This window comes from Parafrankia elaeagni (genome assembly GCF_000374165.1).
Classification (GTDB): Bacteria; Actinomycetota; Actinomycetes; order Frankiales; family Frankiaceae; genus Parafrankia; species Parafrankia elaeagni.
In genome coordinates, this window is record NZ_KB893772.1 from 1 (window position 1) to 112,971 (window position 112,971).

Genomic DNA, 112,971 nt, shown 5'->3' on the forward strand with positions numbered 1-112,971 from the left:
ATGGCCGGTTCGCCGCGGTCGGCGCAGCGGCGGGCGGAGTTCGCCGCGTTGCCGGTTCCGGAGTCGTACCGGGGTGTGGTGGTGCGGCGTGACGAGGTGGGGATGTTCGAGGGGCGGGTGTCGCGGGACAAGGATCCGCGGGAGTCGTTGCATGTGGACGAGGTGGCGACGCCGGAGCTGGGGCCGGGTGAGGCGTTGGTGGCGGTGATGGCGTCGTCGGTGAACTACAACACGGTGTGGACGTCGATTTTCGAGCCGTTGTCGACGTTCGGGTTCCTGGAGCGGTATGGGCGGACGTCGCCGTTGGCTGCGCGGCATGATCTGCCGTATCACGTGGTGGGGTCGGATCTGGCGGGTGTGGTGTTGCGGACGGGGCCGGGGGTGCATGCGTGGTTCCCGGGGGATGAGGTGGTGGCGCACTGTCTGTCGGTGGAGTTGGAGCGGCCCGAGGGTCACAACGACACGATGCTGGATCCGGAGCAGCGGATCTGGGGGTTCGAGACGAATTTCGGTGGTCTCGCGGAGCTGGCGTTGGTGAAGGCGAACCAGTTGATGCCGAAGCCTGATCATCTGAGTTGGGAGGAGGCGGCGGCGCCGGGGCTGGTGAACTCGACGGCGTATCGGCAGCTGGTGTCGCGTAACGGTGCGGGGATGAAGCAGGGGGATGTGGTGTTGGTGTGGGGGGCGTCGGGGGGGTTGGGGTCGTATGCGACGCAGATGGCGTTGCGGGGTGGGGCGTTGCCGGTGTGTGTGGTGTCGTCGCCGGCGAAGGCGGAGATCTGTCGGTCGTTGGGTGCGGAGCTGGTGATCGATCGGGCGGCGGAGGGGTATCGGTTCTGGTCGGACGAGCGGACGCAGGATCCGCGGGAGTGGAAGCGGTTCGGGGCGCGGATCCGGGAGCTGACGGGGGGTGAGGATCCGGACATCGTGTTCGAGCATCCGGGGCGGGAGACGTTCGGGGCGTCGGTGTTCGTGGCGCGGCGTGGGGGGACGGTGGTGACGTGCGCGTCGACGAGTGGGTTTCTGCATGAGTACGACAACCGGTATCTGTGGATGAATCTGAAGAGGATTATCGGGACGCATTTCGCGAACTACCGGGAGGCGTGGGAGGCGAACCGGCTGGTGGCGCGGGGGTTGATCCATCCGACGTTGTCGCGGGTGTATCCGTTGGAGCAGACGGGGCAGGCGGCGTTCGATGTGCACCGCAACGCGCATCAGGGGAAGGTCGGTGTGCTGTGTCTGGCGCCGGAGGAGGGGCTGGGGGTGCGGGATGAGCAGATGCGGGCTCGTCACCTCACCGCCATCAACCGCTTCCGCGGCGTGTAGCGCCTGACGGGAGGGACCCGCACCGCACCGGCCAGGTGTGCGCGGCGGGGCGGCCGGCCTTGGCCGGCGCCCCGCCGCGGAGCTGGTAACCTGCCGGTTGAGGAGGACTGTTGCGGTGTCGGCAGAAATCACCCGACCCGCGTCGGGCGGCAGTGCTCAGGGCGGTGGAGCGGCTCCCGCCGAGCCGGGCAGGCCTCGAGCCCAGGGGCAGGGGCGGGCCCGGGTGGGTGCGCGTTCCTCCCGCCGCGAGGAGCTGCTGCACGCGGCGGCCGTCCTGTTCGCCGAGCGGGGCTTCCGCGGGGTGGGCATCGAGCAGATCGGGGCGGCTGTCGGCATCAGCGGCCCGGGTATCTACCGCCACTTCCCGAGCAAGGACGCGATGCTCGTCGAGCTGCTCGTCGGCATCAGCAGATACCTGCTGGAGAACGCCCGCGATGCCCGCCAGGCCGGGGAGAACTCCGCACAGGCCCTCGACCGCCTCGTCCGCGGCCACGTCGAGTTCGCCCTCGACCATCCCGAGCTGATCGTCATCCACGACCGTGACCTGTGGAGCCTGCCGGAGGAGGCGGCCCGTGAGGTCCGCCGGCTGCAGCGTGCGTACACCGAGCAGTGGGTCGAGACTCTGCGCGAGGCGCGGCCGGAACTTGGCGTGGCGGCGGCACGGGCCCGCGCGCACGCGTTGTTCGGGCTGATCAACTCCACCCCGCACAGCGCGAGTGACCTGGGTCGTCCGGAGATGGCCGCGATGCTGCACACCATGGCCCTCGGCGCTGCCCACAGCTGACCGCTGCCAGTTGATCGCGTCGCCCACGAGATCCGGCCCACAGCCGCGCCCGTCCGGCCTCGCGAGATGCCCTCACTTTCCCTCCCAAAGCGGAATCTCAGTCCGGAAAACGAGGTTCTGGTATCGGGGGGTGGTGCTCTTCCACACTGTGCACGCCATTCCGCCATCACAGTTCTTGCGCCACGAACGAGGCTTCTCTACGTTGCCTGATGGGTGGCCGGTAGTGCGCGGAAGCAGGTCGGACGGGCGATGCGGCCCGCTGGGCGGTGCCGCCGGACGCAGAACGGCCCCCCGCGGCGTCGCCGGTGGGATCACCGTGCGGCACCGGCCGCGCGGAGATGATCCGGGCGCGGGCCCCGAGGGCGCCCTCGCGGCCCGACATCGGTGATGAGGAGTGGACTGCAGATGCCCCAGGGAAATGAGACCGGCCCGCTGACCGTCGCGGTGGTCGGGTCCGGACCGTCCGGCTTCTACGCGGCGGCCTCGTTGCTGGAGCAGAGCGACGTGCCGGTCCGGGTGGACATGTACGAGCGGCTGGCGACGCCGTGGGGCCTGGTGCGCTCCGGTGTCGCCCCGGACCACCCGAAGATCAAGGCCGTGTCCAGTGTGTACGCCGCGATCGCCGCCCACGAGAACTTCCGCTTCTTCGGCAACGTCGACATCGGCTCGACCGTCACCCGCGAGGAGCTGACCGAGCGCTACGACGCCGTGCTGTACGCGGTCGGCGCGCAGACCGACCGGCGCCTCGGCATCCCCGGTGAGGACCTGCCGGGCAGCGAGTCGGCGGTCGACTTCGTCGGCTGGTACAACGGCCACCCCGACTACGCCCACCTGAAGTTCGACCTGACCGGCGAGCGCGGAGTGGTGATCGGCGCCGGCAACGTCGCGCTGGACGTCGCCCGCATCCTGTGCTCCCCGCATGAGCGGCTGGCCCGTACCGACATCGCCGACCACGCGCTGGAGGCGCTGCGGGACTGCGCGCTCAAGGAGGTCATGGTGGTCGGGCGCCGGGGTGCCGCCCAGGCCGCGTTCACGACCGCCGAACTCAAGGAGCTGCCCGAGTTCACCGAGTCCGGGGTGGACGTCGACCCGGCCGAGGTCGCCGAGCAGCCCGGCGAGGACGCGCTGTCCCGCCTGGTCAAGCGCAACCTGGCCATCATGCGCGGCTACGCGCAGAACCCGCTGCCGCCCGGTGCGCGCCGGGTCGCGCTGCGCTTCCAGCGCACCCCGCTGGAGATCCGCGGCGACGGCCGGGTCGAGGAGATCGTCTTCGCCCGCAACGCGCTGAAGGTCGGCGAGGACGGCTGGGTCAGTGCCGTCGACACCGGCGAGCGCGAGACCGTCGCGACGAGCCTGGTCCTGCGGGCGGTCGGCTACAAGGGCCGGTCGATCGAGGGCCTGCCGTTCGACGACCGCCGCGGTGTGATCCCGAACGTCAACGGCCGGGTCGACGGTGTGGAGCGCGAGTACGTGGCCGGCTGGATCAAGCGCGGGCCGACCGGCATCATCGGCACGAACAAGAAGTGCGCGTCGGAGAGCGTCGGCCGGCTGCTCGCCGACGTCGCCGACGGCTCGCTGCGCCGCCACGAGCGGGACGGCTCCGTCGACACCCTCGCCGACATCGAGGGCTGGCTGCGCAGCCGGCAGCCGCACCTGGTGACCGAGGCCGGGTGGCGGCTCATCGACGCCGCCGAACGGTCCACCGGCGAGCCGTCCGGGCGGCCGCGGGTCAAGCTGGTCCTCACCGAGGAGCTGCTCGACATCGCGCTGGAACGCCGGATCGCCTGACCGCGGTGCCCACGCGGCCGGGAGCTGCCGCGACCGCGGACGCCGTCGTCGTGGGCGCCGGTGTCAACGGCCTCGTCGCGGCGAACCTGCTGGCCGACGCGGGCTGGGACGTCGTGGTCTGCGAGGCGCAGGACGCACCGGGCGGTGCCTGCCGGTCGGCCGAGGTGGCCGCACCCGGTTTCGGCACCGACCTGTTCAGCGCCTTCTACCCGTTCGCGGCCGGTTCCCCTGCGCTGCGCGGCCTGGCGCTGGAGGACCACGGCCTGCGGTGGTGCCATGCCCCGCTGGTGCTCGCCCACCCCACCGCGGACGGTCGGTGCGCGCTGCTGTCCACCGATCTCGCCGAGACGACGGCCTCGCTCGCCGACTTCGCCGCACCGGACGCCGCGGCCTGGCAGGCACAGGCCGACCTGTGGGGACGGATCCGTGAGCCGCTGCTCGAGGCGCTGCTCGCGGTGCCGTTCCCGCCGGTGCGGGCCGGCCTGCGGCTCGCCCGCACGCTCGGCACCGCCGACGCGCTGCGGTTCGCCCGGTTCGCCGTGCTTCCCGTCCGCAGCTTCGCCGCGGAGGAGTTCGCCGGCGCGGGCGCCGGGCTGCTGCTGGCGGGCTGCGCCCTGCACACCGACCTCGCCCCCGAGTCGGCCGGTTCGGCGCTGGTCGGCTGGCTGCTGGCGATGCTGGGCCAGGACGTCGGCTTCCCGGTCCCGCGGGGCGGCGCCGGCCGGCTCACCGGGGCGCTGGTCGACCGGCTGCAGGCCCGCGGCGGCGTCCTGCGGACGGGAACCCGGGTGGACGCGGTGACCGTCAGCGCCGGCCGGGCCCGCGGGGTGCGGCTCGCCGACGGGACGCTGCTGGCCGCCCGTCGCGCGGTGCTCGCGGACGTCGACGCGGTCGCGCTCTACCGGAGCCTGGTCGCCGCCGAGCACCTGCCGCCGCGGCTGCTCACCGACCTGGACCGCTTCCACTGGGACTCCGCCACCTTCAAGATCAACTGGGCGTTGGCGGGCCCGATCCCCTGGGCGGACCCGCGGGTGCGCCGGGCCGGCACCGTCCACCTCGGCGGCACCCTCGACGATCTGACGGAGATGTCCGCCCAGCTCGCCCGCGGCCTGATCCCGGCCGACCCGCTGCTCGTGCTCGGCCAGATGACCACCGCCGACCCCACCCGGTCGCCGGCGGGCACCGAGAGTGCCTGGGCCTACTTCCACCTGCCGCAGCATCCGCGCGGCGACGCCGGCGCGGCGGGCGGCGCACCCGTCACCGGCCGCTGGGACGCCGCCGACGTCGCCCGCCTGGTCGACCGGGTGGAACGCCGGCTGGAGGCGGCCGCCCCCGGCTTCACCGCCCTGATCGCCGGCCGGGACGTCCAGTCACCCGCCCGGCTCGAGGCGATGGACCCGGGCCTGCGCGGCGGGGCGATCGGGGGCGGCACCGCCGGCCTGCACCAGCAGCTCGTCTTCCGCCCGGTGCCCGGCCTGGGCCGGCCCGAGACCCCGATTCCCGGCCTCTATCTGGCGTCGATGTCGGCCCACCCCGGCGGTGGTGCGCACGGCGGGCCGGGGGCGATGGCGGCCCGGGCCGCCCTGCGCGACACCGGGCCCGCCGGCCCGCTGCGGCGCCGGGCACTGGCTGCCGCGCACCGGCGGATCTACGCCGGCCCGAACGAGTCCCGCAACGCCTCGGAGACCGTGCGGGCGACCCGGCCGAACGCCCCGTCGTAGCGCAGCGACTCCGCCCGCGGGTAGTCGAACGGCACCGCGACCTCGGTGAGCAGCTGCCCGGACCGGGCGGAGAGCACCCCGACCCGGCTCGCCAGCGCCACCGCCTCGACCACGGAATGGGTCACGAACAATCCGGCGAAGCCCTCCCGCAGGTGCAGCTGCTGCAGCTCGTCCCCGAGCCGCTGGCGGGTGATCTCGTCGAGTGCGCCGAACGGCTCGTCGAACAGGTACAGCGCCGGGCGGGCGGTCAGGGCCCGGGCGAGCGAGACCCGCATCCGCATGCCGCCGGACAGCGCCCGCGGCCGGTGCCGCTCGTAGCCGCGCAGGCCGGTGAGGGCGAGCGCGTCCGCCACCAGGGCGTCACGCTGCGGGCGCGGGACGCCGTCGAGCTCGGCGAACAGCCCGACGTTCGCCGCGACCGTCCGCCAGGGCAGCAGGGTCGGGTCCTGAAAGATCAGGGCGGGGGAGCCGGGCCCGGCCAGCACCGTCCCGGACGTCGGCACGGCGAGACCCGCCGCGATCCGGAGCAGGGTGGACTTGCCCGACCCGGAGGCACCGATCAGCGCCACGATCTCCCGGTCCCCCACCTGCAGTGAGACGTCCCGCAGCACCGTGGAACCGTCGGGGAACGTCATCCCGGCCCGCTCGAACGCCAGTGCCGTGCCTGGCGGCGCCAGACCGACCGGGCGGGACGGGGGCCGCGTCGTACGCCGGGTCCAGGGCCGCATGGGGTCATCATCCCGTCATCCCGGGCGGCCCCACCACCCGGGCAGCCGGCGGCAACCAGCCTCGTGACCTGGGTATTTGACGGATAGCGGAATGCACAGTAAAAGCTTTCCGTCGTATGCGGACGGGGGCGCCGGCGACCACACGGCGTGGAGCGGCCGGCGCTGTGGAAAAATTGCTGCGAGATGGAGCGTGGATGGTCTGCCGGTTCTCCGACGATCCACTTCGGCCAATCCACTTCGACAAATCCGCTCCGGCGGATCCCGTGGCATCGCGAGGACCGCGACTAGGAGGACAGCGTGCCGAACGGCGAGCCCATCGTGTACCGCATCATGTTGGGAGCCCGCCTGCGCCGCCTCCGTGAGAGCACGGGCATCACCCGGGAGAGCGCCGGATACCAGATCCGCGCCTCCGACTCGAAGATCAGCCGGATGGAGCTCGGCCGGGTCGGTTTCAAGGAACGCGACGTCGCCGACCTGCTCACGCTCTACGGCGTCGTGACCGACACCGACCGCGCGCCGATTCTCGCACTCGCCCGGGAGGCGAACCGTCCGGGCTGGTGGCGTGCGTTCGCCGACGTCGTGCCGAGCTGGTCCGAACCGTATCTCGGGCTGGAGACCGCCGCGGCGCTGATCCGCACCTATCACCTGCACCTCATCCCCGACCTGCTCCAGACCGAGGAGTACGCCCGCGCGGTCATCCGCCAGACCAGCAGCCGAGGCGTGCTGGGCGACGAGGTCGTCGACCGGATGGTCGCGATGCGGATGACCCGGCAGCGGCTGCTGTGCAGCCCGGACGCGCCGAAGCTGTGGGCGGTCGTCGACGAGGCCGCGCTGGGCCCGCGGATCGGCTCCACGGCCGTGCTGCGAGCCCAGCTGGCGCACCTGGCCGAGCTGGCCACGGCGTCGAACATCATCATCCAGGTGCTGCCGGCCGCCTACGGCGGGCACGTCTCGGCGGGCGGCACGTTCACGATCCTGCGCTTCACCGAACCCGAGGTGCCGGACGTCGTGCACATCGAGCACCAGAGCGGCACCGTCCACCTCGACCGGGCGGAGGACGTCGACCGGTACGAGGAGCTGATGAACCGGATCGGTGTCGACAGCGTCACCCCGGACCGCACCCCCGCCTACCTGGCCCGGCTCGGCAGCCGGCTCGGCGTCTGAGCCGGTGGGCGACCGCCCTGTCGGCCTGGTGACACCGGGTGGCCACCGTGTGGCAGCAGGGCATTTCGCTCCGTAGGCTGGGGCCGCCCCGTCCGCAGCCTGGAGGTCGCCTTGCGACGCACCCCGTCCCGCACCGCCCTCGCCGCCGCCGTCGCGGCGACAGCCGCGAGCCTCGTCCTGGTCAGCGGCTGCGGCTCCGACGACGACGAGGCGTCCGCCGCGGCGCCGGCGCCGGCCGGCACTCCCGCCGCCTCCAGCGCCCCGACCGCCACCGGCGGCACCGGCGGCGGCGTGGATGTCGTCCTGCACGACGCGGGCGGCGCCGAGGTCGGCACCGTCACACTCACCCCCGTCGACGGGGCGGTGCGGGTCGAGGGCCGCTTCCACGGCCTGCCGGGCGGCAGCTACCACGGCTTCCACATCCACCAGAAGCCGGTCTGCGACCCGAAGGCCGCCGACGGGGCGTTCAGCACCGCCGGCCCCCACTTCAACCCGGCCGGGGCGCCGCACGGCGAGCACGCAGGCGACCTGCCCCCGCTGCTCGTCGACCGCGACGGCACCGCCCAGCTCACCGCCGAGACCGACCGGTTCACCCTCGACGACCTGCGTGGCGGGGGAGTCGCGCTGGTCGTGCACGCGCAGCCCGACAACCTCGCGCACATCCCCGATCGCTACCGGGCCGGCGACGCGCCGTCGCCCGGCCCCGACGAGAGGACCGACGCGACCGGTGACGCCGGCGACCGCATCGCCTGCGGGGTGCTCGCGAAGGCCTGACGGCGCACCCGTGGTGCGCCACCCGTGGTCCTTGGTCCCCCGCCCGGGCGGACCAAGGCAGGGTGACCCCGACCCGTTTCCGGTGACACCGTGAGGTACGACACCGAGGGTGGGGAGGATCTCAATGTGGAGCCGTCCGACCGTATCCACCGCTTTGGCGATGGACGTGAACGCCACCTACCTGGCCTGCGACGGGACCCGGGTTCCCGTGCTCGTCTCGCTGGGTTTCGACCCGCTGGACCCGGTCGCGGTCACCATCCGCGCCCGGGCCGGCGACCCGGGCCCGGCCACGCTCACGCTCGCCCGTGACCTGTTCACCCGCGCCACGGCTCCGGCACCTGTGCCTGTGCCGGCGCCTGTTCCGGACCCGCCCCCGGCCGGCCCGGAGGGGGGCGGGGCGCCGCAGGCCCTCGCCGCACCGTCCGGTGGGATCGGGCCGTGCGTCGAGCCGGTGCTGCGCGGCGGCCTGCGCCTGATCGCGATCTCGCTGCCCGGCCCGCAGGGCCGGACAGCGCTCGAGATGTCGGCGACCAGGGTCGTCGGCTTCGTGCGGCGGACCTACGAGGTGGTCCCCGCGGAGGCCGAGGCGGCCCTCATCGACCTCGACCTCGAACTGGGCCTCGCCGCCCTCGGCTGCACGTGACGACCCACGCCCCCGCGGGTTCCGGCGCCGGGCCGCCGGCCGTGGCCGACAACCACGGTTGGCGCGCGGCGGCGGTCGTCCCCCGCGCGGGCCTTCCCCGCGCGGGCGGTGCCTACTCGACGGTGAGGATCTCGCCGACGGGCCGGCGCGGGGTCAGCGCCGAGGCTGCGGCATCCCGGCGGGGATAGCCCACCCGCAGGATCATCTGCACGTGTCCGGCGATGCTCAGCATCCGCTCGATCACCGACCGGTACCCGTCGCTGTCCACCGGCTGCCCCATCGGGGACGCCGCCGCCCCGGCGGCGGTGACGGTGAGCAGGACCCGGGCGAGCGCCTGCCCCGCCCGCAGCCGGTCCTCGGCCTGGTCGGCATCGGTGCCGATCACGAACACGGCGGGACGCTCGACGGCCTCCGGGTCGGCACCCCGCCCGCCGGGCGGCGAGGGCGGGGCGCCCGGCACGCCGGCCGGGTCGAAGTCACGCAGCGGGAAGTCGCTGGCCCGGGACGGATGATGCGTCGAGGCGACACCGGTCGGGACCCCGTCCGCCGTCGGCCCCTGCCCGCGCCGCCACGCGGCCAGCTCGGCCCGGTAGGCGGGGTCCGTCTGCTCCGCCCAGTCCGCGCGTGCCGCGACCACCGCGGCATCGAGTCGCTGGTCGGAGTGGGCCAGCGGCATCAGCCAGGCACCCTCCGCCTCCGCGGCCCGCCGCATCTGGTCGACCAGCGCCGGGTCCAGCGGGTGCCCGTCGAACGGGCGGCGGTCCGTGTGGCGCGCGCCGGCGGCGGAGAACAGCAGCCGGTCGGCGGCGGTCGGCGGGACCCGCCCGGCGACCCCCATCGACGCGAGCACCAGCTCGTCGGACAGCACCGGCTGCAGCGCGCCGCAGCCGGTCGTCTCCGGCAGCAGCTCCACGACCGGCTCCAGGCCGAGCACCCGGAACGCCAGGCGGGCGTGCAGCAGCGCCGCGCCGCAGCTCACCAGCAGCTGCCGACCCTCCGGGTCGAGGACGGCGAGCCGCCGTTCGACGTCCGGCCGCAGGGTCAGCAGGCCGTCGGCGAGGCGCCACCGCCAGGGCTGGGTGTTGTGGATGGAGGGCGCGAGCGAGGCTGTTGTCACGACCTCCACGGCCACCTCGCGACGGACCTCCGTCGTCACCGACTCCATGATCGAGACCTCCCCTCGCCGCTCGGTGGCACGCACCGAGCGTGCCGTGCCGTGCGCGCGGACAACATCCACGGTAGTCGGCGGCGGACCACCCGACGGTCGGCCGACGGGACCATCGTGCCGGCGGCGCGGGCCGGCCGCCGACGGATCCGTCACGTCCGACGGGTACCGCCCGGCGCCCGCCCGCACCCGTCGCGGGCCCGCTCCGACCGTGGTCACGTGCGGAACCGCCGGTCCGTCCCCTGCCGCCGGACGGCCGCCTCGCGGCGGTCGGCAGGACCCCGCGGACCGGGTCGGACGTCCCGGCCGGCGCGGCCGATGTGACATGGGCGAAGGGCCCACCCCGCCCGTATGGTCGCAGCCATGGAAAAGATCCGGGTGTTCGTTCTCGATGACCACGAGATCGTGCGGAATGGTCTGCGTCAGACGCTCGCCCGGCATGACGATATCGAGGTCGTCGGAGAGGCCGGGCTGGCCGCGGAGGCGCTGCGGCGCATTCCCGCACTGCATCCCCATGTGGCGGTGCTGGACGGGCGGCTGCCCGACGGCAGCGGCATCGACGTGTGCCGGGAGATCCGGTCGGCACTTCCGGGTGTGGCCTGCCTGATCCTGACGTCCTATGACGACGACGAGGCGCTCTTCTCGGCAATCATGGCCGGTGCGGCGGGGTATGTGCTGAAGGAGATCCGCGGGAACGACCTGGTCGGGGCCATTCGCACCGTGGCGTCCGGTCAGTCGCTGCTCGCCCCGTCGGTGACGCGCCGCGTGCTGGAGCGGCTGCGGGACGGGCCGAACGAGGACCCGGCCATGGCCACGCTGAACCAGCGGGAGCGCGAGATTATCCAGCTGATTGCGGACGGGCTCACCAACCGGCAGATCGGTACCCGGTTGGGGCTGTCGGAGAAGACGGTGAAGAACTACGTGTCGAGCATTCTGGAGAAGCTCGGGCTGGCCAGCCGCACCCAGGCCGCCGTCTATCTGATGAAGCAGGCCGCGGAATAGCCGCGCTCGGAGTGTGCCTGCTCGTCGGCGCGCTCCTCGTCGGCGCGCGGGCAGCCGTCCGCCTCAGCTGGTGGGCGGTCACGGAGCTTGGCCACCAGCAGGCCCAGGCAGCGCCGCCGCACACCGGCGACACGGCGGACCGCCGCCCGAGAGGCCCGGCGGACCGCCGTCGGAGAGGCCTGGCGGACCGCCGGGGGAGAAGGACGCGTCCGCGGGGGGCCGGGTGGAGAAAGGCCTAGACACCGGCCCGCCAGGTGTGGGCCGGTGTCCCGGCGCCGGCGGCCTTACGTCCCGCGGTGGGCGGGCGGGAGGTCGATAGGGAACGGGGCGGCAGGTCACCTGACCGGACGGGACGAATGGGGGATGCTGGCGGGTGCGGGAATCGGGCCGGGGAGGAAGATCTCCACGGCTGGACCTGCCGATCGATACCGGCACCGCACGGCTGTTCCGCCCCCGATCACCATCGCGAGAAAGGCGCTTTCAGCTCCGGGCGGGGCGGTGGTGCGCGGCCGGGCACGAACCGCCCCGAAGAACGGTCTGGAGACGAAGATGTTTCTGCATGACGACGCTCCTCGAAGGCAGGCCACCGACGTACAGGCAGCACCGCCCGGAACACCGCCCGACGGTCCGGTACCCGGTCCGGCATCAGGCCCGGCGCCGCGGGAACTCCGCCTCGACACCCGGGAAACCGTCGAGACCACGACCTCTGTCGTCTTCCTCACCGAGGACCGCGCCTACAAACTGCGTAAACCGGTGGATCTGGGATTCCTGGACCTGCGTTCCCGCGGTGTGCGGCTGCGGGCCTGCGAGGACGAGGTGCGGCTGAACCGGCCGCTGGCCCCCGACGCCTATCTCGGCGTCGCCGATATCCGGGATGAATCCGGAGTGCTGTGCGACCACATGGTGGTCATGCGGCGGATGCCGGCCGCCCGCCGCCTCTCCACCCTGGTCGCAGCCCTCCCGGCCGGCGCTGACGCCGTCCTCGGTGAGCTGCGGATCCTGGCCCGGCGGCTCGCCGCGTTCCACGAGGAGTGCGAGACGTCGACCGAGATCGCCCGGGACGGTGGCCTCAGCGCACAGCAGGCGCTGTGGCTGGCGGCGATGGACGGCATCGCGCCGTTCCGCGGCCGGCTCATCGACGCCGCCGTGGCCGACGAGATCGGCCGGCTCGCGCTGCGGTACCTGGCCGGGCGCGGGCCGCTGCTGGCCCGCCGCCAGCGCGCCGGGCGGATCCGCGGTGGCCACGGGGACCTGCGGGCCGGCGACATCTACTGCCTGCCTGACGGCCCGCGGGTGCTGGGCAGCGTCAGCTCCGACCCGGCCCTGCGCCGCGGCGACGTCTTGGGGGACGTCGCCTCGCTGGCAGCGGACCTGGAGCACCTCGGCGCGCCCGCGGCGGCACACGCCGTCCTGGCCGCCTACCGCGAAGCGGCGGGGGAGACGGGCCCCGCGTCCCTGGAGCACCTCCACCTCGCCTACCGGGCGGTGGTGCGGGCCGGGGAAGCCTGCGTCCGCTCCCACCAGGGTGATCCGGCGGCGGCCGCGGACGCCCGCGGGCTGGCCGCGCTGGCCCTGCGCCACCTGCGCCGCGGCCGGGTCCGGCTGGTCCTCGTCGGCGGCCTGCCGGGCACAGGGAAGTCGACCCTGGCCCGGGAGCTCGCCGGCCCCGGCCCCGGCGAAGGCTGGCTGCTGCTGCGCTCGGACGTCGTCCGCAAGGAACTCGCCGGCCTGCCTCCCGAGGCCAGTGCCGTCGCGGAACCCGGCGAGGGGATCTACGCCGCCGACGCGACCGAGCACAGCTACGCCGAGCTGCTCACCCGCGCCCGTCACGCGCTTGAGCACGGGCAGAGCGTGGTGATCGACGCATCGTGGTCGTCGGCCCGCGCCCGCGCCCTGGCCGCCGCGGCGGCGCGGGAGTGCGACGCCGAGCTCGTGCAGCTGCGCTGCGTGAGCCCGCCTCGAGTCGCGGTGGCGCGCATCGTGGCCCGCACAGCCGCCTCGGCGGCAGGCCGCGCCGGTGCGACCGACACCGGGCCGGTCGACCCGTCGGACGCCACCGAGCGGGTCTACTTCGACATGGCGACCCGCACCGATCCGTGGCCGGAAGCCCGCGACGTCGACACCGCGACCTCCGCCGACACCGCGCTCGCCCTGGCCCGCCCCCTCGTCGACTGACCCCGGCCGGGCCGACCCGCGGCGGGACCGTTCCCACCCGCCGTGCCCGTGTCACCGCCACGCCCCTGTCGCCTGGGCGTGGCGGTGACACGGGCACGGCGGCGGCGTCCTCGACAGGCAGGGTTCAAGGCAGGCAGGGTTCAAGATAGTCAACGGTGTTGACGGTGCGAGGCCACCGTAAGTGATCTTGATGAGGTCCTCGGGGGTGGGTACGCGGCCGCCGCCGCGAACTACCGACGCATCAGCAGCGGGCCGCCGAAGAGGTGCGCGCCGACCATCTCGAAGTTCGTCGTGGCCAGGGTGATGTGCCGGGCCGCGGTGTGGATGTCGCGGAAGCAGCGGTCGAGGCCGTCGCCGGAACGCAGCGCGGCGGCGCCGGCGGCGGTGTGCAGCATGGTCACCGCGGAGACGCAGTTCTCCGCGACGCTCGCCGCGGCCAGCCGGATGACACCGCTGAGCTCCTCGCCGCCGGTCTCCCCGTGCGCCATCGCCTGGTCGGCCGCGTCGGCGAGGACCAGTTCGGCCGCCCGGACGAGCGCGGTGGCGCGGGCGAACGTGGCGTGCACGGTCGCGCTGTCGGCGAGGGAGTGCGTCGAGCGGGCCGGGACGGTGCGCCCGGCCAGCTCCCGAAACACGTCCAGTGCCTGCTGGGCGATGCCGAGCGCGGTGGAGGCCGTGGTGAACGGCGCGAAGTCGTAGTAGGCGATCGAGTAGCCGCGGGTGCGCCGCACGGCCGGTGGGCGGCGCAGCAGAGACCCGTCGACGGAGTGGCTCTCGGGGACCACGACGTTGTCCACGGTGAAGCTCCCGCTTCCGGTACCGCGCAGGCCCAGGGAGTGCCAGTCGTCGCTGAAGGACGCCGTGCTGCCGGGGATGAACAGCATGCGGATCGGGGCCGCGCCGTTCGGGGCCGGACCGTCCTGACCGCGCTGTCCGCCCGGTGAGCCGGACGCGCCGGACGCGCAGGGAGCGCAGGGAGCGAGCACGGCGGCGCAGAGCAACCAGTCCGCGTGCGTCGCGCCGCTGGCGAACGACCACGTCCCGCGCACCCGGTAGCCGCCGGGCACCGGTACCGCCTCGCCGGTCGGGTTGACCCCTCCGACGACGAGGCCGCGGCTGGTGCAGAACAGCCGGGCGGCGACCTTGTCGGGCAGGTAGTCGGAGAGACGGCCGACAGCGCCCTGTACCCCCATCTGCCAGGCTGCCGACGGGTCGATCCGGGCGAGCGCCTGGAGCACCGCGGAGCCGGTGCGCAGGCTGACGTTCGCACCGCTGAAGGAGTGGGAGACCCACATCCGGTGGAACTCCTGGGCCCGCAGGGCGTCCATGACGGCGGTGGGGGTGGCACGGTCCCGCTCGGCCTGGGCCCGCTTCTCGGCGAGCAGGCCGCTGACGTTCTCGACCCGGGACAACCATGTCCTGGTTTCGTCGGCCTGAGCCGGGGAGAGGGGTGTCATTCGCCAACCGCCGTGTCGTCGTGAGCGCGGGCGACCGGCCGGTGCCGGAGGGATCCGCATCTACGACTCGATGGTAGGCATTTTTCCGCAGTCCCACGGCTGGGTATGAGAATGTTCCGTTTCTGCGGATGACGTTCAGCCCGTCTTGGTGTCCCGGTGGCGGGGCCGGTGACCGACCTACGCCCCTTGCGCGGCGCCCCTCCGCCCGCCGCCCTCCGTCATCGCCCACAGCCCAGGCGGGTGACGGCGGTGATGGCCGAGTTCGGGGTCGAACCACAGGCAGGGAACGGTTCGCGGCATTGCTGGCTCCTCGTGGTCGTCGCGGCGGCATCGCGTAAGTTCCGCAGGGGGCTCACGCATGCCCGTCCGAGGTAGGACCAGACGGTGTGCGTGAACTCATCGGTCGGTGCCGAACCTGCCGGTGTGGCTGTGCGTTGGTCGGGTGGCTGTCCGGCCGGCCGGCCACGCGGGGTGTGCTGGTGTGGCCGGGGTGGCGTCCCCGGATCGGCGTGCGGGCGTGTCGTGCCGGTTCTGGACCAATGGGGCGGGTAGTACGGGAGAATTCGGACGTGCCGGAGAAGGCGGAGCCAGTGACGCGCAACGACCGCCCCACGGACCGTGCCGGCCTGCTGGCCGGCCGCTATCGGCTGGGGCGGATCCTCGGCAGCGGAGGAGCGGGAATCGTCCGGGAGGGCGAGGACACACTGCTGCGCCGCCCGGTGGCGATCAAGCATGTGCGGCTGCCTCCGGTGGCGTCCGACGAGGAGCTGGCGATCGCCCGGGAACGGGTGCTGCGCGAGGCGCGGGTCGCCGCCCGGCTGCGCCATCCGGGCCTCGTCGCCGTCTACGACGTGATCGAGTCCGAGAACTCGCCGTGGATCGTCATGGAGCTGGTGGAGGGGCGTTCGCTCGCCGAGGTCATCCGTGCGGAGGGCCGCCTCGCCCCGGCGGTGGTCGCCCGGATGGGGGTGAGCCTCGCCTACGCGCTGGAGGCGGCGCACCGGTCCGGTGTCGTGCACCGGGACGTCAAGCCCGGCAACGTGCTGGTGACGCCGGAGGGGCAGCCGCGGCTCACCGACTTCGGCATCGCGGTCAGCGAGGGTGACCCCGCGCTGACCAGCACCGGCATCGTCGTCGGCTCGCCGGCCTACATCCCGCCCGAGCGGGCCCGCGGCTCGCGGGTCGCGGCGCCGGGCGATGTGTGGGGCCTGGGGGCCACGCTGTTCACGGCGGTCGAGGGCGAATCCCCGTACGCCGGGGAGGGCGCACTGGCGACGCTCGCGGCCATCGTCGAGGACCGGCGGCGTCCGTTCCGGTACGCGGGCCCGCTCGGTCCCGTTCTGGCCGAGCTGCTCAACCCGGACCCGCGGCGGCGTCCGTCACTGCCGCAGGCCCGGGCGTTGCTGCGCCGGATCGCCGACGCGGAGCCCGACCCGGCCCAGGGCCTCGACGGCCACGAGCCGGAGCGGGTGGACCAGGAGGAACGGGAGCGCGAGCGGGACGACAGCCGGAGCCGAAGCCGGGGCCGCAGGCGGGGCGTGGTCGGCGCCGACCGCGGGGAGACCGACCACCGTGACGCCGACCGTGGGGAGACCGGCCCTGCGGAGGCCGATCATCGTGCCCGCCCCGCCGCCTTCGCCGGCGCCGCTCCGGCCCAGGCCCAGGACGCGCCGGCGGCTCAGGGGCGGGCCGAGCCACTGCTCGCGCCCACGGTCGTCGAGCCGGGCGCCGGTGCGGTGCCCGCCCAGACCGGCCACCGGTCCTCGGCGGGCGGGCGGCAGCGCGGCTCGTCCGATCCGGCGGACCCGTTCGGCCGGTCTGGTTCGTCCGACGGGCCGGGGCGCCGGTGGAGCCGGCGGGCGACCGTGCTGGCGCTGGTCCTCGTGGCGCTGCTGGCGATCGGTGGCGCGAGTCTCGGCCTGGTGCTGACCGACGGCTCCGGCGGCACGGACGGCGCAACGACCGCCGGGCCGTCCGCCACCGCGGCACCGGCGCCGGGCGCCACGGCGGGCTCCGGAGGCGGCGAGGCGGCACCGACCCCCGCGGCTAGCGGGTCGGCCCCGCCGGCGACGACACCCGCCCCGGCGGGGGGTGCCGTCCCCGCGCTGGACGAGATCGGCGCGGTGATCCCGAGCAGCACCGGGCCGGCGCCGGCCCCCGCCGGCCTGGAGACGCACAGCGGCGCGGCCGGCTGGTCGGTGGCCGTGCCCGGCGGGTGGCAGTACACCCGCCGCAGCCCGACCCGCGAACTGTTCACCGCTCCCGGCGGGTTCCCCGAACTGCTGGTGGAGACCCGGGCGGTCGCGGGCCCGTCCGCCATCGGGGCCTGGCGGGAGCAGGAGCCCACCGTCCGGAACGATGACGATTCCCCCGGCTACCAGCTGGTGTCGATCCGGCCGGCAGACGGCGGTGACGGTACGTCCGCGGCGATCTGGGAGTTCACGTCCACCTCGAACGGGCGCACGGTGCACACTCTGGACTACGCGGTGGTCCGCAACGGGCACGGGTACGCGCTGCGCTGGCGGATTCCGGAGGAGCAGTGGGACCCGAACTCCGAGGTCATGCGCCAGATCATCGCCAGCTTCCGCCCGGGCCCGTGACGGTCTCCCTGACCGTCGAGGTGGCCGACCCGGCGGGGGTGACCCGCTGGGTCGCGACCCGGCGGGCCAGTGCCCGCAGCTCCTCGCTGCTCAGCGGCTGCTTGTGGGCGGTGGCATGGTCGCGGACGAGGCCGACGATCGGCTCCAGGTCCTCGTCGGGGGCATCGATGCCGTCACGGTCCATCGCGTGCCGCACCGCCGCCCGTCCGCTGTGCTTGCCCAGCACGAGACGGCGGGACGCCCCGACCTCGGCGGGGTCGAACGGCTCGTAGGTCGCCGGGGCGCGCAGCACGCCGTGGACGTGGATGCCGGACTCGTGGTCGAACACGGCCTCGCCGACGACGGCCTTCCCGGCGGGCACCGGGCGGCGGGCGGCGTCCGCGACGAGACGGGCCAGCGGGCGGAAGGCGGCCGGGTCCAGATCCAGCGGCAGCCGGAGGAGGTGGCGCAGGGCCATCGCGACCTCCTCCATCGGCGCGTTGCCCGCCCGCTCACCCAGCCCGGCGACGGTGGTGCTCACCCAGGTGAAGCCGGCCTGGACCGCCGCGATCGTGTTCGCGGTCGCCAGCCCGAAGTCGTCGTGGGCGTGGATCTCCCAGTCGCCGGGAACGGCCGCCAGCAGCGCCCGGAGCCGGGTGTGCAGGTCGATCGGGTTCGCCACGCCGACCGTGTCGGCCCAGCGGAACCGGATCACGCCGAGCTCCCGCAGCTCCCCGGCCAGGTCGGTGACGAAGGCGTCGTCGGCGCGGGAGGCGTCCTCGAACCCGACGCTGACCCGCAGGCCGTGGTCGACGGCGGCGGCGACGCAGTCCCGGGCGCGGGCGCGGGCCCACGCCCGGTCCTTGCCGAGCTTGGTGCGCAGGTGCAGGTCCGAGGCCGGGATGGTCAGATGCGCGGCGGGGACGCCGCTGGCGACGGCGGCGTCGATGTCGCGGCGGTCCGCACGGCACCAGGCGACGATCCCGGCGCGCGGGACCAGGTCGACGATGCGGCGGATGACCTCCACCTCGCCCGGCCCCATGGCCGGAATGCCGGCCTCGATCTGGTGCACGCCGGCGGCGTCGAGCGCCAGCGCGATCGCAATCTTCTCCTGCGCGGTGAAGGCGACCCCTGGAGTCTGTTCCCCGTCGCGCAGCGTGGTGTCGCAGAAGCGCACCGGTGGCGCGGATTGCGGTTCACGGGGGTGGGACGACCTGCCACTGCTCATGATGGTCACCGGCACTTTCGGCGGCTGTGAAATACCCGACGCTCCGGCTGGTTTCTCCCGGCCCGCCGGACCTTCCCCATCAGGGCAGGTCGGAGGCCTGGTGCCGCCGGAATCGCTGCCGACACTATGATCCGCCGATTTCATGCAAGGATCGCACGGTAGCGGCAGGGTTAACAGGATCCTCGCCGTGAGAACGGCAACGTTATCTTTCAGGATAAGGCGGTGGTAGCCGCCAGGAAAACAACTCGCGCCGGCGGAAAGCGACGGGAAGTCGGGTGGGAATTCGCTGTGGAATCCGCGTTCTCCCGCTGGTGGAGCCGACGCGGGACGGCCCCCGCACCCTCGGATGGTCCCCGAGGGAGGGCGGGCTAACGTCGGGGCCGTGAGCGTCGATCTGCGCAGTGACACCGTGACCCGTCCGACACCCGGCATGCGCCAGGCGATGGCGCGGGCCGAGGTGGGCGACGACGTCTACCGGGAGGATCCCTCCGTGCGGGCGCTGGAGGAGCATGTCGCCGGGCTGCTGGGGCACCAGGCGGCGTTGTTCGTCCCGAGCGGGACGATGGGGAACTTCTGTGCGCTGCGGGCCAGCGCCCCGGCCGGCACCGAGATCGTCGCGGACGTCGACGCGCACATCGTGACCTACGAGCTGGGTGGGCTCGCCGCGCTCGGCGGCGTGCAGACCCGCACCCTGACCGGCCTCGCCGACACCCTCGACCTGGCGGAGGTGGCGGCGCAGCTGCGCGCGTTCCCGGGCGGGCAGACGTACAACATGATCCGCACGAGTGTGCTGGCGGTGGAGAACACCCAGGTCCGGGCCGGTGGCCGGGGGTGGGAGCTGGGGCGGCTGGAGCGGCTGCGCGCGATCACCGACCAGGCCGGGGTGGTGCTGCACTGCGACGGGGCGCGGCTGTGGAACGCGGCGGTGGCGCTCGGGGTGCCACCGGGCCGGCTGGGGGAGATCTTCGGGACGCTGTCGGTGTGCCTGTCGAAGGGGCTGGGCGCGCCCGTCGGCTCGCTGGTCGTGGGGGACGCCGATCTGGTCGAGCGGGCCCGGGAGTGGCGCAAGCGGCTCGGTGGCGGGATGCGGCAGGCCGGGGTGCTCGCCGCGGCGGGCCTGTACGCGGTGCGCCATCACCTCGAGCGGCTGGCGGACGACCACCGGCGGGCCGGCGAGCTGGCGGTGCTGCTCGCGGACGCGGCCCCGGGCCGGGTCCACCCGGAGCTGACCGAGACCAACATGGTGCTGGTGGAGGTCCCCGACGCCCACGCGTTCGCGGGGCGGGCGGCGGCCGGCGGGGTGCTCGTCGGCACCGTCGGCCCGACGACCGCGCGGATCGTGACCCATCTCGACGTCGACGACGCCGCGGTCAGCCGGGCCGGGGACGTCCTCGCGCCGCTGCTGAGCGAGCTGCCGCCCCTGTCGAGGTAAGGCAACCGGTCGGCCGGGTCAGGGGCCGTAGATCCGGGACGGGGTGACGAAGACGGCGGTGCGTCGTTGCTCGGCCATGACCCGGTCGTAGGCGTCCCAGTCGTCGTGGGTGCCACCAGCCGCGGTGAAGATCTCGCGGAGCAGCAGCCGGAGCCGGTCGGCGTCCACCGCGGGGTGCGGATCGTCCGGTCCGACGAGACTGGCGGTTCCCTCGACGGTGGCCCACCGGGACGGTCACGCTGATCTGGGGCCGCCGACGCAGGTGGGCGAGTTTCACCCGGCCGTAGGTCACGAACGCGACCAGCGGGCCCGGCGGGCCGGGTGGGACGGGCAGCAGCGGAGCGGGCAGGAAAGCGGTGTTGACCACCGACGCCTGGATGGTCCCGTCCGCCCGCAGAGTGGAGATGACGGCCAGGCCGCTGTCGGCCCGGGCCAGTTCGGCGGCCGCCTGGAACGCGGCATCGACGGTCGTCACACGACCACGTTACCGAGCGTCACGGGTCGGGCGGGTGTCGCTGGTGCCGGCAGCAGCCGGACCATCGGTCCCTGCGGCCTGGGACGTCGTGGCCTGGGACGTCGCGGCGTGGGAACCGGCGCTCTGGGAGGCGGCGGCTTCGGGGCGCAGATCCGCCAGGGTGAGCGGGTACGCGGGCGGGTCGGGCAGGGTGATCCGGGTGGTGGTGATCTGACCGGGCAGGACACGCACCAGCTCACCCGGGCGCAGCGCCCGCCAGTCGGGATGTTCGTCCATCGGTTCGCTGGCGACCACGACGGAGGCTGCGGCGGCGAGGTCCGTCGAGCGCAGCCGGGTGGTGCCCGCGGCGTCGACGTGGTCCAGCGGACGCCCGCCGTGGTGGCCGCCGGGCTGGCGGCGCAGCAGGTAGAGCGTGTTGGTGTCCGGGTAGCGCAGGGCCCACAGTTCGGTCGGGGTGGTCACCACCAGGTTGATGCTGTAGACGGGCAGGTTCGCGGCGACCCAGCGTGCCGCCGCGGTGATGCCGCGGCCCAGGTCACCGCCGGCGCGGGCGGTCTCGGCGGTGATCAGGGCGAAGAAGCGCTCGGAGTCGGTGTCGCCGGCGACGAGGTCGCGGGCTGGGCCGAGGTGGGCGTCGAGGCGGTCCAGGTCCTCGATGACGCCGTTGTGGGCGAAGAGGCGTCCGTCCTGGCTGAACGGGTGGGTGTTGCGGACCGCCAGGGAGCCGGTGGAGGCGTGGCGGACGTGGGCGACGAACGTGGTCGAGTGGCGGTGCCGGGCCTCGGCGGCGAACTGCCGGTCCTCCCAGGCCGCGATCGGGGCGCGGAAGACGTCGGGGTGGCCGGCGGTGTCGAAGACGCCCAGGCCGGTGCCGTCGGGGTTGCGGTGGCTCTGCTGATCAAGGCTGTCGGGTGCGTCGAGCAGCCAGAAGGTCGCCCGCGCGCGGGTGGGGGCGCTGGTGAGCCCCAGGAGTCGACACATTCGCCTAGCCCCCCGTTCGGTGCCTGTGCCTGTATCGCCCACCCGCCCCGGCCCGGGGACGGACGTCGGGCGGGCCGCAGTCGGCGTGCCCCTGGGTGTTCCCGCCGCCGGGCGCGGCCTACCCCCGGCCGGGCGGGGGGCCGTCAGGGACGGGGCGCGCGGCGGGTGGCGAGCTGGTCGGTGAGCGGTCGCAGCGCCGGCGGCAGCACCGATTCGGGGATGACGGCCGTGCGGCCGTGGCCCGCGCCGTCGAGGAGCCGGACGGTGAACTGGAACGTGTCCCGGGTGGTGGCCGGGGCGGGTGGTTGGTCCCACGGCAGCGCGTCGAGTGCTGTCTCGGCGGCCTGTGCCAGGGCCGGGTCGAGATCCGCTGTGTTCAGGACGGCCCGCCGGGTCATCCCGGCGAGCCCGCCGCTGCGTTCCAGTTCCACCCGCATGCCGTTCATCCTGCCCGCCGTCGGCGTCCGGTACCCGGCCCACGGCATGGTCTGGTCGGAGGAGGGGGTGATACCGCCACGCGCCGGTGGTCGGTCTGGGAGCTTTTGCTAGCATCCTGCACTTCGGGGGGCGGACAGGCTCGGTGGTGGAAGCGGCGCGGCGGGCCGCGCCGCCGGATGGTGGGACGGCGACGGGGAGGCCGGGCAGTGCCGATCATCGATCGTGCGCGGGTGGCCGCGGCACTGCCGGGCTACCGCCTCGGCCGGGAGCTGGGCAGCGGCAGCGTCGGCCTGGTGCTCGCCGCGCAGCAGCTGCCCGCGACCTCCGTGGAGGCGGTCGGGCTGCCCGTGGGAACAGCACCGGGCGACGGCGGCGACCAGGCCGGCCGGAGCCTCGACGTGGCTGTCAAGATCCTCGATCTGGGCGCCGGCCCGGTGCCGGCGGTCGATCCGGCGGCGGAGGCGGGGGTGCTGACCGGCCTGGCGCATCCCCACCTGTGCCGGGTGCTCGACGTCGTCCCGGTGGACGGGCTGTGCGTCCTGGTGACGGATCTGTTGCCCGGCGGCACGCTGGCCCGCCAGAACCTGACCCCACCGGCCGCGGTGGCCGTGGCGGTGGCTGTCGCCGACGCGCTGATGCACGCCCACGCCGCCGGGGTGCTGCACCTGGATGTGAAACCCGCCAACGTCCTGTTCACGGCGGACGGGCGCCCGGTGCTCACCGACGTGGGGGTCGCCGGGCTGCTGGCGGGCACCGCGCCGGTGGCCGGGCAGGTCGTCGGCACCGCCCAGTACCTGGCACCCGAGCAGGTCACGGGCGGTCGGCTGCTGCCCGCCACCGACGTGTACGGCCTGGCCGCGGCCCTGTACGAGCTGCTGGCCGGAGCGCCGCTGTTCGGTGCCGGGCTGACCGCGCCGGAGCTGTTCCTCCATCACTGCGAGGTGGTGCCGCCGCCTCCGCCGGGGGTGCCGCCGACGGTCGCGGCGGTGCTGGCCCGGGCGTTGGCGAAGGAGCCGGGGGAACGGCACCGCGGCCCGGGTCCGTTCGCGATGGAGCTGGCCGACGCTGCCCAGGTGGACTACGGCCGCGACTGGCTCGCCCAGGCCGGTGTCCCGCTGCAGATCAGCGCGGGCCTGCGGGAGCAGGCGACCGCCGCGGCGCCGGCGGGTGCCGCCCCCCGGGTGGGGGCAGCCCCGGCCATCGCGGAGGCGGGCCAGAGCCAGGATGATGATCCGGCGGAGCGCACCACCCGGCTGGGGGATCCACCACTGCCGCCGGTCACCTCCCTGTTACCCGACCCCGTCCCGCCCGCCATCCCCGCACCGGGCCACACCGGGCCGGGCCACACCGGGCCGGGCGCGCCACTCCCACCGCCATCCCCATCCGCCGATCCGGGCCACCCGCCGTTGCTCTCCGACCCGGGCGGGCTACCTGAACCCCCCGGACGGGAGCAGTCGTCCGCGCGGACGCGGCGGGCGGCGATCCTGGCCGCGGCGGGAGTGGCGTTCGCCGGGGCCGTGGCCGCGCTGACGATTCCGCTGGCGGGCGGCGGCGACGCGGCTGCCCCGCCGCGGCCGCCCGCGGGGAACAGCGGTCCCGGGCCGGCCGCACCCGCCGGCCCGCCGCCTCCGCTGCCCGCGCCGCCGCCCTTCCCGGTGGTCGCGGTGGCCGGCACCGGCACCGCCGGGTTCGCCGGCGACGGCGGGCCGGCCGGCTCGGCGGCCCTCGACGGGCCCTTCGGCATGGTCGCCGACTGGGCCGGCAACATCTACGTCGCCGACTTCGGCAACAACCGGATCCGGCGGATCTCGGCGGACGGCACCATCATCACGGTCGCCGGGACCGGCGTGGAGGGTTTCGCCGGCGACGGCGGGCCGGCGACCCAGGCCCAGCTGAGCCATCCCTCGGCGTTGGCGCTCGACTCGGCCGGCAACATCCTCATCGCCGACACCTTCAACCAGCGGATCCGCCGGGTGGATCCGGCCGGGATCATCACCACCGTCGCCGGCAACGGCGAGCACGCGTTCGGCGGCGACGGTGGCCGGGCCACCGACGCCGCGCTGTGGTACCCGGGCGGGGTCGCCGCCGGCCGCGACGGCACCGTGTTCATCGCCGACTCCGGGAACAACCGGATCCGCCGTGTCACCCCCGACGGGATCATCACCACCCTGGCCGGAACGGATGGTGAGGGTTCGGCGGGCGACGGCGGCCCGGCGTCCGAGGCGCTGCTGGCATTCCCGATCAGCGTGGCGCTGGACCATTTCGGCCGGCTCTACATCGCCGACTCGGACAACAACCGGATCCGTCGGATCGGGCTGGACGGGGTGATCGAGACGGTGGCCGGCACCGGCCGGCCGGGCTACTCCGGCGACGGCGGGCCCGCCACCGAGGCCACCCTGCGCGCCCCGCGGGGGGTCGCGCTCGACGCCCAGGATGTCCTGTACATCACCGACCGCACCAACCGGCGGATCCGCCGGGTCGACGCCGACGGTGTGATCACCACGGTCGCGGGCACCGCCCGCCCGGGCAAGCGCGACGACGTCGACCCGACGGCGATCAGCCCGGACGGTCCCGTCGCGCTCGACCCGACCGGAGACCTCTTCGTCACCGACCGCCGCCGCAACCTGGTGCTGCACGTGCACCTGACCGGCCCCGGCTGACCCGGCGCCGGGCCCACCGCACCGCCCGCACCGCCCGCCGTGCGGGCGGTGCGGTGGGCGGCGGCACCGGACGGCGGGGAACAGGCGGGCGCGGTGGGATCGCTCCGAGGACCAGGACCAGGACCAGACCAGGACGAGACGAGACGAGACGAGACGATCGAGGAGATCGAGGACGGGAGGTGAGCGGTGCCGGTTGTCGACCGCGGGCGCGTGGCCGCCGCCCTGCCGGGCTACGGGATCGGCGGCGAGCTGGGGTCGGGGGCCTTCGGGCTGGTTCTCGCGGGCTACCACCAGGAGCTCGACCGCCCCGTCGCCGTCAAGGTCCTCACCAGCCCGGACCCGGGCGCGGCGGTGGACTTCCGTACCGAGGCCCGGCTGCTCAGCCGGCTCGACCACCCGCACATCGTGCGGACCTACGACTGTGTCGTGCGCGGCGACCTGTGTCTGCTGGTGATGGAGCTGCTCTCCGGCGGCACCCTGGCGCACCGGGCGCTGCGCCCGGAGGCGGCCTGCGCGGTCGGCCTCGCGGTGGCCGACGCCCTCACGCACGCCCACGCGCACGGGGTGCTGCACCGTGACATCAAACCGGCCAACATCCTGTTCACCCGGGACGGGCAGCCCAAGCTCACCGACTTCGGGATCTCCAAGGTCTTCGAGGGGTCGGCGTCCACCGCCAGCCGGGTGGTGGGCACCCCGCGCTACATGGCACCCGAGCAGATCACCGGCCAGCGGCTCGGCCCCGCGACCGACCTGTACGCGCTCGGGGTCGTGCTCTACGAGCTGTTCACCGGCACCCGGCTGGCTCCGCCCGAGCTGCCCCTGCCGGTGCTGCTGCGCCACCACACCGAGGTCGTCCCGCCACCTCCGCCGGGCGTGCCCGCTCCGCTGGGGGCGCTGCTGCTGCGCTGCCTGGCCAAGCGGCCCGAGGACCGGCCGGCCGGGGCCCGGATGTTCGCCCTCGAGCTGGCCAGGGCCGCCACCAGTGTGTTCGGCCGGCACTGGCTCGACCGGGCCGGCCTCCCCGTCCACCTCGGGGCGGACGTCCGCCAGCTCACCACCCGGCGGCTGCCCCGGCTGCCCCGCCCCCAGGACCGGTCCGGGCCCACCGCGGCCGCCGGCACTCCGGCCGGCACCCCCGCCGGAGTGCCCGGCACAGCCGACACGGGCGGCCCGGGCAGGGGAGGTCTGGCAGGCGGGCGGGTGCCCGTGGCGGTGACGGCGGCGGCCGTCGCGCTGGCGCTGCTCGCCGGCGGCGGCACCGGCTGGGCGGTATGGGGCCGGCCCGATCCGGCCCCGCCGGCGCGGCCCGCACCGCCCCCCGCCTGGCAGCCGGCGCTGGCGCCGAACACGATCACGACCGTGTTCGGCGCCGGGTCGGACGGCTTCTCCGGCGACGGCGGGCCGGCCGCGCAGGCCGAGTTCGACTCGGCCAGCGACCTGACCGTCGATGCCGCCCGCGGCGCGGTCTACGTCGCCGACAGCGACAACCACCGGGTCCGCCGCATCGACCGCGCGGGCCTGATCACCACCGTGGCCGGCAACGGGACGGCCGGCTGGTCCGGGGACGGCGGGCCGGCCACCGGCGCCTCGCTGGACAGCCCGTCCAGCGTCGCGGTGGCCCCCGACGGCACGCTGTTCATCGCGGACAGGGCCAACCACCGCATCCGCCGGGTCGGCGTCGACGGGATCATCACCACCATCGCCGGCCGGGACGACTTCGGTTTCGCCGGGGAGGTCAGCGAGGACGGCCTCACCTACTCCGGGGACGGCGTCGCGGCGGTGGACGCGATGCTCAACTACCCGAACACGGTCCTGCTGGAGCCGGGCGGAAGCCTGCTCGTCGCCGACGGGGAGAACAACCGGATCCGCCGGATCGGCCTGGACGGGATCATCACCACCGTCGCCGGCACGGGCGCGTCCGGGGACGCCGGTGACGGCACCGGTGACGGCGGCCCGGCCGCCGCCGCCCGGTTCAGCTACCCGTGTGCGCTGGCCCACGGCCCCGACGGCAGCCTGTACGTCGTGGACCAGGACAACTACCGGCTGCGTCGCATCGACCCGGCGGGTGTGATCAGTACCGTCGCCGGCACCGGGCAGGAGGGCTTCAGCGGCGACGGGGGACCGGCGGCCCGCGCCGCCATCAACACGGTCGGCGCCGATGTCGAGGTCGATGCCGCCGGTATCGTCTATCTCTCCGACCCGGGTAACCACCGGGTGCGGCGCATCACCCCCGACGGGACCATCACCACCCTCGCCGGAACGGGCGTGTCGAAGTACTCGGGCAACGGCGGGCCGGCCGCCGACGCCGAACTGGTCTACCCCGGCGGCCTGACCCTGGACCAGGCCGGCAACCTCTACATCACCGACGCGGTGGACGGCCGGGTCCGCGCCGTGCGGGTCCGGTAGGGCGGCACGCCGTGCCCGCCGTCGACCGCGCCCGCATCGCCCGGGCGCTGCCCCGCTACAGCCTCGGCGAGCAGCTCGGCGCCGGCTCGTTCGGTCTCGTCCTCGCCGGGCGGCACCTCGACCTCGACCGCACGGTCGCGGTCAAGGTACTCGTCGCCCCGTCGGCGGCCGAGCGCGGGTTCCGCGCCGAGGCACGGATCCTCAGCCGTCTCGACCATCCACACATCGTGCGGATCTACGACTGTGTCGTGCAGGACGACCTGTGCCTGCTGGTGATGGAGATGCTCGGCGGCGGCACCCTGGCGCGGCACCGGCTGTCCGCCGCGGCCGCCCTCGCGGTCGGCGCCGCCGTCGCCGACGCGCTCGCGCACGCCCACGCGCACGGGGTGCTGCACCGCGACATCAAACCCGACAACATCCTGTTCACCGAGACCGGGCAGCCCAAGCTCGCCGACTTCGGCATCGGGAAGATCCTCGACGGCGCGGCGGGCACGGCCAGCCGGGTCGTCGGCTCCCCCCGCTACATGGCGCCCGAGCAGATCGCCGGCGGGACCGTCGGCCCCGCGACGGACCTGTACGCGCTCGGCGCCGTCCTCTACGAGCTGGTCGCCGGACGTCCGATGTTCGACGCCGCGCTGTCCGTGCCGGAGCTGCTGCGCCACCAGCGTGAGGTGAACCCGCCGGTACCCGCCGCCGTCCCGCCGGCGGTGCGCGACCTCGTGCTGCGGGCACTGGCGAAGAACCCCGCCGACCGTCCGGCGGACGCCCGCACGTTCGCCCAGGCGCTGGGCGCCGCCGCGGCCAGCCTGTTCGGGCCAGGCTGGCCGGCGGACAGCAGCCTGGTCATCCACCTCCCCGAATCCGCCGCCACCCCCGCGACCGCCGAGACCGGTGCCGCGCCACGCTTCACCCCGGCACCCGCTCCCACCACCCGCCCGGACCATGCCGCCGCCGCGCCGACGTCCGGCCCGGGCCCGGGCACGTCCACCGAGCTGCCCCCCGACAGTGCTGTGCCGCCGCTGCCCTCCCACCCGGGCCGGCACCCGGGGGCTGCCGCGTCGCGCAACCTGTTCGAGGGCACCCCGTACGCCGCCGGCCGCGGTCGGGTCCGGCGTCGCGCGGCCGTCGCCGTGGCGGCCGCGCTCGTGGCGGTGGTCGCCGCCGCGGCTGTCCTGCTCTCCCGCGGCGGTGACCAGTCCGCCGCGGGGCGGGGATCCACGGGCGGTGAACCGTCCCCGGGCGCCGCACCGCCGGCCGCCGCGCCCGTGCCGCCGGTCCTGGACGCCATCGAGGCCTGGGCGCTCGCCCCGCCCGGTGGCTTCTACGCGGTCGACCGGGCGGGGAACCGGCTGCTGCGCCTGAGCCTGGACGGGACGGTGTCCGCCGTGGCCGGTACCGGCGTCGAGGGCTCGACGGGGGATGGCGGGCCGGCGCCCGCGGCGCGGCTGCGGGGCGTGACCGACGTCGCGGTCGGCCCGGACGGCACCGTCTACCTCGCGGACGGTGGCAACCAGCGGATCCGCCGCATCGGCACCGACGGGGTGATCACCACGGTGGTCGGCGGCGGGACCGGCTCGCTACGGGACGGCTCCCGCGCCACCGAGGTCTCGCTGGGGCTGGTGTCCGGGCCGATCGCCGTCGACACCGGCGGCGACCTGTACTTCACCGGCGCGGGCAAAGTGTTCCGGGTCGACCGCAGCGGCGTGGCCCGGGCCGTCGGCCGCACCCTGGCGCCCGGCACGGTCGACGACCCGGAGCCCGCGGAGGCCGCCGTCCCGGTGGTGGCGGCCAGCATCGGGGACATCGAGGTGCATGACGGGCGGGTCTTCCTCGCCGACTACAGCGTCGACCGGGTGCAGGTCCTCGACCCGGACGACACGGTCCCGGTCCGCACCCTCGCCGCCGCCCCCGACGGCGGCGAGGGCACGTGGCAGCTGCCCAGCGGTCCGTCCGCGCTCGCGGTGGACATAGCCGGGAACCTCTACGTCGCCGAGTCCGGCGCGAACCGGGTGCGCCGCGTCGATCCGCGCGGGGCCGTGACGACCGTGGCCGGCACCGGTGAGCTCGGGTCGGGCGGCGACGGCGGCCCCGCCACCGCCGCCCGGCTGTGGGCACCCGCCCGGGTCCTCGTCGATGCCGCGGGGGTCCTCTACATCGGCGAGACGGGCGTGACGGTCCGCCGCGTGGGCCCCGACGGCATGATCAGCCGCCTCCACGACTGACCGACCACGACCGACCACGTGCCAGTCCGGGCGGCGCCGGCTCACACGGTGACAGCGCCCTGGCCGGCGGGGTTGGCGGCGACGCCGCGCGGCGTGGGAGCCGGCGGGTACGGGGGTCGGTAGTCGGGGTCGATCTGGGTGGTGAGATCGGTTCCGGTGCTGTCGTTGGCCCAGGCGTGGGCGTTGCGGCGGTGGATCTCGTGCATCTGGGTGAGGAAACGCCGCGGATCACGGATGGTGGCGTCGACCGCGGCCTGCAGCTCGCGGAGGGCTGCCCGGTTGGCCGGTTCGAGGTCGTCGAGGTGGAACGGGCGGCCCTGTTCGAGGGCCCGGACGGGGGCGGACTGGTGGAAGCAGACGCGTAGATCGTCGCCGACCTGGTCGCGGAGGAACGTGACGTCCGCCGCGTCGGTGATCTTGTTGCCGAGGACGGACATCGTGACGTCGAAGCCGGTGGCGTACTCGCGGTACTGGCGGTGCACGGCGACGCCCTTCCTGGTCGGTTCGCTGACCAGGAAGGTGTGGTCGAAGCGGGTGAACAGTCCGGAGGCGAACGCGTCGGCGCCGGCGGTCATGTCGACGACGACGTACTCGTCGGCACCGTCGGTGAGGTGGTTGAGCAGCAGTTCGACGGCGCCGAGCTTGGAGTGGAAGCAGGCGACCCCGAGGTCGGACTCGGTGAACGCGCCGGTTGCCAGCAGCCGGACTCCGTTGACGTCGGTGCCGAAGCGTTCCCAGAGCGGGTTCGTCTCCGTGACTGACAGCAGGCGTGATCCGGGTCCGGGTGGCGTGGTCTTGACCATCAGGGTGGCGGACGGGACGCGGGGGTTGCTGCCGCGCAGGTAGTCCTTGATCTCGCCGAGGTGCTCGCCCATCGGCGGCGCGACGGTGCCGGCGGTGTCCGCGGCGCCGAGGGCGGCGCCGAGGTGCTGGTTGATGTCGGCGTCGATGGCCAGGACGGGGCGGCCGAGCGAGGCGAGGTGGCGGCAGAGCAGCGCGGAGAGCGTGGTCTTCCCGCTGCCGCCCTTGCCGACGAAGGCGATCTTCATGGTGGGCTCCGAGGTCGTGGCGGCGTTGCCGCGATCAGACCAGCATCGTAACCGTTATCGTTTCCATTAATCGCGCAGGGTGGCCCGTCGTCGGAGGTGCCGCCGGGCTCGGCGGCGGATCCGCCCCGGGAACGGTCCTACGATCGGCCGCATGACACAGCCACCGTTACTCGTGCCCGCCGCCAGCGCCGTGTTGCTGCGTGACCGGCCGTCCGGGCCGGAGGTACTGCTGCTGCGGCGCAGCCTCACCGCATCCTTCGCGCCAGGTGCCTGGGTCTTCCCAGGGGGGCGGGTCGATGCCGCTGACGCCGATGCCGCTGACGGCGGTGGGGAGATCGTCGGGGCGGCGTCCGCCGAGCTGGCGGCGGCCCGACGGGCGGCCGTGCGGGAGACGGCGGAGGAGGCCGGCCTGGTGATCGACGGCGCCGCGCTGGTCCCCCTGACGCGCTGGTGCCCGCCCGCCACCGCGGCGCGTCGCTTCCTCACCTGGATTCTGCTCGGCCGCGCTCCCGAGCAGCCTGTCACCGTGGACGGCGGTGAGATCACCGAGCACCGCTGGGCGCGGCCGGCGGACGCCCTGGTCGCGCGCGACCGCGGCGACCTCGAGCTGCTGCCCCCGACCTGGGTGACGCTGTGGACGCTCGCCCCTTGCATCAGCGCCGAGGACGCCCTCATCACCGCTGCGGCCGCACCGCCGGAACTGTTCGAAACCCGGTTCGTCCGGGTGGCGGAGGGACTGGTGGCGATGTGGCATGGCGACGAGGAGTACGGCGACCCCGCGGCCGCAGCCCTCCCCGGAGCGCGCCACCGGCTCTGGATGCTGGACACCGGCTGGCGATATGAGCGCCACGTGTAGCCGAGCAATGCGAATATTCCGCCCGGGGAGTACCTGGCCGTCGGCTCCAACCGCGGCGCCCGGCGCCGTCCGGCGCCGTCCGGCCTCGGCGGTCCGGCGCACCGTCGGATGCGCATACGCTGGCCGTGTCGCCTCCAGGAGGAGTGGTCGGATGGCAGACCAGTCCGCGCGCCGTGTGGGCCGCCCGCCGTCCACGGTCGACGGGCGGACGGTGCCCGAGCGGCTGCTGGGCGTCGCGCTCAGGCTGTTCGCCGAGAAGGGCTTCGAGGGGACCTCGGTCCAGGACGTGGTGGCGGCGGCCGGGGTGACCAAGGGCGCGATGTACCACTACTTCGGCTCCAAGGACGACCTGCTCTACGAGATCTACGGCCGGGTCCTGCGCATGCAGACGGCCCGGCTCGAGAAGGCCGCCGCCCAGGAGGGGCCGATCGGGGAACGTGTGCACGCGGCGGCCGCCGACGTGGTGGTCACGACGATCGAGAACCTCGAGAGCGCCACGATCTTCTTCCGGTCGCTGCACCAGCTGAACGAGGAGAAGCGGAAGGAAGTGCGCCGCGAACGCCGGCGCTACCACCAGATCTTCCGCGCCATGATCGAGGAGGGGCAGGCCTGCGGCGCCTTCCGGGACGACCTGGACGCGGACCTGATCGTCGACTACTTCTTCGGTTCCGTGCACCACCTGCCGATGTGGTGGAAGCCCCGCGGCAGGCTCTCCGAGCGTGAGATCGGCCGGTCGTTCGCCGACCTCCTGCTGGCCGGCCTGACCCCGCGCTGACTCCACGCCGTATCCGTTGACACGCCGGGGCGCCCCCGGCATCCTCAATACCGACCAGACGGTATGTGGCCGCGGATGGTGGCGACCCGTCGAGGTTCCGTGGCGGAGTGGATCAGGCGGAGCCAGGCAGCGCCTGGTTCGTGGTAACGCCTCGTCCGTAGGGAAGGAATCGCGATGCCGGAAGCCGTGATCGTCGCCACCGCCCGTTCGCCGATCGGCCGCGCGGTGAAGGGCTCCCTGAAGGACATGCGTCCGGACGACCTCGCCGTCCAGATGGTGCGGGCGGCGCTGGACAGGGTGCCGGCACTCGACCCGGCCGAGATCGACGACCTGGTGCTCGGCTGCGGCCAGCCGGCCGGGGAGGCGGGCAACAACCTGGGCCGTGCCGTCGCCGTCCTGGCCGGTCTGGACCAGGTGCCCGGTACCACCGTGAACCGCTACTGCTCCTCGAGCCTGCAGAGCACCCGGATGGCATTGCACGCGATCAGGGCGGGGGAGGGCGACGTGTTCGTCTCCGTCGGGGTCGAGACCGTGAGCCGGTACTTCAAGGGCAACGCCGACAACCTGCCCGACACCCGCAACCCCGTGTTCGCGCAGGCGCAGGCCCGCACCGCGACGTTCGCCGCCGGTGGCCAGAGCTGGGCCGACCCCCGTGACGAGGGCCGGCTGCCCGACCTCTACATCGCGATGGGCCAGACCGCCGAGAACGTCGCCGAGCTCAAGGGGGTCACCCGGGCCGATCAGGACGCCTTCGGCGTGCGCAGCCAGAATCTCGCGGAGAAGGCGATCGCGGACGGTTTCTGGGCCCGTGACATCACCCCGGTGACCCTCCCCGACGGCACCCAGGTCACTCGTGACGACGGGCCGCGTGCCGGCGTCACGCTGGAGGCGGTCGCGGCGCTGAAGCCGGTGTTCCGTCCCGACGGCACGGTCACGGCCGGCAACTGCTGCCCGCTCAACGACGGCGCCGCCGCGGTGGTGATCATGTCGGACGTCAGGGCGAGGGCGCTGGGCATCACACCGCTGGCCCGGATCGTCTCCACCGGCGTCACGGGCCTCTCGCCCGAGATCATGGGCCTCGGCCCGGTCCGGGCCTCCCAGCAGGCGCTGGCCCGGGCCGGCCTCACCATCGACGACATCGACCTGGTCGAGATCAACGAGGCCTTCGCCGCCCAGGTGATCGCCTCGGCCCGTGAGCTCGGTATCGACGAGGACAGGCTGAACGTCAACGGCGGCGCGATCGCGGTCGGCCACCCGTTCGGCATGACCGGTGCCCGGATCACCAGCACACTGATCAACTCGCTGCGGGACCGCGACAGGCAGTTCGGGCTGGAGACGATGTGCGTCGGCGGGGGCCAGGGCATGGCGATGGTCCTCGAGCGGCTGAGCTGAGCGGAGCGGAGCGGAGCTCAGTGGAGCGGAACGGAGCCGAGTTGAGCGGAGGAACCGTGACCTGCCCGATGAGTAGCGATCAGTGTGAGGACATGGGACCGGCCCGATGAACGACGACCTGCCTGAGGAACTCCGCCGCCGGGTGGAACGCTTCCTCGCCGCGCACGACCCGGCGACGACGGAGCGCCTGACCTGGCTCCGCGCGCGGTTCGACGCCGGGCTGGCCTGGGTGTCGTTCCCCGCGGGCCTCGGCGGGCTCGGCCTGCCGCAGGCCCTGCAGGCCGAGGTGGACGGCCTCTTCGACGAGGCCGGGGCGCCGGACAACAGAAAGAAGGCCAACGGCATCGGCCTGGGGATGGCCGCGCCGACCATCCTCAGGTTCGGGACCGACGCGCAGAAACAGCGTTTCCTGCGCCCGCTGTGGACCGGCGAGGAGATCTGGTGCCAGCTCTTCAGCGAGCCCGGTGCCGGCTCCGACCTGGCCGGTGTCGCCACCCGCGCGGTCCGCGACGGTGACACCTGGGTGGTCAACGGGCAGAAGGTGTGGACCTCGGGTGCCCACCACGCCCGGTTCGCGATCCTGCTCGCCCGCACGAACCCCGACGTGCCGAAACACGGCGGGCTGACCTACTTCCTGTGCGACATGACCGACCCCGGCGTGGACGTCCGACCGCTGCGCCAGATCACCGGCGAGGCGGAGTTCAACGAGGTCTTCCTCACCGACGTGGCGATTCCCGACAGCCACCGGCTCGGCGCCGAAGGGGCGGGGTGGAAGGTCGCCAACGCCACGTTGAACAACGAACGGGTGGCGATCGGCGGCCGGGCCGCGCTCCGGGAGAGCGGCATGATCGGGGCGGTGGCCGACACCTGGCGGACGAACCCGCAGCGCCGGACGCCCGAGCTGCACGCCCGGCTGCTCGGGCTGTGGGTCGAGGCCGAGGTCGCCCGGCTCACCGGCCAGCGGCTGCGGCAGAAGCTCGCGCTCGGGCAGCCCGGCCCGGAGGGCGCGACGATGAAACTCACCTTCGCCCGGCTCAACCAGCAGCTCAGCGGGCTGGAACTGGAGCTGCTCGGTGAGGACGGTCTGCGCTACTCCGACTGGAGCATGACCCGGCCCGACAAGGTCGACATGACCGGCCGGGACGCCGGCTACCGCTACCTGCGCGCCAGAGGCAACTCCATCGAGGGCGGTACCTCGGAGATCCTGCGCAACATCATCGCCGAGCGGCTCCTCGGCCTGCCCGCCGAGCCGCGGGTCGACAAGGACATCCCCTGGAAGGAGCTGCCCCGGTGAGCGACCTCGACCTCCTCTACAGCGACGTCGAGGACGACCTGCGCTCCTCCGTGCGCAACGTGCTCGCCGACCACTGCGACCCGGCCGCGGTGACCGCGGTCTACGACGGCGACCGGTCCGGGCTGGACGGGCTGTGGAAGGCGCTGGCCGTCGACCTCGGCCTCGCCGGCCTGCTCGTGCCCGAGGACCGCGGCGGTGCGGGGGCGTCGGCCCGTGAGGCCGCCGTCGTGCTGGAGGAGCTCGGCCGGGCCGCGGCGCCGGTGCCGTTCCTCACCAGCTCCGTCGTCGCGACCGTCCTGCTCCTGGCGGCGCAGACCGACCTGCTGCCCCGGCTGGCCGCGGGGACGTCGACCGCGTCGCTCGTGGTGCCGCTCTCGACCGTTCCCGACGGGCCACTGCCGTCGGTCCGGGTCGGGGCGGGGGGCCGGCTCACCGGCACCATCACCAGCGTGGCGGGGGCCCTGGAGGCCGACGTGCTGCTGGTGCCGGTCCGCACGACCGACGGCATCGCCGTGTACGCCGTCGACACCGCCGTCGCCGAGGTGACCCCGGTCGTCTCGCTGGACATGACCCGCCAGCTCGCGGACGTCACCCTCGCCGACGCCCCCGGCGAGCTCGTGCTCGGTGACGCCGAGCCCGCGCTACGCCGCGCACTGGAGGCCGGGGCCGCGCTCCTCGCCTCCGAACAGCTGGGGGTGGCCCGCTGGTGTCTCGACACGACGGTGGCCTTCCTCCGGGAACGCCGGCAGTTCGGCCGGGCACTGGGTGGGTTCCAGGCCCTCAAGCACCGTCTCGCCGACCTGTACACCGGCGTCGAGTCCATGAACGCCGCCGCCCGCCACGCCGCCGCCGCCCTGGCGGCCGGCGACCTGGATCTCCCGGTGGCCACTGCGGTGGCGCAGGCCTACTGCAGCGACCTCGCGGTCACCGCCGCCGAGGAGGCGGTGCAGCTCCACGGTGGTATCGGGATGACCTGGGAGTATCCGGTACACCTGTACCTCAAGCGGGCCAAGGCCGACCAGATCGCGTTCGGCACGCCGGACACCCACCGGGCCCGGCTCGGGGCACTGGTCGGACTGGACAGCTGACAGGCAGCTGGTGGTCGAGACCGGGACCTTCCGCCGCCGGGCGTCAGCGGAGACCGGCAGCTAACGGGCGGGTCGCTGGGCCCGCGCCGAGAAGACCGGGACGAACATGGTGGGGCGTTCGACGGCGGCGTCCAGCTCGGTGAACGCCTTCTCCCACCGGGCGACGTCGTCGGCGTCGACGAGGCCGGCGGCCGTCATCGCGGGGACGGCAGCCCAGGCCGGCGGACGCAGACCGGGCGGCGGATCGATGATGCTGTACCAGCCCCGCTGGTGCACGCTCGTCAGGCCGGCGGCGCGCAGAAGACCGGCGAGACGCAGGCCGACGGACAGGTCGTTGCCCTTCGCCGCATGAAAGCTCCGGTAGCGGTCGTCGAGCTCGACCAGCGCCGCCACCGCCGGAGGGTCGCCGACCAGGCGTATCGCGGACGCCTCGATGTCGAGCAGGTACACCCAGCCGCCGGGCTTGGCCAGGGTGGCGAGGTGGTCGACGATCGCCTGCTCCCGGCCGCCGTTGTGGGCGAGCACGTGGCGCATCATGACGGTGTCATAGCTGCCGGCGGGTAGGCCGCTGGCCTCGGCGGAGCCCTCCGAGAGCACCACGTTGCCGGTCTCGGCGCCGGCGACGACCTGGCGGCCCAGGGCGAGCGCGGCCGGGTCACGGTCCACCGCGTGCACCGTGCCGGCCGGGGTGACCGCGGCCGCGAGGGTCACCGCGATCGCGGCCGGGCCGCAGCCGACGTCGGCGACCCGCGCGCCGGGGACGACCCCGGCCGCGGCCCATTCGGCCGCCTCGTCCTCGCGCGCCTGCGCGGCCATGATCTGGTAGCGCGCCAGCTCCTGAGGGCTCAGGGCCAGGGCGTAGCCGTTGCCGGGTTCCGGGGTGCGATCAGTCACGCGGCGAAACTACGCCGAGGCATCGCCGTACGCGTCGCGTAGTCGGCCTGCTGTCACCGTCACGGGGGCGTGCGGCGTTACCCGACGGCCTGTCGACTCGCCTCCCTGACAACTGAGTGCCGATCGCTGTCGGCAACGCGTCTGGGCTGTGGTGCTTCGTGATGTTCTGGCTAGGCTGGCGCGGTCTTGGTGATGGTCGGGGGACGGGGCGGTGGATCCGCTCTGGGACAGGGTGTGACGTGATCATCCGGCGTGAGCGGGTGCAGCGGGCGCTGCCCGGCTATGTGGTGGGTAGGCAGTTGGGGGCGGGGGCGTTCGGGCTGGTGCTTGCAGGGCGGCATCGCAAGCTGCGCCGTCCGGTGGCGATCAAGGTGCTGGAGGCGGAGGGCCCCGAGGGGGCGACGCTGGACTTCGTCGCCGAGGCGCAGGTGCTGGCCGGGTTCGATCATCCGCATGTGGTGCGGGCTTTCGACTATGTCGAGGCCGAGGGGCTGTGCCTGGTGGTGATGGAGCTGCTTCCCGGGGGGACGCTGTCGCGGCGCTGGCAGGGGATGAGCGGGGAGCAGGCGTGCGCGGTCGGGCTGGCGGTGGCGGTGGCGTTGGAACACACGCATGCCCGCGGGGTTCTGCATCGGGATATCAAGGCCGACAATATTCTGTTCGCCGCTGACGGCACGGTGAAGGTCAGTGACTTCGGGATCGCGAAGCTGTTCGATGGCACCGCGGCGACGGCGAGCGGTCGGGCGGGGACCCCGATGTACATGGCGCCGGAGCAGATCGAGGGTGGGCGGCTGGGACCGGCGACCGATCTGTATGCGTTGGGTGTGGTGCTGTACCGGCTTCTGACGGGTACCGCTCCGTTCGATCCGAACCAGTCGGTGCAGACGCTGTGGCGTCAGCATCTGACCGAGCCTCCTCCGCCGATGGTCGGGGTGCCTCCCTTGGTCGCGTCGGTGGTACGGCGTGCGCTTGCGAAGGACCCGGCGCACCGGCATCCCGATGCTGCCGGGTTTGCGGTGGATCTGGCCGAGGCTGCCACGGACAGCTACGGCCCGGGCTGGACCAGTCGGGCAGGGCTGCCGCTGCACCTCGACGAGACGGTGCGCCGCGCGGCTGATCATCCGCTCGACGCGAACGCCAGCAGGCGACCGCAGGGTTCGCCGGCCGCGGGCAGGGCAGGTGTGCGCAGAGCCCGCCGCGGGCTCAGCCTGAGAAGTCCGTGGGTCGTGGCATTGCTGGCCTCGGTGATGGTGCTGGCTGTGGTGGGGGCGGTCGTCTGGCCCTTCGGGAATGCGCCGTCGCTCGGGCGGGTGGAGATATCTCGGCGGCTGGCCGCCGAGTCGTCAAGAATCGCGGCCGAGCAACCGGACCTCGCCCGGCGACTGGCGATCGCCGCCTACCGCACCGCTCCTACCTCTCAAGCCCGCAGTAGTGTCCTGATGTTACTCACCTCCACCCACCAGTCACTGCCCATAGACCTGATCGGCTCTAATGATCTGAAGTTTAGCCCGGACGGGAATCTGCTGGCCACGAGCGGCGTCGACATCAATAATAACAGTGTAGTCCAGCTATGGGATACGACTGCTCGCGGAGACGACGCCAGTCCTCTTGTAACTTTTTTTGCTCCCGGTGCGGTCCGTTCCCATTTGGCTTTCAGTCCGGATGGGAAACTGCTGGCCGCTGGTGGCTCTGATAACACCTTCGAGGTGTGGGATACCGGCGCCCGTGGCGAGGTCGTCCAGCCGTTGACCAGTTTTGTGGGTTCCACCGATGGTCTATTGAAAATAGTCTTCAGCCCGGACGGGAATCTGTTGGCTACCGGTAACACGATCACTGCTGCCACGAGTGTTGCTGGAATCAGGATATGGGACGCCACTGTGCGTGGTCGCGTCACTCAACCTCTGGCTACACTCGCTACACCGGACGCATATATGAACTTTGCCTTCAGTCCGGACGGGAAGGTGCTGGCCACCGGCGGCTACGAAAACGTCCAGCTGTGGGATGTAGCCGGTCGCAGTGATGTTACCCGGCCATCTGCAACATTTGGAGAATCTCACAATTCTGTCGAAATTCAGTTCAGTCCGGATGGAAAGCTACTCGCATCCGGTGGCGCGGACGGCACCACGCAGGTGTGGGATGCTGGAGCGCGTGGACAAAGTATTGCTGCCATAGCCACCTTCGTAAGTCCCGCCCTCCCCGCTGAAGGTTTCGGGCAAGCCGGATTTGTGCAATTCAGTCCGAACGGTGGTCTACTGGCTGTAACTAATTCTGGTAACACGATCCAGCTATGGGATACCACGGTTCGTGGCAAGTTTTTTCGGCCGATCTCCACTCTCGTCGGTCACACCAGCTTTGTAACCGACATAGCGTTCAGTCCGGATGGTATGTTGCTGGTTTCCGGCAGTGAAGACGGCAGTAGTCGGATATGGGATACCGCCGTCCGCGGTACGAGCGCGCAATCAGTCGCCACGCTCGTCAGTCTCGCCGGTGAGGTCTCCGGCGTGGCATTTAGTCCAGACGATCTCCTGCTGGCTGTTGGCGGCTTTGGGCGTGGCGCCTGGTATTGGGATATAAATGCTGATCGTCTCGTGAGGAACGCCTGCGTGGAGCCCTCGAATCGGCTTGGTGAGGAGGAGTGGAAGAATGTGCTAGCCGATGCTCCGTATCATGCACCCTGTCCATGAACCCCAGTTATCGGCGCCGGTAGATCCGCGCGATATCGGGACTTCTGACCTCGCGATTTCCATAGGCTGCGGGGGATTGCGTCGCCTGAGTGCGATGATCATTGGTCGTCGTCGGCCTGCTTGGCAGAGATGGTTTCCGGTCGGGTGGCGATGATGGCCAGGGCTTCGCGGATCCTGGCCTCGGTGGCGGTCTTGGTGATGCCCAGGGTGGTCAGCGGGCCTGCGCCGTCCTCCACTTCCAGCAGGGCCAGCAGGACGTGCTCGGTGCCGACGAAGGTGTGGTCCAGCCGCAGCGCCTCGCGGAAGGTGAGCTCGAGAGCCTTCTTGGCGGCGGCGTCGAACGGCACCAGGGCGGGGAGGTCGTCGACGCGCGGTGGCAGGGCGGCGGTGACGGCTGCGCGCACGGTGTCGTGGGCCACGCCCTGGGAGGCGATCATGGCCGCGCCGAGGCCGGTGGGGTCGGCGAGCAGGCCGAGGGTGAGGTGACCGGGAGTGATCTCGGCGTTGCCGGCGGCGCGGGCCGCGTTCTGGGCGGCGATCACGGCGTTGCGGGCCCGCGGGGTGTAGCGGTTGAAGCCCTGTGAGGAGTCGAGGCTGGAGGGCTCGCCGGGCTCTCGGGGCACGAACCGCTTCTGCGCGGCCTGCTTCGTCACGCCCATGCTGCGGCCGATCTCCGTCCAGGACGCACCGGAGCGGCGGGCCTGGTCGACGAAGTGGCCGATGAGGTGGTCGGCGACGTCGCCGAGGTGGTCGGCGACCAGGACGGCGCCGGAGAGCTGGTTGAGAGCGTCGCTGTGGGTCTTCTTGATCGCGGCGATCAGGTCGTCGAGGCGGACGTCGTTGGTCAGGGTGGTGGGGTCCACGGAACTCATGCCGTCAACCCTAGGTTGACGATGCAGATCTCGTCAACCTAGGGTTGACGCTGTGTCAGTCGGTGGTGCGGCGGCGGTAGAGGGTGACCGCCAGCGGAGCGGTCACCGCGAGGATCGCCGCCGACCACAGCAGGGCGGCGACGACGGGGTGCTGCATCGGCCAGGCGTCCGAGGCGGCGGACGGGTTCGGGTTGCCGAACAGCTCCCGCATGGCCGCTGTCAGCGCGCTGACCGGGTTCCACTCGGCGATCGTGCGCACCACCGCCGGCATGCCCGCGGTGGGCACCATCGCGTTGGAGACGATCGCCAGCGGGAACAGCACGACCAGCGCGACCGACTGGGCGCTCTCCGCCCCCTGGCTGACCAGGCCGAGGCAGGCGGTCGCCCAGGCCAGCGCGTAGCTGAACAGCAGTGGCAGTGCGAGCGCGGCGACGAACCGGGCCGGTGAGGTGTCCGGCCGCCAGCCGATCGCGAGCCCGGTGAGCAGCACGATCGACATGCAGACCAGCGCCGCGAGCAGGTCGGACAGCGAGCGGCCGACCAGCACGGCGGCCCGCCAGATCGGCAGGGTGCGGAACCGGTCGACGGCTCCGGTGCGCAGGTCGTTGCTGAGCCCGACCGCGGTGCCCATCGCCGAGGTGGTGAGGTTCAGCGCGATCAGGCCGGGGATGGCGAAGTCCTGGTAGGAGCCGCCGGTGACGGACACCCCGCTGCCGAGGACGTAGACGAACAACAGCGTGAACAGCACCGGCTGCACGGTGATGTCGGACAGCGCCAGCGGCTCGCGGGCGACGTGCACGAGGTTGCGCCGGGTCAGCACGGCGACGTCCCGCGCCGCCCCGCGGACGGGGCCCGCGCCGGTTCCACCGGTGGCCGGGCGGGCGACGGTGAGTGTGGACATCAGGCCACCCCCACCGGGTCGCCGGCGCGGTCGGACCTGTCGCGGTCGGACCTGTCGCGGTCGGACCTGTCGCGGTCGGTGTCACCGGCCCGCCCGTCGCCGCCCGCACCGGTGCGGGCGGTGGGCGTCCCGGTGAGGGCGAAGAAGACGTCGTCGAGCGACGGTGGGCGCACGGCGACGTCGTCGACGAGGGCGCCGACGGCGTCGAGGGCCCGAATGACCTCGGTGGCCACCCCGGCCCCGGCCCGGACCGCCCCGCGCAGGTGCCGGCCGTCGCCGCCGACGTCGACCCGGCCCTCGACGAGCAGACCGAGCGCGGCGGCCGCCTCGGTGTGCGGGCGGCTGAGGGTGACCTCCAGGCGGTGCCCGCCGGTCGCGGCCTTCAGCTCCCGGGCGGTACCGCGGGCGACGACCCGGCCGTGGTCGATCACGGCGATGCGGTCGGCGAGGGTGTCGACCTCCTCCAGGTACTGGGTGGTCAGCAGGATCGTCGTGCCGGCCGCGACGAGCTCGCGGACCACCTCCCACATCCGTGCCCGGCTGGTCGGGTCGAGCCCGGTGGTCGGCTCGTCGAGGAAGAGCACGGCCGGCTGGCCCACCAGACTGGCCGCGAGGTCCAGGCGGCGGCGCATGCCGCCGGAGTAGCCCTTCACCACCCGGTCGGCGGCGTCGGTGAGGTCGAAGCGCTCCAGCAGCTCGTCGGCGCGGTCGGCGGCGGGCCGCCGCCGCAGCCCGCTGAGCTCGGCCACCATCCGCAGGTTGTGCCGGCCGGTCAGCGCCAGGTCGAGCGTCGCGTCCTGCGCCGTCACGCCGATGCGGCGCCGGACCTCGCCCGCCTGGGTGACGACGTCGAACCCGGCGACGGTGGCGTGGCCGGCGTCGGGGCGGGCGAGGGTGGTCAGGATGCGCACCGCGGTGCTCTTGCCCGCGCCGTTCGGGCCGAGGACGCCGAGGACCGTGCCCGCGGGAACGCTCAGGTCGACCCCCGCCAGTGCCTGGGTGTCGCCATAGCGTTTCGTGAGGCCGACAGCCTCGATCATGGTGTCGCCCACAGGAAGCTCCGCTTCTTCAATAACTTGCCGGCAGGTAAGATATTGCTTACCTGCCGCAAGGTAAGCAACATCGCCGAGTCCCGTCAAGTAGGTTCAGGATCATGCCCAGACCGCCCGCCCCCGTCGAAGGCGAGAAGAGCACCCGCGAACGGATCCTCGACGTGGCTCTGGAGCTGTTCACCCACGCCGGCTACGAGGCCGTGTCGCTGCGCGAGATCGCGCAGCGGATGAACTTCACGAAGGCGGCCCTGTACTACCACTTCTCCAGCAAGGACGACATCCTGCTGGCGCTGCACCTGCGCCTGCACGAGCTCGGCCGGGCCGGTTTCGAGGACCTCGAGGCGGACCTCGCCGATCCCGACCGCTGGCCGGCCGCGTTCGACCTGATCGTCGCCACGATGCTGGCGAACCGGACGCTGTTCCTGTTCCACCTGCGCAACCACAGCGCGGTGGAGCGGCTGGGGCCGCATCATGACAATGCCGAGCACGCCGACCTGCGGGAACGGCTGCGGTCGATCCTCGCCGACGAGACCGTCCCGATCGAGCTGCGGGTGCGGCTGACCTGCGCCCTGGGGGCGATCGTGGGCGGGTTCGTGCTCGGCGGTGAGGTGTTCGCCGGGCTGAGCGATGACGACCTCGGCCGGATGGTGCGCGCGGCCATCGGTGATCTGACCGGTGCTCCGGCCCGCGTCTCGGCCGAGCCGCCCGCTGGCGGTGGGTGAGCACGCAATCGGCGGCGGGTGACCGCCCGGCAGTGCGATGATCGTGACCATGAACACACCGCACCGGCCGCCCGCCAGCCGCCGCGGCTTCCTGGACACGACGCTGCGCCTGACCGCCACCGGGGCCCTGGCCGCGGCCGGCGGCCTGGGCGCCGGCTGCGACGGCTCCACCACCGCCGGCGGTGGCCCGGCCGCGGCGGCGGCACACAGCGGCGACGGCCCCGGTACGCGCCCGCCGCTGACCGGCTCCCCGGGCCCCGTCACCGCGCAGGACCTGGTGGACGTCGACACGCTGTGGAGCTGGGTCGAGCGGATGAACGCGGCCGGTCCGCGCCTGCCCGGCTCCCCGGCACACCGCGCGTTCATCGACGACCTCGACCGGCAGCTACGCGGCTACGGGCTGACCGTCACCCGCCACCCCGCCCGGTTGGAGGAATGGCTGGCCCGCTCGTGGTCCCTGCGGGTCACCGACGCCGAGGGCGTCACCCGGCCGATCCCGGTGGCCTCCTACCGGCCGCACTCCGGAGAGACCGGCCCGGCCGGCGTCACCGGCCGGCTGATCGACGCCCACGCCGGCGACGAGGCCGCCTACCAGGCCGCCGGTGCCGCCGCTGCCGCCGGTGCCACCGGGGCAGGCACCGCAGGCGGGCTCGGCGGGGCGATCGTCGTCGTCGACGCGCCGATCACCCGGCTGACGGCGTCCGTGCTCGCCGACCTGGCCTACACCGTCCTGCCACCACAGGCACGCGCCGACTTCGCCCAGGAGGACTACTCCCGGGTCTGGCTGGGTGTGCCCCCACCACCGAGCCTGCCGCTGGCCCGCGCCCACGGCGCCGCCGCGATGATCGAGATCGTCGATCAGACCCCCGAGCTGGCCGCCGGCCAGTACACCCCGCACCAGCAGGAGCACGCCGGCCTGCCGGCGCTGCGCCTCGACCGCGAGCAGGGCGCCCGGCTGCGGGAGATCCTCGCCCGCGGCCCGGCGACGGCCACGCTCGTCCTGACAGCCAGCCGACGCGAGACCACCGTCGACTACCTGCTGGCCCGCCTGCCCGGTGCCCGCGCCGCCACCGCCACCGCCACCGGGGCCGGGGCCGGCGCCGGGGCCGGTCCGGCCGGGGAGCGGCCCCGGGCCGTCCTCGTCACCACCCACACCGACGGGCAGAACGCCCTGGAGGAGAACGGCGGCCCGGCACTGCTGGCCCTGGCCGAGTACCTGAGCCGCTACCCGGCCGCCTCCCGGGCCCGGGACCTGCTCTTCCTGTTCTCACCCACGCATATGGCGGCGGACGCCGCGACGGTCAAACCCGACGCCTGGCTGCGCGAGCACCCCGAGGTCCTCGCCGAGGTGGACATGGCGCTGGCCGCCGAGCACCTCGGCGCCCTCGGCTGGGACGACCAGGGCGGCACCGCGCCCTACCGGCCCACCGGGCGCAGCGAACCGGTGGCCGTCGCCGTCGGCCACAGCGAGACCCTGCGCCGCCTCGCCGAGGAGGAGGTCGAACACGGCGGGCTGACCCGGGTCGGCATCCAGAAGCCGTTCCAGAACGGCCTGTACGGGGAGGGCACGTTTCCCTACCGGCTGGGCCTGCCCACGATCGGCATGATCACCGGCCCGGCCTATCTGCTGCAGGTGGCGCCGGGTGGCAACCTCGACAAGCTCGACCGGGCGCTGCTGCACCGCCACACGGTGTTCGTGGCCGGGCTGCTCACCCGGATGATGGCCCTGCCCGCAGGCAGGCCGTCCTGAGGGACACGGCGGCGGGGGAGCAGGCGGCGCGCACGCTGCCCGCCGGGCGGCCGAGCAGGAAGCCCTGGCCGTAGTCGATCCCGATCCCGCGGACGGCCCGCAGCTCGGCGGCGGTCTCGATGCCCTCGGCGATCACCTGGCAGCCGATCTTCCGGGCCACGCTCACGATCGCCGCCGCCACCGCCTGACGGGCGGGATCGACGTCCACCCCATGGGTGATCACGTAGTCGAGCTTGACGATCTCGGGGCGGATGCGGATGAGCTGCTCCAGCCCGGCGTAGCCGGTGCCCATGTCGTCGACGGCGATGCGGGCGCCCAGGGCCCGCAGGGCCGCGATGCCGCGCGCGACAGCCGGGTCGGTGCTGAAGTGCTCGTGTTCGGTGATCTCCACAATGATCCGGTGACACGTACGGGACGTCCCGAGCAGCCCCAGCAGGCCCGAGGCGATCGTGGCCGGGGCGGCGTTCAGCGACAGTGCGACCGGCGGCGGCAGGTCGCGGACGGCCGCCAGGGCGCGGCGGATCGCGGCCAGCTCCAGCTCCGTGCCCAGCCCGACCTGCCCGGCCACCGTGTACCAGCCCTCGGGGTCGCCGGTCGAGCCCGGGAAGCGCGACAGCGCCTCCACCCCGGCGACGGTGCCGTCACGCAGGTCGACCACCGGCTGGAAGACGATGTCCGGGCCGCCGGCGTCGATGAGGTCGCTGACGACCCGCGAGGCCCGGCTGCGGGACTCCCACGCCCGGCGCAGGTCGATGACCGCGTCGCTGAGGAACGCGGCGAGCAGGCCGACGAACCGCCCGTCGCGGGGGCGCAGCCGGGGGTGCGGCTCATGCCCGAGGCAGCCGACGAGACCGTAGACGTCCGCGTCGTTGTCGAAGACCAGCGCGGCGGCGTAGGAACCGACGCCCAGGGTGTCGACCATGCCGGTGCGCCCGAGCCGCTCGTCGCGGTGCGCGTCCGGGATGATGACCGGTTCGTCCTGGCCGAGCACCTGCGGGTGCACGGCGGCCTCCCGGCGGATCGTGCTGCCCGCCCGGACCCCGAACGACGCCGCGTCACCGTCCAGGACCTGCAGGACCAGCCACTGCTCGTCGAGGCTGCCCAGGAACGCGAGCTCCATCCCGAGGTGGCGGCGCAGCACCCCGAGCAGTTCGGTCACCGACGGATCGGCCTCGATCGCCTCGGACTCCGGGCCCAGGGAACGCGGCGGGCCCAACGGTAACGCGGCACACGCCATCCCGGCACCCCCTCGGGCTCCCCTCGCATCCCGCCCGTCCGGGGCGGCGCCCCCGCGGAGGCACTGCCCCGGACGGACGGGATGGTGTCTTCCGGGGCATGCCCGCCGTGGGTGCGCGCACACCAGGTCAGGTCCGCGCACCAGGCCCGCACACCAGATCAGGTCACAGCCACCCGTTGCGGCGGAACGCCCGGTGCAGCGACAGGCAGATGGCGGCCATCAGGAGCAGCACCGCCGGGTAGCCCCAGACCTGGCGCAGCTCGGGCATGTGGTCGAAGTTCATGCCGTAGATGCCGGCCAGCGCGGTCGGCACCGCGCCGATCGCCACCCAGGCGCTGATCTTGCGCATGTCCTCGTTCTGGGAGATCGTCACCTGCGTCAGCGTCGCCTGCAGGATCGACGAGAGCAGCTCGTCGAGGTGGGCGATCCGCTGGGTGACCTGCACCAGGTGGTCGAAGACGTCCCGGAAGTGGTCACGCACATGCGGGTCGATCATGGGCAGGGCCGTGTCGGAGAGCATCCGCAGCGGGTTGTTCAGCGGGGCGACGGCGTGCTTGAACTCCAGCACCTCCCGCTTGAGCTGGTAGAGCTTCTCCACCGACGGCCGCGCCGACCGTTCGAACACCGAGGCCTCGGCGGCGTCCACGTCGGCGTCCAGGCGCTCGACGAGATTCAGGTAGTTGTCGACGATGCCGTCGCACACCGCGTGCAGCACCGCGGACGGCCCGTGCTGGAGCATCTCGGGCCGTCCCTCGAGATCCGCCCGCAGCTTCTCCAGCGCCCCGTGGTTGCCGTGCCGCACCGTCACCACGAAGTCGCTGCCGACGAACACCATCACCTCGCCGGTGACGACGACCTCGGTGTCGGCGGTCAGCTCGTCGTGCTCCACGTAGCAGGCGGTCTTGAGAACCATGAACAGCGTGCTGCCGTACAGCTCGATCTTGGGACGCTGGTGGGCCACGACCGCGTCCTCGACGGCCAGCGCGGGCAGGCCGTAGATCTCGGCGATCGACGCCAGCTCGGTGTCGCTGGGCTCGAACAGGCCCAGCCACGCGAACGCGTCGTGCTGGCGGCGGGCGATGTTCGCCGCGGTCAGCAGGTTCGACCCGTCGGGCACCCGCCTGCCCTCGGCGTACACGTGGCAGGCGACCACCCGCCCCGAGTGCAGCTGCTCCTCGGTCAGCCGGGGGGGCCGCTTGGGCCGGGTCCGCACCAGCGACACCGGGCGGGCGAGCGCGCTGGCGAGCAGGTCCCGCAGCGACCCGCCGTCGTGGTCCTCTCCGTGCCCGTGGTGGTGGTCGGGCTCCTGGCCAGGACGGCCACCGCCCGACCCGCCGCCCGCGATACCGGTCACGACGTCCGCTTCCGCACGATGCACCCGCTCCGTTCCCGCCCGCGCCTTACGGGCCCCCGTCCATCCTTGCGGACGGCGGCGGCCGGCCCGCACCCCGCCGGGTGCCGGGTCACGGCACCCGGCGGGGTGCGGGCCCGGCGACAGGTGCGTGGCAGCGCCTCGGCGGGGCGTTCTGCGGGGTACGGGCCGGCCGCCGCCGGCAGCGGTGGCCGGCGTCGCGACGTCCGCGGCCCTCGCGGCGGTCAGGCCTTCGGGCCGCCGGCGACGTAGAGGATCTGCCCGGAGACGAAGCCGGCGGTCTCGGCGGCGAAGAACGACACCGCGTTCGCGATGTCCTCGACCTCGCCCGGACGGGCCACCGGGATCTTCTCCGCCGCCGCGGCCAGGTAGTCCTCCCAGGCGACACCGATGCGCTGCGCGGTCGCGCGGGTCATCTCACTGACGATGAAGCCCGGCGCGACACAGTTCACGGTGACACCGAACTTGCCCAGCTCGATCGCGAGGGTCTTCGTGAAGCCCTGCAGGCCGGCCTTGGCCGCCGAGTAGTTCGCCTGGCCGCGGTTGCCCAGCGCGGAGATGCTGGACAGGTTGACGATCCGGCCCCACTTCGCCTCGACCATGTACTTCTGGGTGGCCTTCGCCATCAGGAACGAGCCACGCAGGTGGACGCCCATGACCGCGTCCCAGTCGCTCTCGGTGAGCTTGAACAGCAGGTTGTCGCGGGTGATGCCGGCGTTGTTGACCAGCACGGTCGGCGCGCCCAGCTCGGCGGCCACCCGGCTGACCGCGGCGTCGACCGCCGCGGAGTCGGAGACGTCGGCACCCACGGCGAGGGCCTTCCCCCCGGCGGCGGCGATCGCGTCGGCGGTGCCCTTCGCCGCCGACTCCTCCAGGTCGAGCACGGCCACCGCGAGGCCGTCCGTGGCCAGACGCTGCGCGATGGCGGCGCCGATGCCGCGGGCGCCTCCGGTGACAATCGCGACGCGGGATGAGGACTCGGGCACGGGACCGGCTCCTTACAGACCAGGGCCACGCCGGGCGGCGCGACGGTGACGGTCGGCGAGCGCGGCACCCGGGCGGCCGATGGCCACCCGTCGCGCTGCTGCCGACACCGGGCGTAGGGGCACCCGGCGCCTAAAGTCAACCGGGTGGCCGCGCCCGACGCCACCGGTCCGGATCCCTTCGTCCTCGCGATCCGCCTCGCGATCCGCCGGCGGCTGTGCGGCGCCCCCGCTCAGCGTGCGCCGGTTCCGGCCCGCCCGGGTGCGGCCATCACGTCCGCGACCCTGCTCGTGATGGACTCGATCAGCCGCATCGCCTGCAGGACGGACAGATTCAGAACGACCTCGGCACCGCCATCCGCGGGCAATCGTACTGACACGTCCGCCATGGTTATGCCCTTCGTCGTGCGTCAGAGGTGCCTCCTCGGAGCCGAGGGGCACTGGTGACGCTACGAGGAAAACCGGCGGTGACGTCGGGAAAGTGGGTAGCAGCACGTCCGCGGACCGGGCGGCAGGCCGGCGCGGCGAGATCGTCGGCAGTCTCCGGCGGTGCCTCGTCACGTAGGGTGCTGGCGTGGCCGCTGTCGGGAAGCCGCAGCAGACCGGCCTTCGGGTGTCGACGGCGCGCGGGCGCTGGGTGCTGCTCGCGACCGTCCTCGGGTCCGGGATCGCCGCCATCGACGCGACCGCGGTCGGGGTGGCCCTGCCGTCGATCGGCCGTGACTTCGGCGCCGACCTGGCCTCGCTGCAGTGGGTCGTCACCGCCTACGCGGTCACGCTGGCCGGCTTTCTGCTGGTCGGCGGGGCGCTCGGAGACCGCTACGGCCGGCGGCGGGTGTTCCTGATCGGCGCCGGCTGGTTCGCGGTGGCGTCGTTGCTCTGCGGGATCGCTCCCACCGCCCCGGCGCTGGTGGCGGCGCGGGCGCTGCAGGGGGTCGGTGCCGCGCTGCTCACGCCGGGCAGTCTCGCCCTGCTCCAGGCCTCGTTCGCCCCCGGTGACCGGGCACGCGCGATCGGGGCCTGGTCGGGCCTGTCCGGAGTCGCCACGGCGGTCGGCCCGTTCCTCGGCGGCTGGCTGGTCGAGGCGCTGTCCTGGCGGCTGGTCTTCTTCGTCAACCTGCCCCTGGTCGTCGCAGTGATCATCATCGCGGCGCGGCACGTTCCCGAGTCGACCGCCGCGGATGCGGCCGGCCGGGTGGATCTGGCCGGCGCGGCGCTCGTCACCGGCGGTCTGGTGGGGCTCTCGTACGGGCTGATCGAGGGGCCGGACGCCGGATGGGGATCCCCGGCCGTGCTTGGCGGCCTGGTGACCGGGGTCCTGCTGCTCGCCGGGTTCGCCGTGGTCGAGCGGCGGGTGGCAGCGCCGATGCTGGACCTCGACCTGTTCAGGTCCCGGCAGTTCTGTGCCGCCAACCTGGTGACGTTCGTGGTCTACGCGTCCCTGGGCGGGGCGCTGTTCCTGCTGCCCCTGCAGCTTCAGCAGGTCGGCGGGTACTCGCCCCTGGCGGCGGGCACGGCGTTGCTGCCCCTGACGATCATCATGCTCGCCCTGTCCGCACGCTCGGGCGCACTCGCGGAGCGCATCGGCCCGCGGACGCAGATGACGGTGGGGCCGATCGTCGCCGCCGCCGGGTTCGCGCTACTCACCCGCGCCGCCGGCGCCGGCGGGTACCGGCTCGACGTCCTGCCCGGAGTCCTCGTGCTCGGGCTGGGGCTGGCCACGGTCGTCGCGCCGCTGACGTCGACGGCCCTCGGCGCGGCACCCGTCGAGCATGCCGGCATCGCCTCGGCGGTCAACAACGACGTCGCCCGCACCGCCCAGCTGCTCGCGGTCGCGGTGCTGCCGGCGGCCGCCGGTCTCACCGGCGACGTCTACCTGGACGCGAGCAGGTTCGCCAGCGGGTACCGGACCGCGCTGTGGATCGCGGCGGTGCTGTGTGCCTGTGGTGGCCTGCTGGCCTGGCTCGGAATCCGCAACCCGGCCCGGGTACGTCCCACCGCGATGCCGGCGCCGCCGGCCGCGCCGTGCCGACACTGCGGCATCGACGCGCCGCCGCCGGTCACCGACGCCGCGACCCACCTCTGACGCGCCGACTGACGCGCCGACGCTCCCCCTTCGGCCCGCCGGGCGGGACAGATCCGGCGAGGCGGCGGCGCCTGCCGGGATAGAATTCCGGCATCCGGACCGTCACTTCCGTCCATCGGAAGGCCTGGGTCCGTCGTGAGAGCCGTGAATGGAGAGCCGCCGTGGCCGATGCGCAGACCCCGCCCGGAGTCGAGATCGTCCGGCCGGACGTTCCCGGTGCCGCCGAGATCCTCACCCCGGCCGCGCTGACCCTCGTCGCCGACCTGCACCGACGCTTCGGCGCGGCGCGGCGCGACCTCCTCGCCCGCCGCGCCGAGCGGCAGCGGGAGCTCTCCGACGGCACCGACCCGGACTTCCTGCCCGCCACCCGGCACATCCGCGACGGGCAGTGGCGGGTCGCGCCGCCCGCGCCGGGCCTCGTCGACCGCCGGGTCGAGATCACCGGGCCGACCGACCGCAAGATGACGATCAACGCGCTCAACTCCGGCGCCAAGGTCTGGCTGGCCGACTTCGAGGACGCCAACACCCCGCTGTGGGAGAACATGATCAGCGGGCAGCGCAACCTGCGTGACGCCCTCGACCGCACCATCGACTTCACCAGCCCCGAGGGCAAGGCCTACACCCTCGGGCCCACCGCCACGACGATCGTCGTGCGGCCCCGCGGCTGGCACCTCGACGAGAAGCACCTGCGGGTCGACGGCGAACCGGTCGCCGGCGCGCTGGTCGACTTCGCCCTCTACGCCGTGCACTGCGGCCGCCGCCAGCTCGACGCCGGCTCCGGGCCCTACTACTACCTGCCCAAGACCGAGAGCCACCTCGAGGCGCGGCTGTGGAACGACATCTTCACCCACACCGAGGACACGCTCGGCTTCGACCGCGGAGCCATCCGCGCCACCGTGCTCATCGAGACGATCCTCGCCGCCTATGAGATGGAGGAGATTCTCTACGAGCTGCGGGAGCACTGCGGCGGGCTCAACGCCGGCCGGTGGGACTACCTGTTCAGCATCATCAAGAAGTTCCGTGACCGCGGGCCGGCGTTCACCCTGCCCGACCGCAACGCGGTCACGATGGCCGCGCCCTTCATGACCGCCTACGCCGAGCTGCTCGTGCGCACCTGCCACCGGCGCGGCGCCCACGCCATCGGCGGCATGGCCGCGTTCATCCCCAGCCGGCGTGACCCGGAGGTCAACGCCACCGCGCTGGCCAGGGTCCGCGAGGACAAGACCCGCGAGGCCGGCATCGGCTTCGACGGCTCCTGGGTCGCGCACCCCGACCTGGTACCCGTCTGCCGCGAGGTGTTCGACGGCGTGCTCGGCGAACGCCCCCACCAGCTCGAGCGCACCCGCGAGGACGTCGCCGTCGACGCCGCCGCGCTGATCGACCTCACCACCACCCCGGGCTCACCGACCCTGGCCGGCCTGCGCAACAACGTCAGCGTGGCCCTGCAGTACCTGCGCGCCTGGCTCGCCGGCTCCGGCGCGGTCGCGATCTTCAACCTGATGGAGGACGCGGCCACCGCGGAGATCGCCCGGTCCCAGATCTGGCAGTGGCTGCACAACGGCATCGTGCTGGTCGACACCGAGCCGGTCGCCGGTGCCGGCCCTTCGGTGGGCGCCGGCCCGACCGGTGTGCCGGTGACCCGGGAGCTGGTCGAGAAGGTCGTCGCCGAGGAGCTCGACGTTCTGCGCGGCGGGCTGGGGGAGCAGTACGACGCCGACGGGTTCGAACGGGCGCGGGCGCTGTTCGTCGAGGTCGCGCTCACCGACGACTTCGTCGAGTTCCTCACCGTGCCCGCCTACCAGCGGATGCCTTGACGGGCCAGCCGGCCCGGCCCGAACGGCCGCCCGGGCCCACGGCGGGGTCGGGGCCGGGGTCGGTGCAGTCGGTCGACCGCGCACTGGCGCTGGTCGAACTGCTGGCAGCCTCCGGCGACGGCGCCGGGCTGGCCGACCTCGCCCGTGCCACCGGCCTGCCGCAGCCCACCGTGCACCGGCTGCTGCGCGCGCTGCACGAACGCGGCTGGGTACGCCAGGACGCCGACCGCCGCTACGCCCCGGGCGCCCGTCTGATCGGGCTGGGCAACGCCGCGCAGAGCCTGCTCGCCACCGGTGCGCAGCCCTACCTGCGGGAGGCGGTGGCAGTGTCGGGGGAGACCGCCAACCTCGCCGTCCTGGAGGCCGACCAGGTCGTGTACGTCGGGCAGGTCGCCTCGCCGCACCGGCTGCGCATGTTCACCGAGGTCGGCAACCGGGCCCCCGCGCACAGCACCGGCGTGGGCAAGGCGATGCTCGCCCACCTGCCCGGCCCGGCCGTGCGGGAGCTGCTCGAGCGCACCGGGCTGCCCCGGCGCACCGCGACCACGATCACCGACCCGGACCAGTTCACCGCCGAACTCGCCGCCGTCCGCGCCCGGGGCTACGCGACGGACGACGGGGAGGAGGAGCCCGGTGTGCGCTGTGTGGCCTTCCCCCTGACCGACCTGTCCGGCCGGGCGCCCGCAGCGCTGTCGGTGTCCGGCCCCGCCTCCCGGATCGGCGCCGGCGCCGTCGCGGACCTCGCCGCGCGTCTGCTCCCCGTCGCCGCCGCCTGCGGCGACCACCTGCTACGCCGCTGACCCCGCCGCCGGCGCCGGCCTGGACGCGGCCGGCGCGCAGTGCGCCGAGGTCGCCGTCCCCCTCGACTACACCCACCCGGCCGGCCGGACGCTCACCCTGGGGGTCTCCCGGATCCGGGCGGCCGGCCAGGGGGCCCGCCGCGGGCCGTTGATGATCAACCTGGGTGGGCCCGGTGGCAGCATCGCGGACCTGCTGCCCGAGATCCGCGGGCGGCTCGGCCCGGCGGCCGGCGGCTTCGACCTGATCGGGATGGATCCACGGTTCGTCGGCCGCAGCGAGGCGCTGGACTGCGGGCCGGCGCTGAACCGGGAATGGGTGCGCGGCGGCGGTCCCGACCAGGACAGTTTCGAGCGGGTCGCGGCCACACAGGCCGCGGTCGCGCAGGCGTGCGCGGCGCACGCCGACGTCCTGCCGTTCGCCTCGACCCGCAACACCGCGCGCGACATGGACATCGTCCGGGCCGTGCTGGGGGAGCCGACGACGTCCTACCTCGGCTATTCATACGGCACGTACCTGGGCGCGGTGTACATGCAGACTCGGGGCCACCGTCGAGGAGGTGCTGCGCACGGTCGACCGGATCTACGAGGTGGCCGCCCGCCGCCCGCTGACCGTGGACGGGTTCCCCTACGACGCGTCCGACCTGCCGGGCCTGCTCATGGCCGCCCTGGTGGAGGACGGCGAGCAGGCCGCCGAGGTGCTGGCGCTGGGGATCCGGGCGTTCGCCGACGCCGCGGACGGCCGCACGCCCGCGGCGAACCCGTACCTCGACGAGGTCCTCGCCGGAGTCGCGACCGGCGGTCCCGACCTGACCGACCTGATCCACCCGCGGGCGGAGCGGGCCGAGCGTGCGGGCGGGGATGTCGCCGGGGGAGGGGCGGGGTGGATCAGCGCTCTGCAGAGCGCGCAGCTCGCCGTGATGTGCGGGGATGTGCCCGCCTCGCGGATCGCCGGTGACTACCTGGCCGACATCCGCCGGCACCGTGAGGCGCAGCCCCGTGTCGCCACGGCGATCTGGAACATCACGCCGTGCTCGTTCTGGCCGGTGCGCCCGTTGGAGCCGCCGACCCGGGTCGCGGGCGACGTCCCGGCGCTGGTGGTCGCCGCAGAGCTCGACAACCGGACGCCCTACGCGGGCAGTGTGGCGTTGCACCGGGCGCCGACCGCCTCCCGGCTGGTGACGTTGCGCGACGCGAGGGTGCACGGCGTGTTCGGGGGGCGCAGCCCCTGCTCCGCTGCCACAAGATAATCAACAGTGTTGACACGTCGACGTGACCAATATTGATCATGAGGGCGTTGCCCACCCCCGAGGGTGCTGCGGCCGCCCTGGCCGGGGCGGAGACCTCGCGGGCGCAGTTGGCCGGCGGCCTCGGGCTGCCGTCCTTCTTCTACGGCTCGATCGGTGTCACCGTGGCTACCCAGATCGCCGCGGCCGCCGTCGAGGTCGCCTTCGACACAGGCTGGACCCGACTGCTGGCGATCGCCGGAGCCGCCGCGTTCGCCTTGGCGGCGGGCATCCAGCTGTTCCGGTTCCGGCGGCTCAACGGGGTGCGGATCGCGGGGCTCACGAGCCGGGTCGTGCTCGGAACGGGGCGGGCCGCGGCGACCTCGTACGCGTTGGCTCTGAGCGCCGCGTTCTGGGCCGCCCTCGCCGGCCTGTGGTGGCTGGTGGCTGTCTGCGCGTGTGCTGGGGGGCTGGCCTACACGTTGAGCGGCCGACGTTGGCTGCGCCACTACCGAGGAGACCCGGCGACGCACGCTCGTGCCGAGTCGGCCGGGTGGCTGGTGGTCATCTCGGCGCTTGCGCTGGCCGTGCTGGCGCTGCTGGTGCTGGTCGGCCGCTGATGCCCGAGCTGGACGCCAACCTGCACGCACCGGCCCGGCTGAGGCTGATGACCATGCTGACCGCGGTGTCCGAAGCAGAGTTCTCGACCCTTCGCGACAGCCTCGAGGTCAGTGACTCGGTGCTTTCCAAACGCGTGGGCGCCCTCGCGTCGCTCGGCTATGTCACGAGCCGCAAAGGAGTTCACGGCGGCCGCCGGACCACGTGGATCTCGCTGACAGCGCCGGGCCGGGCCGCCCTGGGTGCCCACGTCGCCGCGCTGCGAGAGGTCATCGCCGGGGAGCACGCCGATCCGGATCGCCGCACTGATGTTCGTCCCCGCGCTGATCTTCAGGACGGGGCGGATCCGCTGCGGAACCGGCTACGTGAGCTGCGGGCCGCGCGGCGCTGGAGCCAGGCGGACCTGGCCGACCGCCTCGACGTGTCCCGGCAGATGGTCGACGCCATCGAGGCGGGCCGCTTCGACCCGAGCCTGTCCCTGGCGTTCAGGATCGCCGCCGTGTTCGGGGGCCGGATCGAGGACCTGTTCTTCCTCCCCCAGGCCACCGGCCCCGAGGCCTGATCGTCCGGGCGGCCCGGCTGCCCCACTGCTGCTCTGCACCCTCCGCCGGCCCGCGGCGCGCCGGGCCCGCTGCCCGAGGCGGCTGACCGCTGGCTGCGGCGGATTGAGGAACGTTAGGGTCCGGCTGTGGACTATGTCGCTGGCCTGCTGGCGCAGAACCGGCTCCTCACCGAACTGCTCGGCGAGGCCGATCTGTCAAGGCCTGTCCCGACCTGCCCGGGCTGGGATCTGACCCAGCTCGTACGCCACGTCGGGGGCACTGACCGATGGGCGGCCGTGATGATCCGGACCCGGGCCACCGCGGTCCTCGACCCGCGCACGATCGAGGGCGGCAGGCCGCCGGCGGACCGCGGCGGCGCGCTCGCCTGGCTTCGGGAGAGCCCGCGGCTGCTGCTGGAAGCCGTCGCCGTCGATCCGGACGTGCCGGTATGGACGTTCACCGGCCCGCGGCCGGCGCGCTGGTGGGTCCGGCGGCGGATGCACGAGGCGATGATCCACCGCGTGGACGCCGCGCTCGCGCTGGGCGTCGAGTACCCGCTTGAGGCCGCGTTCGCCGCTGACGGGATCTCGGAGTGGCTCGGCCTGCTCGTCGGGCGGCCCGGCACCGCGATTCTTCCGGACGGGGCCACTGTCCACCTGCACGCCACCGACGAGGGTCTCGGCCTCGAAGGGGAGTGGGCGATCCGCGGCGGCGTGGACGGGATCGATTGGGAGCACGCTCATGAGAAGGGCGATGTAGCGGTGCGCGGCGAAGCCGCCGACCTGCTGCTCGCGCTGCTGCGCCGGATCCCCGGCGATGACAGCCGGCTGGAGGTCCTCGGCGAGCAGGCGCACTGGACACACTGGCTCGCGAACACCAGCTTCTGACCATCCGACAGGCGCGCTGATGCACGGCACACCGGCTGGTCGGGCGGGCGAGCCGGCGGCGATCGCCCCCGCGGCTGTCTACCTGGCCTCGGATGACGCCGCCTTCGTGCACGGCACGGCGGTCGACGTCGACGGTGGGCGCGCGAGCGTGGCGGTACTTGCGAATCACATCGCCTTTCAGGCGGCCTGATCTGCATCTGCTGGCGAGTTATCCGGACACAAGATAATCAACATTGTTGACCCTACGACTTGAGATTTTCGATCATGAAACATCTGAATGATCTTGTCGGGTGGTCCCGATCGCGGGAAACCGCGATGCTCTGATGGATGAGGGCCGCTAGAGTGGCCGGCATGTACCTGCAGCAGATCTACGGCTGACACGGTCGGGGCGATGTCCCCGGCTCCCTCCGCACGCCTTCGCGTGTCCCTACCCGCGCCGACAGCCGAGCTTCTCGGAGCTGTCGGCACGCTGGCGTGTCGTGTCCTTTGCCGTAGCTCTGATCCGAGGTGTGTGATCTTATGTCCCGTCGTCGTGCCCATATCGCGATGGCCGGTATCCCTGCCGTGAGCCACGTCCTGCCCAGTCTTGAGATCATCCGTGAGCTGGTGGCTCGCGGTCATCGCGTGACCTACGCGAACGACCCGGCGGTGGGCGACCTGATCGCCGGCACCGGCGCCGAGCTCGTCCCCTGTTCCTCCGTGCTGCCGGTCGCCGACAACGACTGGCCGGATGACCCGATCGCCGCGATGGGGTTGTTCCTCGACGATGCGATCCAGGCGCTTCCCCAGCTGCGTGCGGCCTACGATCGTGACCCGGCGGATCTGTACCTGTACGACATCGGTGCCTACGCCGCGCGGGCCCTCGCCGAGGCGCAGGGCCGACCGATTGTGCAGCTGTCCCCCACGATCGTCGCGTGGGACGGCTATGACCGGGATGTCGCGGCGCATCAGCGGCAGCTGCCGGGCGCGGACGACTACCGGGCGAGGTTCGCGCGGTGGCTCGCCGGGTGCGGGGCGTCCACGACCGAGGTGGACGCGTTCTCCGGGCATCCCACGCGGGCCCTTGCGTTGATCCCGCGGGCGATGCAGCCGCACGCCGACCAGGTCGACACCGGCCGGGTGACGTTCGTCGGGCCCTGTTTCGACCTGGCTTCGGAGGCGGGTGCGTGGGTTCGGCCGGCGGGCGCGGAGAAGGTGCTGCTGATCTCGCTGGGGTCGGCGTACACCCGGGCGCCGGAGTTCTACCGCCAGTGCCTGGCGGCGTTCGGTGACCTGCCTGGCTGGTCGGTGGTGTTGCAGATCGGCCGGTACACCGACCGGCGGGAGCTGGGTGTCATCCCGTCCTCTGTGGCGGTGCATTCCTGGGTGCCGCAGCGGGCGATCCTGGCGCAGGCGGATGCCTTCGTCACCCATGCCGGTATGGGTGGCTGCTGTGAGGGGCTGCTGGCGGGTGTTCCGATGATCGCGGTGCCGCAGGCCGCCGACCAGTTCATGAACGCGGATCGGCTGGTGGAGCTGGGGGTGGCCCGCCGTGTCGACACGGCGCAGGCCACTGCCGACGTGCTGCGGGCGGCGCTGCGGGAGCTGGTCGGCGACGCGGAGGTCGCCCGCCGTTCGGCGCTGCTACGGGCCGAGGCGCAGGCCGAGGGCGGCACGCGGCGGGCCGCCGATCTACTCGAGGGGATGCTGGCCTGAGCGCCGAGTTTGTCCTCACCGTGCGCGCCGGTGCCGTTTCCGTCTGCTGATCGGCGGCTGCCGGCGCGGAGGGTGGGATGCGCGGGTTGGCTCGGCTGGTAGATGCTTTCGGTGTCGGCGACGCGGCCGGCCCCGCTGGTCGTGGTGGTGTGCGGACCGGTCCGGGCTGGGCTGTGGGATGTCTCCCCGGTGTCGGACGGTCGGATGACGCGATGCGGGGCTCGCCGGCCCGGTTGTGGGTGGGTCATGTCGAGGTCGCCTGCCGGGGTCCGCTCACCGGGGCCCGGGTTGCACGGGCGGCGTGAGTGGAAGGCGAAGGTGTTGATGATGGCGGTTTCCCGGCGTGATGTCGTGACGGCTGACGGGGTGTTGGACGTCTACCTGCAGGCTCCGGAGAATCCGGGGCCGGCGCCGGTCGTCATTCTGTTCCCGGATGCGTACGGCGTGCGGGACACGATTCTGGGGATGGCGGAGCGGCTTTCCCGGTCGGGGTATCTGGTGGTGGTGCCGAACGTCTTCTACCGGTCGGGGCCGGCGACCACCGGGCCGCTTGAGATCAATTTCAGGGATCCGGCGCAGCGGGCGCGGCTGGGTGAGGTGGTGGGCCAGGCGCCGCCGGCCGCGGTGATGGCGGATCTCGGTGTGCTGCTGGATGCGTTGGCTGCCGAGCCGGGTGCGTTGCCGGGGCCGGTGGGGGCGATCGGGTACTGCATCGGTGGCCGGTTCGCGTTCACGGCGGCGACGGCGCTGCCGGAGCGGATCGCGGCGGCGGCGTCGATTCACGGTGGCGGGTTGGCGACGGATGATCCGTCCAGCCCGTATCTGCAGGCGGGGCAGATCCAGGGCGCTGTGTATGTCGCGGCGGCGCATGAGGACAGTCATCACACCGAGGCTGATCACGCGCGTCTGGTGGCCGCGTTGGACGAGGCGAAGGTGGATTACGAGGCGGAGGTTCTGCCGGCGATGCACGGTTTCGCGGTGCCGGATTTCCCGGTGTATGACGAGGCCGCCTCCCAGCGGCACTGGGACCGTGCGCTGGCGCTGTTCGCCCGCACGCTGCCGGCGCCCGCGTCGGCGGGCTGACCGCCTGGCCCTGGCTGTGCGCATCGCGGCTGGCTGGTGATCGCCGGGCTGGTGGTTCGGAGCCGGGGCAGCCCTGGCGGCTGCCCCGGGTGCCTCATTCGGGTGATGTGGTGGGCCGGGGCAGGAGGTGGGCGCGGGCGGCGCGCAGTTCGGCGGCGAGTTCGTCGGCCTGCCGTTCGGCGCGTTCCGCGCGGGTGCGGGCTTCGGCGCGGGCGTCCGCGAGGGCGGCGAGGCGTTCGGTGGCGGTCTGTTGTTCGGCGGCGAGGCGGGCGGCCGCTTCGCCGCGGACCTGTTCGAGCAGGTCGGTGGCGGCCGCGCGGTCGCGTTCGAGTTCGTCTGCGGCGGCGGCGCGGACCTGGGCGGTCTCGGCCTGGGCGGCGGCGGCGCGGCGGGTGAGTTCGTCGCGTTCGCGGCGGGCGTCGTCGCGGAGGCGGTCGCGGTCCGCGCGCAGGTGGTCGCGGTCGGCGCGTAGTTCGGCGATGGTCGCCGCGTCACGTTCGGTGGCCTGTTCGGCGGCTTGGAGGGCGGCGGCGAGCCGGTCGCGGTCGGCGGTGAGGGTGGCGCGTTCGCGGTCGGCGGCGGCGCGGATGCGGGTGGTTTCGGCGTCGGCGTCGGCGCGGGTGCGGTCGAGGTCGGCGGCGGCCCGGTCGCGGATGTCCTGGACGCGGGTTTCGGCGTCGGTGTGGGCGGCGGCGACGTCCGCGGCGGCCTGGGTGCGGGCGGTGTCGGCGGCGGCGGCGGCCTGGGCGTGGGCGGTCTGGCTGGCGGTGAGGCGCTGTTCGGCGTCGTCGAGGGCGGCGACGGCTTCGGCGGCGACAGCTTCGGCCTCGGTGCGGCTGGTGTGTTCGGCGCGGGCGGCCTGTTCGGCGCGGACGGCGCGGGCGACGGCTTCGGCGACGCGTTCGGCGGCGTCGGCTTCGGCGGCTTCGACCTGGGCTTCGGCGCGGGCGACGTCGCCGAGGCTGGCCATTTCGCGGGCGAAGGCGTCGAGGGAGCGGGTGAGGTCGGTGGTGAGGGTGCGGATCTGGCCGGCGAGTTCGTCGGCGCGCAGCCGGCCGGTGGCGTGGGACCGGTGGGTGGCGGGACGTCCGCTGGCCGGGTCGGGGCTGGTGGTGGGGGTGGTGTCGCGGCGGGCGAGGTCGCGGCGGCGGCGGTAGGCGGCGAGCCGGTTGTGGGTGGGGTCGTCGCAGTAGGCGGGGGGCCGGCCGGGCCGGTCGGTGGTGGCGGTGGGGCGTTCGCAGTCGGGGTAGGCGCACCTGGTGGCTGTTTCAGCCGCCTCCGCCGGTGCCTGGGTCGGTGCTGGTGCGGTGGGTGCGGTGGGTGCGGTCGGGTCGCCGGTCGCCTCCGGGCCGGTGGGGCCGGGTGGGGTGTCCTGTTCCAGGGTGGTGGCGGTGCCGTCGACCGAGCTCATGCTCTCGTTCTACCGGATGGGGTGGGTGGGTGATCCTGCGCGCCGCGCGTGGTGCGCAGGCGGGTTCGTCATCCTGCGGCCGGTTCGTGTCTGTTCTGGCGGGAGGGGCGGGCGTGAGGCGGGCCTGGGTGTTCGGGTGGGTGTTCGGGGTGGGGTGGCGGTGGGTGGTCGTCGGGTGCCGGGGATCCTGGGTGTCATGGTGGATGGTGCGCTGACCGGCGCGATGAGTGAGACGGCCGAGATGGACGAGGTGGCGTGGGAGCGGTGGTACGCGTCGCGGGAGGGGATGTGGAGCGGGCGTCCGAACAGTCAACTGGTGGTGGAGGCGGGTGGGTTGGCGCCGGGGCGGGCGTTGGACGTGGGATGCGGTGAGGGGGCGGACGCGCTGTGGCTGGCGGAGCGCGGCTGGCAGGTGCTGGCGGTGGATTTCTCGGCGTCGGCGTTGCGGCGGGGCAAGGCGCAGGCAGTGACTCTGGGTCGTGAGGTGGCGGCGCGGGTGATGTGGATGCGCGCGGATGCGATGACCTGGGCGGGTCTGAACGCCCCGCCCGAGCCCAGCCCTACCCCGGCGTCGAATCCCGGTGCGGGTGCGGGTGCGGGTGCGGGGTCCGGTGGTCGTGCGGCGGGGCGGCTGTCACGGTTCGAGACTCGGTTCGATCTGGTGTCGGCGCAGTTCCTGCACGTGGCGGCACAGCGGCGCCCGGCGATGCTGGCGCGGTTGTGCGGGGTGGTGGCGCCGGGCGGGTCGCTGCTGGTGGTGGGGCACGATCCGGCTGATCTGGCGCTGGGGATTCCGCGTCCGGAGGCCGGGATGTTGTGTGAGGCGCGGGAGCTGGCCGGGTTGTTGGATCCGGCGGTGTGGGAGGTGCTGGTGGCGCAGTCCCGGCCGCGGACGGTCACGGGGCCTGGCGGGGAGATCGTGGTGCGGGACGCTGTGCTGCACGCGCGCCGGCGGACGTCCTGACGGGCGCCCGGGCGCAGGGCGGCTTATCCGCGGGCGGTGGCGGGTGCTGTTCGACCCTGCGGGTCATCCGTTCTGCCTGACGACGGTGGCTCCGCCGGAGTAGCCGGCCCGCACCCGTTCGAAAGCCCGGCCCCGCTATGGGCGCACCGGTGGGCGGGTGCTGCGGGTGTTCGCCGTGTGTTCGCCGACTCCCACCTGCATTGATGGGTCTGGTGGGGTCAGGGTGGCGGTACGTCGCGGTGGGCCGGGGGTGGCCGGTGGCCGTCCGGGGTCGGTCTGCGGTGGGAGGGGTGATCGGTGTGGGTGCCGATGTGGCGGCGGGTGGTGTGCCGGGTGGTGTGCCGGGTGAGCTGCGGCGCCGGCTGGGTGTGGGTGATGCGGTGCTGGTGGGTCTGGGCGCGATGCTGGGTGCGGGGATCTTCGTGGCGTTGGCGCCGGCGGCGCGGGCGGCGGGTGCGGGTCTGCTGGTGGCGTTGGCGGTGGCGGGGGTGGTGGCGTACTGCAATGCGACGTCGTCGGCGCGGCTGGCGGCGCGTTATCCGGCGTCCGGCGGTACGTATGTGTACGGGAGGGAGCGGCTGGGGCCGTTCTGGGGCTGGCTGGCCGGGTGGGCGTTCGTGGTCGGGAAGACCGCGTCGTGTGCGGCGATGGCTCTGACGGTCGGGTCGTACGTGTGGCCTGGTCAGGAGCATGCGGTCGCGGTGGTGGCCGTGGTGGTGCTGACGGCTGTGAACTATGCGGGGGTGCAGAAGTCCGCCTGGCTGACCCGCGTGATCGTGGCTGTGGTTCTGGTGGTTCTCGCCGCGGTGGTTCTCGCCGCCCTCGCCTCCGGTGAGGCGGAAGCCTCCCGGCTGAGTGTCGGTGGGGATGTTTCCTTCGGTGGGGTGCTTCAGGCGGCGGGTCTGTTGTTCTTCGCCTTCGCCGGCTACGCGCGCATCGCCACGCTCGGTGAGGAGGTCCGCGATCCGGGTCGGACCATTCCCCGGGCGATCCCGCTCGCGCTCGGCATCACCCTGGTTGTCTACGCGGCTGTCGCCGTCGCTGTTCTTGCGGTGCTGGGGCCGGGGCGGCTGGCGGACGCCACCGCGCCGCTGGCCGATGCTGTCCGCGCCGCGGGCGTGGGCTGGCTCGTTCCGGTGGTGCGGGTCGGCGCGGCGTTGGCTGCGCTCGGTTCGCTGTTGGCGCTCATCCTCGGTGTCTCCCGCACCACGCTGGCGATGGCCCGGGATCGGCGTCTGCCGCACTTCCTGGCGGCGGTCCACCCCAGGTTCATGGTGCCGCACCGGGCGGAGCTCGCTGTCGGTGCTGTCTTCGCGGTCCTCGCGGCGACGGTGGACGTGCGTGGGGCGATCGGGTTCTCCTCCTTCGGTGTGCTGGTCTACTACGCCATCGCCAACGCCTCCGCGTGGACCCTGACCCCCGGCGAGGGCCGGCCGCACCGCCTGATCCCTGTTCTCGGGCTGGCCGGCTGCCTCACGCTGGCCTTCGCCCTGCCGGCGACCTCCGTGATCGTCGGGGTGGTGGTGCTGGCCGTGGGCGCCGCCGTCTATGGGATACGCCGCACGGTGGCCCCGTAACCCCTGGACGACACGGCCGCGGGCCGGGCGCGTCACCACCGGTGTCTCTCTGACTCGCGGGACGGTGTCGGTATCCGGTACGTCTCGATGGCGGAGGGGCACCTCGTATGACACAGCTCGGCTCCTGGCCGGCCCGGTTGACCGCGACCACCGCGACCACCGCGCCGGCGGCGGTGGTCCTCATCCGCCTCTACGTCGGCGTGGTCTTTCTCTCTGAGGGCGTGCAGAAGTTCCTCTACCCTGACGAGCTCGGCACCGGCCGGTTCGACAGGGCTGGCATCCCCGCCCCCGGCTTCGTCGCGCCTCTGGACGGGGCCTTCGAGATCGCCTGCGGCGGGCTGATCCTGGCCGGGTTGCTGACCCGACTCGCCACCCTGCCGATGATCGTGAACATGGTGGGTGCGCTGCTCATCACGAAGCTGCCCATCCTGTGGGGTGACGCCCCGCTCTTCACCGACGCATCCGGCTGGTGGGACTTCCTCCACGAATCCCGTGTTGACCTCGCCCAGCTGTGCGGCAGCCTCTTCCTGCTCATCGTCGGCGCCGGCACCTACTCCCTCGACGCCCGCTGGCATCGCACCGCCGTCGCGCCTGGCACGGGTTGACCGCATGCGCCCCAGGACTTCCCGCGCGGTTCCTCAGGGTGTCTCGCCGGGGTCGGGTGGTCGGCGCGGGTGAGCTGGTGGTGGGCGGCGGCGAGCAGGAGCAGCACGGTCACGGCGAGGGTGGCGTTGGCGGCGTATTTGGCCGGGTGGGAGACGGTGCCGATCGGGTCGACGACGAAGGACAGGGCGGCGTTGACGGTGAGGGCGGCGCCGGCGACGGTGAGGGCGCGGCGGCGTCCCTGGCTGCTGGTGCGGTGGTGGCGGTGGTGCTGGCGGGTGGCGCGGTGCAGGAGGGCGATGACGGTGGTGAGGATCGCCAGGTCGGTGAGGGTTCCGGCCCAGGTGGGTGGGAGCAGCTGGTGGGTGGTGAAGGAGGTAGAACGCGCCCAGGGTGAGCAGGCCGCGGCGGTGCACCCAGGGCCGGTCGGCGATGCGGGGGGCGAGGGATTCGATGACGACGATCGGCGCGGTGAAGGTCCAGATCACGTGGCCGGCGACGTAGTTGACCAGTGGATGGGCGGCGAGCCCGGTGCCGGGGATGAGGGTGTGGGTGCGGTCGTCGTCGTACGCGGGGTCTCCGGTGACGTGCGGGTCGAACAGGCTCTGGTCGATCAGTCCGGCCTGGGCGAGTCCGAACGCGGCGGCGAGGGCGACGAGGGTGAGCGGTCCGCCGCCGCGGCGGCGGACCGCTTCGCGGATGAGGACGGCGACGGTGCCGTAGAGCGGGATGAAGAACAGCAGGCTGGTGAGAAGGTCGAGGGGACGTCCGATGCTGGAGTCGTAGCCGATGAGGTGTTCGCCGCAGGTCGGGGCGAGGACGAGCAGCCCGGAGGTGGCGGCGAGGCGTGCCCGTCCGGCCGGTGGGGTGCGGGCCGGCGCGTCGGCTGGCGGGGCCGTCGATGCGGGTGGCGGTGGGGTGGTGGTGTTCACGGCGGGTGGCGGGGCGGCGATCAGATGCGGGTGCGGGTGCGGCGGGTGCCTCTGTCCGCTGCGAGGCACAGGGCTGTCCCGGCCAGGACCATGAGGGCGTAGCAGAGGATTTCGTAGCCGTCGACGGTGAACCAGCGCAGGAATCCCAGCAGCGGCGGCATGCCGACCAGTTCGCGCAGGACGCCGGCGATGCCGCCGATGGCGAGGATCCCGCCGATGGCGCGGCCTGTGCCCGCGACCGGGCCGCGGGCGGGGCCGGAGGCGGCGGGTGGGGGCGGGGTGGGGGTCATGGTGGTGACGGTAGGGAGCGGGCGCGCCCGGCGGTATCGGGCGCAGGGAGGTGGGGCGGCGACCAAAGTCGGTGGTGGCGGGGTGGGTGTCGTCCTTTGGTATCTGATCGCGGCGGGCGGGGCGTGAGGATGTGGGGGGCCGCGTAGATTGCCGGGGCATGCGCGCTGTGCAGGCCGCCCGCCGTGCGCGGGCCGCTGATGTGGCGCTGATGCTGTGCGCGGCGGGTTTCGCCGTCTTCGTCGCCGATTCCGTTCCGGTCCTGGAGGAACGGGGGTCGCTGTGGCGGGCTGTTGACGCGGTGGCGGCGGTGGTCGGCTGTGTGGCGTTGCTGGGGCGGCGGCGGTGGCCGGTGCCGTTGGCGGTGGTGCTGCTGGTCGCGGATACGCAGACGCCGCTGCTGGCCGGTCCGGTGGTGGTGGCGGTGTTCACGGTCGCGGCCCGGTGCCCGCGGCGGGTGACGGCGTGGGTGGCGGCGCTGGCGTTCGCGCCGCTGCCACTGTTCCTGTGGCGGGTCGACAGTCTGGAGGAGGACCGGGTCGGGCGGGCGTTGACGTACTTCACGCTGGTGGCCGGGGCGGTGGGCTGGGGGCTGTTCCGGCAGTCCCGCGGGCAGCTGATCGCGTCGCTGCGGGAGCGGGCGGAGTTGGCGGAGGCGGATGCGGCGCTGCGTGGCGATCAGGCCCGTGCGCAGGTGCGTGAGGAGATCGCGCGGGAGATGCATGACGTGCTGGGGCATCGGCTGTCGCTGCTGGCGGTGCATGCGGGGGCGTTGGAGTTCAACACGGGGGCGTCGCGGGAGCAGGTGGTGGTGGCGGCGGGGGTGATCCGGGAGAACGCCCATCTGGCGTTGCGGGATCTGCGGGAGGTGATCGGGGTGCTGCGCGGCGGGGAGTCGCTGGCGTCGGGTGCGCCGCAGCCGGAGCTTGCGGATCTGGGGCGGCTGGTGGCGGAGGCGCGGGTGGCCGGCGGGCGGGTGGGGTTGCGGATGCCGCTGGCGGGGGCGGTGCCGCCGGCGACGGTGGGCCGGGCGGCGTTTCGGATCGTGCAGGAGGCGTTGACGAACGCTCGGCTGCACGCGGCCGGTGCCGCGGTGGATGTGCGGGTGGCGGGTGCGCCGGGGCAGGGCCTGACCGTGATCGTCACCACTACCACCACCGCTCCCGCGGTGGTGTCCCGGCCCGGTGCGGGTGTCGTTCTGCCGGGTGGGGGGCGGGGGCTTGCCGGGCTGGCGGAGCGGGCGCGGCTGGTCGGTGGTGTGTGTGAGGCGGGGCCGACCGGCACCGGGTTCGTGGTCCGTGCGTGGCTGCCGTGGCCGGCTGAGGACGGCGCAGACGGCGCTGCTGATGGCGCTGATGACACCGTCTGCGCCGGGCCGGAGACGGTGCCGGGACGGGATGGGATGGGGGTGGCGGGTGATTGACGTGCTGCTGGTGGACGACGATCCGCTGGTCCGGGCCGGGCTGGTGTTGATGCTCGGCGGCGCGGACGACATTCGGGTGGTGGCCGAGGCGGCGGACGGTGCGCAGGTCGCGGGGTTGGTGGCGGCGTACCGGCCGGCGGTGGTCCTGATGGACATCCGGATGCCGGGTGTTGACGGGTTGGCGGCCACGGCGCAGGTGCGGGCCCGGCCGGGTGCGCCGGAGGTGCTGGTGCTGACGACGTTTCACACCGATGCCCATGTGTTGGGGGCGTTGCGGGCGGGCGCTGCCGGGTTTCTGCTCAAGGACACCGCGCCGGGGGACATCGTGGCGGCGATCCGCACGGTTGCCGCGGGGGATCCGGTGTTGTCTCCGGCGGTGACGCGCCGGCTCATCGCGCAGGTCGCCGGGGCCGCGGCGGGTGCGGACACGGTGGCGGGTGCCCGGGCGCGGCTGGCGTTGCTCGGGGAGCGGGAGCGGGAGGTGGCGCTGGCGGTGGGCGGCGGTGCGTCGAACGCGCAGATCGCCCGGGCGCTGCACATGGCGTTGCCGACGGTGAAGACGCATGTGTCGCGGATCCTGTCCCGGCTGGGTCTGAACAACCGGGTGCAGATCGCGTTGCTGGTGCACGACGCCCGGCTGTCCGCCGCCGCCGAGTCCGGCCCAGGCCTGGGCCTGGGCCCCGATCCCGGCGGCGGCTGAGGGTGGCCGTCTGTGCTCGCCGGTATGAGTGAGCGCCCCGACGCCCCGCGACTCGGCACCGATCCGGCGCTGGCAGCGGCCCCGGGAGCAGGGGCGGCGGGCCCGGGTGGTGATCGCCGGTCGACGGCGCGTGCCCGGGTCGGGGGCGGGGTCGTCACGCTGCGCTGCCGGGGGGCGGGCGTCGAGCCGCCGTTCGCGGCGGTGACCAGCGCGTCGGTGGTCACGCTGACCGCGGCGGGGCTGCTGCTGCTTGCCGACCTGCCCCGCGGGGTGGACATTCCAGGTGGCCATGTGCAGTTCGGCGAGCGGACCGCGGAGCAGACGGCACGCCGGGAGGTGTGGGAGGAGGTCCGGGCGCGCCTCGGGCCACTGACGCTGGTCGAGGTGATCGAATCCGACTACTTCGGCGGTGACGATCTCACCTACATGATGATTTTCGTGGGTCGGGTTGTCCGGCTCGCCCCGTGGGAGGGTGGGTTCGAGTCGGCGGGGCGGGTGGAGCTGCCCGCGGCCGTGTTCCTGGACCGGTACCGCGGCGGTGATCCGGCGCTCATGCGGCATCTGGTCACCTGTGCCCTCACGGTCGCCGGTCCCGGCACGACGGGCGGCTGACGCTCCCCGCGTCCCGCGCTCCCCGCGTCTTCCTTGTCTTCCTTCTGCGTGTTCCTCGCTTCTCGCCTGGCGGTGCTGTCCGGGACGGGAGGAGATGCCGGGCGCCCGTATTGTCTGTGTTCTGATGGGTGCGACGGTTCGGGTGTACGGGCTGCTGCTGGCGGCGGGGTTCCGCCGGCAGGCGACGTACCGGCTCGCGGCGCTCAGTGGGCTGGTCGCGAACGTGACGTTCGGGTTGTTGAAGGTGGCGGTGCTGTTCGCGGCGGTGCGGGCGGCCGGTGGTGAGATCGGCGGGTACGACCAGGGGCAGATGGGCACCTACATCTGGCTGTCGCAGGCGATGCTCGGCTCGGTGAACTTCTGGGGTGGCAGCGACATCGCGGAGCGGATCAAGGACGGGCAGGTCACCGTCGACTTCCTGCGCCCGTTGGACGTGCAGGCCGCGACGATCGCCACCGAGGTGGGGCAGGCGCTGTTCGCGTTCGTGCCGCGGGGGATCCCGCAGCTGCTGATCGGCACGGTCGTCGTCGACATGACCTGGCCGGGGTCGGTGGCGGTGTGGGTGCTGGCGGTGGTGGGGCTGCTGCTGGCGGTCGTGATCTCGGCGGCGACGGTGTATCTGGTGGCGGCGGTGGGGTTCTGGCTGGTGGAGACCCGCGGGGTGCAGCTGGTCTACATGGTGGTCTCCGGGTTCCTCGCCGGGTTGTTCGTGCCGATCGGGCTGTTCCCGGGCTGGTTGGAGGTGCTGGCGCACGCGACCCCGTTCCCGTCGATGCTGATGTACCCGGTGGACATGCTCGCCGGGCAGGTGGACGCCGGCGGTGCGGTCGGGCTGGTCGCGGTGCAGGTCAGCTGGCTGGTCGGGGTCGGGGGGCTCGGTGCGCTGCTGACCCGGGCCGGCCGGCGCCGCCTGGAGATCCAGGGTGGTTGAACCGGCCGCACCCGCACCCGCACCCGGCGCACCCGGCGTGGCGGCCGTGGCCGCGCTCGCCGCTGCGGGTGCGCCGGGTGCGGGTGCGGACCGGGGTGGCCGGGGGTCGTTGACCGTACGGGAGCGGTTGCGGCCGTACCGGGCGGTGTTGGCGTCGCGGGCCCGCTCCCAGACGTCCTACCGGACGAACTTCGCCCTGGATCTGCTCAGTTCGTTGCTGTCCGCGGTGGTCGAACTCGCCGAGGTGTGGGTGGTCTTCCGTGCCACGTCGGGTCTGGGTGGGTTGGAGTTCCGGCAGATGCTGCTGGTGTTCGGCCTGGCGGACCTGGCGTTCTCCCTCGCCGATCTGGTGTTCGGGCACTGTGACCGGCTGCCGACCTATCTGCGGGCCGGCACGTTCGACGTGTTCTACCTGCGGCCGCAGCCGCTGCTGGCGCAGCTGGTCACCAGTGAGCTGAGTCTGCGGCGGCTGGCCCGGGCGGCGGTCGGTGTCGCCGCGCTGAGCGCCGGTGTGGTCGTCTGCGACGTGCCGTGGGCGCCGGGTTCGGTGCTGCTGCTGGTGACGGCGCTGCTCAGCGGGTGCGCGATGTTCGCGGCGATGTTCGTCTGGGCCGGGGGGTTGCAGTTCTTCCTCCTCGACGGCCGGGAGATGACGAACGCGTTCGTGTACGGGGGCCGGTATGCGGCGACGCAGCCGGCGTCGGTGTGGTCACGGCCGCTGGTGGTGCTGTTCGGGTTCTTCTTCCCGATGGCGTTCACCGGCTATCTGCCGACGTTGGCGCTGCTCGGCCTGCCCGGGCCGGGGTGGCTGCCGAGCTGGTTGGGCTGGTGCGGTCCGCTTGCCGCCGGGTGGACGTGGGCGATGGCGCTGCTGTGCTGGCGGTGGGGTGTGCGGCACTATCAGGGAGGCGGTGGCTGACCCGTGGGAAGTATGGGAAGCACCTGTGCGGGTGCCGGGGGCCCCGAACCTGCGACGGACGGCACGGATGGCGCTGGCGGCGCCGACCCGCCGGCGATCGTCGACATGGTCGGGTTGACGCGGCAGTTCAGCGTGCGTGACGGGATGCGCCGGCGGCGGCTGACGGCCGTCGACGGTCTCACCGTGCGGATCGGGGCCGGGGAGGCGGTCGGCTACATCGGTGCGAACGGCGCCGGGAAGTCGACCACGATCAAGATGCTCGCCGGGATCCTGGTGCCGACCAGTGGCACGGTGCACACCTGCGGGTTGCGGCCGGTGAAGGACCGGCGGCGGCTGGCGCGGCAGATCGGGGTGGTGTTCGGGCAGCGGTCCCAGTTGTGGTGGGACCTGCCGGTCCGGGATTCCTTTCGGATTCTCGCGGCGATCCACGCGCTGCCCGCGGCCGCGGGGCGGGCCCGCACCGGTGAGCTGGTCGAGCAGCTGGAGATGGGTGAGTTCCTCGCGACGCCGGTGCGGCAGCTGTCGTTGGGGCAGCGGATGCGCGCCGAGATCGCCGCGGCGCTGCTGCACCGTCCCCGGCTGATCATTCTCGACGAGCCGACGATCGGTCTGGACGTCCTGTCCAAGCAGCGGCTGCGCGAGTTCCTGATCGCCGAACGGGCCGCGCAGGGCACGACCCTGCTGCTGACGACCCATGACATGGGGGACGTCGAACGGCTCTGTGACCGGGTGCTGGTCATCGACCAGGGTCGCCTCGCCTACGACGGTGACCTGCCGGGCCTGGCCGGGTCCGCGGGTGCCGACCGGGTGCTCGTCGTCGATCTCGCCGCTCCGACCGGGGACCTGACCGCTATCCCCGCGGCCCGGCATCTGGGCAGCGAGGCGCACGGTCTGCGGCAGCGGCTGGCGTTCGACGCGGAGACGACGACCGCCGCGCGGGTCCTGGCCGCGGTGACCGGTATCGCCGACGTCGTCGACTTCACCGTGGAGGAACCCGACATCGAGGATGTCGTCCGCCGGCTCTACGCCGCCACCCGCCCGTCACCCGGACCGCCTGTGGCGTCCGTGAAACCTGTGAAACCCGGGGATCCCGGGGAGTCCGGGGAGTCCGGGGAGCCTGTGGTGTCCGGCCCGGACGCACCGTAGCGCTGCGGGCGCCTTCCTACGGCCGTTCCGTGCCGTCGCCGGCGTCGTCGTCGCAGCGGCCGGTGATGACGGCGACGACCGTCGACCCGGCCGGGAGGTGCCGGTCCCCGGCCGTGGCGTAGAGGGCGCGCATCATCTTCGCGCCGTACACCCAGTCCAGGGTCAGGCCGTGCCGGGCCGCGAAGTCGGCGATGAACAGGTCGAGGGTCCGGTCGCGGCGGGCGTAGCCGCCGCTGTGGAAGCCGTCGAGCACCGTCCAGTTCGCCGTCGCCGCGGTGAACGTGGCCTGTTGCAGGGCGGCGACCTGCCCGGGCAGGAACCCGCCGCGCAGCACCGCGACTCCCACCGCCCGCCGCCGGGCATCCCGGCTGACGTCCGGGCCGACGTCCGGGCCGGTGGTGTGCCCGGCGGCGCGGTCCCCGAGTCCGGCGAGGCCCGCGGCGAGACCTGCCAGGGTGCCGCCGGTCCCGACCGGTACGCAGACCACGTCCACTGTCGGGACCTGGGTGAGGAGTTCGGTGGCCAGCTGGGCGCAGCCACGGACCGCCAGTGGGTTGCTGCCGCCTTCGGGGAGCAGGTAGAAGCGGCCGAACCGGTCGTGCAGCTCGGTGTGCAGCGCCGGGTCGTCCCGGGCCCGGTAGCGGGTGCGGTCCAGGTAGGTCAGCCGCATGCCGTGGGCCGCCGCGGCGGCGAGGACGGGGTTGAGGGGGTGGTGTTCCTCCCCGCGGATCACCCCGATCGTCGCCAGCCCGTGATGCCAGCCCGCGGCGGCGGTCGCGGCCACATGGTTCGAGTACGCCCCACCGAACGTGAGCAGCGTGTGATGGCCCTGGTCGACGGCCGCGGTCAGGTTGAGCGCGAGCTTGCGCCACTTGTTCCCGGGGACGTCGGCGTGGATCAGATCGTCCCGTTTGAGGAGCAGTCGCACTCCGCGGGCGGCCAGCCGGTCGTCGTCCACCTCGACCACCGGTGACGGCAGCTGCGGCACCAGGCCCCGCGGGCCGGGCCCTGGCCCGGGCGGGTCAGCCACGCAGTGGTGCAGGAGGTCGCCCCATTCGGTTCTGTCCACGTCTCCACCATGCCCGCCCCGGCGGTGACAGCTGGGGACCCCGTCCCCCGTCGCGACGGGCATGGCCATTCGGATGTCAGGTGGGCGTGCCGAACCAGCGGTGCAGGTGGCGGGCCAGGTCCTGCTGATCGTCACCGGCCCACGCCACGTGGCCGTCGGGACGGAGCAGGACGGCGGGGGCGTCCAGCTCGTCACCGAGGTCGATGACATGGTCGACCCGGTCGGACCAGCCGGCCGCGGTCAGCCCACCGGTCTGGTCGAGCAGCAGTCCGCGGCCGCCGTGCATCAGGGGGTAGAGCCGGCCGTGCTCCTTCAGCGTGAGGTCGCGGATCCGCCGGCCGCGCAGGCCGTGCGCCGCCCCGTCCCCGTCCCCGTTGCCGTTGCCGGCGTAGTCGTAGCGGACACCGAACGCGGTGATCTTCTCGATCAGATACCGGTTCACCTCCTCGATGTCCATCAGCTGCGACAGCAGCCGGCGCAGGGCCTGCGGGCCCGGTTCGGGGGACAGCAGCAGGCTTTGGGCGCGGGTGTTGTCCAGGACGTCGGCGGCGACCGGGTGCCGTTCGGTGTGGTAGGTGTCGAGCAGCCCGTCAGGTGCCCAGCCGGCGACGGCGGCGGCGAGTTTCCAGCCGAGGTTGAACGCGTCCTGGATGCCGAGGTTGAGGCCCTGCCCTCCCATCGGCGGGTGGATGTGCGCGGCGTCGCCGGCGAGCAGGATCCGGCCGGTGCGGTAGTGCTCCGCCTGGCGGGTGGCGTCCCCGAACCGGGTGAGCCAGCGGGGGGTGTGCGCGCCGAAGTCGGTGCCGGCCAGGGTGCGCAGCCGGGCCCGGAACTCCTCCAGTGTCGGCGGCGCCGCCCGGCCCCCGTCGGCGACACCGTCGGCGCGGGCGACGAAGCGGTACACGCCGTCGGTGTGCGGTGCGGGGCCGAACCGCAGCCCGGCGGTGGCGACGGCGGGGTCGGCGGCCGCGGCGGCGAGCGTGTCCGCGGCGGCGGTCACCTCCACCTCGCCGAGGAGCCATTCGACGCCGGCGGGTTCGCCGGGGAAGGCGACACCGGCGGCGGTGCGGACGGTGCTGCGCCCACCGTCGGCACCGATAAGGTACCGGGCGTGCAGGCGGGTGCCGTCCGCGAGCTGGGCGCACACCTGCTGGTCGTCCTGGTCGAGGCCGACCAGGGTGTGGCCGCGGCGGATCTCGGTGCCGAGTTCGGTGGCCCGGGCGGCGAGCAGCGCTTCGGTGCGATGCTGCGGAATGCCGAGGATGTACGGGTGTGCGGTGTCGAGGTGCCCGGTGAACGGTGTCGTGATGCCGGCGAAGAAACCACCGAGGGGGTGTTTCACCCCGTGTGCGAGGAAACGGTCGAGCAGGCCACGCTGGTCCATGATTTCGATGCTGCGGACATGCAGGCCCAGTGCCCGGGCGTGCCTGTTCGGCTCCGTTTCCCTTTCCAGGATGACGGTGTGCACGCCGTGCAGCCGCAGTTCGCCGGCGAGCATCAGCCCGGTCGGCCCGCCACCGACAATGATCACATCAGGCATGGATCCCCTTTCGCTGTGAGCGCGCGGATTCTCGGTGGGTGCGGGTTTCGGCACCCGGCCTGCGATTCTGCGGTGCGCCGGGGGTCTTGCGGCAAGACCCCCGGCGTGCTATATGTTGAAAGTGGTGGAAAGGGGTTTCCTGTCTCCCGTCACCCCGTTGTTCTGCCGCTGTCAGTCGTTGCGGGGTTTCCCGAACTCCTCGATCAGCACGGGGTACTGCTCCGCGCCGTGTCCGGCGGCGATCGAGCGGTCGGCCATCGTCTTGATCAGCGTGGGTAGTGCGGTGCTGACGCCCACCGCCTCGCTCTCCTCGATCAGGTGTGTCATCGCCCGCGCGTCGGTCTCCAGCGCCGACACGGTGGCGGGGAAGACGCCGCTGTCGATCTGCTCGGCGTAGCCCGGCAGCCAGGTGGCGACCACGGTGGCGATCTGCTGCGCGAACGGTGCGTACGTCGCGGCGTCGACGCCGGCGGTCCGGAGCATGGCCGTGCCCTGAAGCCAGGCGTTCAGAACGCTCCACATCATGGCCAGGCCGGCCACGTCGTACAGGGACGCGAGCCCCGGGTCGGCGCCGAGGTAGGCGACGGTGCCGAGCGCGCCGAGTGTCGGCTGGTGGGCCTCGGACTCCGCCTGCGGGCCGCTGAGCAGGATCACCGCCTCGGCGGTCCCGACCGCCGGCGGAACGGCCATGATCGCGCCGTCCAGGTAGCGGGCGCCGTGCCGCTCGGCCCAGCGGGCGGTGTCCCGGGCCTGGGCCGAGCTCCCCGACGTCAGGTTGATCAACGTCGCGCAGTACCTGCCGTGAGCGCGTCGCCGACCGTCGGCGCCAGCCGCGCGCCGTCGGCGACCAGCTGGTCGGTCCTGGACGTCGTACGGTTCCACACGGTGGTGGGATGCCCGGCTTTCAGGAACGCGCCGGCGAGTGCCCGGCCCATCAGTCCGAGACGGGTGTCAACGCCCACCAGTTGCGCTACTACGAGGCCCGGGGCCTGCTGGAGGCGGACCGCCGCGGAAACGGTTACCGCGAATACGACGAGTCCGCCGTGCTGCGCGTGACGCAGATCCGGCACCTGCTGGGCGCCGGCCTGTTCTCCGAGGACATCGCGTACCTGCTGCCCTGCGCGGTCGGCGAGGCCCCGGAACTGTCCGGCTGCCCCGAGTTGCTGGCCGCGATGCGCGCACGGCTGGCGCAGCTGAACGACCAGCTGGACCGGCTCGCCCAGTCCCGCGACGCCCTTGCCACCTACATTGATGCGGCCGAGCGGACAGGCGGCGAAAGCTATCCGCCCTTTGACGGTGCCGACCTGGATCCCGTCCCCGTCTGAGGAATGCTGTCGGCGGCGATGACCACCAGGTCACGGTGCTGCCAGGCGACCGTGGGCCACAGACCCGCGTCGCGCAGCCACCGGCCCTCGCCCCCCGGCCCCTGGATTCACCCGGCGCGGGCCTGCCTCGACCGCGGTCACCGGGCATCCGAACGCTGCCCGCGGCCGCGTCGCCCGCCCGGTACCGCAGCCGACTCTCAGCGCGGTGGGGGCTGGATCCCGTCGGTGCGGGCGGCGTCGAGGAAGGCCGTGTAGGAGATGACGCTGGGAATGGGAACGTCGAGCGCCCCGGCGGTGGTGGTGAGCGTCTGTTCCTGCCCGAGGAGACGGCCGTCGACCGGGTCGAGGAGCAGGGCATAGCGGGTCGGCAGCCCGGACATGGCACTGTCGACCGCGACCGCGAGAGCGGGCCGGCCGGCCCGGTCGACGGTGCTGCCCTGCACGTACAGGTCCGCGGTGGCGGCGAGGATGTCGAGGAGAGCGGCGCGGACCGATGCGGGCGGAACCTGTTCGAGGTAGAGGTCGGTGACCGCGACAAGGGTCTCCGCGGGGCCGTTCTCCACCGGATGACCGGCGGTGAGAAGGTCCGCCAGCGCGGACGTGGCCGCGGGCAGGTCCACCGGGTACAGGGAACCCAGCCCGCCGGCCGGGAAGGTCTCGTCGGCGGGGTCTGCCAGCGGACGCCCCTCCTGCTCCCAGACCAGCTCCCTGTCCTCGGTGGGGAACCACGGCTCGCCCGGGACGGTCCGGAGGCTCCCGGAGCCGTCGGGGGCACGCCAGACCTCACGGATCTCGGGAAGCACCACCGAACGGACCTGGATCCCGTCGACGCGGGTGGACAGGCTCCAGCTCTGCGTCCGCACGTACCGGTAGCGAGCGCCGCTCCGTGCGGGGTCCTCGGTCGCACGGATGCGGCCGGCGAGGGCCAGCAGCACCTCCCGGGCGCTGCCCGCCACGGCCTGGTAGGCCAGCGGGGGTGGCGTCGCCGCCTGGGCCACGGACGGGGCGGCGTGGCGCGGCAGGCCGACCTGCGTCACCATGATCGCTACCAGGGTGGCGGTGATCCCCACCGCCACCAGCCACCGCGCGCGGGGCCGGCGGGAAGGCCGGACGTCCCCATCCCCGCCCCCGTCCGCGTTCGGGTCCGCTGCGGTGGCGAGGATGCGCGCGAGGACAGCTGTGCGCTCCATCCTCGTGGCCCTCGTGGCGTCGATGTCGCCGGCCGGGTCGTGACCGGCAAGGATGCGGCGGACCTTCCGAACATCGCCGATCATGATGCCTCCCCGGCGGTGGAGAACGGATGATGCGGTTGGTCCGGACCAACCGGCGCCGCCGCGGGGGCCGCCAGCTGGTCCTGGAGACGGCGCCGGGCACGGTGCAGGCGGACGGACGCCGTGCCTGCGGGTATGCCCAGGACCTGGGCAGCCTCGCGGACGCTCAGACCATCCCAGCCGATGAGCGTGAGCAGCTCCCGGTCGGCGGCGGACAGCCGTCCCAACGCGGCGCGCACGGCGTCCCGTTCGACGAGCGCCTCGGCCGGGTTACCTCCGGTCAGCGTCGCCTGCTCCCACACGGCGAGCTGCAGCCGCCGCCGACGTGTCTCGCCGCGGCGCCGGTTCGCCACCACCCTGCGCGCGACACCCAGCAGCCACGGCAGCGGCGGATCAGGCACGTCGGAGAGGCGCCGCCACGCGGTCATGAACGTCTCCGCGACGACATCATGAGCTGCGTCTCCGGCTACCTCCCGCAGGGCGTACCGCAGTACCGGGATGTAGTGGGCCTCGTACAGGACGGTGAACGCCGCCCGTGGATCCTCGGTGCGCACCACGTCTCCCCTCGGGTCCCTACCGAGAGGATGTCCGGCATCCCCCGTTCCTTACAGCTCCGCCACTGCCCAAGGGCGGCCAGCTCACCATCTGCCGTCAGGCACTTCCTCAGCTGGTCGGGCGTGGGGCCGCGGTGGGCTGTGGGTGCACGAACGCGGCGAGGTCGGGACGCATGCGGCGGGTCAGGTCGGCCAGGTCGGCCAGGGTGGGCACCGACGGTGCGGCGGCGTCTCTCGGGATGAGGGGGAAAGTCTGGCCGAACGCGTCGGCGGTTACCCAGATGCAGGTGGGTATGGCCACGTCCGGATCCGAGGCGTGCGAGGAGCAGGCGGCCCGGCCTCCGCCCGTACCGGGGTCGATGTCCGTCACCGTGGCGCCGTTACGGGCCGCGCCGGTGCGGAACGCGGTCAGCAGGCTGTCGGCATCGGTCACCGCCCCGCCGAAGAACAGCACCTCGCCCCAGACCGCGCGGTAGACGGCGTGGACGATGCTCTCCGTGTCGACCGCGTTCGCCGGAAGCTGGTCCTGGGCCCGCGCCGCCAGATCGGCGACCGCTGCTTCCGTGGCCTGGTCGCGCCGCAGACCGCCGGCGGTCTGCGGCGCGACCAGGCCATCCGGGTCCGGGGACAGGGACGGCCCGGTGACGGGGGTGGGCGGCCGGAAACGGTTGTCGTCGAGGTCGACGACGGTGCCGTTGTCCACTCCCACGCCGCAGCTGACTCGTCCTGTCAGCAGCGCCACGGCGCCCAGGAGGATCGCGGCGCCGCCGGCAAGGCGGCGCACCACCGATCGCGGTTCACCCTGCGGATCACTCATCGCCGGCCCCCTACACGCATCCGTTTCGTCACTCAGGGTGGTGGCTGCCGCCAAGGCGCTCGCGCTGGGAGTTGACGCTCGGCGCTTCTGATCAGCTATGTAAAGCTAGCGTGGTGGGATCTCCGCAGACGCTCAGCGAAGCTGATCGGCGTCTTGTCGCCGCGTGGGCCGCCGATTGCGCAGAGCGGGTTCTGGGGCTGTTCGAGGCCGAAGCTCCCAAGGATGACCGCCCTCGCGCTGCCATCGCCCGGACCCGGGCGTTCGCCCGGGGAGAGCTGAACACTGCCGAGGAGATTCGCCGTCGATTCGTGGGTGGCGTCGCTGCCGGTGATGTGAAGGCTCCCGCGGCAGCTGCCGCCGCCCGAGCCACCGGTCAAGCCGTGGCCATCTGCCACATGGGCGCGCACGCACTGGGCACCGCCGCGTATGCAGCCAAAGCGGCCGGCCTGGCGGCCCCCGGCAGGCCAGGAGCCGTCGAGGATGAGATCCGCTGGCAGCTCGATCACATGACGGCGGAGGTCCGGGCCGCCCTGCGAGTCCTCCCACCTGTCGGCGAGAATCGGTCAGGTCCTCTCGGGCCCGGGCTCCTCACATCAGGCCAACTCGGCACGATCATTCGTGACCTTCAAGCCGGTCTTGCCCTGCCCGACCGGGACTGACCCGAAAATGCTCGTTGTAAACGTAGTGCGATCGGCGGCCTTCGACCCCTTCGCACCATTACTCAGCGTGGTGGTAGCTCGTCGCGGCGTCGTGCGACGTAGTGCTGGCTGGACGGTGGAGTAGGAGACGTCGGTCATCCCGTGGTCGGCCCCGAGCCGGTCGAAGATCCTCTGGATGGTGAGGGGCCGCTGGGTCGGGTCGTCCCGCTCGGCGCGCAGCATCGCGTCGAGCGCGTTCTTGAAGGGGTCCAGCCGGGAGCGGCGAGGCGGTGGTTTCTTCCGCGCCGGGAGCGTGGGTCACGCGAGGGCTTGGCGGACGGTGCGGCGGTGGACGCCGTGCCGGTCGGCGAGAGCGCGGATCGAGTGGCCAGTGTCGTGGGCGTCGTCGCGGATGGCGGTGAACAGCGAGGGTTTGTCGGCCTGGCGTCGGATCGGGTCGGCGAGGGCTCGTTCAAGTTCGGGCACGGTCCTGCCGGCCAGGGCGGTGAGCCAGTCGAGGCGGAGGGTGGAGTCCTGGCCGGGCTGGCTGTTGAGGTGCGGCGCAGGTAGCCGCGGATCAGGTGCGACAGGCTTCCGATCATTCCACCGGTGCGCTGGTGCAGGTAGCGGTCGAGCTCGGTCAGGGTTCCTTCGATGTGGTGGTGCAGCCGCAGCGCCTGTTCGAGGGTGGCGACGAGGCCCTTCCATTCGTCGGCGTAGGGGAATGGCGCGGTCTCGATCAGGCTGAACCGGCCGGCGATCTGACGGCTGCGGGTGCCGGAGAACAGGCCGTTGCGTTCGACGTCGATGCCCCGGCATAGATGAAGGTGGCGGGGATGCGTTCGGAGAAGTACTTCAGCGTGTCGGAGACCTCGGCGCCGGCCCGGGTGGCCAGGGTCAGGTTGTGGATCTCATCCACGCAGATGAGGCTGACGCGGGTGTCGACGGCGACACCGCAGACGGCTTCGATGACGTCGGTGATGTTCGCCCGGGTGGTGAGGGGCAGGCCGAGGAACCGGGCGAACTCGACTGCGAGCATCCGCGGGGTCGCGGCGGGCGGGACGGTCACGTAGACCACCGGGATGCGGCCGTCGACGCCGGGGTGGCGGCGGCGGTCGATCGCCTGGTGGGCTTTGCCGAACTGGGTGATCGTGGTGGTCTTGCCGGTGCCGGCGGCCCCGGACAGGATCAGGCCGCGGCGGGCCGAGACGGCGTGCCGGTTGAGCAGGGTGAGGCGCCGGCCGGCGTTGACCACATGCCGCAGGGTCGAGGTGCCGACCGCGGTGAGGCGGGTGTGGTAGTCCAGCCGCTGCTCGTCATAGAGGGTTCGGTCCGGTTCGCTCAGCGCCGCCCAGCGCGCGGCGCCAAGCAGCTCTGGCGGGATCGTGGCCGTGCTCGTGAACGCCCGCCAGCCTTCGAGAGTGGTCAGCTGCCGGTGGTCGTCGGCGGTATCGGGTCGTGCGGGTGACGGCGCGGTCGGGGTGGTGGTCACCAGCGTTTCTCGGCTTCGGCGAACGGGTCGAAGACCGGCAGAGGAATGACCTTTGCGGGCGGGCTGACTGTCGCGGCGTCGGAGTCGGTGTCCTGATCGGCAGAGACGGCGCCGTCTGGCCGGCGTGGGCTGGTGGCGCGGGTGCGCGCAGCCACCCGCCGTTCTCGCCGTGACGGTATGGGCCCAGCCGCCGCCTCAGGTTGGGCGGGGCCGCGGTGAGCGCGTTCGAGGAGGTCCGTCACCGCGTCGGCGATCTCCTGTTCGGTGCTGTCGGGCAGGCCGCGGACGTCGTAGGGATCATGGTGGATCTCCCAGAGGTTCTTCTTCTCCGTCACCCCGGAGGGCTGGCGGCGCAACGGGTTGAGCGCCTCGGCGCCGTAATGCGGCTTGTCGGTCGGGGTCCCCTCATGGGCCGGCTGGAGGTTGATCCCCAGGAAGCGGCAGGAGGCGCGGAACGTCCGAGACATGAACACCTTGCCGTGGTCGCAGCAGAACACCAGCGTCGACGGCCTTCGCCGTGGGTCGCAGCACCGCGGCGGCGATGGTCCGGGTCGCGACGTCCACCATCCCGGTCAGCTCGACCCGTCCCGCCGTCCCGTCGTCGAACCGGACCAGCACGTCCAGCGGTGTCGAGTCGATCTGCATCAGCTCGCCCGGCGCGGCGACCAGCGCCTGGGAGAACGGGCCTTCGGGACGGGCGGCCAGCGACTGCCGAGCCCGGACGGAGCCGGTGATGTGCCGGCCGTGGGCGAGTTTGTCGAACAGCCGGTAGAGGGTCCGCCGCGACGGCATAGCCACCTCCGCGTCGGCGGCGAGGATCTGCTCGGTGCGCCAGAGGATGAACCCCGCCGTGCGCGACGAGGCGTCTGTAGCCTCCTCGATCGCGGTCCGCATCGCGGCAACGACCCGATCGTCGACCCGGCCGAACACTGCCGTCCGCATGCCCGCACCGGCCCGGCGACCTCGAACGGCACATCCCAACACGCCGTCAGCGTCTCCCGGCGCCGGGCCCCGGACGCGTCCACGAACTCCAACCCGAACTCGTCTTCGGCGCGCTCGACGGGGACAGCGGACACCTGGTCGACGCTAGACCACCAAGATCAGAGACGGGCCAATTTCACTTGATGACCTTTTGGTTCGGGTCGCGGCGGGGGACGGGGGAGCGGCGTTCGGCTGCCTGTTCCGCAGGCACTTCACCGCTGTCTATGCGTACTGCTTCCACCGGCTCGGTTCGTGGAGCGCCGCGGAGGACGCGTCGTCCGTGGTCTTCCTGGAGGCGTGGCGGCGTCGGGCCGACGCGGTCGTCGTGTCGGGGTCGCTGCGACCGTGGCTGCTGGGCGTGGCGACGAATGTGATGCGTAACCAACGCCGGGCGGCTCGCCGACGAGCGTCGGATGACCGAGGTGCTGGGTGAGCTCAGATCACTGAAACGCAACGAGCTGGAGGTGATCATGATGGTGGCGGTGGAGGGCCTGACGTACGCCGAGGCGTCCATGGCGTTGGGCGTTCCCGTGGGGACGGTGCGTTCGAGGCTGGCGCGTGCGCGTGCGCGGCTCGCCGCCCGGCGGCCTTTGGTCGTGGCTGCGGCCGAAGGCACAGGCGAGCCTGCTCCCACTGTGCGGGTGGACCGCGCCCGGGGAGTGAGGTGACATGTCCGATCCCGATTTTCCGCCGATTCCCCCGGGTCGATCGATCCCGGCCGACCGGCTGGCCCAGCGACAGCTGCTGCTCGAGCGGCACATCGCCGACGAGGAGAAAGAGGAGAAAACTGTGATCGTCGTGCCGATGCCGCTCAGGTGATCCGCGGTGGCCGGCAACGGGAGGCAGGTCACCGCGGGTGTGTCAGTGCGGTGATGGTCCACTTGCGAGGATGTCCGGCCTGTCGGCCCGCCCGGCATCGTCGAAGCCCTCGGTGCTCGCGGAGCCGGCTGGGTGGGTCCGCGGCACGGGTGGGTTCCCGTCCGGTCCGCGTCGTGGCGCTTCCATCGAGCGGATGTCGATGAGGACGGCGGCGGCGAGGACGACCAGCATGGTGACGATGGCGGTGCCGACTCCGGCGAGGGGACCGGCGATGAATCCGGCGTCGACGAAGGCGTCGGCCGTCAACTCGGCGGGTGAGCGCAGGACGTTGATCCCTGCGTTGATGCCGGTGGCCGCGCCGACACAGGCGCCGCCGGCGAGAGTGGCAGAAGTGCCGGGGTAGGCGTAGGTCATGCGTACCGCGCCGACCGCGCCTGCGCAGACACCGGCGACGATCCCGGTCGTGACAGCTCCGACGCCGAGACCGTGGGCTCCGACGCCGAGAAGGACCCCGGCCACGACACCGACCGCGCACGCGACGACGAGGACAGCGGGGCGTGGTCGGGCAAGGGCCTCGCGGGCGGCGGTGGCCCCCTGGGCGGTGAACCGGACCACTGACCGCGCCGGTCGTTCGCGTTCGTCCGGCGCTGCCGCGTCCCCCTGCTGGGATCTCGACAGCCAGCCGGCAGCGCCCAGCCGGCCCAGGACCGACTGGGCCGCGCCGGTTGGGAGCCCGGACTTCCTGACGAGGTCGGCCAGGTCATGGGTCGCGAGAGGGTCGCGCAGCATCGGCCGGAGAACCATCGTGGTAGTCAGGGTTATCCGCGGCTTCGCCTGCTGATGTTGTTCCACGCGGACGACCGTACTGATACGACCGTTACCGAGCCGGCCCGTCGGGTCCGGGGCGGGCGAACTCGGGCTGGTCGAGCAGTCTCAGCCAGCTTCCGTCGGGTTGGCGGCGGGCGACCTGAGCCCGAGCTCCGGTCCCGTCGGCCGGCGGGGTCGAGGTGAGGGCGATATCGCCGCTGACCAGGGTCGGCAGCGGCGGCTCCGGCTCGAAGTGAGGACGGCCCGCCAACACCTTCTCCCACAGCGCGCGGATGGCCTCCCGGCCCACTGTCTGGGCGCCCGGCGGGTAGGCCAGCACCGCGTCGGGTTCGTACAGCGCGGCGACCCCGGCCGCGTCACCGGCATTGGACCGTTCGACGAACAGGCGGGTGATGTCCTCGGGACGCCTGGCCTTCTCGTACTGCTCGTAGTCCGGCATGGGGATCCTTCCAGGGGTCGGGTTCGGCCGCCTCCCACCCTGACCGCCACCCCGACCAGAAGTCCAACAGATAGATCTTCTGATAGCTAGAATTTTCGCTCATGGAACTGCGTCAGTTGGAGTACTTCGTCGCGGTCACCGAGGAGCAGACCTTCACCCGGGCGGCCGAACGGGTACACATCAGCCAGTCCGGGGTCAGCGCCCAGATCCGCCAGCTCGAACGCGAGCTCGGCACCGACCTGTTCGACCGCTCGACCCGCACCGCCACCCTCACCACAGCCGGGAAAGCCGCGCTCGAACCCGCCCGCGCCGCACTCGCCGCCGCCGCGGCCCTCCGCCAGGCCGTCGACGCGGTCACCGGCCTCCTGCGTGGCCGGCTCACCGTCGCCATGGTCACCGGCTGCACCGTCACCCCCCTGTTCGATGCCCTCGCCGCCTTCCACCAGGCCCATCCCGGAGTGGAGATCCTCCTGCTGGAGGGCGCATCCGACCAGCTCGTCCACCAGGTACGCGCCGGCCAGGCCGACCTGGCCCTCGTCGGATGCGCCACCACCACCCCTGACGGGCTGGAGGCACTGACAATCACTTGTGACCAGCTCGTGGCCGCTGTCCCGCCCGGCCACGCCCTCGCCCGGCAGCGGCACGTCACCCTGGCCGACCTCGCCGCCCATCCGATCGCCTGCATGCCACCGGGCACCGGCCTGCGCACCGTCTTCGACCAGGCCTGCGCGGCACACGGCGTGACACCGAGAATCACACTGCAGGCCAGCGCCGCCGACGCGATCGCCGACCTGGCCACCCGCGGGCTCGCCATCGGGATCCTCAGCACCTCGATGGCCGCCGCCTACCGCGACCGGCTCACCGCCCTGACCCTCGACGCCGGCACCCCCGCCCTGCTCGCCCTGATCTGGAAGAACACACCCAACCCCGCGGTACGAGAGTTCCTCACCCACAGCCGGGACGCCTTTTCAGCGCCCAGACCGGCGTAGAAGAGCATCGCTCGGGGTGGTGGAGTTCCGGTCGAACAACGACACCCGGCTGACGTACTTCCCCATCGGGGAGACGGTCCCGACCCACATCGGCGAAAGCGGCGCTGTTCACCGCTAGCCGCCGGCCGACGGAACGACTGTCGGATCAGGTCAGAGGAGTCCTTCGAGCTGGGCGGCGACGTGGCGGTAGCGGCTGACGGGGACAAGGTGGACGCCAGCGAACGCGGCGCTGTCGCGTAGGCGGAGGATCTGTTCGCAGGCGGCGTCGACTCCGGCGGCCTGGTCGCGTTCGACGCGTTCGACGAGGTCGGTGGGGATGTCGATGTCGGGGATCGCCGCGGCGAGGCGCCGGGCCATCCCGGCGCTGGCGAGGACCATCACGCCCGCGTAGACAGGCCGATCGATCGGGTGGGTGTCGCGCCAGCGCACAAGGGCGTCCACCGAGTAGCTGACCTGGACGAAGACGAAGTCGGCCGCGTGCTTCCAGGCGGGCAGCGGTCGCAGGCCCGCCGCCGTGCCGACGCGGAAGGCGGGCCGGCCCGCGTAGACCGGGTCGTCGGCGACCGCGCGAACCTCGTCGATCATGGCGCGTACGGTGAGGTCACCGGCCCGGTTCCCAGCGGTGGGCTTGTCGCCCTGGACGAAGAGGAACTCCTCGACGCCGTAGGCGGCGGCGGTGAGCAGGTCGCGGCGGAATCCAAGCAGGTTGCGGTCACGGGAGTTCACGCAGGCGATGCTGCGCCCACCCATCGCCTGAACCTCATGGGCGACGGCGATGCTGGACACCGTCGCACGCCCCAGGTGATTGTCGGGAATCAGGAAGGCGTCAGCGACCGGGGCAAGAACGCCGATCTGGTGGCGGGCGTGGGTGAGATCGGGCCGAGTCGGCGGTTCGATCTCACAGATCAGCTCGAAGCCGTTCGTCGAGGTTCCTCGGCCCGCCTTGCCGATCTCGTTCCGGGCCACTCTGCTCAGTCAATGCCGCCTCCACGTTCCCAGTGCGAGTCCGCCCCGACAGTAGCCGCGCCGCCGCCGCCGACACAGCCGCCGCCGGCACGGCGCACCTGCGCTGACCGACCGGGGGTCCGCCCGCCTTCGCACACCACCACCACCCACCAGTTCCGTATCGTTTCGATACGTCTCACTGTGAGAGTGAAACGGATACGGTCGTCCCCGCGCGCCCGTCCGCGGACGGGCGCGCTCCCCCAGGCACCCTCACAGACCTGACGCCCGATAAGCCTCCCTTCTCGGGCGTTAGAAATCGGGGGAGTGACGGCTACCCACCGCTACCAGCCCTTGTTTCGTTTCATCGTTACGTCGTCTTGATACGTAACGATGAAACGGAACGGGTGGATGGTGTCGCGGCGGGCGCGCCGACTGGGAACGTGGCGTGAGTACACCCGTCGTCATCGCCGACTACGACCTCGGCATCGTCGGGCGGGACGCCTCACCAGCCCCGCCGCCGCGCCCGCGCACCACCTCTATGTCTGCGTGGCGGACAGCCCCGAACTGGCGCGCCATCTCGCCTTCCGTGACCATCTGCGTACGCATGCCGCCCAGGCCCGCGCCTACGCGGAGCTGAAACGAACCCTCGCCGCGCAGTTCCGTGACGACTGGGACGCCTACAGCCACGGCAAGACGACCTTCGTCGAGCACGCCCTCGCCGCACACCAGGCCTGCCGCCTGTGAAGGGATGTCGGTAGGAGGAAAGCCGGGATCCGTCCTCGATCCTCGATGACCGTGGCCGGGCCGGCATCTCCTATCGCCTGGTGCCAGCCGGACGGACGGGTCTCATGTCAGGTGCCGGGTGAGGAACCGGGCCGCGGCGTCCCCCGCGAACTGCGGGACGCCGGTGTGCCCGCCCATATTGGGCGTGCAGCGTCTTCTCCTTGGAGCCGAAGGCGTCGAACAGGTCCAGGGCCAGCTGCCGGTCGTTTCCTTCGTCGTCCCACTGCAGCAGGACGTGCAGCGGAAGGGTGACCTGGCGGGCCTCCTCGAACATGGCGTGGGGCACGAAGCTCCCGGCGAACAGAACGGCGGCCGAGATGCGTGGCTCGACCACCGCCAGCCGGATGCCGATGGAGATCACCCCTCCCGCGTATCCGACGGGGCCGCCGATCCCGGGCAGCGAGAGGAGGGAGTCCAGGGCGGCCTGCCATTCCGGGACCGCCTTCTCGACCAGTGGGAGGACGAGCCGGTCGATGATCTCCTCGTCGACCGGCTCGCCGGCCTCCAGCGCCCGGTGCAGGTCGGCGCGGGCCTGCTCGGCGACGGCGGAACGGGGCCGGTCACCGCTTCCGGGGAGTTCGATGGTGGCCGCGGCGAAGCCGTCCGCCGCGGAGCGCTGGGCCCGGGCCACCAGTCGGGGGTACATCCTGTGCAGTCCGCCGGGGTGGCCGAGCAGGACCAGCGGGGCCGGTGCCGGTGCGGATGCGGGCGTCCACAGGATGCCGGGGATCTCGCCGAGGGTGAATGCGCGTTCGAGGACGCCGTCGTCGAGGCGCTGTTCAGAGGTGAATCGCATGGTCGTGCCTTTCGGGAGTGCTCGCGAACGGCGCTCCCGGACGACCTATCGCCCGACCGTGACCCCGGAGGGGAGCACCCATGTCGATACTGCGTTCACGGGTACCACCTCCTCGTTCTCTCGCACGGCCTCGGGCAAACTAGCAGCGGTCACCGTGTTCCGCCAACGGGTTTTCGCGCAGGCTCCGTGGCGCCGGATGCCCACGGGAGCCAACGGATCGCCACCGGCGCCGGGTCCAGTACAAGGTTCCATGGTCCGATGATCGCCCGCTACCGCTCCCTGACTGCCTGTATTGGGGGGTTACGGCGCGCTGTCCGGCAGGGGTCCCAGGAGACCTGCGAGAAACGGCCCGGGGGTTAGAGAAGGTCCTCAAGTCGGGTGGCGACCTGGCGGTAGCGGCTGACCGGAACGAGGTGCACACCGGCGAAGGCGCCGCTGTCGCGCAGCTGTAGTACCTGCTCGCAGGCCGCTTCGACCCCGGCAGCTCGGTCCCGTTCGACCGCGTGGACGAGGTCGTCGGGGATGTCGATGTCGGGGATGGTCGCGGCGAGGCGGCGGGCCATCCCGGCGCTCGCGAGGACCATCACGCCGGCGTAGACCGGCAGTTCGACCGGGTGGGCGTCGCGCCAGCGCAGCAGGGCGTCCACCGAGTAGCTGACCTGTACGAACAGGAAGTCGGCCGCTCGTTTCCACGCGGGCAGTGGACGTAGGCCGGCCGCGGCGCCGACCCGGAACGCCGGCATGTCCGCGAAGACCGGATCCTCGCCGGCCGCGCGGGCCTCGTCCATCATCGCGCGCACCGTCAGGTCGCTGGTCCGGTTCCCGGCGGTGGGTTTGTCGCCGTGGACGAACAGGAACTCCTCGACGCCGTAGGCCGCTGCGGTGAGCAGGTCGCGGCGGAAGCCGAGCAGGTTACGGTCGCGGGAGTTCACGCAGGCGATGCTGCGTCCGCCCATCGTCTGCACCTCGTGGGCGACGGCGATGCTCGACACGGTCGCGCGTCCGATGTGGTTGTCGGGGATCAGGAACGCGTCGGTGACGGGGCTCAGGACACCGATCTGATGGCGGGCATGGGTCAGGTCCGGCCGGGTCGGCGGCTCGATCTCGCAGATCAGCTCGAAGCCGCGTGCCGGACGTTCGTGACCCGCCGTGGATTCCCGCATCCGAACAGGATAGGACGCCACGATCCACCGACGACTCGTGGGCGTGACGCTAGCGAACGGTGCCGTCTGCCCGTAGACCGTCGAGGGTGAGCGTGAGGAGCCGGTCGACGTGGAGGTCGACATCGACGGTGCCCGTGCTCTGCTCGCAGGCCCATGACAGGCCGCTGACCAGGGCGAACAGCTCGGGGGCGGCCAGGTCGGCGCGGATCACGCCGGCCTGCTGCGCACCGGCGAGCAGGGTCGCTCCTGCCGCGCGCACGGCCGCGCAGGCGGCGTACAGCTCGGTGGAGGGGTCGCGCAGGGTCTGCAGGAGTGCGGCGGTGAGTCCCCGGTAGGCCCCGGTGAACTCGACGAACTCGCGGAGCCAGACGGTGAGCGCGACACCGGGCTCCGCGGTGGCCGCCAGTGCGTCGGCGCGCGCGCTGAGACGTTCGAACCGGTCATGCAGAACGGCTTGCAGCAGGGCGTCCCGGGAGGGGAAGTGCCGGTAGAAGGTGCCGGTTCCCACCCCGGCCCGCCGGGCGATGTCCTCCAGGGACGCGCCGGTGCCGTGTTCGGCGAAGGCGAGGCGTGCCTGGGCGAGCAGCCGTTCGTAGTTCGCGCGGGCGTCGGCACGCAGGGGCCGTGCCCTGGTCGCACCGTCCATCGCTGTTCCCTCCCCTGCCTGACGATCGGAGGCTACCCGCACCCCGCACACACATGCGGAGGCTTCCTCCGGTTAGGCTGTGCCCCCTTACAGGAGGCTGCCTCCGCTTCTGGCGGGGCGATGCCGACGGCGACGGCGGGAGTAAGCGGTGGGGACGGTAGTGGAGACACGGAGCCGGCTGGGCAGGTTCGGGGTGTGGGTGGCCCCCTTCACCTTGCTGGAAACTCCGGTGGCGGTGCAGCGCAGCCAGTTCGCCCGGATCGAACGGCTCGGCTACGGCTCACTGTGGAGCGGGGAGACGCCACCCGGTACGTCCACCGGCGGCCGGGAGGTGTTCACCCAGCACGGGCTGATGCTCGCTGCGACCGAACACATCGTCGTCGGCACGGGTATCGCGAACATCAGCAGCCGCGCGGCGGTCGCGATGCACACCGGCGCCGCGACGCTGGCCGAGGCGTATCCCGGCCGGTTCGTGCTCGGCCTCGGTGGCCATGCGGGCGAACGGCCCCTGACCCAGCTGCGGGAGTACCTCGACGCGATGGACCAGGCCGCGCAGCGCCTGACCCAGCTGCCGGCTCCCGCCTACCCGCGTGTTCTCGCCGCGCTCGGACCCCGCGCCCACCACCTCGCCGTCGACCGCGCCGACGGTGTCCACCCGTTCCTGCAACCGGTGGCCCATACGGCGGCGGCCCGCGCGGCCGTCGGGCCGGACCGTCTCGTCATCGCCCATCAGGCCGTCCTGCTCGACACCGACGCGGACACCGCCCGGTCGCGGCTGCGGGCCGTGCTCGCGATGGGCGCGGGCGCTCCGCTGTCGCCCTACACGGTGCACTACCTGCGGCTCGGCTACGGCGAGTCCGACGTGACCGGCCAGCGCAGCGACCGGCTGGTCGACGACCTTCTCGCCTGGGGCGAAAGGGCGGACGTCGCGGCCCGGCTGACCGCCCAGCTCGACGCTGGCGCCGATCATGTGCTGGTGCACCCGTTCGCGGCGGACCTTCCCGCGGCCGTCGACCAGCTCGAACAACTCGCTCCCCTGCTGTTCGACGCCGCCTGACGCTCAGCCTCCGGAAGCCGGCCGCGTGCAGCCAGCCGATCTGCTCACGCACACCGCTCGGCCGGTCGTGCTCGGCGTTGGTCGGGGTGACGGCGTCCCGAGGACCGTCGGGGACCACCACGTCACCGTCGAACACGCTCTCGGCCGGGCATCAGGCCCGTCACGCGCCGGGACGGCGGGGGTGTCAGTCCCGGTCGGGGGTGTCGACGGGGATCCCGCTCTCCTTGGCCCAGACCAGGTACTCGGTGCGCCAGGTCGCCCAGCCGGCGAGCCGGATCCGCCCGTCGCCGCTGGTCTGGGCGGGTTCGGCGTAGCCGAACTCCTGGAAGAGCAGGGTGGTGAGATAGTGCGTGGCCGCGACCAGCCGCGGTCCGTCCTCGGCGAGATCATCGATGTCCGCCCGGCCGGTCGAGGACGGGAAGTGGCGTCGCGAGCACGGTGTCCATCCAGCGCAGGTCCCCGGTGGAGACAGGCACCGGCGCGACCGTCGCCGCCCGGCTGACGAGGAGCCCACCGGCACTGTTCGCCAGCGCCGCGACGTCCCGCGCCAGGGCGTCGCGGCCACGCTCCCGCGCCTCACCGTGCCGCGCGCGCCCGGCAAGATCAACGCGACGGCCGCACGCCCACCGGCAATCGTCGGTGGCGTTCGTCGGTGGCGTTCGGGCATGCGGCGACCCCCGCGACGAAGGCACGGCGGCGGCACCGGCCGGGTCGCCCCGTCCGGCCGGACCCCCACCTGTGGTGCTCCCCGCCGGCCCGGGAGGCGAGCCGGTCACGCTCCGCTTCGTCGAGACCCGGCGGCTCCTCGACGCCGACGCCGAGGCGGCGGTTGTCCACCGCTGCGTCCCGGGGAACAACCGCCGCCCGGGGCCGGCGGACAGCGGCGGCCGGCTGCTCTTCGCGGGCGACGGCCCCCTTGTGCTCGTCCAGAACAGCCAGGGCCTGGCCGCCTGCCTGGTCGAACGGGTCGGCCGCGACGGCCCGCCGGACTTCTCCTGGTCTGACAAGCCCATGCTCCAGTGGTGGCAGTCGGACCGCAGCCCCGACTTCTCCCAGCCACCGCAAACGCCGATCGAGGTGTTCAACACGAGCACCGGGGACGGCGGCACCGTCGAATGGGTCCACCCGACCTGGTTCTGGCACGCCTTCGGGCGGGTGTCCCCGCAGGTGAAGGAACTGCTCGCTGTGATCCCGAACGGGGAGGCGATCAACCTCCCCGTCGCTGCCACGGGCGCGTTCGCCCTCTACTGGAACAGGACGGTCGACACGTCCGAGCAGGTGCCGCTGCGGCCGCCGCTGTCACTGTTCGCCCGCGACGGCGCCGGCCAGGTGCTGCACTCGGCGACCCTCCCCCGTTGACGGCCAGCCTCGACCGGTGATGGTCACCGAAACCGGGGCCTTACTCCGGCGGGCGCGCCCAGGGGCGGACGATCAGTGACACCGCCTACGAGGCGGGCCTCGCCCGCCTGCGCGCCGCGGCCGAGACAGAGCCCGGCCCGGTGGTCGACACCATGGACCTCCTCGTCTTCGGGACGGTCACGGCGACCCGCCGACTGCTTAGTGGTCGTCGCCGCCGCGCCGCTGTTCGCGTACGCGATCGAGAAACGGACACAGGACGGATCCGGATCGGACTGTCCCGACGCCTGCACCAGCCGCATCGTCAGCACAGGTAGCGGCGGCTGGGTCATCGGCGGGACGTACGGCGCCGTGGGAGGCGGCGGTGCAGGGTCCGGTGGCCCGGGAACCGGCGGCGGCGGTGGTGCCGGGGCCTGGTGGGGAGTCGGCGTGCCCGCCCGGGGCGGCGGGGCGGGAGCGGCCGCACCGCCGGCTCCCGGCTGCGTCATCCGACCCGCCGCGGGCCGGGTGGGGGTGGCGGCCGGCTGACCTGCCGGTCCAGGTGTCGTCCTCGCCGCGGGCCGGGGACTGGCACCGGAGGCGGGCCCGCCGGGTTGCAGGTTTCCTGCCGTAGGCACTGTCCCCGCCACCTGACCGCCCGCTGACACTGCCGGCGCGGTGGGCGACACGGCGGTGGGCGAGGGCGACCCTGGCGGCGGGGCGTGGGTCGGCGAGGACCAGCAGGACCTGCGCCCTCACCTGGCCCGCTGGTTCGGCACCCCCACCCGGCCTACCGGCGGGTCCAGGGGCTGACGGCCAGCGTCCCGGTGGCACCGAGGTCAAGGTGCGGCGTCAGGGTCACCGGGGCGGCGCCCTGCTGGGCACGCACCCTGAGATACGGGATGTCGGTGGAGTCCATGCGCCACGCGAGACCCGCATAGGCACTCTCGCCCGGGGCCAGAACCAGCGGACGGGCCGGCTCGTCGAAGAAGCCCGGCCCCATGCCCCACACACCCCCGCTGCCGTGCCGGATCTGAACTCCGTCGAGGCGGGCGCGGTCGGTGTCCAGCAGTTCCAGCAGCGGGTAGCCGTCGAGGGCGTGGTCACGCGTCCCGCAGTTCTCCAGGCGCAGACCCAGCTGACGCAGACCCATCGAGCCATCCCGGCCATCGACGGTGAGTCGCAGGCCGCCCGGTGGGCACTCATCGGGCCCGGGTGGGGCTTCGGTAGTGGGTACCCGGGTCACCCCGGTGACCCTGACCCGGGTCACCGGGCAGTATGCGTGGGCGATCATCCCCTGCCGGACCGTGCCGCGCACGGTCACACCCGGCCCGACCGCACGCACGGTCTCCTCCTCGCTGGCCTCGACCTGGCTGAGATTCTCCTCGTTACGGACGCCGTCGCGGGGATCCGCGATGAACGCGAACCGGATCGTGTACGTGAACGCCTCGGTGTCGGCGTTGGTGACCTCGTAGGCGGCCGAGATCCTGCGCTCGTCAGCGGGCTCGATGACGGGATACGTACGGTCGTGCAGATCCTTGCCCTCCTCGGGGCACGGCGGAAACCGTCCGGAGAAGACGGTCATCGACGTGATCCGGACACCGTCCACCGGTGGGATGGTCACGGAGGTCTGGTGCACGCCGTAGTCGTAGCCGTAGCCGCAGGCGGCGAGCAGCAGAAACGCGGCGAGGGCCGGAAGGCGGCGGGCGGCTCCACGCATCTGGTCATCCCTCCGATACCCATCGGATATCCGTCCGAACACGATCCGTGGCACTCTACGGTGAGAGTCCGTCTCTGTGCGCAGCGCGGACGACGCGTCCCGTCCGGAACCCGATCGCACGGTGCGGGGTGAGCCGGCATGTAACAGCCGTCGGCTGTAGCGCAGGGCGAGACGGGATCTTCAAGACCGGTGAGGTCGACCATGGCAGACATGGCCTCCTCGAAACAGGAGGATGGCGGGGTGGGTAACGACGAAGAGCCGCTGCCGGGACATGTCACCACCGGCGTGGTCCGGGCCGGCGGCACCGTGCGCCGTCCGGTCGGGCCCTGGACCGACGCGGTCGACGCGCTGCTCGAACACCTGCACCTGGTCGGTTTCGCCGACGCCCCCCGCCCGCTGGGCCGGGACGTGCAGGGACGCCAGGTGCTCGAGTACCTACCGGGGGAGCTCGGCGCGCCGGCCGGCACCAATGCGACGGCCGAACTGGTCTCCATCGGCCGGATGCTGGCCGATCTGCATCAGGCTCTCGCCAGCTTCGTGTCCCCGGCCGGGGCGGTGTGGAACAGGATCATCCCGCCGGACCGGGAGGATCTCGTCTGCCACAACGACGTCGCGCCGTGGAACCTCGTCCGGTCCCCGGGCGGCTGGGCCCTGATCGACTGGGATGGCGCCGCGCCCAGCTCCCGCCGAGCCAGGGCGATGTACGACCTGCTGCGCGAGGGCGCCAGCCGCAACCACCAGCCTTGAGCTGATGCGCTGAGTACGCCGTACCAGCGGAGTCGTCGGATCAGCACGATGTGGGGCATGACCGCACCTGTACTCCTGATCACCGGCGCCTCGTCCGGGATCGGTGCCGCGACCGCACGCCTGGCAGCACGCGAGGGCTTCTCGCTCGTGCTCGCAGCGCGGTCCCGTCACCGGCTGCACGCCCTCGCCGACAGCCTCGGTGGCACCGCGACCACGCCTCTCATCGTGACCTGCGACGTGCAGGACTGGGAGCAGGTCGCGGCGCTGCCCGCCCATGCGGAGAAGGCCTTCGGTCGGCTCGACGCCGTGTTCGCCAACGCCGGTGTGTTCGCCCCGACGTCGTTCCTGCACGGCAGCGGTTCCCCCGAGCAGTGGCGTGAGATGGTGCTGACCAACGTCTACGGCACCGCCCTCGTCGCACGCGCGACCCTGCCGGCCCTGGCACGTTCCCGGGGGCATCTGGTCCTCACCGGTTCGGTTGCCGGCCGTGTCACCGTCCCCGGTCAGCTGTACTCGGCAACGAAGTGGGCGGTCACCGCGATGGCCCAGTCGATCCGCGCCGAAGCCGCCCACACCGGCATCCGGGTCACCCTTCTGCAGCCCGGTCTCGTCAACAGCGGTGAGCGGGCACCCGAACGCGGCGCCGACCCGGCGCTCGCCCCCGACGACGTCGCCCGCGCGGTCCTGTTCGCCCTCAGCCAGCCTGACAGTGTCGACGTCAGCGAGCTGGTCCTTCGCCCCACCGGCCAGCACCCCCACCGCTGACCGCGGCGCCTGCCCAGCTACTACTGTCATGCCGTGATCGTCGGATCGGGATCGGAGCCGTCCCGTGAGCGTGTGGTGGGCGCGCTCGCTGACCTGCTGGTGGGCAGCTACCCGGGCCGGGTGCTGCGGGTCGCGGTCGACGGGCCGGACGCCGCGGGGAAGACCACCCTGGCCGACGAACTCGCCGGCGGGATCGCCGACCGCGGCCGGCCCGTCATCCGCGCCAGTGTCGACGGCTTCCACCAGCCGCGGGCCGTGCGGCGCCGCCGAGGTTCCCTGTCCCCTCAGGGCTACTTCCTCGACGCGTTCGACTACACCGCGCTGCGGCGGCTTCTGCTCGACCCGCTGGGCCCGGGCGGGGATCGGCGCTACCGCACGGCCGCGTTCGACTTTCACCACGACTGCCCGCTCGACGGCTCGACCCGCGAGGCGCCGGCGGAGGCGGTGCTCCTCGTCGACGGGGTCTTCCTCCTCCGCGACGAGCTGCGCGGCTGCTGGGACCGCACCGTGTTCCTGCAGATCAGTCCGGCCGCGTCGCTGCGCCAGGCGTTGGATCGCGACGTCGCCCTGTTCGGCTCGCCTGCCGCGGTCCGCGAGCGCTACCAGACGCGTTACCTTCCCGGCCAGGAGCTGTACCGGGCGGCCGCGGCCCCGGCTGACCACGCCGACGTGCTGATCGACCACGAGCGGCCGCAGGCCCCGCACGTTCTGCGCTGGCCCACCTGACCCGCTGCGCGGCCGGGACATACCCGGCGGGGCGGTGCGGGTCAGGTGAAACGGTCGGCGAGGTCGCGCAGCCGGCGGACGGCGGCGAGGACGTCGCGGGCCTGGTCGCCGCCGAGCAGACCCGCGGACTGTTCGATCCGGGTGGCGTAACGCAGGTGCCGTTCGCGGGCGTGCCGCCGGCAGGGCAGGCAGGTGACGTGTTCGGGGCGGGCGGACGTCGCCGCGTAGGGGACCTGCGCGTCGCAGCCGGCCCGCACCGTACGGGGGGTGTCGCCGACGAGGCCGAACACCGAGGCGGTCACCGCACGCGCGGCGGCGGTGGTGTTCGGCGCGGTCCACTCGACGTGCACATGCGGATCGTCCACATCTCTATGTTCTCGCCACGGCCGGGACCGTCAGGTCGGGACCGTCAGGTCGGGACGGCGGGCATTCCTGACAGGCTGGTGGGACGTCGGACGGCCGGCGGGGCTGGTCCCGGTGCCGCCGTCACCGGTGGTCGAGGTGACAGATGATGCGACACCACCACCCGGCCCACCGCAGGCCCCCGGATCCCTTGACCGGACCGGGGTCGGGGGCTTACCTGAAGGACCATGGCTGAGGAGACGGTGGCCCGGCGGATGTGGCGGCTGTTCGAACCGGTGTACGCGCTGACCTCCCTCGCCCCGGCCAGCCTCGCCGCGTTCCAGGACGCCGGCCTGCGCGGTTTCTGGCGTGCCTACTTCGCCGGCCGCGCAGCCCCCCTCGGCCCGGTCGGCGCGGCACCGGTCATCGGCGCCTTCTTCAATTTCGCACCGACGATGGTCGCCCGCGCCCTGCCGGGCGTGTGGACACGGATCTCCCCCGACGCAGCCCTCACCGCCCGCCTCGCCGGTGCCCGCACCGCCCTCGCCCCGCTGCTGGCACCGACGGACCCCGACGAGCTCGCCGACCTCACTGCGCTGATGCGGGCCGCCGCCGAGCAGGTGACGGTCGCCGGCCGGGTCCTCGCCGCCGCGAACACGGCCCTGCCGTGGCCGGATGACTCGGCCGGTGTCCTGTGGCAGGCGGCGAACATTTGACGAGTGGGCCGCCGCCTCCCGTCGGCTGCGCGCCCGTGGCTGGCTCGACGACACCGGCCGACCGTCACCGCCCGCGATGCCCTCAGCCGGATCGAGGCAACCACGGACCAGCTGGCCAGTCCGGTCTGGGACGCCCTCGGCGGGGACGCCGTCGACCGCTGCGCGGCGGTCCTCACCCCCGTCGCGACCCGCGTCGCCGCCCACATCGCCTGGCAGGCACCGCTTGGCGTGCCCGACCAGTCCGCGGCTGACGCCAGCTAGCGAGGAGAAGGGACGGGATACGTCAGGCGGCGGCGCGGGTGTGGGCGGGGCGGCGACGCAGGTCCGCCTGCTGCAGTGCCGGGGGCCGGTAGGCCTGGTCGAGGGTGCCGACGTCGGTGCCCGGCGCGACGATCGCGTCGATCCGGTCGAGGATGTCGTCGGTGAGGGTCACGTCGAGGCCGGCGAGAAGGTCGTCGAGGTGGCTCATCGTGCGCGGCCCGACGATCGCGCTGGTCACACCGGGATGGGTGATCGTGAACGCCGTCGCCAGGTGTGTCAGGGGCAGGTCCGCCTCCGCGGCGAGGGAGATGAACTGTTCGACGGTGTCGAGGCGGCGCTCGTCGCGCAGGTGGGTGAAGAGGCCGGCGCGGCGCAGGTCGTTGTGCTGGCCCTTGCGGACGCGCCCGGTGAGCAGGCCCTGCCCGAGCGGGCCCCACACCAGCGTGCCCACCCCGTACCGCTGGGCGACCGGGAGGATCTCACGTTCGATGCCGCGGGTGAGCAGCGAGTACGGCGGCTGCTCGGTGTGGAACCGTGCCAGGCCGCGCCGCTCGGCCACCCACTGGGCTTCCACCAGGTCGGACGCCGGCATGCCCGACGTTCCGATCGCCCGGACCTTCCCGCTGTGGATCAGGTCCGACAGTGCCGACAGGGTCTCCTCGATGTCGGTGGTGGGGTCCGGGCGGTGGATCTGGTACAGGTCGATGTGGTCGGTCTGCAGGCGGCGCAGCGAGTTCTCGACCGCGGTCATGATCCAGCGCCGGGAGGCGCCCGCCTGGTTGGGGTCGTCGCCCATCGGGCGGCTCACCTTGGTCGCGAGGACCACATCGTCGCGTCGTCCCCTGAGCGCCGCGCCGACGACCTCTTCGGAGTCGCCGTAGGCGTCAGCGGTGTCGATGAGGTTGATGCCCGCGTCCAGCGCCCGGTGGATGATGCGGGCCGAGTCGTCGGGGTCGGGGTTGCCGATGGGCGTGGCGAACATCAACGCGCCGAGCGCGTAGGGGCTGACCTTGATACCGGTCCGGCCGAGTGTGCGGTACTGCATGCGGGGTCTTCCTTTCTTCGCGGGAGCTGGTCTCGTCCGCTGGGGTGCCCGGCCCGACGGGCCTGGGGGGGCACCGTCGGTGCGCCGAGCCGGGTTTCAGCCTGCGGCGGTGCGGACGCCGGCGGGAGAGACGTCCCTGTCCGGGGACGGGCGGTCCCTGGCTGCGCGCGGCGTCGCGGGGCATGGTGGAAAGGTGGACACAGCGGTGGGCAGGGCAGCGGTGGGCAGATCCGAGCTGGCCGACTTCCTGCGTCACTGCCGTGCCCGGCTGACCCCCGCCGCGGTGGGGTTGTCGCAGGGCGCGCGGCGGCGCACCCCGGGGTTGCGCCGCGAGGAGGTGGCGCAGCTGGCGGGCATGTCGACCGACCACTACACGCGCCTCGAGCAGGCCCGGGGTTCCCGGCCGTCCCGCCAGATGCTCGCCGCCGTCGCCCGCGCGCTGCGGCTGACCGGCGACGAACGGGACCACCTGTTCCACCTCGCCGGTGAGGAGCCCCCGCGGGCCCGGTCGACGACGGAGCATGTCCGTCCCGGCCTGCTTCTCGTCCTGGACCGGCTGGTCGACGTCCCGGCCCGGGTGGTGAGCGACCGCGGGGACGTCCTCGCGCAGAACGCGATGGCCGGTGCGCTGCACGGTGACCTGTCCGCCCGCCCGGCGGCGGAACGCAACATCGCCTGGCTCTACTTCACGAACCCGTCCGCGCGGGAGCTGTTCCCGGCCGAGGACCGGGACCGGGCCGCCGGCAACCTCGTGGCGGATCTGCGTGCCACCGTCGCCCGCCGCCCCGACGACGTCCGGCTGGCGGAACTCGTACGCCGGCTCCGCGCCCGCAGCGAGGAGTTCGTCGGCCTGTGGGACGCCCACTGCGTCGCCGTGCGCCGCGCCGACACGAAACGTTTCGTGCACCCGGTCGTCGGCCTGCTGGAACTGGACTGCGAGGTGCTGCTCAGCCCGGAGCACGACCAGCGGTTGATCGTCTACACCGCCCGGCCGGGTAGCCGCTCCGGCGAGCGGCTGGAGCTGCTGCGGGTGATCGGCCTGCAGGAGCTGACCCACAGCTGACCCGCTACCCGCCACGTCGCCGGCAAAATGTGTGGCGGAGGGCGGCGGTTCCTGCTCGGGTGGTCAGATGCGCCAGCGTTACGACGACTTCGCCGACTGGTACGACGCCTATGCGACCCGGGGCATGGGGCTGCCGTTCGCCCGCGCCGCGGACCGGCTGCTGGCCGGACTCCTGGGCGCCGGCCACGGTCGCCTGTGCGCCTTGACCTCGGCTGCGGCGGCGGCGGCGGTGCGCACGCCCCCGCGTTGACCGGCCTGGGCTGGCAGCCGGTCGGCGTCGGCATCTCCGCACCCCAGATCTCGGTGACGGGATCCGCTCCCGGGTCGGGGTCGTCAACGTCCCGCTCCCCGTGCTGCTGAACGCGCTGATGGGAAACGTCCAGTATGGGTGGCGCCACCACGGTGGCCCCGGTGCCCGTCCCCGCCGACTGCGTCGACGGGTTCGCCGAGGCGTTCTACGGCCGACCCGAATGTTTCCTCGACCCGGCTGTACGGCGCTGCCAGTCCGCCTGGAGCTTCGTCGACGACACCGTCACCGACCGGGCGCTGACGCGGCTGCGATCCGATCTTGCCTCCGGTGTCTGGGACCGCCGCTACGGCACGCTACGCCGCCAGCCGACGTTCGTCGGAGCGCTGCGGCTGATCACCGCCCTGCCGGTGGACGACACCAGCCCCCGATGACGACGCGCGTCCCGCGCCGCCCCGGCGCCTACCCTCCGTAGGGCCGGGTGATGATCTCCATGGCGTGTCCGGACGGGTCGAGGAAGTACAGGCCGCGCCCGCCGTCATGGTGGTTGATCTCCCCGGGCTTTCTGCTGTGCGGGTCGGCGTAGTAGGTGACACCCGCCCGGGTGATGCGGTCGAAGGCCTGGTCGAACTCGTCGTCCGACACCAGGAAGGCATAGTGCTGCGGGGTGAACGGTTCGCTGATGCTGGCGAAGTCGAGGGTGACGCCGTTGGCGGTGTCCACGGGCAGGAACCGCCCGGTCGGCGCCCCGATCTGCAGGCCGAGGATGTGCGCCAGGAACTCGGCGGACTGCTGCCGGTCGTGGCAGTGGACGATGGTGTGGTTCAACGCGATGGACATCAGCGCAACGCCTCCGTAGGACGCCGCCGGCACTCCCGGGGCGCCCCGGTTCGCGGCACCTCCATGCCTCACCCTGCCGGTGACCGACACGCGATTCCGCCGGACCATCCTATGGGCCGTCCCTGGGCTCCGCTTCGCGGACGAAGGGACGGCCGATCAGTAGTAGAGGGCGCTGCCCAGCCCCAGCACCGCGAGTCGGCCTCCGCTCGGCGCAGGCTCGGAGGCGCAGCGCCGGTAGCTTTCGGTGGAGCTGCGCCCAGGCTGCAGTCCGGCGGTGATGGTCGCGTTGAAGAAGGTGGGTTTGGCGGGAATCCGTGAGCCGCCGACCTGCCACGCGAGGTTGACCGCGATGGAGCCTCCGGTTACCGCCGCTGAACCGCTGTTCGTGTACGCGATCGTGAGGCGGGCACAGGACGGATCCGGATCGGATGAGACCTCCGCCAGCCGTGCCGTCAGCACCGGCAGCCCCTGGCGGGTAGTCGGTGCGGCGTGCGGCGTCACCGGCGGGGCTGGCACCGGAACCACGCGGCGGGTCGACGTGCCCGCCGGCGGCGGTGCGGGAGCGGGCGCAGCGCCGGCTTCCACCTGCGTCGCTCTCACTGCGGCGGACCCGGTGGGCGCAGCGGGCAGCCGATCGGGCCCGGTCCGGCCCGCCGGGCCCGCGGGCGCTGCGGGCTGGGGACGGATACCGGCGGCGGGTTCCTCGGGCTGCGGGCTTCCCACCGTGGGCGCTGCTCCCATCACCTGGCTGCCCGCCGACACCGCCGGTGCGGTGGACAGTCCAGTGGTGGGGAACACCGTGGGCGAGGGCGCCCCGGGCGGTGGGCTCACGGACACAGCCCGACCGGTGCGGGCGGGTTCGGCGTCCTCAGCCTGGCATCCCGACAGGGCCGCGCTGACCAGCGCCACCACCCCGCCGGCCGTCCGCGCTGTCATACGCCGTCGGCCGTGACCGCTCCGGATCCGCATCTCCTTCTCCGCCCCAGCCACCGCTGACTCCCTGGAAACAAAGGGGAACAAACCTGCATCACGATCCCATACCGGATCTTCGTCAACGTCGGTGGACTCGGCGCCGTGTCCAGCAGCGGCGGGTGGCGGAACGGAAGGCCTGGAAGGGGGGTGGGAGGGACCCCGGTGGGTGAGGGTCGTCACCCCGGTGACGGCGGGTGGATGGTGCCGCGCAGGAGCCGGTGCGGCCGGTGACCAGCCCCGGGGGGTGATGGCGCGGCGGGTGGGGAGGGCCTGGGCCGGTGGGGGGCGGTCGCCGCGCGGGCCGGTCGGCGTATTGGCTGGGGTGGTCGTCCTGTGACCGGCGCCGGGGCGTGGCCGCGGGGTGGGCCGGGAACGGGCAGGGCGACGTCGACCGACGGGACCGCCGACGCCACCCCGCCCGGGGGGGCGCTCGGCGGGCGGGCAGGGGTGGGGATGACGACGGGCCAGGTGCAGGTGGAGGTTGTGGAGACCTCGACGTTGGGTGACCGCAGCTATCTGGCGCATGACGGGCGGGTGGCGGTGGTCATCGACCCGCAGCGTGACATCGACCGGATGCTGGCGCTGGCGGGCCGGCTCGGGGTGCGGATCACCCATGTCGCGGAGACGCATCTGCACAACGACTATGTCTCCGGCGGGTTGGCGCTGGCCCGGCTGACCGGGGCGCGGTATCTGGTCGCGGCCGGCGACCGGGTGGGTTTCGACCGGGTGGCGGTCGCCGACGGCGACGAGGTGGTGGTGTCGCCGTCGCTGCGGCTGGTGGTGGTGGGCACCCCGGGGCACACGTTCACCCACCTGTCGTTCGTGCTGGCCGGTCCGGACGGGCCGGTGGGGGTGTTCACCGGCGGGTCGCTGCTGTTCGGGACGACGGGACGCACCGACCTGCTCGGGGCGGACCAGGCGCACACGCTGGCCGGGCGCCAGCATGCGTCGGTGCGGCGGCTGGCCGATGCGCTGCCGGGTGGGGCGTGGGTGTGGCCGACGCACGGGTTCGGCAGTTTCTGTTCGGCGACGCAGGCGGACGCGGCGGCGTCGACGATCGGGCGGGAACGGTCGGTGAATCCGGCGCTGCGTCTGGAACGCGACGACTTCGTCGCCGAGGTGCTGGCTGGGTTGGACGCCTACCCGGCGTACTACGCGCACATGGGGGCCCGTAACGCCGCCGGGGCGGGACCGGTGGATCTGACGCCGGTGCGGCGCGCGGCGCCGGCGGAGCTGGGGGCGCGCCTCGCGGCCGGCGAGTGGGTGGTGGACCTGCGGTCGCGGGCCGCATACACGCAGTGTCATCTGGCGGGGACGATCAGCCTGGGTCTGGATGGTCCGATGGCGACGTGGCTGGGTTGGCTGGCGCCGTGGGGGGCGCCGATCACGCTGCTCGCCGACACGGAGGCCGATCTGGCGCAGGCGCAGCGGGAGCTGGCGCGGATCGGGATCGACCGGCCGGCGGCGGCGGCGACGGGCAGCCCGGTGCGGTGGGCGGGTGGTGAGGCGGGGCGGCTCGCGGCGCTGCCGGCGGCGACCTTCGCGGAGCTGGCCGCGGCCCGGGTGGGGACGCCGCCGCGTGGGCTGCCCCCGGCGCAGGTGGTCCTCGATGTGCGTCTGGGTGGGGAGTGGGCGGCGGGGCATGTCGACGGGGCGGTGCATGTGCCGTTGCCGGAGCTGGCGGGTCGGGTCGGGGAGGTGCCGGCGGGGGTGGTGTGGGTGTACTGCGGGTCGGGGTACCGGGCGGCGATCGCGGCGGGGCTGCTGGCGCGGGCCGGGCGCACGGTGGTGCACCTCGACGACGGTGTCGGCGGGGCCGCCGCGGCGGGTCTCGTCGTCCGCGGCGGGGTCGTCCGCGGCGGGTAGGTCCCCGCCCGGCGGACGTCGTGGGTGTCGTGGGTGTCGGTGGGCTGCCGGGCGGGGTCGGTCTGTCCGTCATCGCGCACCTGGTCCTCCCCCGGCGCCTGTCCGGCGCCGCCCTGGTGGCTGCGGCTACGCGGGGATGCCGCGGCGGACGAACGGCTGGAAGCCGTCGAGGCTGGTGGGGGTGCTGCCCACCGCACCGAAGTCGCCGCCGGGTGGCGCGAGGAGTTTCCAGTCGCCGTCGACCCAGCGGACCGTCAGCCGGTACACGACGTACGTGTGCTGGCTGCCGCGGGTGGCGACGAGCAGGTAGCTGATGGTCGCCTCGTCGTCGGTGTAGGTGTGGAGGGTGAATCCGGCGGAGGCGACGCCGGTGCCGTCGGTCTGTTCGCCGGCCGGGGGGACGTCGGGACGTCCGTCGCGGTGCACCCGGCGCAGTATGATCACCGCCGTGACCTGCGGGTACGGCTGTCAGCCTGAGGACACCGCACCGGTACCGGACGGTGCGGTGTCCTACCGGCCGGTAGGGGCCGGTGTGCCACCGGGTCCGCACCTACCCGGCGATTACGATCACCGTGGCGTTGGTGGACGTCCATGGCCCGCCGGGGTGGGCGGGCGCGGGTCGGGAGGTGACCGAGGGTGCACGGGGACCTGACCGGGGACGGGGTGCGGGGCGAGGCGGGGTGCGAGGCGGTGCTGGCCGGGGAGGTCGTCACCGGGGAGGTGGTGGGGCCGGCGGCCGGTGGGGCCGGGGCGCTGGTGGGGCTCGGTGGTCCGCTCGCCGGCCGGGTCGGGGACTATGCGCGGGCGTCGCGGTCGGCGGCGACGTGGCGGGCCTACGACGCGGACCTGCGTCACTTCCGCGGCTGGTGCGCGCAGGAGGGGCTGGGTGACCTGCCGGCGTCGCCGGTGACCGTCGCCGGGTACATCGCCGCGCTGGCCGACGCCGGGTACGCCCCGTCGACGATCCGCCGCCGGCTGGCGGCGATCTCGGTGGCCCACCAGCTCGCCCACGCGGTCAACCCGACGGGCGCGGCGGAGGTGTCGGCGGTGTGGAACGGGATCCGCCGTTCCCGCGGCGTCGCCCCGTCCCGCAAGGCGGCGCTGGACACCTCGCTGCTGTCGCGGGTCGTCGCCGGTCTGGACGACGCGGTGCTCGCCGATGTGCGGGACCGGGCGCTGCTGCTGGTCGGGTTCGCCGGCTGCCTGCGGCGCAGCGAGCTGGTCGGGTTGAACACCGCGGATCTGGTGGAGACCGACGACGGGCTGGTGGTGACGGTGCGCCGGTCGAAGACCGACCAGGAGGCGGCCGGCGCGCAGGTCGGTCTGTCGTACGGGTCGTACCGTCCGACGTGCCCGGTCCGGGCGTGGCGGGGCTGGGTGGCGGCGGCGGCCGGGGCGGGGGTGCCGCTGGCCGGCGGGCCGGCGTTCCGGGGCGTCAACCGGCATGGGCAGGTCGGCGCGGGGCGGCTCTACTCCGGGTCGGTGGCACGGATCGTGCAGCGCCGGGTGGCGGCCGCGGGACTCGACCCGGCGGACTTCGCCGGGCATTCGCTGCGGTCGGGGTTCGCGACGGCGGCGGCGCGCGCCGGGGTGACCGACCGGTCGATCATGCGGCAGGGCCGGTGGCGGTCGGCGGCGTCGTTGGAGTCGTACGTGCGCGCCGGGCGGCTGTTCGACGCCGACAACCCGTCGGGTCGCGTCGGCCTGTAGCCCCCACCGCGGTGGGGGCGCGCACCCCCGGTATCCCCCGATGGTGCTGCTGGGGGCCGGTGGGCCGGAACGGGGCGTGGGTCTCAGGCGGGCCCCGGGGAGATGCCCGATGTGCCATGCTGAGCGCCGGACGGTCGGGCAGGAAGCCGGTGTGAATCCGGCGCGGTCCCGCCACTGTCACCGGGGAGTCGACCTCAGCACACGGTCACGGCGGCGAGGATGGCCGCTGGAAGGCCGAGGGCAGGCGTTGATCCGGGAGCCAGGATACTGCCGCCGTCCGCGCTGGCTTCGAGGGCGAGGACACCCCGGGGAGGACGTTTCGCCATGCCCACCATTGTGCGTACCGCTGTGACGGCAAGGCCGGCGATGCCGGCGAGGCCCCGGCCACCCGCGTTGCCACCCGGCGAGCGACCTGCGGGGTCGGGGTGCGGGTGGGGGTGTGTGGGCCGGTGGTGACGTTTCCGTTCAGTGCCCTGGTCGGGTTGGACGAGCTGCGGCTGGCGTTGCTGCTCAACGCGGTGTCCCCGGCGGTCGGCGGGGTCCTCGTCCGTGGGGAGAAGGGCACCGCGAAGTCGACGGCGGTGCGGGCGCTGGCGTCGCTGCTGCCGGCGGTGACGGTGGTGGCGGGCTGCCGGTTCTCCTGTGATCCGCAGGCACCGGCGCCGCAGTGCCCGGACGGGCCGCATCCGTCCCCGACCGCGCTGACCCGCCCGGCGCGCCTCGTCGAGCTGCCGGTGGGGGCGTCCGAGGACCGGGTGACCGGCGCGCTGGACCTGGACCGGGCGTTGGCCGAAGGGGTGACGGCGCTGCGCCCGGGGCTGCTCGCCGCCGCCCACCGGGGGGTGCTCTACGTCGACGAGGTGAACCTGCTCGCCGACCATCTCGTGGACGTCCTGCTCGACGCGGCCGCCCTCGGGGTGGCGCAGGTGGAACGGGACGGGGTGTCGGTGCGCCACCCGGCCCGGTTCTGGCTGGTGGGGACGATGAACCCGGAGGAGGGGGAGCTGCGCCCGCAGCTGGTGGACCGGTTCGGGTTGACGGTGACGGTCGCCGCCAGCCGGGATCCGGCGGTGCGCGCGCAGGTGATCCGCCGCCGGTTGGCGTTCGACGCCGACCCGGTGGGTTTCACCGCTGCCTGGGAGGGTCACGAGGCGCAGCTGGCCGCCCGGATCGCCGACGCCCGCGACCGGCTCGCCGGCATGGTCCTCGCCGACGCGGCGGTGGACGCGGTGGCGGCGGTGTGCGCGGCGTGTGATGTGGACGGGATGCGCGCCGACGTGGTGCTGGCTCGTACGGCGATGGCGGTGGCGGCGTGGGAGGGCCGCGAGGAGGTGCTGGCGGACGACATTCGGGTCGCGGCCCGGTTCGTGCTGCCGCACCGGCGCCGCCGCGGCCCGTTCGACGCCCCCGGTGCCGCGGACGACACCGGTCTGACGCAGACCGTCGACGACGCGTTGCGGGATCGGATCAGCCCGCCCGACGGGGACGACGACGGTCCAGGCGGAGGCGGAGGCGGAGGGGCACCGGGGCCGCCGGGTGGCGGGCAGCGCTGGCCCACCCAGACCCCCCACCCGGACCAGCCCTCCTCCACCGAGCCGGCGGGAGCGGGCTCGGCGGGTGCCGGTGGCGGGCAGTCCTCGGCGGGTGGTGCGGCGTCCCCGCCGGCCGGTGGCCTGCCCGCCGGCGCGCACCCTGACCGTGGCCCCACGGGCGACGGCACCGGGAACGCCGGGAACGGCGACGGGTCCGCCCCCGCCGGGGCGGGGGCGGCGGGACGGCAGGTCGCCCGGTCGGGGCGGGAACCCGGATCCGGGCAGGGGGCTGCCACGGGCACGGTCGGGGCGGCCGGGGCGCCGTTTCGGCCGCGGCTGCTGCAGGTCGCCGGCGTCGGCGCGGGGGCGGCGGGTCGCCGTTCGGCGGCCGGCGGGCCGCGTGGCGCGGTGACCGGCGCCGGGGCAGACGCCCCCGGGCTGCACGTGACGGCGACGCTGCGGGCCGCCGCGCCGCACCAGCGGCTCCGCGGGCGCACCGGCCCGGGGCTGGTCCTGACACCGGCGGACCGCCGGGGGCCGCACCGCCGCGGACGGGAGGGGAACCTGGTGCTGTTCGTCGTCGATGCCAGCGGGTCGATGGCGGCCCGTACCCGGCTGCGGCACGTCGCGACCGCGGTGATGTCGCTGCTCGTCGACGCCTACCAGCGCCGCGACCGCATCGGCATGATCACGTTCCGGGGGGTGGGGGCGCAGGTGGTGCTGGCACCGACGTCCAGTGTGGAGGTGGGGGCCCGGCGTCTGGCGGGGCTGGCGACCGGCGGGCGGACCCCGATCGCGGCCGGGTTGGACGCCGCGGCGGGGGTGCTGCGCGCCGAGGCCCGCCGTGATCCGCACCGGCGTCCCCTGCTGGTGCTCGTCACCGACGGGCGGGCTACCGCCGGGCCGGATCCACGGGGGGCGGCGCGGGCACTGGTCCGCGGCGCCGGTGGGGTCGCCACCCGGACGGGCCGGCCGGCCGGCGCGGCGCCGCGGCGGGCGGGGCTGACCAGTGTGGTGGTCGACTGTGAGACCGGCCCGGTGCGCCTGGGCCTGGCGGGCCGCCTCGCCGTCGCCCTCGGGGCGTCCGTCGTCGGCCTGGACGCGCTGGGTGTCCCCGGCGCCGTGGGCGTGGGTGCGGCGACGGGGTGGGTGGCCTGATGGCGCCGCAGGGGCAGCCGGAGCGGGTTCCCGACGACGGGCTGACGACGCGGCAGCGCCGTGACCGTCCGCTGCTGATCGTGCACACCGGGACGGGGAAGGGGAAGTCGACCGCCGCGTTCGGGTTGGCGTTGCGTGGCTGGGCGCAGGGCTGGCCGGTCGGGGTGTTCCAGTTCGTCAAGTCGGCGAAGTGGCGCATCGGTGAGGAGAAGGCGCTGCGGGCGCTGGCGGACACCGGCCAGGGCGGGACGGTCACCTGGCACAAGATGGGGTCGGGGTGGAGCTGGGTGCAGCGTCGCCTGGAGCTGGCGGAGGACCCGGCGGGTGCGGCGGCGGAGGGCTGGGCGCAGATCGCCCGTGACCTGGCCGCGCAGACCTACGGGCTGTACGTCCTCGACGAGCTGACCTACCCGCTGCGGTGGGGCTGGATCGACCTCGACGAGGTCCTCGCCGTCCTCGCCGCCCGCCCCGGCCACCAGCATGTGGTGATCACCGGCCGCGACGCGCCGGCAGCGCTCCTCGACGCCGCCGACCTCGTCACCGAGATGACGAAGGTGAAACATCCGATGGACGTCGGGCAGAAGGGCCAGCGGGGTATCGAATGGTGACCCGGTGAGCCCGCTGGACATCCCCCGGCTGGTGATCGCCGCGCCGGGCAGCGGGTCGGGGAAGACGACGGTGGCGACCGGGGTGATGGCGGCGCTGGCGGGACGGGGGCTGGCGGTCTCGGCGCACAAGGTCGGCCCGGACTACATCGACCCGACCTACCATGCGCTGGCCACCGGGCGTCCCGGCCGCAACCTGGACATGGTGCTGTGCGGGGCGGGGCGGATCGCGCCGCTGTTCGCGCACGGCGCCGCCGGTGCGCAGGTCGCGGTCGTCGAGGGGGTGATGGGCCTGTTCGACGGCGTCGCCACTCCCCGCCCGGGGCAGGAGGCCGACCACGGGTCGACGGCGGCGGTCGCGCGGCTGCTCGACGCACCGGTGCTGCTCGTCGTCGACGGGTCGGGCCTGGGCCGGTCCGTGGCCGCCCTCGCCGCCGGGTTCGCCCGGTTCGACCCGCGGGTGCGGCTGGCGGGGGTGATCCTCAACCGGGTCGGGTCGGCGCGGCACCGGCGGATCCTCACCGAGGCGCTGGCCGACGTCGGGCTGCCGGTGTTCGGGGCGTTGCCCCGCGACGACGCGGTGCACACCCCGTCACGACACCTGGGTCTGGTCCCGGCGGCGGAACGGTCGGCCCCGGCGCGGGCCGCGGTGGACCGTCTCGGCGCGCTCGCCGCCGCCGCGGTCGACCTGGACGGGCTGCTGCGCCTGGCCGCCACCGCCCCACCGCTGCCCACCGATTCGTGGGATCCCACCGCGGCCGCTGGCCACGCCGGCGCACAGGCACAGGGTCGGGGTCGGGGGCGGGGGCGGCCGGTGCGGGTCGTGGTGGCCGGCGGGCCGGCGTTCACGTTCGGCTACGCCGAGCACGCCGAACTGCTCACCGCCGCCGGCGCCGACGTCCTCACCGTGGATCCGCTGCGTGACGAGACCCTGCCGCCGGGCACCGACGCCCTCGTCGTCGGCGGCGGTTTCCCCGAGGAGCACGCCGCCGCCCTCGGCGCCAACACCCGGCTGCGCGCCGCCGTCGCCGCCCTCGCCGCCCGCGGCGCGCCGGTGATCGGGGAATGCGCCGGGCTGCTGTACCTGGGCCGGTCCCTGGACGGCACGCGGATGTGCGGTGTCCTCGACACCGACGCGGTGATGGGCCCGCGGCTCACCCTGGGATACCGGCGGGCGGTCGCCGCCACCGACAGTGCGCTGGCCGCGGCGGGCACGGTGGTGCACGCCCACGAGTTCCACCGCACCCGGCTGACCGTGCCCCGCGGGGCGCTGGCGGACCCGCCGGCCTGGCGGATCGACCCGCCACCGGGCGCGGACCGCGACGACGGGGCGCCCGACGGGCAGCACGACGGGCAGGTGGAGGGCTTCGTCCGGGGCGGGGTGCACGCCTCCTACCTGCACCTGCACTGGGCGGGAGTGCCGGGGCTGGCGGCCCGGCTGGTCGCCGCCGCCCACACCGCCCGCCCGTCGGGGGCGGATCTGCAGACACCTGGTGCGAACGGAGAACGGGAGGTGGCGTCGCGGTGAGCGGCACAGTGAGCCCGCGGCTGGTCGGGGTCGGGGTCGGGCCGGGAGACCCGGACCTGGTGACCTTCCGCGCGGTGCGGGTCCTACGGGACGCCGATGTGGTGTTCGTTCCGGTCAGTGACGGTCACGGGCCGTACGGGCCGGGCGCCGGTGGGGACGGGACGGCGGTGCCGGGCCGGGCGGAGATGACCGTCCGCAGCCATGTCGATCATGACCGGGTGGTGCGGTTGCCGTTCCGGATGACCGGCGACGCCGACTACGCGGGCCCCGCCCGCACCGTCGCCGACGCGCTCCGCCGCGGCCACACCGACAGCCAGCGGACCGTCACCGCGGCCGCGGTGACGGTGGCGTTCGCGACCATCGGCGACCCGAACCTGTACTCGACGTTCACCGCGCTCGCCGCGGCCGTGACCGCGCTCGTCCCCGACCTGGTCCTGGACACGGTGCCGGGGATCACCGCGATGCAGGACCTGGCCGCCCGGTCCGGGACGGTCCTCGCGCACGGCACGGAGACCGTCGCGCTGCTGCCGCTGACCGCCGGGGTGCCGGCCTACCAGGCGGCCGTCGACACGTTCGACACGGTCGTCGCGTACAAGGGCGGGCGGGCGCTGCCGGCGCTGCGCGCGGTCCTCGCGGCCGCGGGGCGCCTCGACGGCCCGGCCGGGCACGCCGTCTACGGGGCGGCCCTCGGCCTGCCCGAGCAGGACATCCGCCCGGCCGGCGACCTTGACGTCGACGCGACCGGCCCCTACCTGTCCACGGTGCTGGCGACCCGCCGGCCGCGCTGGCCCGGGCGGGCCCGGTGACCGGGCGGCGGGGTGAGGGACGGGTCAGTTTCGTCGGTGCCGGGCCCGGCGCCGCGGATCTGATCACGGTCCGCGGCGCGGCGGTGATCGGCGCCGCCGACATCGTGATCTGGGCGTCGTCGCTGGTCCATCCGGACATGTTGCGGTACGCCCGCGCCGGGGCGGAACTCGTCGACTCGGCGGCGCTGCCGCTGGAAGGGGTGGAGGCGATCTACCGGCGGGCCGCCGCCGACGGGCTGCACGTCGCCCGGGTGCACTCCGGGGACCCGGCGCTGTGGGGTGCGGTGCAGGAGCAGGTGGAGATCTGCGACCGGCTCGGGATGGCCTGCGACATCGTCCCGGGGGTCAGCAGTTTCACCGCGCTGGCCGCGGCGATCGGCCGGGAGCTGACCGTGCCGGAGATCGCCCAGTCGGTCATCCTGACCCGTCTCGGGGGTGGGAAGACACCGATGCCACCCGGGGAGGAGGTCCGTGACCTGGCCCGGCACGGCACGACGATGGCGCTGTTCCTGTCCGCCGCCCGGTCCACGCAGCTACGCGAGGAGCTGCTCGCCGGCGGCTACCCGCCGGACACCCCGTGTGTGATCGCCTACCAGGTCAGCTGGCCGGATGAGCTGATCGTGCGCGCCACCGTGGACACGCTGGCCGACACCGTCCGCGAGCACCGGCTGTGGAAGCACACGCTGATCCTCGTCGGGCCGGCGTTGGATGCCGGCGGCCGCCGCTCCCACCTCTACCATCCGGGGCACTTCCACACCTACCGGCGGGCGCAGCCGGCGGCGCGCAGCGCCCTGCGTGATCAGGACCGGGCGCTGGTCGCAGCCGGCGGCACCCAGACCCCGGCCGGACCGGTGTCCACCACCGCGCGGACCGCCCCACCCGTGCCTGTGCCCTCGGCCGCGGTCGAGGCGGCGGAGCTCGGTGGGCCGGGTGGAACAGCGGGACGGGTGGCGCTGGTGGCGGTGACCGCCGCCGGGCGGGCCGCCGCCGCCGAGCTCGCCGCCCGCTGGCCCACCGCCCGTCTGTACCCGGGCCGGGCACGTGACGCGCTCGCCGCCGCCGTCACCGACGGTGTCGACGGAGTCGTCTGTTTCCTGGCGACCGGCGCGACGGTGCGGCTCCTCGACGGGCTGCTGCGCGGCAAGGACCACGACCCGGGTGTGGTGTGTGTGGACGAGGCACGCCGGTTCGCCGTCGCGTTGTGCGGCGGGCACGCCGGGGGCGCGAACCGGCTCGCCGAACAGGTCGCCGACGTCTTCGACGCCACCCCGGTGATCACCACGGCCAGTGACGTGACCGGCGTCGCCGCCCTTGACGGCCTCGGCGCCGAGGCCGGGTTCACGGTGGACGCCGGTGCGCAGCTGGCCGCGGTCGGCACGGCGATGCTGTCCGGGCAGCCGGTGACCCTGCACACCGACGCGGTGTGGCCGCTGCCGGCACTGCCCCCGTCGGTGCGCGCCGCCGACCCACCCGGCACCGACCGGCCCGGCACCGACCGGCCCGGCACCGACCCGGCGGCCTTGGACGGCCCGGCGGACGGGACCGTCGCCGGGGAGATCCACATCACCGACCGGCTGCTGCCCGACCCGCCGGCCGGTGCCGTGCCGCGGGTCGTCTACCGGCCACCGAGCCTGGTCGTCGGGGTCGGGGCGAGCCGCGGGGCACCCGCCGCGGAGATCGACACGCTGATCGACGCCGCGCTGGCCGGTGCCGGTCTGTCTCCCGCCGCGGTGTCCCATCTGGCGACGGTGACGGCGAAGGCCGACGAGGCCGGGCTGCTACAGGTCGCCGCGCGCCGCGGCTGGCCGCTGGTGGTGCACACCGCCGAGGAACTCGCCGGGGTGACGGTGCCCCATCCCTCGGAGGTCGTCCGCGCCGCGGTCGGCACCCCGAGTGTCGCCGAGGCCGCCTGCCTGCTGTCCGCCCCGGCGCGCCGGCCCGACGGCCCACCCGGCCAGGTCGCATCCGCCGGTGCGGGCACCGCCGCGGAGCTGGTCGTCGCCAAGCAGGTCAGCGCCCATGCGACGGTCGCCGTCGCGCGGCACCGGCCCCGGGGGCGGCTCGCCGTCGTCGGGCTCGGCCCGGGTGACCGGGGGCTGCTGACCGGGCGGGCCCGCGCCGAGCTGCGCCGCGCCGGCGTCGTCGTCGGCCTCGACCAGTACGTCGCCTCGGTGGCGGATCTGCTGCCGGCCGGGGTGCGGGTGCTCGCCAGCGGGCTCGGCGACGAGCAGGCCCGCGCCCAGGCGGCGGTGGACCAGGCCCGCGCCGGTCATGCGGTGGCGCTGATCGGCAGCGGGGACGCCGGGATCTACGCGATGGGCAGCCCGGCGCTGGACCTGGCCGACGGGTCGTTCGACGTCGTCGCCGTGCCGGGGGTGACCGCGGCGCTGGCCGCCGCGGCGCTGCTCGGCGCCCCGCTGGGCCATGACCATGCGCTGATCAGCCTGTCGGACCTGCACACCCCGTGGGAGCGGATCGTGCACCGGGTGCGCGCCGTCGCCGACGCCGACCTGGCCGTCGCGTTCTACAACCCGCGCAGCCGCACCCGCCGCCACCAGCTGCCCGACGCGCTGGCCGCGCTCGCCGCCGCCCGCCCGCCGGGCACCCCGGTGGGGCTGGTCACCGACGCGTTCCGGCCCGGGCAGCGGGTCACCGTCACCACCCTCGGTGCGCTGACCGGCGGGGAGGGCGGCAGCGCGGACGCGGCGGAGCGGGAGCGGCTGCTGGACCTGGTCGGGATGACCACGACGGTGGTGGTCGGCTCGTCACGGACCCGGCTGCGCGCCGGGCTGGTGGTCACCCCCCGGGACTACGCATGGAGCTGATGGAGCTGATCCGTTCCCGCCGCCGTGCCGGCCGAGCCGCAGGAGGACCGTCGAGGTGACCGTCGAGCACACCCCCACCCCCACCCCCATCCCCACCGCCGCCAGCCGTCCCGCGCCCGCACCGGCGCTGCTGATCGTCGGGCATGGCACCCGGGACCGGGACGGCGCCGAGCAGTTCCGCCGGTTCGTCACCCGGGTGCGGGAACGGGCCGGCGGGCTGGCGGTCGACGGCGGGTTCATCGAGCTGTCCGCACCGCCGGTCGCCGACGCGGTGACCCGCCTGGTCGACGCCGGGCATCACCGGCTTGGCGTCGTCCCGCTCACGCTGATCTCCGCCGGCCACGCGAAGGGGGACATTCCCGGGTCGATGGCCCGGGAGCGGGACCGTCATCCGCAGCTGACCTACGCCTATGGACGTCCCCTCGGCCCGCATCCGTCGCTGCTGGCCCTGCTGGAGGAGCGCATCGACGCGGTGTGCCCGCCCGGAGCGCGGTCGGCGACGACGGTGCTGCTGGTCGGGCGCGGGTCGACCGACCCGGACGCCAACGCCGAGGTGGTCAAGGTCGCCCGGCTGCTGTGGGAGGGCCGCGGGTTCGCCGGGGTGGAGGTGGCGTTCATCAGCCTGGCCGAGCCGTCGGTGCCCGCCGGGCTGGAGCGGATCCGCCGCCTGGGCGGGACCCGGGTCGTGGTCGCCCCGTACTTCCTGTTCACCGGGGTGCTGCCGCGGCGCACCGTGGCGCAGGCACAGGAGTGGGCGGCGGCGCATCCGCAGGTGGCGGTGGCGTGCGCGGGGCTGCTCGGGGACGGGCCGGCGCTCGTCGACCTGGTACTGGAACGCTACCGGGAGGCCCTCGGCGGGGACATCCGGATGAACTGTGACACCTGCCTGTACCGGATCGCGCTGCCCGGGCATGCGCATCGGGTCGGGCAGGTGCAGACCCCGCACGACCATCCCGACGACCCCACCAGCCCCCACGACCACTCCCACGGGCACTCCCACGGGCACGGGCAGCATGCTCATGACGAGGGGGGCCGGGTGGTCGGCGTCGCCTCGGCGGGGGGCGTCGCCCGCGGAGGCGACTGACCCCCGCCGGCCTGGACGTCCGCCGGGTGCGCGCTGGTGTCAGCCGCCGGCGCCGGCGCCGGCGGTGACGGCGGGCAGGCCGGCCGTGGCCGCCGGCCGGGTGGTGGACGTGCCGTACGACGGGGCGTCGCAGGTGTGGGCCAGGGTGTCCAGGGACAGGTCGAGGGCCCGCGCGAGCGCGGCGACGGTGAAGAACGTCGGGGTGGGAATCCGTCCGCTTTCGATCTTGCGGAGGGTTTCGACGGACAGGCCGGCGGCAACGGCGATCTCGGCGACGGCGCGGGCTCCACGGGCCTCCCGCAGCAGAGCACCAAGACGGCAGCCGCGGGCACGTTCAGCCGGGGTCAGCGCGGTGCGTACCATGCCCATCACACTAACTCCGGTATATAAATACCGGAGCCCGGATCAAGGGCGTCGATGTCGACGGACACGTACACCAGACGGTCCCCGATCCGCGCCCGGAGACGCTCACCCGCGGTCCGGACACCCTCCATCTCGGCCGAGAGCCCACACCCGACCCGAGGCCGGCCACCCCCGCCGCGGGTGATGCCCTCAGACGGGGGGAGGGCCGGCAGTCAGCTGCCCGTAACACACCACAATCCC

107 protein-coding genes, 4 pseudogenes and 1 riboswitch are annotated in these 112,971 nt (G+C 73.5%); of the genes and pseudogenes, 67 read left to right on the forward strand and 44 right to left on the reverse strand.

Annotation, left to right across the window (positions count from 1 at the left end; genetic code table 11):
* From ccrA to B207_RS35985, 4 genes are all read left to right on the forward strand, one after another.
* Positions 1-1,326, forward strand: a complete 1,326-nt coding sequence (ccrA, locus tag B207_RS0127815) for a crotonyl-CoA carboxylase/reductase (RefSeq protein WP_018639976.1) — start codon at positions 1-3, stop codon at positions 1,324-1,326.
* A 115-nt stretch (positions 1,327-1,441) separates the two neighbouring features.
* Positions 1,442-2,110 (forward strand): TetR/AcrR family transcriptional regulator, encoded by a 669-nt coding sequence (locus tag B207_RS0127820; protein WP_195905370.1) that lies wholly within the window; start codon positions 1,442-1,444, stop codon positions 2,108-2,110.
* 405 nt (positions 2,111-2,515) lie between these two features.
* The gene (locus B207_RS0127825) at positions 2,516-3,898 is read left to right on the forward strand and encodes an FAD-dependent oxidoreductase (RefSeq protein WP_018639978.1); all 1,383 of its coding nucleotides are present in this window, start codon (positions 2,516-2,518) and stop codon (positions 3,896-3,898) included.
* A gap of 5 nt (positions 3,899-3,903) precedes the next feature.
* Entirely contained in the window at positions 3,904-5,619 is a 1,716-nt protein-coding gene (locus tag B207_RS35985; protein ID WP_018639979.1) for a phytoene desaturase family protein, read from the forward strand.
* Here the strand turns inward: B207_RS35985 and B207_RS0127835 are convergent.
* Positions 5,547-6,347 carry an ABC transporter ATP-binding protein gene (locus B207_RS0127835; protein WP_018639980.1) on the reverse strand — a complete coding sequence of 267 codons (801 nt, stop codon included), beginning with the start codon at positions 6,345-6,347 and terminating at the stop codon, positions 5,547-5,549. The genes B207_RS35985 and B207_RS0127835 overlap by 73 nt on opposite strands.
* Positions 6,348-6,644: 297 nt before the next feature.
* Between B207_RS0127835 and B207_RS0127840 the strand changes: the two genes are divergently transcribed.
* The 3 genes from B207_RS0127840 to B207_RS0127850 all read left to right on the forward strand — a co-directional run bounded on the left by B207_RS0127840 (position 6,645) and on the right by B207_RS0127850 (position 8,928).
* Positions 6,645-7,511 carry a helix-turn-helix domain-containing protein gene (locus B207_RS0127840; RefSeq protein ID WP_018639981.1) on the forward strand — a complete coding sequence of 289 codons (867 nt, stop codon included), beginning with the start codon at positions 6,645-6,647 and terminating at the stop codon, positions 7,509-7,511.
* Between the two features lie 111 nt (positions 7,512-7,622).
* Positions 7,623-8,285, forward strand: a complete 663-nt coding sequence (locus B207_RS0127845; RefSeq protein WP_018639982.1) for a superoxide dismutase family protein — start codon at positions 7,623-7,625, stop codon at positions 8,283-8,285.
* A 160-nt stretch (positions 8,286-8,445) separates the two neighbouring features.
* Positions 8,446-8,928 carry a hypothetical protein gene (locus tag B207_RS0127850; protein WP_018639983.1) on the forward strand — a complete coding sequence of 161 codons (483 nt, stop codon included), beginning with the start codon at positions 8,446-8,448 and terminating at the stop codon, positions 8,926-8,928.
* Between the two features lie 112 nt (positions 8,929-9,040).
* On the opposite strand, the gene B207_RS0127855 is transcribed toward B207_RS0127850, so the two are convergent.
* Complete coding sequence (locus tag B207_RS0127855) at positions 9,041-10,312, reverse strand: Acg family FMN-binding oxidoreductase (protein ID WP_018639984.1); 1,272 nt, start codon at positions 10,310-10,312, stop codon at positions 9,041-9,043.
* Between the two features lie 144 nt (positions 10,313-10,456).
* Here B207_RS0127855 and B207_RS0127860 point away from each other — a divergent pair, with 144 nt between their 5' ends.
* Entirely contained in the window at positions 10,457-11,095 is a 639-nt protein-coding gene (locus B207_RS0127860) for a response regulator (RefSeq protein WP_018639985.1), read from the forward strand.
* A 549-nt stretch (positions 11,096-11,644) separates the two neighbouring features.
* Positions 11,645-13,270 (forward strand): bifunctional aminoglycoside phosphotransferase/ATP-binding protein, encoded by a 1,626-nt coding sequence (locus B207_RS0127865; protein ID WP_035742680.1) that lies wholly within the window; start codon positions 11,645-11,647, stop codon positions 13,268-13,270.
* A 230-nt stretch (positions 13,271-13,500) separates the two neighbouring features.
* Here the strand turns inward: B207_RS0127865 and B207_RS0127870 are convergent, their stop codons facing one another.
* Positions 13,501-14,727 (reverse strand): acyl-CoA dehydrogenase family protein, encoded by a 1,227-nt coding sequence (locus tag B207_RS0127870; RefSeq protein ID WP_026311520.1) that lies wholly within the window; start codon positions 14,725-14,727, stop codon positions 13,501-13,503.
* Positions 14,728-15,317: 590 nt separating this feature from the next.
* Here B207_RS0127870 and B207_RS0127875 point away from each other — a divergent pair.
* Entirely contained in the window at positions 15,318-17,327 is a 2,010-nt protein-coding gene (locus tag B207_RS0127875; protein ID WP_230205273.1) for a serine/threonine-protein kinase, read from the forward strand.
* Here the strand turns inward: B207_RS0127875 and nifV are convergent.
* The gene (nifV, locus tag B207_RS0127880) at positions 17,299-18,534 is read right to left on the reverse strand and encodes a homocitrate synthase (RefSeq protein WP_084692368.1); all 1,236 of its coding nucleotides are present in this window, start codon (positions 18,532-18,534) and stop codon (positions 17,299-17,301) included. The genes B207_RS0127875 and nifV overlap by 29 nt on opposite strands.
* Before the next feature lie 382 nt (positions 18,535-18,916).
* Between nifV and B207_RS0127885 the strand changes: the two genes are divergently transcribed.
* The gene (locus tag B207_RS0127885; RefSeq protein WP_018639990.1) at positions 18,917-19,966 is read left to right on the forward strand and encodes a threonine aldolase family protein; all 1,050 of its coding nucleotides are present in this window, start codon (positions 18,917-18,919) and stop codon (positions 19,964-19,966) included.
* Positions 19,967-19,984: 18 nt separating this feature from the next.
* Here B207_RS0127885 and B207_RS43095 read toward each other — a convergent pair.
* The 3 genes and pseudogenes from B207_RS43095 to B207_RS0127900 all read right to left on the reverse strand — a co-directional run bounded on the left by B207_RS43095 (position 19,985) and on the right by B207_RS0127900 (position 21,859).
* Positions 19,985-20,441 (reverse strand): annotated as a pseudogene (locus B207_RS43095) (TIGR03618 family F420-dependent PPOX class oxidoreductase).
* A gap of 9 nt (positions 20,442-20,450) precedes the next feature.
* The gene (locus tag B207_RS0127895) at positions 20,451-21,422 is read right to left on the reverse strand and encodes a class II glutamine amidotransferase (protein ID WP_018639992.1); all 972 of its coding nucleotides are present in this window, start codon (positions 21,420-21,422) and stop codon (positions 20,451-20,453) included.
* 143 nt (positions 21,423-21,565) lie between these two features.
* Positions 21,566-21,859, reverse strand: a complete 294-nt coding sequence (locus B207_RS0127900) for a protealysin inhibitor emfourin (protein ID WP_018639993.1) — start codon at positions 21,857-21,859, stop codon at positions 21,566-21,568.
* A gap of 207 nt (positions 21,860-22,066) precedes the next feature.
* Between B207_RS0127900 and B207_RS42430 the strand changes: the two genes are divergently transcribed.
* From B207_RS42430 to B207_RS0127915, 3 genes are all read left to right on the forward strand, one after another.
* On the forward strand, positions 22,067-24,520 hold the full coding sequence (locus B207_RS42430) for an NHL domain-containing protein (RefSeq protein WP_018639994.1): 2,454 nt from the start codon (positions 22,067-22,069) through the stop codon (positions 24,518-24,520).
* Positions 24,521-24,706: 186 nt separating this feature from the next.
* Complete coding sequence (locus B207_RS0127910) at positions 24,707-26,926, forward strand: protein kinase domain-containing protein (protein WP_018639995.1); 2,220 nt, start codon at positions 24,707-24,709, stop codon at positions 26,924-26,926.
* 11 nt (positions 26,927-26,937) lie between these two features.
* The gene (locus B207_RS0127915) at positions 26,938-29,148 is read left to right on the forward strand and encodes a serine/threonine-protein kinase (RefSeq protein WP_018639996.1); all 2,211 of its coding nucleotides are present in this window, start codon (positions 26,938-26,940) and stop codon (positions 29,146-29,148) included.
* A gap of 41 nt (positions 29,149-29,189) precedes the next feature.
* On the opposite strand, the gene B207_RS0127920 is transcribed toward B207_RS0127915, so the two are convergent.
* Positions 29,190-30,197 carry an ATP-binding protein gene (locus B207_RS0127920; protein ID WP_018639997.1) on the reverse strand — a complete coding sequence of 336 codons (1,008 nt, stop codon included), beginning with the start codon at positions 30,195-30,197 and terminating at the stop codon, positions 29,190-29,192.
* Between the two features lie 151 nt (positions 30,198-30,348).
* On the opposite strand from B207_RS0127920, the gene B207_RS0127925 reads away from it, so the two are divergent.
* The 5 genes from B207_RS0127925 (at position 30,349) to B207_RS0127945 (ending at position 35,602) form a co-directional block, all read left to right on the forward strand.
* Positions 30,349-31,053 (forward strand): NUDIX hydrolase, encoded by a 705-nt coding sequence (locus B207_RS0127925; RefSeq protein ID WP_026311521.1) that lies wholly within the window; start codon positions 30,349-30,351, stop codon positions 31,051-31,053.
* Positions 31,054-31,204: 151 nt separating this feature from the next.
* The gene (locus B207_RS0127930; protein ID WP_018639999.1) at positions 31,205-31,828 is read left to right on the forward strand and encodes a TetR/AcrR family transcriptional regulator; all 624 of its coding nucleotides are present in this window, start codon (positions 31,205-31,207) and stop codon (positions 31,826-31,828) included.
* 174 nt (positions 31,829-32,002) lie between these two features.
* Entirely contained in the window at positions 32,003-33,220 is a 1,218-nt protein-coding gene (locus tag B207_RS0127935; protein WP_018640000.1) for an acetyl-CoA C-acetyltransferase, read from the forward strand.
* Positions 33,221-33,326: 106 nt separating this feature from the next.
* The gene (locus B207_RS0127940; RefSeq protein WP_018640001.1) at positions 33,327-34,514 is read left to right on the forward strand and encodes an acyl-CoA dehydrogenase family protein; all 1,188 of its coding nucleotides are present in this window, start codon (positions 33,327-33,329) and stop codon (positions 34,512-34,514) included.
* Positions 34,511-35,602 (forward strand): acyl-CoA dehydrogenase family protein, encoded by a 1,092-nt coding sequence (locus B207_RS0127945; protein WP_018640002.1) that lies wholly within the window; start codon positions 34,511-34,513, stop codon positions 35,600-35,602. Before B207_RS0127940 ends, B207_RS0127945 begins: the two co-directional genes overlap by 4 nt.
* A 60-nt stretch (positions 35,603-35,662) precedes the next feature.
* On the opposite strand, the gene B207_RS0127950 is transcribed toward B207_RS0127945, so the two are convergent.
* Positions 35,663-36,496, reverse strand: a complete 834-nt coding sequence (locus B207_RS0127950) for a methyltransferase domain-containing protein (RefSeq protein WP_018640003.1) — start codon at positions 36,494-36,496, stop codon at positions 35,663-35,665.
* A 239-nt stretch (positions 36,497-36,735) separates the two neighbouring features.
* Here B207_RS0127950 and B207_RS37335 point away from each other — a divergent pair, with 239 nt between their 5' ends.
* Positions 36,736-39,180, forward strand: coding sequence for a WD40 repeat domain-containing serine/threonine protein kinase (locus B207_RS37335; RefSeq protein ID WP_018640004.1), 2,445 nt, complete (start codon positions 36,736-36,738; stop codon positions 39,178-39,180).
* Positions 39,181-39,278: 98 nt separating this feature from the next.
* Here the strand turns inward: B207_RS37335 and B207_RS0127960 are convergent, their stop codons facing one another.
* From B207_RS0127960 to B207_RS0127970, 3 genes are read right to left on the reverse strand one after another with little or no spacing between them, the layout of a single operon-like run.
* Positions 39,279-40,052 (reverse strand): Clp protease N-terminal domain-containing protein, encoded by a 774-nt coding sequence (locus tag B207_RS0127960; protein WP_018640005.1) that lies wholly within the window; start codon positions 40,050-40,052, stop codon positions 39,279-39,281.
* 55 nt (positions 40,053-40,107) lie between these two features.
* The gene (locus tag B207_RS0127965) at positions 40,108-40,953 is read right to left on the reverse strand and encodes an ABC transporter permease (RefSeq protein ID WP_018640006.1); all 846 of its coding nucleotides are present in this window, start codon (positions 40,951-40,953) and stop codon (positions 40,108-40,110) included.
* A complete protein-coding gene (locus B207_RS0127970; protein WP_018640007.1) occupies positions 40,953-42,005 on the reverse strand; it encodes an ATP-binding cassette domain-containing protein in 1,053 nt (350 codons plus the stop codon). Before B207_RS0127970 ends, B207_RS0127965 begins: the two co-directional genes overlap by 1 nt.
* Before the next feature lie 101 nt (positions 42,006-42,106).
* Here B207_RS0127970 and B207_RS0127975 point away from each other — a divergent pair, with 101 nt between their 5' ends.
* Both B207_RS0127975 and B207_RS0127980 read left to right on the forward strand, forming a co-directional pair.
* On the forward strand, positions 42,107-42,727 hold the full coding sequence (locus B207_RS0127975) for a TetR/AcrR family transcriptional regulator (protein WP_018640008.1): 621 nt from the start codon (positions 42,107-42,109) through the stop codon (positions 42,725-42,727).
* Positions 42,728-42,776: 49 nt separating this feature from the next.
* Positions 42,777-44,477: a hypothetical protein gene (locus B207_RS0127980; protein ID WP_154675670.1), complete on the forward strand. Its 1,701-nt coding sequence runs from the start codon at positions 42,777-42,779 to the stop codon at positions 44,475-44,477.
* Here B207_RS0127980 and B207_RS0127985 read toward each other — a convergent pair.
* The 4 genes from B207_RS0127985 to B207_RS40855 all read right to left on the reverse strand — a co-directional run bounded on the left by B207_RS0127985 (position 44,437) and on the right by B207_RS40855 (position 48,449).
* Positions 44,437-45,714, reverse strand: a complete 1,278-nt coding sequence (locus tag B207_RS0127985) for a sensor domain-containing phosphodiesterase (RefSeq protein WP_051102698.1) — start codon at positions 45,712-45,714, stop codon at positions 44,437-44,439. The genes B207_RS0127980 and B207_RS0127985 overlap by 41 nt on opposite strands.
* 163 nt (positions 45,715-45,877) lie before the next feature.
* Positions 45,878-47,092 (reverse strand): magnesium and cobalt transport protein CorA, encoded by a 1,215-nt coding sequence (locus tag B207_RS36000; protein WP_018640011.1) that lies wholly within the window; start codon positions 47,090-47,092, stop codon positions 45,878-45,880.
* Positions 47,093-47,310: 218 nt separating this feature from the next.
* The gene (fabG, locus tag B207_RS0127995) at positions 47,311-48,072 is read right to left on the reverse strand and encodes a 3-oxoacyl-ACP reductase FabG (protein WP_018640012.1); all 762 of its coding nucleotides are present in this window, start codon (positions 48,070-48,072) and stop codon (positions 47,311-47,313) included.
* A gap of 230 nt (positions 48,073-48,302) precedes the next feature.
* Positions 48,303-48,449 (reverse strand): hypothetical protein, encoded by a 147-nt coding sequence (locus B207_RS40855; protein WP_195905374.1) that lies wholly within the window; start codon positions 48,447-48,449, stop codon positions 48,303-48,305.
* A gap of 194 nt (positions 48,450-48,643) precedes the next feature.
* On the opposite strand from B207_RS40855, the gene B207_RS0128005 reads away from it, so the two are divergent.
* The 3 genes from B207_RS0128005 (at position 48,644) to B207_RS0128015 (ending at position 52,769) form a co-directional block, all read left to right on the forward strand.
* Complete coding sequence (locus B207_RS0128005; protein WP_018640014.1) at positions 48,644-50,155, forward strand: DHA2 family efflux MFS transporter permease subunit; 1,512 nt, start codon at positions 48,644-48,646, stop codon at positions 50,153-50,155.
* A gap of 161 nt (positions 50,156-50,316) precedes the next feature.
* Positions 50,317-51,969: a malate synthase A gene (aceB, locus tag B207_RS0128010; RefSeq protein ID WP_018640015.1), complete on the forward strand. Its 1,653-nt coding sequence runs from the start codon at positions 50,317-50,319 to the stop codon at positions 51,967-51,969.
* A 62-nt stretch (positions 51,970-52,031) separates the two neighbouring features.
* Positions 52,032-52,769 carry an IclR family transcriptional regulator gene (locus B207_RS0128015; RefSeq protein WP_018640016.1) on the forward strand — a complete coding sequence of 246 codons (738 nt, stop codon included), beginning with the start codon at positions 52,032-52,034 and terminating at the stop codon, positions 52,767-52,769.
* Positions 52,770-52,835: 66 nt separating this feature from the next.
* Here B207_RS0128015 and B207_RS42660 read toward each other — a convergent pair whose 3' ends face one another.
* Entirely contained in the window at positions 52,836-53,222 is a 387-nt protein-coding gene (locus tag B207_RS42660) for a hypothetical protein (protein ID WP_051102700.1), read from the reverse strand.
* A 104-nt stretch (positions 53,223-53,326) separates the two neighbouring features.
* Here B207_RS42660 and B207_RS42070 point away from each other — a divergent pair, with 104 nt between their 5' ends.
* The 7 genes and pseudogenes from B207_RS42070 to B207_RS0128055 all read left to right on the forward strand — a co-directional run bounded on the left by B207_RS42070 (position 53,327) and on the right by B207_RS0128055 (position 58,817).
* Positions 53,327-54,016 (forward strand): alpha/beta hydrolase, encoded by a 690-nt coding sequence (locus B207_RS42070; RefSeq protein ID WP_018640018.1) that lies wholly within the window; start codon positions 53,327-53,329, stop codon positions 54,014-54,016.
* Positions 54,017-54,054: 38 nt separating this feature from the next.
* Positions 54,055-54,612, forward strand: coding sequence for a hypothetical protein (locus B207_RS0128025; RefSeq protein WP_230205274.1), 558 nt, complete (start codon positions 54,055-54,057; stop codon positions 54,610-54,612).
* Complete coding sequence (locus B207_RS37350; RefSeq protein ID WP_018640020.1) at positions 54,612-55,172, forward strand: transcriptional regulator; 561 nt, start codon at positions 54,612-54,614, stop codon at positions 55,170-55,172. The genes B207_RS0128025 and B207_RS37350 overlap by 1 nt, the downstream gene beginning before the upstream one ends.
* Positions 55,173-55,298: 126 nt before the next feature.
* Entirely contained in the window at positions 55,299-56,039 is a 741-nt protein-coding gene (locus B207_RS0128040; protein WP_018640021.1) for a maleylpyruvate isomerase family mycothiol-dependent enzyme, read from the forward strand.
* A 19-nt stretch (positions 56,040-56,058) separates the two neighbouring features.
* Positions 56,059-56,229, forward strand: a pseudogene (locus tag B207_RS0128045) (SDR family oxidoreductase); the annotation flags it as partial.
* A 329-nt stretch (positions 56,230-56,558) separates the two neighbouring features.
* Positions 56,559-57,734, forward strand: coding sequence for a macrolide family glycosyltransferase (locus tag B207_RS0128050; RefSeq protein WP_063820979.1), 1,176 nt, complete (start codon positions 56,559-56,561; stop codon positions 57,732-57,734).
* A 327-nt stretch (positions 57,735-58,061) separates the two neighbouring features.
* Positions 58,062-58,817, forward strand: coding sequence for a dienelactone hydrolase family protein (locus B207_RS0128055; protein WP_035742709.1), 756 nt, complete (start codon positions 58,062-58,064; stop codon positions 58,815-58,817).
* A 94-nt stretch (positions 58,818-58,911) separates the two neighbouring features.
* On the opposite strand, the gene B207_RS42435 is transcribed toward B207_RS0128055, so the two are convergent.
* Positions 58,912-60,228, reverse strand: a complete 1,317-nt coding sequence (locus B207_RS42435) for a hypothetical protein (protein ID WP_018640025.1) — start codon at positions 60,226-60,228, stop codon at positions 58,912-58,914.
* 136 nt (positions 60,229-60,364) lie between these two features.
* Between B207_RS42435 and B207_RS0128065 the strand changes: the two genes are divergently transcribed.
* The 3 genes from B207_RS0128065 to B207_RS0128075 all read left to right on the forward strand — a co-directional run bounded on the left by B207_RS0128065 (position 60,365) and on the right by B207_RS0128075 (position 63,374).
* Positions 60,365-61,192: an SAM-dependent methyltransferase gene (locus B207_RS0128065; RefSeq protein WP_268258226.1), complete on the forward strand. Its 828-nt coding sequence runs from the start codon at positions 60,365-60,367 to the stop codon at positions 61,190-61,192.
* Between the two features lie 290 nt (positions 61,193-61,482).
* Positions 61,483-62,769, forward strand: coding sequence for an APC family permease (locus B207_RS0128070; RefSeq protein WP_018640027.1), 1,287 nt, complete (start codon positions 61,483-61,485; stop codon positions 62,767-62,769).
* A 107-nt stretch (positions 62,770-62,876) separates the two neighbouring features.
* Positions 62,877-63,374 carry a DoxX family protein gene (locus B207_RS0128075; RefSeq protein WP_018640028.1) on the forward strand — a complete coding sequence of 166 codons (498 nt, stop codon included), beginning with the start codon at positions 62,877-62,879 and terminating at the stop codon, positions 63,372-63,374.
* 33 nt (positions 63,375-63,407) lie between these two features.
* On the opposite strand, the gene B207_RS37355 is transcribed toward B207_RS0128075, so the two are convergent.
* Positions 63,408-64,304: a hypothetical protein gene (locus tag B207_RS37355; protein WP_051102701.1), complete on the reverse strand. Its 897-nt coding sequence runs from the start codon at positions 64,302-64,304 to the stop codon at positions 63,408-63,410.
* 20 nt (positions 64,305-64,324) lie between these two features.
* Complete coding sequence (locus tag B207_RS0128085) at positions 64,325-64,594, reverse strand: hypothetical protein (protein ID WP_018640029.1); 270 nt, start codon at positions 64,592-64,594, stop codon at positions 64,325-64,327.
* Between the two features lie 158 nt (positions 64,595-64,752).
* Between B207_RS0128085 and B207_RS42440 the strand changes: the two genes are divergently transcribed.
* The 6 genes from B207_RS42440 (at position 64,753) to B207_RS36030 (ending at position 70,323) form a co-directional block, all read left to right on the forward strand.
* On the forward strand, positions 64,753-66,015 hold the full coding sequence (locus B207_RS42440; RefSeq protein WP_018640030.1) for a sensor histidine kinase: 1,263 nt from the start codon (positions 64,753-64,755) through the stop codon (positions 66,013-66,015).
* The gene (locus B207_RS0128095; protein WP_018640031.1) at positions 65,990-66,715 is read left to right on the forward strand and encodes a response regulator; all 726 of its coding nucleotides are present in this window, start codon (positions 65,990-65,992) and stop codon (positions 66,713-66,715) included. The genes B207_RS42440 and B207_RS0128095 overlap by 26 nt, the downstream gene beginning before the upstream one ends.
* Positions 66,716-66,739: 24 nt before the next feature.
* Complete coding sequence (locus B207_RS0128100) at positions 66,740-67,327, forward strand: NUDIX domain-containing protein (RefSeq protein ID WP_018640032.1); 588 nt, start codon at positions 66,740-66,742, stop codon at positions 67,325-67,327.
* A 124-nt stretch (positions 67,328-67,451) separates the two neighbouring features.
* Complete coding sequence (locus B207_RS0128105) at positions 67,452-68,258, forward strand: ABC transporter permease (RefSeq protein WP_018640033.1); 807 nt, start codon at positions 67,452-67,454, stop codon at positions 68,256-68,258.
* Positions 68,251-69,177, forward strand: coding sequence for an ABC transporter permease (locus tag B207_RS0128110; RefSeq protein ID WP_018640034.1), 927 nt, complete (start codon positions 68,251-68,253; stop codon positions 69,175-69,177). The genes B207_RS0128105 and B207_RS0128110 overlap by 8 nt, the downstream gene beginning before the upstream one ends.
* Before the next feature lie 105 nt (positions 69,178-69,282).
* Positions 69,283-70,323: an ABC transporter ATP-binding protein gene (locus B207_RS36030; RefSeq protein WP_154675681.1), complete on the forward strand. Its 1,041-nt coding sequence runs from the start codon at positions 69,283-69,285 to the stop codon at positions 70,321-70,323.
* 16 nt (positions 70,324-70,339) lie between these two features.
* Here B207_RS36030 and B207_RS0128120 read toward each other — a convergent pair whose 3' ends face one another.
* The 3 genes and pseudogenes from B207_RS0128120 to B207_RS36035 form a co-directional block, all read right to left on the reverse strand.
* Complete coding sequence (locus B207_RS0128120) at positions 70,340-71,392, reverse strand: 1-aminocyclopropane-1-carboxylate deaminase/D-cysteine desulfhydrase (RefSeq protein ID WP_018640036.1); 1,053 nt, start codon at positions 71,390-71,392, stop codon at positions 70,340-70,342.
* A 76-nt stretch (positions 71,393-71,468) separates the two neighbouring features.
* Entirely contained in the window at positions 71,469-72,932 is a 1,464-nt protein-coding gene (locus B207_RS0128125) for an FAD-dependent monooxygenase (protein ID WP_026311528.1), read from the reverse strand.
* Positions 72,933-73,103: 171 nt separating this feature from the next.
* Positions 73,104-73,867, reverse strand: a pseudogene (locus B207_RS36035) (NAD(P)-dependent oxidoreductase).
* Between B207_RS36035 and B207_RS0128135 the strand changes: the two are divergent.
* The gene (locus tag B207_RS0128135) at positions 73,826-74,257 is read left to right on the forward strand and encodes a MerR family transcriptional regulator (RefSeq protein WP_018640039.1); all 432 of its coding nucleotides are present in this window, start codon (positions 73,826-73,828) and stop codon (positions 74,255-74,257) included. The pseudogene B207_RS36035 and the gene B207_RS0128135 sit on opposite strands and share 42 nt — an antisense overlap.
* A 197-nt stretch (positions 74,258-74,454) precedes the next feature.
* On the opposite strand, the gene B207_RS0128140 is transcribed toward B207_RS0128135, so the two are convergent.
* The 3 genes from B207_RS0128140 to B207_RS0128150 all read right to left on the reverse strand — a co-directional run bounded on the left by B207_RS0128140 (position 74,455) and on the right by B207_RS0128150 (position 76,899).
* Complete coding sequence (locus B207_RS0128140; RefSeq protein ID WP_018640040.1) at positions 74,455-75,531, reverse strand: CU044_5270 family protein; 1,077 nt, start codon at positions 75,529-75,531, stop codon at positions 74,455-74,457.
* Positions 75,528-76,082, reverse strand: coding sequence for an RNA polymerase sigma factor (locus B207_RS0128145; protein WP_230205277.1), 555 nt, complete (start codon positions 76,080-76,082; stop codon positions 75,528-75,530). The genes B207_RS0128140 and B207_RS0128145 overlap by 4 nt, the downstream gene beginning before the upstream one ends.
* Positions 76,083-76,191: 109 nt before the next feature.
* Positions 76,192-76,899 (reverse strand): hypothetical protein, encoded by a 708-nt coding sequence (locus tag B207_RS0128150; RefSeq protein ID WP_018640042.1) that lies wholly within the window; start codon positions 76,897-76,899, stop codon positions 76,192-76,194.
* Between the two features lie 113 nt (positions 76,900-77,012).
* On the opposite strand from B207_RS0128150, the gene B207_RS39160 reads away from it, so the two are divergent.
* Positions 77,013-77,558, forward strand: a complete 546-nt coding sequence (locus tag B207_RS39160; RefSeq protein WP_084692358.1) for a putative immunity protein — start codon at positions 77,013-77,015, stop codon at positions 77,556-77,558.
* A 297-nt stretch (positions 77,559-77,855) separates the two neighbouring features.
* On the opposite strand, the gene B207_RS42085 is transcribed toward B207_RS39160, so the two are convergent.
* From B207_RS42085 to B207_RS42100, 4 genes are all read right to left on the reverse strand, one after another.
* Positions 77,856-78,023 (reverse strand): helix-turn-helix domain-containing protein, encoded by a 168-nt coding sequence (locus B207_RS42085; protein ID WP_018640045.1) that lies wholly within the window; start codon positions 78,021-78,023, stop codon positions 77,856-77,858.
* A 253-nt stretch (positions 78,024-78,276) separates the two neighbouring features.
* Positions 78,277-79,029 carry an ATP-binding protein gene (locus B207_RS42090; protein ID WP_051102702.1) on the reverse strand — a complete coding sequence of 251 codons (753 nt, stop codon included), beginning with the start codon at positions 79,027-79,029 and terminating at the stop codon, positions 78,277-78,279.
* Positions 79,026-79,496: a hypothetical protein gene (locus B207_RS42095; protein WP_230205278.1), complete on the reverse strand. Its 471-nt coding sequence runs from the start codon at positions 79,494-79,496 to the stop codon at positions 79,026-79,028. The genes B207_RS42090 and B207_RS42095 overlap by 4 nt, the downstream gene beginning before the upstream one ends.
* Positions 79,435-79,971 carry a hypothetical protein gene (locus B207_RS42100; protein ID WP_230205279.1) on the reverse strand — a complete coding sequence of 179 codons (537 nt, stop codon included), beginning with the start codon at positions 79,969-79,971 and terminating at the stop codon, positions 79,435-79,437. Before B207_RS42100 ends, B207_RS42095 begins: the two co-directional genes overlap by 62 nt.
* Positions 79,972-80,161: 190 nt before the next feature.
* Between B207_RS42100 and B207_RS43100 the strand changes: the two genes are divergently transcribed.
* Genes B207_RS43100 through B207_RS40250 form a run of 3 tightly spaced genes read left to right on the forward strand, consistent with a single transcriptional unit; the run spans position 80,162 to position 80,829 of the window.
* A complete protein-coding gene (locus tag B207_RS43100) occupies positions 80,162-80,443 on the forward strand; it encodes an RNA polymerase sigma factor (RefSeq protein ID WP_407671474.1) in 282 nt (93 codons plus the stop codon).
* Positions 80,424-80,678: an RNA polymerase sigma factor gene (locus tag B207_RS42105; RefSeq protein ID WP_018640046.1), complete on the forward strand. Its 255-nt coding sequence runs from the start codon at positions 80,424-80,426 to the stop codon at positions 80,676-80,678. The genes B207_RS43100 and B207_RS42105 overlap by 20 nt, the downstream gene beginning before the upstream one ends.
* Before the next feature lies 1 nt (position 80,679).
* Positions 80,680-80,829, forward strand: a complete 150-nt coding sequence (locus B207_RS40250; protein ID WP_018640047.1) for a hypothetical protein — start codon at positions 80,680-80,682, stop codon at positions 80,827-80,829.
* A 42-nt stretch (positions 80,830-80,871) separates the two neighbouring features.
* On the opposite strand, the gene B207_RS37365 is transcribed toward B207_RS40250, so the two are convergent.
* Entirely contained in the window at positions 80,872-81,618 is a 747-nt protein-coding gene (locus tag B207_RS37365) for a hypothetical protein (protein WP_154675672.1), read from the reverse strand.
* An 88-nt stretch (positions 81,619-81,706) separates the two neighbouring features.
* The gene (locus B207_RS0128190) at positions 81,707-82,096 is read right to left on the reverse strand and encodes a YybH family protein (RefSeq protein WP_018640049.1); all 390 of its coding nucleotides are present in this window, start codon (positions 82,094-82,096) and stop codon (positions 81,707-81,709) included.
* A gap of 101 nt (positions 82,097-82,197) precedes the next feature.
* Between B207_RS0128190 and B207_RS0128195 the strand changes: the two genes are divergently transcribed.
* Positions 82,198-83,085 (forward strand): LysR family transcriptional regulator, encoded by an 888-nt coding sequence (locus B207_RS0128195; RefSeq protein ID WP_026311531.1) that lies wholly within the window; start codon positions 82,198-82,200, stop codon positions 83,083-83,085.
* A 150-nt stretch (positions 83,086-83,235) separates the two neighbouring features.
* Here B207_RS0128195 and B207_RS0128205 read toward each other — a convergent pair whose 3' ends face one another.
* Positions 83,236-84,051: a methylenetetrahydrofolate reductase gene (locus B207_RS0128205; RefSeq protein ID WP_018640052.1), complete on the reverse strand. Its 816-nt coding sequence runs from the start codon at positions 84,049-84,051 to the stop codon at positions 83,236-83,238.
* A gap of 387 nt (positions 84,052-84,438) precedes the next feature.
* Here B207_RS0128205 and B207_RS39175 point away from each other — a divergent pair, with 387 nt between their 5' ends.
* Complete coding sequence (locus B207_RS39175; protein ID WP_230205280.1) at positions 84,439-84,774, forward strand: GrpB family protein; 336 nt, start codon at positions 84,439-84,441, stop codon at positions 84,772-84,774.
* Positions 84,775-84,876: 102 nt separating this feature from the next.
* Here the strand turns inward: B207_RS39175 and B207_RS36055 are convergent.
* From B207_RS36055 to B207_RS0128225, 3 genes and pseudogenes are all read right to left on the reverse strand, one after another.
* Positions 84,877-85,609, reverse strand: a pseudogene (locus tag B207_RS36055) (alpha/beta hydrolase).
* 356 nt (positions 85,610-85,965) lie between these two features.
* Positions 85,966-86,772: a methylenetetrahydrofolate reductase gene (locus tag B207_RS0128220; protein ID WP_018640054.1), complete on the reverse strand. Its 807-nt coding sequence runs from the start codon at positions 86,770-86,772 to the stop codon at positions 85,966-85,968.
* A 49-nt stretch (positions 86,773-86,821) separates the two neighbouring features.
* Positions 86,822-87,418, reverse strand: a complete 597-nt coding sequence (locus B207_RS0128225; protein ID WP_018640055.1) for a TetR/AcrR family transcriptional regulator — start codon at positions 87,416-87,418, stop codon at positions 86,822-86,824.
* A gap of 160 nt (positions 87,419-87,578) precedes the next feature.
* Between B207_RS0128225 and B207_RS0128230 the strand changes: the two genes are divergently transcribed.
* Positions 87,579-88,475, forward strand: a complete 897-nt coding sequence (locus B207_RS0128230) for a TIGR03620 family F420-dependent LLM class oxidoreductase (RefSeq protein ID WP_018640056.1) — start codon at positions 87,579-87,581, stop codon at positions 88,473-88,475.
* Positions 88,476-88,659: 184 nt separating this feature from the next.
* On the opposite strand, the gene B207_RS0128235 is transcribed toward B207_RS0128230, so the two are convergent.
* Positions 88,660-89,040, reverse strand: coding sequence for a hypothetical protein (locus tag B207_RS0128235; protein WP_154675674.1), 381 nt, complete (start codon positions 89,038-89,040; stop codon positions 88,660-88,662).
* 173 nt (positions 89,041-89,213) lie between these two features.
* On the opposite strand from B207_RS0128235, the gene B207_RS0128240 reads away from it, so the two are divergent.
* Both B207_RS0128240 and B207_RS0128245 read left to right on the forward strand, forming a co-directional pair.
* Positions 89,214-89,834, forward strand: a complete 621-nt coding sequence (locus B207_RS0128240; protein ID WP_018640058.1) for a hypothetical protein — start codon at positions 89,214-89,216, stop codon at positions 89,832-89,834.
* Between the two features lie 201 nt (positions 89,835-90,035).
* Complete coding sequence (locus B207_RS0128245; RefSeq protein WP_018640059.1) at positions 90,036-90,359, forward strand: hypothetical protein; 324 nt, start codon at positions 90,036-90,038, stop codon at positions 90,357-90,359.
* A 241-nt stretch (positions 90,360-90,600) separates the two neighbouring features.
* Here the strand turns inward: B207_RS0128245 and B207_RS0128255 are convergent, their stop codons facing one another.
* Positions 90,601-91,530 (reverse strand): DUF4232 domain-containing protein, encoded by a 930-nt coding sequence (locus B207_RS0128255; protein WP_018640060.1) that lies wholly within the window; start codon positions 91,528-91,530, stop codon positions 90,601-90,603.
* 240 nt (positions 91,531-91,770) lie between these two features.
* On the opposite strand from B207_RS0128255, the gene B207_RS36060 reads away from it, so the two are divergent.
* From B207_RS36060 to B207_RS0128270, 3 genes are all read left to right on the forward strand, one after another.
* A complete protein-coding gene (locus B207_RS36060; RefSeq protein ID WP_018640061.1) occupies positions 91,771-92,277 on the forward strand; it encodes an aminoglycoside phosphotransferase/kinase family protein in 507 nt (168 codons plus the stop codon).
* A gap of 57 nt (positions 92,278-92,334) precedes the next feature.
* The gene (locus tag B207_RS0128265) at positions 92,335-93,042 is read left to right on the forward strand and encodes an SDR family oxidoreductase (RefSeq protein WP_018640062.1); all 708 of its coding nucleotides are present in this window, start codon (positions 92,335-92,337) and stop codon (positions 93,040-93,042) included.
* Between the two features lie 72 nt (positions 93,043-93,114).
* Positions 93,115-93,768, forward strand: coding sequence for a nucleoside/nucleotide kinase family protein (locus B207_RS0128270; RefSeq protein WP_195905373.1), 654 nt, complete (start codon positions 93,115-93,117; stop codon positions 93,766-93,768).
* Positions 93,769-93,809: 41 nt separating this feature from the next.
* On the opposite strand, the gene B207_RS0128275 is transcribed toward B207_RS0128270, so the two are convergent.
* Positions 93,810-94,133, reverse strand: coding sequence for a hypothetical protein (locus tag B207_RS0128275; protein ID WP_018640064.1), 324 nt, complete (start codon positions 94,131-94,133; stop codon positions 93,810-93,812).
* Positions 94,134-94,358: 225 nt separating this feature from the next.
* Between B207_RS0128275 and B207_RS42110 the strand changes: the two genes are divergently transcribed.
* On the forward strand, positions 94,359-94,826 hold the full coding sequence (locus tag B207_RS42110; protein ID WP_018640065.1) for an SCO6745 family protein: 468 nt from the start codon (positions 94,359-94,361) through the stop codon (positions 94,824-94,826).
* A gap of 3 nt (positions 94,827-94,829) precedes the next feature.
* Positions 94,830-95,087, forward strand: coding sequence for a helix-turn-helix domain-containing protein (locus B207_RS42115; protein WP_063820981.1), 258 nt, complete (start codon positions 94,830-94,832; stop codon positions 95,085-95,087).
* A 22-nt stretch (positions 95,088-95,109) separates the two neighbouring features.
* On the opposite strand, the gene B207_RS0128285 is transcribed toward B207_RS42115, so the two are convergent.
* The gene (locus B207_RS0128285; protein ID WP_018640066.1) at positions 95,110-96,132 is read right to left on the reverse strand and encodes an aldo/keto reductase; all 1,023 of its coding nucleotides are present in this window, start codon (positions 96,130-96,132) and stop codon (positions 95,110-95,112) included.
* 220 nt (positions 96,133-96,352) lie between these two features.
* On the opposite strand from B207_RS0128285, the gene B207_RS0128290 reads away from it, so the two are divergent.
* The 3 genes from B207_RS0128290 to B207_RS0128300 all read left to right on the forward strand — a co-directional run bounded on the left by B207_RS0128290 (position 96,353) and on the right by B207_RS0128300 (position 97,876).
* Positions 96,353-97,195 (forward strand): helix-turn-helix transcriptional regulator, encoded by an 843-nt coding sequence (locus B207_RS0128290; RefSeq protein WP_018640067.1) that lies wholly within the window; start codon positions 96,353-96,355, stop codon positions 97,193-97,195.
* Positions 97,196-97,262: 67 nt separating this feature from the next.
* A complete protein-coding gene (locus B207_RS36070) occupies positions 97,263-97,445 on the forward strand; it encodes a hypothetical protein (RefSeq protein ID WP_018640068.1) in 183 nt (60 codons plus the stop codon).
* A gap of 161 nt (positions 97,446-97,606) precedes the next feature.
* A complete protein-coding gene (locus tag B207_RS0128300) occupies positions 97,607-97,876 on the forward strand; it encodes a hypothetical protein (protein WP_195905371.1) in 270 nt (89 codons plus the stop codon).
* A 28-nt stretch (positions 97,877-97,904) separates the two neighbouring features.
* On the opposite strand, the gene B207_RS0128305 is transcribed toward B207_RS0128300, so the two are convergent.
* Complete coding sequence (locus tag B207_RS0128305; protein WP_026311533.1) at positions 97,905-98,282, reverse strand: VOC family protein; 378 nt, start codon at positions 98,280-98,282, stop codon at positions 97,905-97,907.
* A 156-nt stretch (positions 98,283-98,438) separates the two neighbouring features.
* A complete protein-coding gene (locus tag B207_RS0128310) occupies positions 98,439-99,218 on the reverse strand; it encodes a hypothetical protein (protein WP_026311534.1) in 780 nt (259 codons plus the stop codon).
* A gap of 489 nt (positions 99,219-99,707) precedes the next feature.
* Here B207_RS0128310 and B207_RS0128315 point away from each other — a divergent pair, with 489 nt between their 5' ends.
* Positions 99,708-101,120 carry an MBL fold metallo-hydrolase gene (locus B207_RS0128315; protein ID WP_026311535.1) on the forward strand — a complete coding sequence of 471 codons (1,413 nt, stop codon included), beginning with the start codon at positions 99,708-99,710 and terminating at the stop codon, positions 101,118-101,120.
* A gap of 126 nt (positions 101,121-101,246) precedes the next feature.
* Here B207_RS0128315 and B207_RS0128320 read toward each other — a convergent pair whose 3' ends face one another.
* Entirely contained in the window at positions 101,247-101,564 is a 318-nt protein-coding gene (locus tag B207_RS0128320; RefSeq protein ID WP_018640072.1) for a hypothetical protein, read from the reverse strand.
* Between the two features lie 192 nt (positions 101,565-101,756).
* Here B207_RS0128320 and B207_RS0128325 point away from each other — a divergent pair, with 192 nt between their 5' ends.
* The 7 genes from B207_RS0128325 to B207_RS0128355 all read left to right on the forward strand — a co-directional run bounded on the left by B207_RS0128325 (position 101,757) and on the right by B207_RS0128355 (position 112,368).
* Positions 101,757-102,830: a site-specific integrase gene (locus B207_RS0128325; protein WP_018640073.1), complete on the forward strand. Its 1,074-nt coding sequence runs from the start codon at positions 101,757-101,759 to the stop codon at positions 102,828-102,830.
* 139 nt (positions 102,831-102,969) lie between these two features.
* Positions 102,970-103,100, forward strand: a riboswitch (cobalamin riboswitch).
* Positions 103,101-103,279: 179 nt separating this feature from the next.
* On the forward strand, positions 103,280-105,520 hold the full coding sequence (locus B207_RS0128330; protein WP_018640074.1) for a VWA domain-containing protein: 2,241 nt from the start codon (positions 103,280-103,282) through the stop codon (positions 105,518-105,520).
* Positions 105,520-106,128, forward strand: a complete 609-nt coding sequence (gene cobO, locus B207_RS0128335; RefSeq protein ID WP_026311537.1) for a cob(I)yrinic acid a,c-diamide adenosyltransferase — start codon at positions 105,520-105,522, stop codon at positions 106,126-106,128. The genes B207_RS0128330 and cobO overlap by 1 nt, the downstream gene beginning before the upstream one ends.
* Positions 106,129-106,132: 4 nt before the next feature.
* Complete coding sequence (locus B207_RS36075) at positions 106,133-107,653, forward strand: cobyrinate a,c-diamide synthase (RefSeq protein ID WP_018640076.1); 1,521 nt, start codon at positions 106,133-106,135, stop codon at positions 107,651-107,653.
* Positions 107,650-108,459 carry a precorrin-2 C(20)-methyltransferase gene (gene cobI / locus B207_RS0128345; protein ID WP_018640077.1) on the forward strand — a complete coding sequence of 270 codons (810 nt, stop codon included), beginning with the start codon at positions 107,650-107,652 and terminating at the stop codon, positions 108,457-108,459. The genes B207_RS36075 and cobI overlap by 4 nt, the downstream gene beginning before the upstream one ends.
* Positions 108,456-111,284 (forward strand): precorrin-4 C(11)-methyltransferase, encoded by a 2,829-nt coding sequence (gene cobM, locus B207_RS0128350; RefSeq protein ID WP_018640078.1) that lies wholly within the window; start codon positions 108,456-108,458, stop codon positions 111,282-111,284. The genes cobI and cobM overlap by 4 nt, the downstream gene beginning before the upstream one ends.
* 88 nt (positions 111,285-111,372) lie before the next feature.
* Positions 111,373-112,368 (forward strand): sirohydrochlorin chelatase, encoded by a 996-nt coding sequence (locus B207_RS0128355; protein ID WP_035742747.1) that lies wholly within the window; start codon positions 111,373-111,375, stop codon positions 112,366-112,368.
* Between the two features lie 39 nt (positions 112,369-112,407).
* On the opposite strand, the gene B207_RS36080 is transcribed toward B207_RS0128355, so the two are convergent.
* Positions 112,408-112,731: a helix-turn-helix domain-containing protein gene (locus tag B207_RS36080; RefSeq protein ID WP_051102707.1), complete on the reverse strand. Its 324-nt coding sequence runs from the start codon at positions 112,729-112,731 to the stop codon at positions 112,408-112,410.
* Positions 112,732-112,971 lie beyond the last annotated feature (240 nt).

What these genes read in the sequence shown, in the direction of transcription:
- B207_RS0127900 (WP_018639993.1), bottom strand. Translation starts at nt 21,859, where the DNA reads ATGCGGGTGGAACTGGAACGCAGCGGCGGGCTCGCCGGGATGACCCGG.
- B207_RS0127835 (WP_018639980.1), bottom strand. Translation starts at nt 6,347, where the DNA reads ATGCGGCCCTGGACCCGGCGTACGACGCGGCCCCCGTCCCGCCCGGTC.
- B207_RS0127920 (WP_018639997.1), bottom strand. Translation starts at nt 30,197, where the DNA reads ATGAAGATCGCCTTCGTCGGCAAGGGCGGCAGCGGGAAGACCACGCTC.
- B207_RS42110 (WP_018640065.1), top strand. Translation starts at nt 94,359, where the DNA reads ATGGCTGAGGAGACGGTGGCCCGGCGGATGTGGCGGCTGTTCGAACCG.
- B207_RS0127985 (WP_051102698.1), bottom strand. Translation starts at nt 45,714, where the DNA reads ATGGCGTGTGCCGCGTTACCGTTGGGCCCGCCGCGTTCCCTGGGCCCG.
- B207_RS0128135 (WP_018640039.1), top strand. Translation starts at nt 73,826, where the DNA reads ATGCCCGGCTTTCAGGAACGCGCCGGCGAGTGCCCGGCCCATCAGTCC.
- B207_RS0128315 (WP_026311535.1), top strand. Translation starts at nt 99,708, where the DNA reads ATGACGACGGGCCAGGTGCAGGTGGAGGTTGTGGAGACCTCGACGTTG.
- ccrA (WP_018639976.1), top strand. Translation starts at nt 1, where the DNA reads ATGGCCGGTTCGCCGCGGTCGGCGCAGCGGCGGGCGGAGTTCGCCGCG.
- B207_RS0128225 (WP_018640055.1), bottom strand. Translation starts at nt 87,418, where the DNA reads ATGGACGGTGCGACCAGGGCACGGCCCCTGCGTGCCGACGCCCGCGCG.
- B207_RS42660 (WP_051102700.1), bottom strand. Translation starts at nt 53,222, where the DNA reads ATGTCCATGTCGCGCGCGGTGTTGCGGGTCGAGGCGAACGGCAGGACG.
- B207_RS0128305 (WP_026311533.1), bottom strand. Translation starts at nt 98,282, where the DNA reads ATGTCCATCGCGTTGAACCACACCATCGTCCACTGCCACGACCGGCAG.
- B207_RS0127930 (WP_018639999.1), top strand. Translation starts at nt 31,205, where the DNA reads ATGGCAGACCAGTCCGCGCGCCGTGTGGGCCGCCCGCCGTCCACGGTC.
- B207_RS0128125 (WP_026311528.1), bottom strand. Translation starts at nt 72,932, where the DNA reads ATGCCTGATGTGATCATTGTCGGTGGCGGGCCGACCGGGCTGATGCTC.
- B207_RS0127865 (WP_035742680.1), top strand. Translation starts at nt 11,645, where the DNA reads ATGTTTCTGCATGACGACGCTCCTCGAAGGCAGGCCACCGACGTACAG.
- B207_RS0128025 (WP_230205274.1), top strand. Translation starts at nt 54,055, where the DNA reads ATGAGGGCGTTGCCCACCCCCGAGGGTGCTGCGGCCGCCCTGGCCGGG.
- B207_RS0127895 (WP_018639992.1), bottom strand. Translation starts at nt 21,422, where the DNA reads ATGTGTCGACTCCTGGGGCTCACCAGCGCCCCCACCCGCGCGCGGGCG.
- B207_RS39175 (WP_230205280.1), top strand. Translation starts at nt 84,439, where the DNA reads ATGGTGTCGCGGCGGGCGCGCCGACTGGGAACGTGGCGTGAGTACACC.
- B207_RS36070 (WP_018640068.1), top strand. Translation starts at nt 97,263, where the DNA reads ATGCGCCAGCGTTACGACGACTTCGCCGACTGGTACGACGCCTATGCG.
- B207_RS42095 (WP_230205278.1), bottom strand. Translation starts at nt 79,496, where the DNA reads ATGTCTCGGACGTTCCGCGCCTCCTGCCGCTTCCTGGGGATCAACCTC.
- B207_RS0127975 (WP_018640008.1), top strand. Translation starts at nt 42,107, where the DNA reads ATGCCCAGACCGCCCGCCCCCGTCGAAGGCGAGAAGAGCACCCGCGAA.
- B207_RS0127825 (WP_018639978.1), top strand. Translation starts at nt 2,516, where the DNA reads ATGCCCCAGGGAAATGAGACCGGCCCGCTGACCGTCGCGGTGGTCGGG.
- B207_RS0128150 (WP_018640042.1), bottom strand. Translation starts at nt 76,899, where the DNA reads ATGAGTGATCCGCAGGGTGAACCGCGATCGGTGGTGCGCCGCCTTGCC.
- B207_RS0128050 (WP_063820979.1), top strand. Translation starts at nt 56,559, where the DNA reads ATGTCCCGTCGTCGTGCCCATATCGCGATGGCCGGTATCCCTGCCGTG.
- B207_RS0128075 (WP_018640028.1), top strand. Translation starts at nt 62,877, where the DNA reads ATGACACAGCTCGGCTCCTGGCCGGCCCGGTTGACCGCGACCACCGCG.
- B207_RS0128190 (WP_018640049.1), bottom strand. Translation starts at nt 82,096, where the DNA reads ATGCCGGACTACGAGCAGTACGAGAAGGCCAGGCGTCCCGAGGACATC.
- B207_RS42100 (WP_230205279.1), bottom strand. Translation starts at nt 79,971, where the DNA reads ATGCGGACGGCAGTGTTCGGCCGGGTCGACGATCGGGTCGTTGCCGCG.
- B207_RS0127870 (WP_026311520.1), bottom strand. Translation starts at nt 14,727, where the DNA reads ATGACACCCCTCTCCCCGGCTCAGGCCGACGAAACCAGGACATGGTTG.
- B207_RS0128195 (WP_026311531.1), top strand. Translation starts at nt 82,198, where the DNA reads ATGGAACTGCGTCAGTTGGAGTACTTCGTCGCGGTCACCGAGGAGCAG.
- B207_RS37365 (WP_154675672.1), bottom strand. Translation starts at nt 81,618, where the DNA reads ATGCTGCGCGACCCTCTCGCGACCCATGACCTGGCCGACCTCGTCAGG.
- B207_RS42435 (WP_018640025.1), bottom strand. Translation starts at nt 60,228, where the DNA reads ATGAGCTCGGTCGACGGCACCGCCACCACCCTGGAACAGGACACCCCA.
- B207_RS0128055 (WP_035742709.1), top strand. Translation starts at nt 58,062, where the DNA reads ATGGCGGTTTCCCGGCGTGATGTCGTGACGGCTGACGGGGTGTTGGAC.
- cobO (WP_026311537.1), top strand. Translation starts at nt 105,520, where the DNA reads ATGGCGCCGCAGGGGCAGCCGGAGCGGGTTCCCGACGACGGGCTGACG.
- B207_RS0127965 (WP_018640006.1), bottom strand. Translation starts at nt 40,953, where the DNA reads ATGTCCACACTCACCGTCGCCCGCCCGGCCACCGGTGGAACCGGCGCG.
- B207_RS0128220 (WP_018640054.1), bottom strand. Translation starts at nt 86,772, where the DNA reads ATGCGGGAATCCACGGCGGGTCACGAACGTCCGGCACGCGGCTTCGAG.
- B207_RS0128140 (WP_018640040.1), bottom strand. Translation starts at nt 75,531, where the DNA reads ATGATCGGCGATGTTCGGAAGGTCCGCCGCATCCTTGCCGGTCACGAC.
- B207_RS0128310 (WP_026311534.1), bottom strand. Translation starts at nt 99,218, where the DNA reads ATGACAGCGCGGACGGCCGGCGGGGTGGTGGCGCTGGTCAGCGCGGCC.
- B207_RS40250 (WP_018640047.1), top strand. Translation starts at nt 80,680, where the DNA reads ATGTCCGATCCCGATTTTCCGCCGATTCCCCCGGGTCGATCGATCCCG.
- B207_RS0128255 (WP_018640060.1), bottom strand. Translation starts at nt 91,530, where the DNA reads ATGCGTGGAGCCGCCCGCCGCCTTCCGGCCCTCGCCGCGTTTCTGCTG.
- B207_RS0128085 (WP_018640029.1), bottom strand. Translation starts at nt 64,594, where the DNA reads ATGACCCCCACCCCGCCCCCACCCGCCGCCTCCGGCCCCGCCCGCGGC.
- B207_RS37350 (WP_018640020.1), top strand. Translation starts at nt 54,612, where the DNA reads ATGCCCGAGCTGGACGCCAACCTGCACGCACCGGCCCGGCTGAGGCTG.
- B207_RS0127925 (WP_026311521.1), top strand. Translation starts at nt 30,349, where the DNA reads ATGACACAGCCACCGTTACTCGTGCCCGCCGCCAGCGCCGTGTTGCTG.
- B207_RS0127980 (WP_154675670.1), top strand. Translation starts at nt 42,777, where the DNA reads ATGAACACACCGCACCGGCCGCCCGCCAGCCGCCGCGGCTTCCTGGAC.
- nifV (WP_084692368.1), bottom strand. Translation starts at nt 18,534, where the DNA reads ATGAGCAGTGGCAGGTCGTCCCACCCCCGTGAACCGCAATCCGCGCCA.
- B207_RS0128265 (WP_018640062.1), top strand. Translation starts at nt 92,335, where the DNA reads ATGACCGCACCTGTACTCCTGATCACCGGCGCCTCGTCCGGGATCGGT.
- B207_RS0127850 (WP_018639983.1), top strand. Translation starts at nt 8,446, where the DNA reads ATGGACGTGAACGCCACCTACCTGGCCTGCGACGGGACCCGGGTTCCC.
- B207_RS36080 (WP_051102707.1), bottom strand. Translation starts at nt 112,731, where the DNA reads ATGGTACGCACCGCGCTGACCCCGGCTGAACGTGCCCGCGGCTGCCGT.
- B207_RS42440 (WP_018640030.1), top strand. Translation starts at nt 64,753, where the DNA reads ATGCGCGCTGTGCAGGCCGCCCGCCGTGCGCGGGCCGCTGATGTGGCG.
- B207_RS0128105 (WP_018640033.1), top strand. Translation starts at nt 67,452, where the DNA reads ATGGGTGCGACGGTTCGGGTGTACGGGCTGCTGCTGGCGGCGGGGTTC.
- B207_RS0127960 (WP_018640005.1), bottom strand. Translation starts at nt 40,052, where the DNA reads ATGAGTTCCGTGGACCCCACCACCCTGACCAACGACGTCCGCCTCGAC.
- B207_RS0128100 (WP_018640032.1), top strand. Translation starts at nt 66,740, where the DNA reads ATGAGTGAGCGCCCCGACGCCCCGCGACTCGGCACCGATCCGGCGCTG.
- B207_RS0127860 (WP_018639985.1), top strand. Translation starts at nt 10,457, where the DNA reads ATGGAAAAGATCCGGGTGTTCGTTCTCGATGACCACGAGATCGTGCGG.
- B207_RS0128095 (WP_018640031.1), top strand. Translation starts at nt 65,990, where the DNA reads ATGGGATGGGGGTGGCGGGTGATTGACGTGCTGCTGGTGGACGACGAT.
- B207_RS36030 (WP_154675681.1), top strand. Translation starts at nt 69,283, where the DNA reads ATGGTCGGGTTGACGCGGCAGTTCAGCGTGCGTGACGGGATGCGCCGG.
- B207_RS0127935 (WP_018640000.1), top strand. Translation starts at nt 32,003, where the DNA reads ATGCCGGAAGCCGTGATCGTCGCCACCGCCCGTTCGCCGATCGGCCGC.
- B207_RS42105 (WP_018640046.1), top strand. Translation starts at nt 80,424, where the DNA reads ATGACCGAGGTGCTGGGTGAGCTCAGATCACTGAAACGCAACGAGCTG.
- B207_RS0127940 (WP_018640001.1), top strand. Translation starts at nt 33,327, where the DNA reads ATGAACGACGACCTGCCTGAGGAACTCCGCCGCCGGGTGGAACGCTTC.
- B207_RS0128285 (WP_018640066.1), bottom strand. Translation starts at nt 96,132, where the DNA reads ATGCAGTACCGCACACTCGGCCGGACCGGTATCAAGGTCAGCCCCTAC.